Genomic DNA, 115,343 nt, shown 5'->3' on the forward strand with positions numbered 1-115,343 from the left:
GCAGGGCCTGCAACGGCTGGAGTACCGCGGCTACGACTCCTGCGGCGTGGCCGTGCACACGCCGGGCGCCGGCGGGCTGCGGCGCGTGCGCGGCATCGCCCGCGTGGCCGACCTGGCGGCGCAGTGCGAGCGCGAGGATCTGCAAGGCCACACCGGCATCGCCCACACGCGCTGGGCCACGCACGGCGCACCGGCGGTCAGCAACGCGCACCCGCACTTCAGCATGGGGCCGCACGGCGGCGAGGAGCGCCCCGCGCGCGTCACCCTGGTGCACAACGGCATCATCGAGAACCATGAGGAACTGCGCGCCGAGCTGCAAGCGCGCGGCTACCGCTTCGCCAGCCAGACCGACACCGAGACCATCGTCCACCTGATCGACAGCCTGTACGACGGCGACCTGGCCGAGGCGGTGCAGGCGGCGGTGCAACGCCTGCGCGGCAGCTATGCCATCGCCGTGCTGCACCGCGACGAACCGCAGCGCCTGGTGGGCGCGCGCCAGGGCTCGCCGCTGGTGCTGGGCGTGGGCGCGGACGGCAAGGAGCACTTTCTGGCCAGCGACGCCATGGCCCTGGCCGGCGTCACCGACCAGATCGTCTATCTGGAAGAGGGCGACGTGGTGGACGTGCAGCTGGGCAAGACCTGGGTGGCCGACCGCGCCGGCCAGCGCGCCACGCGCCCGGTGCGCACCGTGCAGGCCATGAGCGGCGCGGCCGAGCTGGGGCCGTATCGCCACTACATGCAGAAGGAGATCTTCGAGCAGCCGCGCGCCATCGCCGACACGCTGGAAGGCGTCGAGGCCGTGGTGCCCGAGCTGTTCGAGGCCGCCAGCAACCACGCGCCGGGCGAGGGCGCCCACGCCACCTTCAAGGCCATCCGCCAGGTGCTGATCCTGGCCTGCGGCACCAGCTACTACGCCGGCTGCGTCGCCAAATACTGGCTGGAGGGCATCGCCAAGGTGCCCACGCAGGTCGAGATCGCCAGCGAATACCGCTACCGCGATTCGGTGCCCGATGCCGACACGCTGGTCGTCACCATCAGCCAGTCCGGCGAGACCGCCGACACCCTGGCCGCGCTGCGCCACGCGCAGGGCCTGGGCATGCGCCACACGCTGACGGTGTGCAACGTCGCCACCAGCGCCATGGTGCGCGAATGCAAGCTGGCCTACCTGACGCGCGCCGGCGTCGAGATCGGCGTGGCCAGCACCAAGGCCTTCACCACCCAGCTGGCGGGCCTGTTCCTGCTGGCGCTGTCGCTGGCCCGCACGCGCGGCCTGCTGAGCGACGCGCAGGAGGCCGCGCACCTCAAGGCCATGCGCCACCTGCCCGTGGCCCTGCAAGCCGTGCTGGCGCTGGAGCCGCAGGTCATCACCTGGGCCGAGCAGTTCGCGGCCAAGGAGAACGCGCTGTTCCTGGGCCGCGGCCTGCACTACCCGGTGGCGCTGGAGGGCGCGCTCAAGCTCAAGGAGATCACCTACATCCACGCCGAGGCGTACGCGGCCGGCGAGCTCAAGCACGGCCCGCTGGCGCTGGTGACCAGCGCCATGCCGGTGGTCACCGTGGCGCCCAACGACGCGCTGCTGGAAAAGCTCAAGAGCAACATGCAGGAAGTGCGCGCGCGCGGCGGCGTGCTCTACGCCCTGGCCGACGCCGACACCCGCATCGAAAGCGGCGAGGGCCTGAACGTCATCCGCATGCCCGAGCACTACGGCCCGCTGTCGCCCATCCTGCACGTGGTGCCGCTGCAACTGCTGGCCTACCACACGGCGCTGGCGCGGGGGACGGATGTGGACAAGCCCAGGAACCTCGCCAAGAGCGTGACGGTGGAGTGAGCGACGCGCTGCTGCCCAATAGGTGAGCTTCATCGAAGCGACGAAAGTCAATGCCCATGCGGTTCTCCTGAAGATGGCAAGCGGTCAGCTGCCGTTTCTAGGCTCAAGCATTGGGAACTACGCACTGGGCTGTCTCACGGTTCGAGGTACGGCCCCATAATTTCCCGCCATGCACCTGCCGCGCCGCCGCGATACCCTGATCATCGCGATCGTTGCTCTGGCTCACGTGCTGGCGCTTTGGATGCTGCACAAAGCCTCGCGGGGCAAGCCACCAAAGGCATACATACCCGCCACCCTGCTGGCAGAAATCATCACCCTCGCGCCGCCCGCGGCCAGCGAATCGCCCGATCCGTTGCCGCAAATGCGCCCGGCCCCCGCGCCCGAGCCGCGTTCGCAGCCCGCCGCGCCCACCCTGGCCGTCGCGGATGCGCCCCTCAAGGCCCTCACGCCCGTGCGTCCCTCGCCGCGCTCGGCCCCACCCGCACCCGACGCCGCCCACATCGTGCCCGTCACGCCCCAGTCTGAGCCCAGTCCACCCACCCCACAGATGCCAGAAATCCTGGTCCGCCCCTCCGGCCAGCCCAGCGACTCGATCAATCCAGCGCCTCTCTATCCGGCCACCAGCCGGCATCTGCGCGAGGCCGGACGCGTCGTCGTACGGGTGCTGATCGGCCCCGATGGACGCCCCATCGAAGTCGTGCTGCAGCGCTCCAGCGGGTTCGATCGCCTGGACCAGGTGTCTCTGGAGACCGTGCGAAGCTGGCGTTTCGATACCACTGCCTACCTGGGGGCAGGGGATATGCGCCGGGTTTACGTGCCTATCACGTTTGTGCTGGAGTGAAGCCTCTTCGCGCATGCGCGTCGCCGGTCTGGGAGTCTGAAGGCGACGCCCCGATATCACAGATCGGCCATATAGGCATCCTAAAAATGTAGTATGAACCGTTGCGCGGCCATGGGTATAGTAGTGACGGTATGAGCCGGTAGGTGCTGGCCTTTCCGAAGTAGGCGCAGGCACGCGGTACAAGATTGATCCGGTCTGAAGACCGGCACCTGAACGAGGGAGGGGACGTATGCGAGTGCGTCGAGGGAGGGGTCGTGCGTCGCTGTGGCGCACATGGGCCATGCTGTGGCTGGCGTTGCTGGGGGCCATGCTCTGGCCGGCCGCTTCATGGGCACAGGAAGCGGACTGCGCCGAAGTCAAGATCGTCATCGAGCAGAAGCTCTCCCTGGAGCGGCAGGCGTTCGATGCGCACATGGTCATCCGCAACGGCCTGGACGGCGTCATCAGCAACGTCAAGATCGAGCTGACCTACCTCGACCAGAACCAGCAGCCGGTCACCGCCACCACCGACCCCAACGCCGTCGGCGCCACGTTCTTCCAGCGCATCGACCGCATGGCCGGCATCGACTCGCTGGGCGGCGCCGGCACGCTGGCCGCCAAGACCACGGCCGATATCCATTGGCTGATCATCCCGTCGCAAGGCGCCGGCGGCGACACGGCCAATGGCCGCATGTACTACATCGGCGCCAAGGTCACCTACACCCTGGCCGGCGAGACCACCACCGTGGACGTCACGCCCGACTACGTGGTGGTGCGCCCGCAGCCTCTGCTGGTGCTGGACTACTTCCTGCCGACCGACGTCTACGCCGACGACGCCATGACCCCCGAGGTCGAGCCCACCGAACCGTTCACCCTGGGCGTGCGCGTCGCCAACGTCGGTGCCGGCGTGTCGGCCAACACCACCATCGAGTCGGCCCAGCCCAAGATCGTCGAGAACCGCCAGGGCCTGCTGATCGACTTCCGCATCCTCGGCGGCTACGTCGGCAACGAGATGCTCGGCAAGAGCCTGCTGCTGGACTTCGGCGACATCCCCGGGCGCCGCGCCAAGGTCGGCCGCTGGGTGATGGAAACCTCGCTGGCGGGCCGCTTCACCGAGTTCAACGCCAGCTTCACTCATGCGGATTCCCTTGGCGGCGCCGTCACCTCGCTGATCCAGGAAGTGCGCGCGCACAAACTGGTCCACGACGTGCTGGTCGATCTCGCCGGACACGACGACGTTTACGACTTCCTGGCCGAGTTCGGCAACGGCTACTGGGTGTACGACTCCAACGGCGGCGATGCCGAGGTGGCCGACGTGTCCAAGCAGGCCAGCCTGACCAACGTTTCAGCCGCATCGCTGCGCCTGACCTTCCCCTCAGCGTCCAATCTCGTCCACGCCAAGGTGCCCGATCCGTTCAGGGGTGCCCGGCCCATCGCGCGCGTGGTCCGCAGCGACGGCAAGGTATTGCCGCCGCAGAACTTCTGGCTCTCCAAGACCCGCAACGCCGACCTGAGCTGGTCGTACTTCGTGCACGTGTTCGACAGCAACACCACTGGCGACTACATCCTCGAGTTCTCCCAGGGCAGCGCCGCCAGCCTCTCCGGCAGCGCCTACCGTGACAGCAACGCCAACGGCGTGCGCGATGCCGGCGAACCGGCGGAAGGCAACCTGGGCATCGTGCTCAAGGGCGTTGATGCCGGTGGACAGAACGTCCTGCGCCAGGGCTACACCGACCCCTCGGGCGCCTTCAGTTTCGTCGGTCTCGCGCCCGGCCGCTATCAACTCGAAGCGGCCGTGGTCGACGGCTGGATCGACGGCGCCTGGGTGGCGGGCAGCGCCGGGGGCGCCGCGCAGCCTGGCTTGATCAAGGACATCGTGCTGGCGGCCGGCATCGCCGGCCAGGGCTACCTGATCTCCAAGCGCAGGCCCGATCCGAACCAGAGCACCGAGCAGGCCGACCTGTCCATCGCCATCCAGGCCAGCCGGTCGCAATTGCGCGGCGGCGAGACGGCGACCGTCGTGGTGACGGTGCGCAATGCCGGTGACGCCGCGGCGCAAGGCGTCTCGGCGCAGGTTGCCGTGCCGGCCGGCCTGACCCTGCTGTCTTCCACGGCCAGCCTGGGCAGCTATACCGGCGGCGCCTGGACGCTCGGCGGCCTGGCCAAGGGGCAGAGCGCCACGCTGACCCTGGAGGTCAAGGCCGACGAGGTGACCGGCACCCAGGACCGCACCGTCTCCTGGCCCGTCAGCGTCACCGCCAGCACCACCGATCCGCAAGGCAACAACAACAGCGCGATGCTCGGCCTGACGGTGCTCGCAGACAAATCCGGCACCGTGGAGATGTCGCAGACCCTGCCCGCGCAGGCGCGCGTGCTCATGCTGCTGTCGTGCCCGCAGACCGAGGCCGCCAGCCAGGCCGACTGCGAAGCGCAGGCAGCGCAGGATGCCCAGGCCGTCCTCGGCACGCGCGTGCAGCAGTTGGAGACCGTGACCACGCTGGCTGCCTGGCATCTGGCCCAGCGCAGCGGCGCGTACAACTTGCTGTGGCTTCACGGCGGCGCCGACAAACTCGACGACCAGGCGCTGGCCGAGTTGCGCGCGGCCGTGCGCCGCGGCGCCACCGTGGTGGCCGACGGCCTGCCCGGCCTCGCCAGCGGCGACCACAAGGTCAATCAACTGGCGGACGTGCTGGGCGCCCGCATCGTCAGTCCCGCGATCGGCACAGGCCAGTCGGTCAGGTTCCCCAACGAGCCGACGAATCAGCCGGTCGTCGGTGCGCTGCACGGCTTGCAGTTGCAGGCGCCGTCCGCTCAAGCCATGGCCGATGCGGCCAGCACGGGCGCCACCGTCATCGCCAGCGCCACCTGGAGCCATGGTCAGGCCTGGACCATCGGCTTCGACTTGCTGGCCACGGTGCAAGGCCCAGCCCATGCGTTCTGGGGCAGCTACGCCGGCCAGCAGCTGCTGGCGTTCACGCCCGTCTCGCGCGCCGATCCCGCCCTGGCCGGCGCCCGTCTGCCGCTCAAGACCGCCGTGCGCAGCAATGCGCCGGAAGGCGAGGCCCCGCAGGCCGTCAGCGTGCGCGTGCAACTGCCGTCCGGCGTGACCTACGTCGATGCGGCGCCAACGCCCGCGCGTGCCGAATCGCAAGGGGTCGAATGGGCCTGGCAGCTCTCGCCCGGCCAGAGCACGTCGGGCGAGCTGCGCCTGGTTCTGCCCCAGGCCTCCGGCACGGTGCAGGTGCAGACCTCGCTGCTCGATGGCAGCGCCGAGGTGCTCGATGTCAAAACCCAGGCCATCACGGTCGTGGGCCTGGACGAGCTGACACCCCAGGTCGGCAACGCGCTGTCGGCCCTGAACAGCGGCAACCCTGACACCCAGGCGCTGATCGAGCAGGCCCGCCAGGCCGCCGCCGCCGCCAAGACCGCCCAGTTGCAAAGCGACTGGACCACGGTGCTCAAGGAACTGGCGCGCCTCCAGGCCGCGCTCGACACGCTGGCTGCCGCACCGCACGCGCTGGCGATTGATTCGCTGCGTCTCGATGCCGCGCGATGGATGGGCGTGGCCCAGCAGCAGTGGGTGCCCCCGGCCGGGCCGCAGCCCGCACGCCTCGTCGCGCAGTCGGGCTCGGGCCAGTCCGCAGTCGTCTCCACGGCGTTCGCCGCTCCGCTGGTGGTCTTGGTGCAGGACGACCAGGGTCAGCCCGTGGCCGGCGTCACCGTGCGCTTCACGGCGCCGGCCAGCGGGGCCAGCGCCCGCTTTGCAGCGGCAGCCAGCGTCGACGTGGTCACCAACGCGCAGGGCCTCGCCACCAGCCCCGCGCCGAGCGCCAATGCCACCGCGGGCGCCTATGCCGTCACGGCCCAGGTCGAAGGCCTGGCGCCGGTGAGCTTCGATCTCACCAACCGCCCGGTCGCGGTCGATCCGCCGGCCTCCATGCGGCTGATCTCCGGCACGGCCCAGACGGCCCAGGTCGGCACCGCCTTCGGCGCGCCCATGGTGGTGCAGGTGCTGGGCGCCGCGGGCCAGCCGCTGCCGGGCATTGCGGTGCGCTTCGAGTTCGCCGCCTCGGGCGCCAGCGCCAGCTTCGCCGACGGCCGCAGCGCCACCGTGCTGACCGGCAGCGACGGCCAGGCCAGTTCCCCCGCTTTCACCGCCAACCAGACCGCCGGCGCCCATCAGGCGCGCGCCACCGTGTCCGGCATGGCCGGCGGCCTCGCCTTCTCGCTGAACAACAGCGTGGCGGCGCCCGTGCTGCTGCTGGAGTCCATCGACGGCCTGACCCAGAGCGCTCCCGTCAACACGGCTTACGGCCTGCGGATGATCGTGCGCGTGGTCGATGCTCAGGGCCAGCCCAGGTCCGGCGTTGCCGTGTTGTTCTCCTTGCCGCCAAGCGGGCCTTCGGCCAGTTTCGGGGGTACCCTCGTCACCGCCAGCGCCCAGTCCGGTGCCGACGGCACGGCCGTGTCGCCGGCCCTGGTGGCCAACGGCCAGCAAGGCAGCTTCCGCGCGGTCATCACCGCGGACGGCGCGGCGCAGCCGCTGTATGCCCTGCTGACCAACCTGGCGCCCGCCGGCTCCGGCAAGCGCTTCGAGGGCACGACCGCCACCGGCACCGGCACGGTGGTCGCCACCGTCAGCGGCGGCGGCGATACCTGTGTCTTCAACCCGGCGGCTACGCGCCTGGTGCCGCCCGAGGGCATTTGGAAGCCGCTGGAGAAGCTGCTGCTGCCCCACGGCCTGCTCGACTTCGAGCTGGTCGGCTGCGAGCCCGGCAGCGAGGTCACGGTCAGCACCACCTGGCCCAACCTGCGCGGCATCACCGGCTACATGAAGTATGGCGAGACCTCGTTCTCCGGCGGGCAGCAGATTCTGGTACCCGCCCCGCAACGTGCGCATCTCGGGCAACACGGTCACCTTCACCATCCGTGACGGCGGACTCGGCGACGACGACCTGACGGTCAACGGCGTGATCCGCGATCCGGGCGGCCCATCGATCGACACGGGGCTCGTACCCATCCCCACATTGGGCCAATGGGCGCTGTGGCTGCTGGCGGCCCTGCTGGGGCTGAGCGCGGTCGGGCGCTGCCCCGGTGCGCGGCGCCAGCGGCGGTAGGGACCACGGTCATGCGCCGCCTGATCATTCCGCTGTGTGCCGGGGTCCTGAGCGTCGCCTGGGCGCAGGAAGGGGCAGAAGGCCCCTTCACCTGCGACAGAACCGCTGCGATCACGCCTCTCGCCGAAGTCGCGTTTACCGGCGAGGTGGCCAGCTACACCGATGCGGAGCGCGCCTGCTGGGCCGACTGGCCGCAAGCGCAAGCGCTGGCGCAGGGCCTGAACGGCCAATGGGTGGACGTGCGCGATGCGGGCAGCGCACGTCGCATCGCGCTGCGCGGTGCCGCCACGGTCGGGTTGACCGATCTGGCCGACAAAGCCTTTCTCAAGGGGCAGTCGCTGGTGCTGGTGGGCACCGGTGTCGATCTGAAGGCGCTCACCGAGCGCTGCGTGGCGCTGCGCCAGCGCGGCCAGTTCAGCGGCGTGCACGTGCTGCTGGGCGGCGCGCGGACCTGGCGCCTGGCCGGCCAGCCGGTGCAGGCCGATGGCACGGCCGTGGCGCCTGACGAGGCCAGTGCTCAAGAGTTGTGGTTGGGTGCGGCCGGCGATCTGTGGCAGCTCGCCGTGTTCGGGCTTTCTGCCGAGCAGCGCCAGAGCCTGCCCGTCCCGGCGTCGCGCGTGCTCGATCTGGGCGCCGACGCGCGCCGCGCCGTCGATGAACTCCAGCGCAGGGCAACGACCGGCGAGCGCCTTGCCGCGCCTCGGCAGTGGCTCGTCGTGGCGCCCGATGCCGCGCAACTGGCCCAGGCGCAGGCCCTGTGGCGCGAGCGTGCCCAGGCCGCGAGCCCGCTGGGTGCGCCGATATGGCTTTCGGGCGGCTGGCAAGCCTACGCCGCCTATCTCCAGCAACAGAAAACCCTGGCCGCCCACGCGGGCCGGCCGTTGCCGCGGCTGTGCGGCATGTAGGACGACTCATGAAGCGTGCATCGATCGAACCGAGGAACATCAGCTTTGCCGGGCTTCCGCAGGGAAGCAGCGTGGCCCGGCAGTTCGCGCGTGTCTGGCTGCTACTGGTATGGCAAAAGGGCATCCGCGCGGCTAGTGCCGTCGCGCTGTGCCTGCTCGCGTTGATGGCCGCCACCGGCGCAGCGCATGCTGCCAGCGTGAGCGGCACCATCTCGTCCAGCACCACCTGGACCACCGCCCAGTCGCCCTACGTCCTGCAAGGCGACGTCGTCCTCGACAACAACGCCACGCTGGTGATCCAGCCCGGCGTTCAGGTCCGCATGGCGGCAGGCGCCAGCTTCACGCTCAGGCAGGGGGCGCTGCAGGCGGTGGGCACGTCTAGCAGCCCCATCGTCATCACGTCCGATGCCGCCGCGCCCCAGCCTGGAGACTGGGGGCAGTGGCGTCTCACCAGCGGCACCCGCAGCGCGCAAACCCTGTTCGACCACGTGCGCATGTCCTACGGCAGCGGCCTGGTGATCGAGGGCTGCGCACCCGTCCTGAACAACGTGGCCATCCAGAACCACAGCGGCCCGGCCATCAGCGTCGATCTGGCGGCTTCTCCGGCAGGGCGCAACCTGAGCGCCAGCGGTAATACCCTGAACGCCATCGCCGTCCCCTCGGGCACCATCCGGGGCCAGGTCGTTTGGGGCCTGGTCGGCATCCCCTATCTGGTCCAGCAGGGCATCGTCCAGGTCGGTCAGTCGCCGCTCTCGCTTGAGCCCGGCCGGCTGCGGCTGAGCCCCGGCGTGGTGGCGATCCTGCGCCTGGCCTTGAGCGCACCGGCCCCCGCGGGCGGGTTGGCCGTGGACCTGACGAGCAGCGTGCCCTCGGTCGCGTCCGTGGTTTCCCGCGCGACAGTGGCCGCCGGCCAGTACGGCGCCGACGTCGAGGTGCAGGCCAAGGCCGTCGGCACCACCTCCATCACCGCGAGCCACGCCACGCTGGGCTCGGCCGCCGCCCTCATCGAGGTGGTGAACCTGCCTGCGCTGGAGCTGCTGCCCAGCGCGCCGACCATCGGCGTGCAGCGTCCCTATGCCATGACCTTGCGCGCGCCCGCCGCCGCGCCCGCCGGCGGCCTGAACGTTACCCTGGGCAACTCCGACGGTGCGGTGCTCTCGGCCCCAAGCAGTCTGCGCATTCCGGCCGGCCAGCAAAGTGTCAGCTTCGACGTGACCGGCCTGGCGGACGGCGCCAGCCGCCTGAGCGCCCAAGCGGAGGGCTTCGGCACCGGCCTGGCCACGGTCACGGTGCGCGGCAAGGCCCTCGTGCTGCCTACCAGCGTCGTCGTCGCGCCTGGTGCCCAGACGCTGACTACCGTCCAGTTGACCGAACCCGCACCGGCTGGCGGGTTGGCCGTCAGCCTGTCCACCGGCGCCACGGCCACCGCCACCGTGCCGGCCACGGTGTCCGTCGCCGCTGGCGCCTCGCAGGCCAGCTTCAACGTCAGCGGCGTGGCCCTGGGCACGACCACGCTGACGGCTTCGGCCGCTGGCTACCAGGGCACGCAGACAGCGGTGCGCGTGGACGCGATCGCGCTGGACCTTGAACCCACGGGCAACCTCACCTTGAACGTGGACCAGTCGTTGACGCGCCGGGTGCAGTTGTCCAAGCCCGCACCAGCGGGTGGGGTGACGATTCAGGTCGGTGTGGAAGACGCCGCGACGGCCAGCGTCAGTCCGGCCGAGGTGTTCGTGCCGGAAGGGCAGGTGATTGCGTTGACGCCGCTGACGGTTCGCGGTCTGGCGATCGGGCAGACCAAGCTGAACCTGACGGCGGCGGGATTGATCAGCAAGGCGGTCAACGTGGATGTAAAAGACAAATTTGCCCTGAAGCTGTATCAGATCAACGGACAGGCCAAGGTCATTGCCGGCAAGGGATTGAAGACCTATGAAGCTGAGCTGCAGATTCAGCGCCTGATCAATGGTGCCGTCGCAGGCGGTGCTGAGCCATTGACAGTCTCTCTGCGTTGCGCGGCCGAGAGCGTGTGCGCGGTGCCGGCGACGGTGACCATTCCGGCGGGCCAGAGCTACGCCAATGTGCCGGTCACCGGTGTTGACCTGGGCACCACGCAAATCGAGGCCACGGCCGATGGAGCCACGGCAGCCACGCCGATGCCGATGGAGGTGGTGGCGCCGGTGATCAACTTCGAGAGTATCGACGGCACTCGCACCACGGCTGGCGTGCGAGACAACGTTTACCTGACGCTCAGCACACCGGGCACCTACTACCCGCATCTTGCTGCGGCCGTGCAGGCGCTGACGGTGAACCTGAGCCTGGTGGATCAGAGTCCGGCTGGTGTGGTCAACGGCATCTACAACGCGGCCACGGGCGGCACGTTGGTGACGCAGATGGTGGTTCCGGCAGGCAGCCGTGCCGCGGGATGGGTTTACATCGCCCAGCCCACGCAGGCGGGCACCTATCGGGTGAGGGCCGAGATCGCTGGGATCACGACGACCCTGTCTGCGGTGCAGACCGTGACGGCAGCCAATCAGGCGCTCAAGTTCTATCAAATCAATGGACAGGCCAAGGTCATTGCCGGCAAGGGATTGAAGACCTATGAAGCTGAGCTGCAGATTCAGCGCCTGATCAATGGTGCCGTCGCAGGCGGTGCTGAGCCATTGACAGTCTCTCTGCGTTGCGCGGCCGAGAGCGTGTGCGCGGTGCCGGCGACGGTGACCATTCCGGCGGGCCAGAGCTACGCCAATGTGCCGGTCACCGGTGTTGACCTGGGCACCACGCAAATCGAGGCCACGGCCGATGGAGCCACGGCAGCCACGCCGATGCCGATGGAGGTGGTGGCGCCGGTGATCAACTTCGAGAGTATCGACGGCACTCGCACCACGGCTGGCGTGCGAGACAACGTTTACCTGACGCTCAGCACACCGGGCACCTACTACCCGCATCTTGCTGCGGCCGTGCAGGCGCTGACGGTGAACCTGAGCCTGGTGGATCAGAGTCCGGCTGGTGTGGTCAACGGCATCTACAACGCGGCCACGGGCGGCACGTTGGTGACGCAGATGGTGGTTCCGGCAGGCAGCCGTGCCGCGGGATGGGTTTACATCGCCCAGCCCACGCAGGCGGGCACCTATCGGGTGAGGGCCGAGATCGCTGGGATCACGACGACCCTGTCTGCGGTGCAGACCGTGACGGCAGCCAATCAGGCGCTCAAGTTCTATCAAATCAATGGACAGGCCAAGGTCATTGCCGGCAAGGGATTGAAGACCTATGAAGCTGAGCTGCAGATTCAGCGCCTGATCAATGGTGCCGTCGCAGGCGGTGCTGAGCCATTGACAGTCTCTCTGCGTTGCGCGGCCGAGAGCGTGTGCGCGGTGCCGGCGACGGTGACCATTCCGGCGGGCCAGAGCTACGCCAATGTGCCGGTCACCGGTGTTGACCTGGGCACCACGCAAATCGAGGCCACGGCCGATGGAGCCACGGCAGCCACGCCGATGCCGATGGAGGTGGTGGCGCCGGTGATCAACTTCGAGAGTATCGACGGCACTCGCACCACGGCTGGCGTGCGAGACAACGTTTACCTGACGCTCAGCACACCGGGCACCTACTACCCGCATCTTGCTGCGGCCGTGCAGGCGCTGACGGTGAACCTGAGCCTGGTGGATCAGAGTCCGGCTGGTGTGGTCAACGGCATCTACAACGCGGCCACGGGCGGCACGTTGGTGACGCAGATGGTGGTTCCGGCAGGCAGCCGTGCCGCGGGATGGGTTTACATCGCCCAGCCCACGCAGGCGGGCACCTATCGGGTGAGGGCCGAGATCGCTGGGATCACGACGACCCTGTCTGCGGTGCAGACCGTGACGGCAGCCAATCAGGGTCTACGGCTGTATCAGGTCAATGCGCGGCCCAAAGTAGTGGTCGGCAAGGGACTAAAGAGCTACATCGCGGAACTGCGCGTCCAGCGTTTGGATGGTGGTGTCGTTGTGAATGGAGCAGAGGCGGTCACGGTGAGTGTGCGCTGCGTGGCTGCCAGCGTGTGCAGCGTGCCGACGACGGTGACCATCCCGGCGGGCCAGAGCTACGCCGATGTTCAGGTTGCCGGTGTCGATCTGGGTAGTACGCAAATCGAAGCCACGGCATCGAGCTTCGACGCCGGCAGCATCAACGTCGAGACCGTCACGCCTCAGCTAGTGTTCTATTCCGGGCTCCCGAGCAGTTTGCAGGTCGGGCAGAACTACACGTCGGTACGTGTGTATGCCGACGTGCCCGGCGCCTACTACTCCGGCAGCTACCTCTCGCCCGCTCAAGCGCTCGCGGTCACCTTCACCAGCTCCGTCCCTTCCGCCGCCACCGTGGGCGCCAGCGGCACGTGGCCTGCGGGCACCTGGCTGTCCAACGGCGTCACCCTGACGGGCGTCGCCGCCGGCACCACCACCCTCACCGCCAGCGTACCGGGCTTCGCCCCGGTCACCAGCGCGCCCATCACCATCAATCCCTGAGGGCGCGGCCATGAACAAGTTCTTCCAGCTGTTCTCTCGCGCCACGGCTGCCACCACCCTCGCGGCCGGCGCGCTGCTCATAGCACACGGCGCAGCCCATGCCGCCGACCCCGCCCAGCTCAGCGTGGCCGACGGCGTGGTCGTCAAGTTCGGCAATGGCTCGGGCCTGTACGTGCGCGACCGTCTGATCACCGGCCCCAACGTCGTCTTCACCAGCCAGGCCGATGACCAGGCAGGCGGCCAGGTCGGCCCTGCGGCCGGCACCCCTGGCCGGGGCGACTGGCTCGGCGTCATCGTGGCACCCAGCGTCGCACCGGGCGGGCTCGGCCTGAACGGGCTCAGCCTGCGCTACGGCGGCGGCACCGCCGGACTGCCCAGCCACCTGAACGGCGGCGCCGGCCTCAGTATTCCGGGCGGCGCCTACAGCTTCAGCAAGCTGCAATTGCTGCACAACACCACCGGCGTGCGCGTGGTCGGCGCCGGCACGCCCACCTTCACGCAATCGCGCCTTGCAGACAACGCCACGGGCCTGCTGGCCGAGCAGGGCGCCACCCCTGCCATCGGCGAATCCGACATCTCCGGCAACTCCACCTACGGCGTGCGCAACCTCAACCCCGCCACCGCCGTGAACGCGCGCGGCAACTGGTGGGGCCATGCCAGCGGCCCCCGCGACACCGCCGGCAACCCCGCCGGCCAAGGCAACCCGGTCAGCACCGGCGTTGACTACGGCGGTTATTTGCCAGCCGAGCCCGTGCTCACCTGCACCATGGTGCCTGTCCAGGGCTACGTCACGCGCGTGCGCGCCATCCAGCTGCAACTGGACTGCCCACAGGCCGCGCAGTACCGCATCGCCGAGCAAAACACCTTCGCCAACGAACCCTGGCTGGGCATGGAAGGCACGCCGACCATCGCCAACTACACGCTCTCCGCCGCTACCGGCGAGAAGATGCTGCACGTCCAGTTCCGTACCGCCCAGGGCAGCACCAACACCTTCGCCCTGTCGCAACCCATCGCCTACGCGCCCTCGGGGCCGCTGGTGCAGTTCGACCAGCCCGCGGCGGGCGCCGTGCTGACCCAGGACACCCTCATCGCCGTCAGCGCCGCCGACCCCGAAGGCGTCAGCCAGGTCGAGCTGCTCGTCAATGGCCAGCGCCTGGCCTTGCTCACCGCCCCGCCTTACCAGTTCACCTGGGCGCTGGCGGGCGTGCGCAACGGCAGCTACACGCTGTCGGCGCAGGCCACCAGCACGCAGGGCCTGTCCAACACCGCCAGCCGCCAGGTCGTGGTGCAGAAGGAGGGCGGCAGCGCCGGCCCCAACGTCACCCTCGCCTTCGCCGGCCAGCCGCTGACCGCCAACGCCACCATCACCCAGCCCGGCGTGCTGGCCGTCACGGCCGACAGCCCCGTCGGCATCGCTCGCATCCAGGGCAGCGTGGACGCCGCCGCCATCTTCGACCAGGCTTACGGCAACACCAGCCCCGTCACCGCCAGCTTGTTTCTGGACTTCGCGCAGCTGCCCAACGGCGCCCACACGCTGACCGTGGTCGCCACCGACGGCGACGGCGGCCAGACCGCCGTCAACCTGCCGTTCACCCTGGCCCTCAGCGCGCCCTCCGCGCCCGTCATCACCGCGCCCGCCAACGGCGCCACCGTCCACACGCCGCGCATCGGCGTCTCCGGCACCGCCGTGCCCGGCGCGCAGGTGCAGATCCACGTGGACGGCCAGCCCTCGGGCAGCCCCGCCGCCGCCAGCGCCGGCGGCAGCTTCGCCGCCACCGTCACCCTGGGCGAGGGCACGCACCAGATCACCGCCAGCGCCAGCAACAGCCGCGGCACCAGCGCCATGAGCAACGCCGTCGGCATCACCTACACCGCCAGCGTGCCCACCCTCATGTTCGTCAGCCCCGCCGAGAACGCCACGCTGAGCGCCGACACGGTGGTCGAAGTCAGCGCCGTCGATGCCACCGGCATCGCGCGCGTCGATCTGTACGCGGGCGACCAGCTCATCGGCACCCGCACCGCCGCGCCCTGGTCCGCCACCTGGAGCCTGGGGCAAGTGCCCGACGGCCCCTACACCCTGCGCGCCGTCGCCACCAACACCGCTGGCAAGACCGCCCAGGCCACGCGCGCCGTCACCGTGCAGAAGGTCATCCCGCCGCCGCCCGTGCCCGAGCCCCCCTACGCCGTCCGCAACGTCACGGTGACCCCTGCCGTCTCCTTCGGCACCACCCCCGTGCAGATCAGCGGCGAGGTCATCACGCCGGATGGCCAGCTGGTGCCCACCGCCGCCCTGCGCATGGTGCTGCGCGTGCAAGGCTTCGAGCGGCGCCTGACCCTCGTGGGCGACGCCTCTGGCCGCTTCACCTACAGCTTCGTGCCCCAGGCCAACGACGCCGGCACGTATGAAGTGCGCATCGTCCACCCCGACGATGCCGCCTACGCCACCCGTGCGGCCCACGGCAGCTTCACCATCAACCGCCTCGCCGTCAACTACAGCCAGTACAAGCTCAACGCCATCCGCGGCTTCGCCAGCGCCGCCACCCTCCAGGTCAGCGCCAGCGCCGGCACCGGCGCCAGCGGCGTGCGCTGGCAGGCCCTGCCCGCCGACCAGCCCTCCGGCAGCCTGCCGCCCGGCATCACCCTGGACCTGGGCAGCCCCGTGGACATCGCCGCCGGCACCACCGTGCCCACCTCCATCAAGCTCACCGGCAGCGCCAGCGCCGGCGCCACCGGCACCGTCATCCTCAAGCTCTTCGCCAACGAAAGCGGCGCCACTCCCCGCGCCGAGCTGCGCCTGGACTACCAGCTGCACGAAGCGCGCCCCGGCCTGACCCCCGAGCCCACCGCGCTGGAAATCGGCGTGCAGCAGACCAAGACCGCCAGCGGCAAGCTGACCATCACCAACAAGGGCTACAGCGCCGCGCAGGGCGTGCGGGTGCAGCTGCTCACCCGCGAAGGCGCCGCCCCGCCCGCCTGGGTGCGCCTGGTCAGCAGCCCCGAGATCGGCGCCATCGACATCGGCCAGAGCACCGTGGTGCAGATCGATGCCAGCCCCGGCACCGACGTGGCCGACGGCTACCACCAGCTCCAGCTGAAGGTCAGCGCCGCCAACGATCCCGGCGGCAGCGTGCCCGTCACCGTCGCCGTGGCCCGCGACGGCCAGGGCGGCGTGCGCTTCAAGCTGGTGGACATCTACACCGGCACCCTGAACGCCCAGGGCCAGCCCATCGAGGGCCTGGCCAATGCCCGCATCGTGCTGCAGAACGAAGCCCTCACAGCCGACATCCGCACGGCCAGCAGCAACCAGGCCGGCATCGCCGAATTCACCGCCATCCCGCCCGGCAACTACCGCTGGCGGGCCAGTGCTCCCAACCACCTGGACGCCAGCGGGCGCATCACCGTCAACGCCGGTTTGACGGCCAACGAACGCATCTTCCTGGACTACCAGCTCGTCAGCATCGAATTCAGCGTCACCGAGACCACCATCCGGGACGAATACGACATCGTGCTGGAGGCCACCTACCAGACCATGGTGCCCGCGCCCGTGGTGCTGCTGGAGCCCATGAGCATCAACCTGCCGGCCATGCAGCAGGGCGAGGAGCTCACCGGCGAGCTGACCCTCTCCAACTACGGCCTGGTGCGGGCGGACGAGGTCAAGTTCGCCTTGCCCACGAGCGACGAGAACTTCAAATACGAGTTCTTCGGCACCCTGCCGACCCAGCTGGCAGCCAAGAGCCGCGTGGCCATCCCGTACCGCATCACCAGCCTGAAGGCACTGGAGAAGGGGCAGAAGGTCAACACCCAGCCCGCCAGCCTGCTCGAACGGCTGGTGCAACCGGGAGGGGGCTACCAGGCCAGCGCGCAGATGCAGAACGTGATCCGGCAGTTCCTGCGCACGGGCGAGGCCAGCGCCATGGCCAAGAGCACCGGCGTGGAGACCGTGAGGGCCGCGGCCAAGGCTGCGAGCTGCTCCAGCTACCAGACGCAGGCGTGCGCCAGCTACAGCTACGAATGCGCGGCCGGCGACGTGCGCGGGGGCTCGGCCTGCGCCAGCATCAGCCGCGTCACCGGCACGGCTTGCGGCAGCACATCGGTGGGTGGGGGTGGCGGCGGCGGTGGAGGTGGAGGCGGCTGGGGTGGAGGCGGCTGGGGCGGCGGTGGCGCGCCCATGCCGCTGGTGCCCACCTGCGTGCCCTCGTGCCCCGACTGTTCGGCCGGCGGCGGCCCGGGTGGTGGCGGAGGTGGAGGTGGAGGCGGTGGCCCCTCAGGCCCCGGCGGCGGCGGCAACACCCGTATGGGCTCCAGCTGAATCCGGCCCTGAGCCGCAAGACACACGCAAGACAAGTACCCGCATTGCACAGGACGAACATGACTCACAAAACCATAGCTGCCAGCGCAAGCCAGTCGTGCGCTGGAGCCCGATTTGGCATCAAACATCTGGGTACTGCGCTGCTGCTGTGTGCGCTGCTGCTGGCGCCGGTGGCGCAGGCGCAGACCAGCACGCGCCAGATCAGCCTGCCCAACCAGGACTACACCGAGAGCACGGAAGACCTGGTGGTCAAAGTGCTGGGCGGGCAGGTGGTCATCAACCGCACGTGGACCTGGGGCAAGTGGTATCTGAACGACCGCTGGGCCGACCTGGTGCTGCAACCCGACCCCTTGGGCGGCGTACTGGCCGTCAGCCGTGCCGACCGCATCTACACCCGCGTAGGCTCCGGCGGCGCGGCCACCTACAGCTTCGACGAGAACAACTACGTCAAAGCCATCGCCCATGCGGACGGCCAAGTGAGCGGCTGGCAATGGTACGACCGCGAAGGCAACACCATCGACTATGACGCCGCAGGGCGCATGCTCGGCTGGGCCAACCAGGCCGGCGTCAAAGTGAGCCTGGAGCGCGACGCGCAAGGCCAGATCAGCGGCGTCAAGGACCACCAGGGCCGCCAGGCCCTCACCGTCGAATACAGCGCCGGCCTGCCCGTGAAGGTCAGCGACGCCAGCGGCCGCAGCGTGCGCTACGACTGGAGCCTGCCCGCCGGCGCCCCCGCCCAGCTCACCCAGGTCACCGACGCGCGCGGCGGCGTATGGCGCTACACCTACAACGCGGCCGGCTACATCCAGAGCCGCACCGACCCCGAAGGCGGGCAGATCAGCCTGAGCTATATGACCCAGCCGGCCCGCCTGGCCGCCGGCGGCGGCAGCGTCGGAGGTGGGAGCAGCGGCAGCGCTGGCAGTGGAGGCGGCGGCAGCGGCGGCGGCGTGGACACCGGAGGCCCGCGCCCCATCGGCTCCACCAAGATCAGCATCCCGCCGGCCATCCGCGTGGCCAGTCTCACCGACGAAGTGGGTGCTGCCACCAACTACCGCATCGACTACGACCGCGTGCGCCGGGAATACCTGGTGGGCATCCAGCAGCCCGGGGGCACCATCCAGAACCTGCGCTACGACATCCGTGGCCGCCTGCTGCAAGACACCCTGGACGGGGTGGACCGCAGCATCGTGAGCCAGGACAGCCCCACGCAGGAGCGCATCACCGACGCCCGGGGCCTGGTGACCACCATCCAGTACGACAGCGCTGCGGCCAGGAGGCCCATCAAGACCATCCACCCCGACGGCAGCCAGGAGAGCAGCACCTACGACCCGATCTACAACCGCAGGACCAGCCACACCAATGCACTGGGCATCGTCAGCACCTGGGCCTACGACGCCAAGGGCAACGTCACCGAATACGTCGAAGCCAAAGGAAAACCTGAGCAGAGAACCACCCGGTACACGTACGACCAGTACGGGCAGATGCTGACCCGCACCAGAGGAACAGCCAATGGGCAGGGCGCGGATGCCATCACGGAGCGGTATGAGTACGACGACAGGGGCAACATCACGAAAGCCACCGATGGCCTGGGCAACAGCACGGCCTATACGTACAACCTTCAGGGCCAACCCCTGACACAAACGAACGCCCTCAATCAGACCACCAGCTACACCTACGACGCGGCAGGCAACCTGACCCAAAGCACGAACGCGCTCAATGAGACCACGCGCTACAGCTACGACGGCAGGGGAAGAAGGACGCAGACCGTCAGCGCCGCAGGAAGAACCCAGACCGTCATCTATGACAAGGCCGGCCGAATGACCGAGACGCGCCTGCCCGGGCAGAGTCAAGGCGTGCGCACCCAGTACGACCAGGCAGGCCGGCCCATCCAGCGCACCAGCGCAGGCGGCCTCGTCACCAAGAGCAGCTACGACAGCCAGGGGCGCCTCACTCGCACCGAAGACCCGGCAGGCAACGCGACCACCTATGAGTACGGCGCCAAGGGCGAGCCGCTGGCGGGGTTGCTCACCACGGTCAACTACCCGACGTACAAGGAGACCTACCAGTACGACCAGCGCAATCGCCAGACTGCTGTCACCCAGCACCTGGGCAGCAATGAGACACGCGTCCAACGGCAGGGCTACGACGCCAATGGCCAGCGCATCACATCCACCGATCCGGCGGGCAAGAGCACCCTCTACCAGTACGACGGCCTGGGCCGCCTGACGCAAACCACGGATGCGTTGGGCAACGCCACCAAGCAGACCTGGGACGCTCAAGACAACCTGCTGACCCTGGCCGACGCCAAGGGCAACCAGCACAAGTTCGACTACGACAAGGCCAATCGGCTCACGAAGGAAACAAGGCCCTTGGGCGGGGCCATCCAGTACAGCTACGACGCAGCAGGAAACCCGGCACAAAGAACCGATGCGGGTGGTAACACCCGCAGCTACACGTACAACGCTGCCGGGCGTATGACGCAGGAAGTGCACAAGCTCGGTGGCAGCACAACCGATCAGCAGATCAGCTACAGCCACGATGCCGACGGGCAGACGACAGGCTACGAGCAGAAAGACGGTAGCGGCAGCCTGATCAGCAGTGCCAGCTATACGCTGGACGTGCAGGGCAGGACCGGCACCAGCAGCGTGACCTACGGCAAGGTGGATGGCGGGACGGTCAGCTTCACCATCGGCCAGAGCTTCAATGCCGATGGACAACTGGCCAGCCATATATATCCCGATGGCAGCACCCAGAGCTACAGCTATAGCGGTGGAAGACTGGCCAAGGTGACGTTGCCCAACGGCAGCGAGATCAGCTATGGCAGCTACAGCTGGATGGTGCCGCAGCAAATACAAACTCCCGGCGCTACTAAGAGCCTGGGCTATGACCCGCTTCAGAGGCCAACCAGCATCGAGGTCAAGAATGCCTCAGCCCAGCTCTTGGCCAAGCGGCTTTACCAGTACGACGCGGCGGGCAACATCACTGAAATCGAGAGCGACCTGGGCAAGACGACCTACGGCTACGACCAGCTTGATCGGCTGACGCAGGCCACGCCAGACAACGCTTTGCAAGTGCTGGGCTTGCCGCAGGAGCAATACAGCTACGACCCGGTGGGCAACCGTACCTCCAGCGGGCACCAGCCTGGCGCCTGGGCCTACAACGCAGACAACCAGATGACGCAGTACCCGCGCCTAGTGCCCTTCAGCGGCGGTGCGCCCACGGATACGCAGATCAGCTACACGGCGCAAGGGCACACGAAGCAGGAGACCAGCGTCCAGGGCACCAAGGACTACGGCTATAGCGTGGCAGAGCGGCTAATCAGGTACGCGAATACGCCCAAGGACGCGCCGAACCCCAGCCTGGAGGCTAGCTACAGGTATGACCCCTTCGGGCGAAGAATTGCCAAGAGCGTCAAGGAAGGGGCAAGTACCAGCACCACGTACTTCGTATATGGCGACAGCGGATTGATGGGCGAAGCCAACGAACAAGGCCAGCTCGCCAAGAGCTACGGTTTCAACCCGAATGCAACCCAGCAGGGGCTATGGAGTACCGATCCGATTTGGCAGGCGAACGCCAGCAATGGCAGCTTGACCGATGCCAGCACCAGCTACCACTATCTGCACACGGATCACCTGGGTACGCCGACACTGGCGACGGACAAGAGCGGTGCAACAACTTGGAAGGCGGTGAGTGAAGCCTTTGGTGCGGCGGGCGCACTGCCGGAGAGCCGCATCACGATGAATCTGCGCTTCCCGGGGCAATACTTCGACAGCGAGACGGGGACTCATTACAACTACTTTAGAAACTACAATCCCTATGCTGGGAGATATTTGCAGAGCGATCCTTTGAAAATTTGGGGTGGAATAAATTTGTTTGAATATTCGGGGGGCGATCCAGTACGTGATCGTGACTCTATGGGATTGGCGCCAGATATATGTAGAGGTCCAGATTGTAGTAATCCTCCTTATGATCCTACACCAGATGGACCCAAGCCTTCTCCAAATAAATCTCCGAAAAAAGATAGAGGCTATGAAGGATGGATGGAAAAGTGCGTTGATGAAGTGTGTGAAACGATAAAGGCTGATACTTTCACCGGTTGGTGTCAGCAGAAAGGTTGTAAATTACTTACAAAATGGGCATGCAAGCGGGCGGGTACTAATCACAATTGCTGCGACTGTGTCATGCATAGATGTGTTAGTTCGATGGGAGAAAAAGGCATGCCCGATGAGGCTGCACGCGCATATTGTGAATCCAATCGTTTACTATGTATGAGCGGGGGTTGAGTGTAATCATGACCTATAAAAAATATCTCTTATTCTTGGCAGGAGTAGCCTCCGGATTATTGCTTGGGATTTTTATTCTAAAAAACTACCTATATTTTTATTGCGATGAAAATTTTTCCTCTGTGTACAGAATTAATATTAATTTCGCATCAAAATTAATTGAAGATGGAAATTATGATGGGGCGCTGGGTGTTTTGGATGGACTGCGAGTTGCTTTTTATGATCAGAAGCGCTGCGGCGCATCTGATGTGGGGGGTATATTGATTGGCGCGGGGGCTCAGTTCTTCGGTGGGAATATGGCGAAGGTTAATGAGTCTTATAAATTAAAGGAAATTGATTACCTAAAGAATAAGGTTGCCCAGAAAAAAGCAGCAAGGTGAGAAATGAGCGAAGCGGGACGTAGGGAGAAGTAGCAGGGAAATTGGGGTCCGGGGGAATTAATGGAATGGACGCCCCCACCTGAACGCCCCGGCCTGAGCCCCGAGCCCACCGCGCTGGAAATCGGCGTGCAGCAGACCAGGACCGCCAGCGGCAAGCTGACCATCACCAACAAGGGCTACAGCGCCGCGCAGGGCGTGCGGGTGCAGTTGCTCACCCGCGAAGGCGCCGCCCCGCCCGCCTGGGTGCGCCTGGTCAGCAGCCCCGAGATCGGCGCCATCGACATCGGCCAGAGCACCTTGGTGCAGATCGACACCAGCCCCGGCACCGACGTGCCCGACGGCTACCACCAGCTCCAGCTGAAGGTCAGCGCCGCCAACGACCCCGGCGGCAGCGTGCCCGTCACCGTCGCCGTGGCCCGGGACGGCCAGGGCGGCGTGCGCTTCAAGCTGGTGGACATCTACACCGGCACCCTGAACGCCCAGGGCCAGCCCATCGAGGGCCTGGCCAATGCCCGCATCGTGCTGCAGAACGAAGCCCTCACCGCCGACATCCGAACGGCCAGCAGCAACCAGGCCGGCATCGCCGAATTCAGCGCCATCCCGCCCGGCAACTACCGCTGGCGGGCATCGGCAGCCAACCACCTGGACGCCAGCGGGCGCATCACCGTCAACGCCGGTTTGACGGCCAACGAACGCATCTTCCTGGACTACCAGCTCGTCAGCATCGAATTCAGCGTCACCGAGACCACCATCCGGGACGAATACGACATCGTGCTGGAGGCCACCTACCAGACCATGGTGCCCGCGCCCGTGGTGCTGCTGGAGCCCATGAGCATCAACCTGCCGGCCATGCAGCAGGGCGAGGAGCTCACCGGCGAGCTGACCCTCTCCAACTACGGCCTGGTGCGGGCGGACGAGGTCAAGTTCGCCTTGCCCACGAGCGACGAGAACTTCAAATACGAGTTCTTCGGCACCCTGCCGACCCAGCTGGCAGCCAAGAGCCGGGTGGCCATCCCGTACCGCATCACCAGCCTGAAGGCACTGGAGAAAGGGCAGAAGGTCAACACCCAGCCAGCGAGCCTGCTGGAGCAACTGGTGCAACCGGGCGGGGGCTACCAGCCCAGCGCACAGATGCAGAACGTGATCCGGCAGTTCCTGCGCACGGGCGAGGCCGGCGCGATGGCCAAGGACAGCAACCTGGCCACGGTGCGGGCCGCGGCCAAGGCCGCCAGCTGCTCCAGCTACCAGACGCAGGCGTGCACCACCTATTGCTACGAATGCGCGGCCGGCGACATCCGCTACGGCTCGGCCTGCTCCAGCATCAGCCGGGTGACGGGCAATGCGTGCACGGCCACGTCGGTTGGCGGAGGTGGCGGCAGCGGCGGTGGAGGTGGCGGCGGCTGGGGTGGAGGCGGCGGCGGAGGCGGCGCGCCCCTGCCCCTGACCCCCGCCTGCGTCGCGCCCTGCAAAGGCCCCAACTGCCGCTGCCCCGCGCAGCCCTGAGCCGCCCGCGCCGCCACACCACCATCCGCATCACAGAACGCCATGACTCACAAAACAATAGCTGCCAGCGCAGCCCAGACGGGCGCCAGAGCCCGATTCGGCATCCAACTTCTGGGCCGGCTCCTGGCCCTTGCCTTGAGCTGCACCGTGCTGCCCGCCCTGGCCCAGCCCATCAGCCAATCGGTGCGCCTGCCCAACCAGGAATACACCGAGAGCCGCGAAGACATCAAGGTCAAGGTGCTGGGCGGGCACGTGCGCATCAACCGCAGCTGGGTGGCCGGCAAGTGGTACCTGAACCCTGCCTGGGCCAACCTGCGCTTCATCGCCGACCCCATGGGCGGCGTGCTGGCCATCGACCGCGCCGCCAGCCTGTACGAGCGCACGGCTGGCAGCGAAGGCGCCGCTCTGTACGCCTTCGGCACCGAGAACTTCATCGCCCAGCAGGCGTCGGGCTGGCGCTGGTACGACCGCCTGGGCAACAGCATCGACTACGACCAGCAAGGCCGCATCCTGGCCTACGCCAACCCATCGGGCGTGAAGGTCGGCTTCCAGTACGACGGCCAGGGCAGCTTGAGCGGCGTGCTCGACCACCAGGGCCGGCAGGTGCTGGCCATCCAGAGTGATGGCCAGGGCCGCGTTACCCAGGTCAGCGACGCCACCACCAGCGGCCGCCAGGTCGGCTACGCCTGGAGCGGCAGTGGCAGCGCCAGCCGCCTGAGTACCGTCACCGACCTGAATGGCCAGGTGTGGCGCTACGAGTACGACGGCCAGGGCCAGATCACCCAGCGCACCGACCCGCTGGGCGCCCAGGTGCAGCTGAGCTACATGAGCAACCCCACGCCCATCCCCGACTCGCCCGGCTTCGCCGGCATGGGCGGCGGCTCGGGTGCAGGTGGCAGCCCCTCTCCGACCCAAACCTCCACCGGCTCCACCAAGGTCAACGCGCCGCAGGTGGCGCGCGTGGCCAGCATCAAGGACGAGAGCGGCGCCGTCACCAACTACCGCATCGAATACGACCGCACGCGGCGGCAGTACACCCTGTACAGCCAGGAGCCCGGGGGCTTGCAGCGCACCCAGGTGTATGACAAGGATGGGCTGGTGCTGATGGACAGTGCGGGTGGCCTCGCCAACACCCAGCGCAGCGTGGACAGCAGCACGCAAGAAAGAAGCACCGATGCACGCGGCCTGACCACGACCATTCAGTACAACGCCAATCGGCAGCCCATCAAGACCATCTATCCCGATGGCAGCCAGGAGAGCAGCGAGTACGACAGCCAGGGGCGCAGGACGAAAGCCACCAACGCCTTGGGCATCGTCAGCACCTGGAGCTATGACGCCAAGGGCAACGAGGTCAGCTATACCGAGGCCCAGGGGAAACCGGAGCAAAGAACCACGCTCACCACATACGACAGCTATGGGCAGATGACCAGTCGCACCATAGGCGCTGGGGATGGCAAGGGGCAGGATGCCGTTGCCCAGCGCTTCGAGTACGACGACAAGGGCAACCTCGTAAAGGTCACCGACGGCGCAGGCCACAGCAGCACGGCTACTTACAACAGCCAGGGCCTGCCGGTGGCGCAGACCAATGCGCTGGGCCAGACGACGAGCCTGGCGTATGACGCGGCGGGGAACTTGACCGGCAGCACCAATGCGCTCAACCAGACGGTGAGTCACAGCTACGACGCGAGGGGCAGAAGAACACAGACCACCAGCGCGGCGGGAAGAATCCAGAAGACCCGCTATGACGCCGGTGGACGGGTCGTCGAAGTGATTGCCCCCGGTCAGACAGAAGGCGCCGGGGTGCGCACCGAGTACGACAGCGCAGGCCGTCCCGTCAAGGCCACCAGCCCCAGCGGACTGGTCAGCACGACCGAGTACGACCAGCTTGGCCGCGTCAGCAAGGCCACCGATCCGGCGGGTAACGCCATCACCTATGAATACGGCGCAGCCGATTCCCCGCTGGCTGGGCTCCTCACCACGGTCAACTACCCGACGTACAGGGAAACCTATCAGTACGACCAGCGGGGCAGGCAGACGGCTGCCACCGTGCACCTGGGTGGTGGGCAGACCAGGGTGCAGAGACAGGGCTATGACGCCGAGGGTCAGCGCATCAGCGTAACTGACCCGGCCGGCAAGAGCACCCTCTACCAGTACGACGGCCTTGGCCGCCTGACGCAAACCATCGATGCGTTGGGCAATGTCACCAAGCAGACCTGGGACGCCCAAGACAACCTGCTCACCCTGACCGACGCCAAGGGCAACACTCATCGCTTCGATTACGACAAGGCCAATCGGCTCACGAAGGAAACAAGACCCTTGGGAGGGGCCATCCAATACAGCCGCGACGCTGCGGGAAACCTGACGCTGCGCACGGATGCTGGCGGCAACACACGTGCCTACACCTACAACAGCGCTGGGCGGATGACGCAAGAAGTGCACAAGCTGGGCGGCAGCACAACCGATCAGCAGGTCAGCTATAGCCACGATGCCGACGGGCAGATGACAGGCTACGAGCAAAAGGATGGCGGTGGCAGCCTCATTAGTAGTGCCAGCTATACCAGGGACGCGCAAGGCAGGAATGGCGCCAGCAGCGTTACTTACGGCAGGGCGGACGGAAGCGGTAGCTTCAGCTTCACTATAGGGCAGAGCTTCAATGCCGATGGGCAACTGCAAAGCCACACGTATCCCGATGGCAGCACCCAGAGCTACAGCTACACGAGCGGGCGGCTCGCCAAGGTGACCTTGCCCAACGGCAGTGAAATCAGCTACGGCAGCTATAGCTGGATGGCTCCTGGACAGATCAGCGTCCCTGGTGCTGTGAAGAGCCTGAGCTACGACGCCATGCAGAGGCCCACGAGCATCGAAGTGAAGAACCAAGCGGCGCAACTCCTGGCCAAGCGGCTGTACCAGTACGACCAGGCAGGCAACATCACTGAAATCGAGAGCGATCTGGGCAAGACGACCTACGGCTACGACCACCTTGATCGGCTGACGCAGGCGAGCCCAGACAATGCGTTGCAGATCACCGGCTTGCCGCAGGAGCAATACAGCTATGACCAAGTAGGCAACCGGACATCCAGCGGGCATCAGCCCGGCGCCTGGGCCTACAACGCGGACAACCAGATGACGCAGTACCCTAGGACAACGCCGTTCAGCGCAGCAGCGCCCGTGGACACCAGCGTCAGCTACACGGCGCAGGGGCACACGAAGCAGGAGACCAATGCCCAGGGAACCAAGGACTATGGCTACAGCGCGGCGGAAAGGCTCATCAAGTACAGCAATACGCCGCAGGGCCAATCCACGGCCAGTCTGGAGGCCAGCTACCGCTACGACCCGCTTGGGCGCAGGATTGCCAAGAGCGTCAAGGAAGGGGCCACTACAGCTACAACCTACTTCGTCTATGGCGACAACGGCCTGATGGGCGAAGTCAACGATCAAGGGCAGGTCACCAAGGCATACGGCTTCAACCCGAATGCAGCGCAGCAGGGACTATGGAGCACTGATCCCGTCTGGCAGGCCAACGTGAGCAACGGTAGCTTGACCGACGCCGGCACCAGCTACCACTATCTGCACACGGATCACCTGGGCACGCCGATGCTGGCCACCGACAAGAGCGGTGCAACAAGTTGGAAGGCGGTGAGTGAAGCCTTCGGCGCTGCAGGGACGCTGCCAGAGAGTCGTATCACGATGAATCTGCGTTTCCCGGGGCAGTACTTCGACAGTGAAACGGGAAGCCACTACAACTTCCACAGGGACTATAAGCCCAACATTGGGGGGTACGTTCAGTTAGATCCAATCGCATTAAAGGGAGGGATAAATTGGTATTGGTACGCCTCGGCAAGCCCTGTTAATAATTTCGACCCAGATGGTTTATCTGTGAGGTGGTCTGGTAGTTTGGCGACTTTTGGCGCGACGGCTGCATTCGGCGGTACTTTTGGGATCTTTAATTTGTCATCCGAATGCAAGTGCAATAAGAAATATCGGATAATTGGGCATATCTCTACGCTTAATCTCGGCGGAGGTGTAAACCTGAATACAGGCTCGAAGCTGCTTGAAGCGGCTGGCGGAGGTTCACTAAATCTTGAGGACGAGCGTGCTGACTGTCCAGAACCGTATGCGGCTAATGGCTCGGCTTGGCTGTCAGGCATCAATTTGGCTTTCGGCGGGAACTTGTCGTTGTTGTCTGTTACGCGGATTGGCCGATTAAAGGGAGGTGGCCTTATAGATTTCACCCTGCAAGGAGGAATATCGGCGAATGCAACTATTGGCATGGGGGCGAGCAGTGTTTTCTATGTTGAAAAAGAGGATTGTGATGACTGCAAGAAATGACGTTCCGATCTATGGAAGATTAGAGGCGATTGCAGTTTTGCATGCTATTTTTCTGCTGATTTTATCTTTGAAGCAGGGTTTCTTTCCGACTGAGAGGCCGTTGATTGTTGTTTGGGTGGATAATTGGTGGATGAAGGCGGGGGTATTTGTGGTATTTTGGATTGTTGCTCCATATTTTTATCGCATAACTAGCGGAAGAAAGAAATGAGATAAATGGAATCAGATTGATATTTAATCTGGCGAATCTCAGCTTTCCCAGAAACTCCGGAAGAATCAGGGTCAGATGAGAATTAATTTCTTGGTCGAGCTGCGGGTGAGGTGAGGGGAAACAGAGTCAGATGAAAATCAGTCCCCGCTCCACTCGGTCAGGCCGAGTGCTCGGCCTCTATCAATTCCATAGCTACCAGCGCTTGCTGGTCGAGGGCGGATTCAAGTCCAAGTGCAACATTGATTCAATGCACGGAGTCCCCGCGCTGGGTCAATAGTTGTAGGTGCTGAGCATAGACCTCAAGCGGAGTGCGGTAGCCCAAGGTCATCCTGGGACGGCCATTGAGCTCATCGGCGACGGCATCAAGCTGCTCCTGCGTATAGCCGCTCAGATCGGTGCCCTTGGGGAAGTACTGGCGCAGCAGTCCGTTGGTATTCTCGTTGCTGCCCCTCTGCCAAGGGCTGTGGGGGTCGCAGAAGTACACCCTCATGCCCGTGTTCTCGCTCAGCCTGGCGTGCTCGGCCATCTCCGAGCCTCGGTCATAGGTCAGGGTTTTGCGCATAGGGCTGGCAATGCCATTGAGCTTGTCGCTGAACGCCTGCAGCACGTGCGCGGCCGTGGCCGGGTTGGGATGTGGCAGCTTGACCAGCAGCACCAGGCGCGTGGTGCGCTCCACCAGCGTGCCGATGGCGCTGGCGTTGGCCGCCCCCTTGATCAGATCGCCTTCCCAGTGGCCGGGAAGCTGGCGATCCTCGACCTCGGGCGGGCGCACGTGGATGCTCATCAAATCCTGGATCTCCCCGCGCCGATCCTTGCCCTTGGAGCGGGGCCAGCGTTTGGCATGGGCCATGCGCAAGCACGACACCAGCTCTTTCTTCAGCTCGCCCCTGGGCTGGGCATAGATGCAGGTGTAGATGCTCTCGTGTGACACGCTGCGGCTCCTGTCATCAGGGTGTTGCTTCTTCAGGTGCTGGGCAATCTGCTGGGGCGACCAGTGCTGGCGCAGATGCGCGCACACCAGGGGGAACAGGGGGCCGTCGCGGTGCAGTTTGGGCAAAGCGCGGGCGAAGTGCCTGCGCCTGTCACAGCGCTGCTGGGCGTACTTGGAGGTGTAGCCCTGGGCACCTCCATTGCGCTTGCACTCACGGCTGATGGTGCTCTTGGAGCGGCCCAGCGCTCTGGCTATGGCGCTCTGGCTCTGCCCTTGCTGCAGGCCCAGCGCTATCGCGTAGCGCTCCATCTCACTGAGCTGCTCGTAGGTTCTTTCGGTCATGGATGCCTCAATTCTGAAGGGGGTGTTGCACTTCAGATTTGAGGCCGCCGAGCGCTGGAGCCTGATTTCATCCTGAACCTCGTCCTTGAGCGCTTTGGCGTCGCCCGCCTGGACTACCAGCTGCACGAAGCGCGCCCCGGCCTGACCCCCGAGCCCACCGCGCTGGAAATCGGCGTGCAGCAAACCAAGACCGCCAGCGGCAAGCTCACCATCACCAACAAGGGCTACAGCGCCGCGCAGGGCGTGCGGGTACAGCTCCTGACCCGTGAAGGCGCCGCCCCGCCCGCCTGGGTGCGCCTGGTCAGCAGCCCCGAGATCGGCGCCATCGACATCGGCCAGAGCACCGTGGTGCAGATCGACGCCAGAGCGCGCCGTCGCTTGGCACAATGCGCGATTCCGCCACCACAACCACCGAGGAGCCCATGCCCACATCCCCCTTCCAGCCCCTTCATGCCGCGATGCAGTCGCAGGTCGATCGGGGCTTTCTGCCCGGTGTCTCCACCGTGCTGCTGCGCGGGCGCGAGGTGGTGGACCGCTTCGTGTGCGGCCAGGCCGACAGGGAGGCCGGCGTGCCGCTGCGCGAAGACCACCTCTTCCGCGTCTTCTCCAACACCAAGCTGCTGACCTCCTGCGCCGTGCTGCTGCTGATGGAGGACGGCAAGCTCGCCATGTCCGACCCCATCGAGCGCTACATCCCCGAACTCGGCAACCGCCAGGTGCTGCGCCCCGGCGCCACGCGCATCGACGACGTGGAGCCGGCCAGGCGCTCCATCACCGTCGAGCACCTGATGACCCACACCTCGGGCCTGGTCTATGGCGCGTTCGACCCGGGCACGCTGATGTTCAATGCCTACACGCAGGCCGGCGTGCACAACCCGCTGCTGACCAACGCGCAGATGGTGGAGAAGCTGGCCGCGCTGCCGCTGGGCTTCCACCCCGGCGAGCAGTGGGAATACTCGATGGCCACCGACGTGCTGGGCCGGCTGGTGGAGGTGGTCTCGGGCCAGAGCCTGGGCGACTTCTTCCAGCAGCGCATCTGCGCGCCGGTGGGCATGGTGGACACCGCCTTCTGGGTGACTCCCGAGAAGCGCGAGCGCCTGGCGGCGCTGTACGGCGGCGTGGACCTGCTGGACCCGACCAAGCCCGGCCTCAAGCGCATGGACGACGCGCCCTTTCCCGGCGCCTACAGCAGCCCCAAGCTGCGCCAGTCGGGCGGCGGCGGGCTGGTCTCGACGCTGGACGACACCGTGCGCCTGGTGCAGGCGCTCATGCCGGGCGACGGCCCCACGCTGCTCAAGCCCGAGACGCTGGCGCTGATGAGCCGCAACCACCTCGCGCCGGGCCAGTGCGTGAAGTTCGTCAACATGCCCGTCAACCCCGGCCGCGTGTTCGGCCTGGGCTCCTCGGTGCTGGTCAAGCCCAGCGCCATCGACCCGCCCGCCGCCACCGACGAGGTGAGCTGGGGCGGCCTGGCGGGCACCATGTGGTGGTTCAATCCGCGCCTGAACATCGCGGGCGTGCTGATGACGCAGCGCTACTTCGGCTACGGCAACCCGTATTGCTTCGAGTTCAAGCACCTGGCCTACAAGGGCTTCGGGTACTGAAACGGGCCCCTCTCCCCTCGCGGGAGAGGGGTTGGGGAGAGGGGGCAGGCGCCATGTTTGCTGCACGTGCATGCATGCGCCGCCGCCCCCTCTCCCCGGCCCTCTCCCGCGAGGGGAGAGGGAGTGGTTCCTACTGCACGCGCAGCGCCCCCAGCAGCTTCTGCCCCGCGCGGCCGTCGGCCTTCAGGCCCAGGCGTTGCTGTTCGGCCTTGATGGCCTCGCGCGTGCGGGCGCCGATCATGCCGTCGGCGCTGCCGATGTCGTGGCCGCGCGCGATCAGCAGGGTTTGCAGCGCGCGGTTCTCGGCGCGCGACAGCCCCGGGTCGTCGGTGGGCCAGGGCGTGGCGAAGGCGACGCTGGTGCCGCTGCCGCCGACCAGGTTCGACAGCTGCGCGATGGCCAGCGCGTAGTTCTCGCTGGCGTTGTAGCTGTACAGGGCGTCGAAGTTGCGGCCGACCAGGAAGGCCGGCCCGCCGCGCGCCGGCACCAGCAGGCCGGCGCTGGGCAGCGTGTCGGGCAGCGGCGCGCCGCTGGCCAGCGTCAGGCCGGCGCGGCGCCAGGCGTCGATGGGCTGCCTGGCCTTGCGGCCGGCGCCGGAGGTGTCGTAGCCGGCGGGCAGCCGCACCTCGACGCCCCAGGGCTCGCCGCGCCGCCAGCCGGCGTTCTGCAGGAACCTGGCGGTGGAGGCCAGCGCGTCGGGCACGCTGTCGACGATGTCGCGCCGGCCGTCGCCGTCGAAATCGACCGCGCTGCGGAAGAAGGTGCTGGGCATGAACTGCGTCTGCCCGAAGGCGCCGGCCCAGGAGCCGGTGAGCTTCTCGGGCGCGACGTGGCCCTCTTGCAGGATGCGCAGCGCGGCGGCGAACTCGCCGCGGAAGTACGCCTGCCGCCGCCCGAAGCACGACAGCGTGGCCAGCGACTGCACCAGCGGCCGCCCGCCCAGGTTCTGGCCGAAGTTGCTCTCCACGCCCCACACGCCGACGATGACATTCGCCGCCACGCCGGTCTGCTGCTCGATGCGTTGCAGCTCGGGCTGCCAGCGCGCGAAGGCGGCGCGGCCGTCGGCCACGCGCTCGGCGTCCACCAGCACGGCCAGGTAGTCCCACACGGGCAGGGTGAACTCGGGCTGGCGGTTCAGCAGCACCAGCACCGAGGGGTCGGGCGCCAAGGCTTCGGTGGCGCGCGCGAAGGTGGCGGGCGTGATGGCGCTGAAGGCGGGCGTGGCCTTGAGCTGGTTCAGGCAGGCGCTGAACGCGGCCGGGTCGGCGTCGGGCGGCGTGTCCTGCGCGCGCGCGGCGGGCAGGGCGCCCAGCAGCGCGGCGGCGATCCAGTAGGTGGTGATTTTCTTCATGGTTCAAAAATAATAGCTGCTGGCGCTTGTCCAGCAAGCGCTGGGGGCCTAAAAAGCTTGTAAAAGAAGCTGCGGCACGCTGGCGCGCCGCGCTCAGGGCTGGCGCTTGGGCATCGCGGCGGGCTGCAAGGGCAGGGTCAATTCGTACGTGCCGGGTTCGCCCGGCGTGGGCCGTTCGCTGAAGCCCAGCGCCTGGCCGAGCTGGCGCATGCGCGCGTTCTCGGTCAGCACGGTGGCGGTCAGGCGCTGGGTGCCGGCGGCGCGCTGGTAGCGGATGAGCTTGTCCATCAGGATGCGGCCCAGGCCCGTGCCCTTCGTCTCGGGCCGCACGATGATGCCGAACTCGGCGCCCACGTTGTCCGGGTCGGCCAGGGCGCGCGCCACGCCCAGCGTGCGCTCCTCGCCGCCGGGCCCGGCCGCGGTGGCGACGAAGGCCATCTCGCGCCCGTAGTCGATCTGCACCAGCCGCGCCAGCTCGCTGCGCTCCAGCGTGCGGCGGCTGTAGAACAGGCGCAGGCGGATGTCCTCCGGGTCCAGGCTTTCCAGGAAGGCGCGGTGGCGCGCCTCGTCCTCGGGGCGGATGGGGCGCAGCGTCAGCCGCTGGCCGCGCCAGTCGATGGTCTCCGCCAGGTCGGACGGGTAGGGCTGGATGGCGAAGCGGGCGGCGCCGGACGGCCGCGCGGCGGCGACGCGCACGCGCGCGTCCAGCGCGATGGCGCCCTCGTGGTTGACGATCAGCGGGTTGATGTCCAGCTCGGCCACCTCCGGCACGTCGGCCAGCAGCTGCGACACCGCCAGCAGCGTGGCGACCACCGCGTCCAGGTCGGCCGGCGGCACGTCGCGGTAGCCGGCCAGCAGCCGCGCCACGCGGGTGCGCCCGATCAGCGCGCGCGCCAGCGGGGCGTTCAGCGGCGGCAGCGCCATGGCGCTGTCCTTGACCACCTCCACCGCCGTGCCGCCCTGGCCGAACAGGATCACGGGGCCGAACACCGGGTCGATGCTGGCGCCCACGATCAGCTCGCGCGCCTGCGCGCGGCGCACCATGGCCTGCACGGTGAAGCCGTCGATGCGTGCCTTCGGCCGCGCCTGGCGCACGCGCGCCAGCATGGCGCGGGCGGCCTCGCGCACCGCGTCCTCGCCGGGCAGGTTCAGCACCACGCCGCCGACGTCGGACTTGTGCGAGATGTCTTCCGACAGGATCTTCAGCACCACCGGAAAGCCGATGCGCGCCGCCTCGGCCGCCGCCGCATCCGGCTCGGCCGGCACGGTGCGCGTGGCGACGACCGGGATGCGGTAGGCCTCGCACACCGCCTTGGCCTCGGGCTCGGTCAGCATGTCGCGCCCGCTGGCCAGCACCTGCTGCGCCAGCGCGCGCACGGCGGCGGCGTCGGGCGCGGCGCCGCCCGCGGGCAGCGCGGCGGGCGGCGCCTCGGTCAGCTCGGCCTGGTTGCGCGCGTAGCGTTGCAGCATGCCGATGGCGGCCACCGCCTGCTCGGGCATGTCGTAGCAGGCGATGCCGGCCTGCATGAACAGCGCGCGCGCCTCGGCCACCGCCGGGCCGCCCACCCAGGCGCTGACCAGCGGCAGCGCCGGTTGGCCGGCCGGCTGAATGGCCGGGATCATGGCGCGCGCGATGTCGGTGGCCGGCACGATGGCCGTCGGCGCGTGGATGAACAGCAGCGTGCCGGCCTCGCCCGGGTGGCGGGCCAGCGCGTGCAGCGCGTCCACGTAGCGCTGGGCGGGCGCGTCGCCGATGATGTCGATCGGGTTGCCGCGCGACCAGTTGGCGGGCAGCACCTGGTCCAGGTCCTCGACGAGCGCCGGCGGCAGCGCCGCCAGCGGCACGCCCGCGCCGGCGGCGGCGTCGGCCGCCATCACGCCGGCGCCGCCGCCGTTGGTGAGGATCGTCATCGCCTCGCCGATGGGCGCTTTGAACCGGGTCAGGATCTCGGCGGCGATGAACAGCTCTTCCAGGCTGTCCACGCGCAGCATGCCGGCGCGGGCGATGGCGGCGTCCACCACGTCGTCGGCCGCGGCCAGCGCGCCGGTGTGCGAGGCGGCGGCCTGCTGGCCCTGCGCGCTGCGGCCGGCCTTGACCACGATCACCGGCTTGTTGCGCGCCGCCGCCCGCGCCGCCGACATGAACTTGCGCGCCCCGTCCACCGATTCCATGTACAGCAGGATGGCGCGCGTGCGCGCGTCGCTGGCCAGGTAGTCCAGCATGTCGCCGAAGTCCACGTCGGCGTGCTCGCCCAGGGAGACGAAATGCGAGAAGCCGATCTGGCGCGCCTCGGCCCAGTCCAGCATGGCCGTGACCAGCGCGCCCGACTGCGAGACGAAGGCCAGCTCGCCCGGCCGCGCCGCGATGTGCGCGAAGCTGGCGTTCAGCCTGGCGTGCGGCGCCAGCAGGCCGACGCAGTTGGGGCCGAGGATGCGCATCAGCGTCGGCCGCGCCGCGTCCAGCATGGCCTGCTTCTGCGCCGCCGTGAGGCCGGCGCTGATCACCACCGCCGCCCGCGTGCCGCGCCGCGCGAGCTGCCGCACCAGATCGACCACGGTGGCCGCCGGCGTGCAGATCACGGCCAGCTCGGGCGCCTCGGGCAGCGCGTCCACGCTGGCGTGGCAGCGCTGGCCCGACAGCGTGGCGTACTTGGGGTTGACCGGGTAGACCGGCCCTTTGATGCCGCCGCCGCGCATGTTGCGCCACAGCGTGCCGCCGACGGAGAACGGCCGCTCGGACGCGCCGATGACGGCCACCGAGCGCGGGTCGAACAGGGAGTCGAGGTTGCGGATGCTCATGGGGGTTCGCGGGGCAGAGGGGGTGCTTTCTAGAGTAACCCAGGCGCATGACGTTCAAAACGATTGCACCGACACGTCAAGCCGATTGAACTTTCCGGCCCGGATCGCCCCCTAGACTGCTGCACTCTCTTCAGTACCGCTCGCCCGCCCATGCCCCCACCCGCCACCCGCTACACCCTGACCGCCATCGCCCTGCACTGGCTGCTGGCGCTGGCGCTGGTGGGCATCTTCGGCGCCGGGCTGTACATGACGGGGCTGCCGTTCTCGCCGGCCAAGCTCAAGCTCATCAACTGGCACAAGTGGGCCGGCATCACCATCCTCACGCTGTCGGCGCTGCGCCTCGCGTGGCGGCTGACGCACCGCCCGCCGCCGCTGCCGGCGCCCGTGCTGGCCGCCATGCCGGCCTGGCAGCGCGTGGCGCACCACGGCACGCACCATCTGATGTACCTGCTGTTCTTCGCCGTGCCGCTGATCGGCTGGGCCTACAGCTCGGCGGCCGGCTTTCCCATCGTGCTGTTCGGCGTGCTGCCGCTGCCCGACCTGCTGCCGGCGGACAAGGCGCTGGCCGAGGCCGTCAAGCCCTGGCACGGCGCCGCCGCCTTCGCGCTGGCGGCGCTGGTGCTGCTGCACGTGGCGGCGGCGCTCAAGCACCACTTCATCGACCGCGACGGCCTGCTGCTGCGCATGCGGCCCGGCCGCTGAAATGAATCACCGCCACAAAACATCAACAACCTGCTGTCACACGTATTTGCAAAGGACGTCCATGCGCTTCCGCTTCCTGACTTCCACCGCCCTGGCCTTGCTGGCCGCCGCGCCCGTGCTGGCGCAGCAGGCGCTGGTGCCGGCCGAAAGCAGCATCGGCTTCGTCAGCCGCCAGATGGGCGTGCCGGTGGAGGGGCACTTCCGCAAGTTCGCCGCCCAGGTGGCGTTCGACCCCGCCAGGCCCGAGGCCGCCACCATCAACCTCACGGTGGACACCGGCAGCGCCACCCTGGGCGTGAAGGAGACCGACGCCGAGCTGCCCAAGCCCCTCTGGTTCAACGTGCCCAAGTTCCCGCAGGCCACCTTCCAGTCCAGGAGCGTCAAGGCGCTGGGCGGCGGCAGGTTCGAGGTGGCGGGCCAGCTCGCCATCAAGGGCACGGCACAGTCCGTCACCGTGCCGGTGCAGCTCACCCAGGCCGGCGGCAAGACCACCGCCAGCGGCCAGTTCGCCCTCAAGCGCCTGGCCTACAAGATCGGCGAGGAGGAGTGGGCCGACACGTCCATGGTCGCCGACGACGTGCAGGTCAAGTTCAGGCTGGTGCTGACCGGCGTCGGAAAGATTTAGGCCCAATAGGCCCGTGGCGCTTGTCCAGCAAGCGCCGGCAGCTATTTTTACCGTAGCAATCCCTCCTTCAGAAAGGATGACCCTCATGCGCCGATCCCTCCCCGCCCTCGCCGCCGTGGCCGCGCTCGCCGCCGTCGCGCTGCCGGCCCAGGCCAGCAACTACGTGACCGAGCCCACGCACACCGCCGCCATGTTCGAGATCGACCACTTCGGCGCCGGCGTGAACCGCGTGCGCTTCGACAAGGAGGAGGGCACCATCCAGTTCGACCCCGCCGCCAAGACCGGCCGCGTGGAGCTGAGCATCGACGCCGCCTCGCTGTCCAGCGGCGTGGCGCCGTTCGACCGCCACCTGAAGAGCGCCGAGATGTTCGACGCCGAGAAGCACCCCACCATCAAGTTCGTCGGCGACAAGTTCCACTTCGACGGCAGCAAGGTCAGCGCCGTGGACGGCCAGCTCACCATCAAGGGCAAGACCCACCCCGTCACCCTGAAGGCCACCAAGTTCGCCTGCTACCAGAGCCCCATGCTCAAGCGCGAGGTGTGCGGCGGCAACTTCGAGGCCACCGTCGACCGCACCCAGTGGGGCCTGGACTACGGCCTGGGCATGGTCACCGGCAAGGACGTGAAGCTGATCGCCACGGTGGAGGCGGTCAAGCAGTAAGGGGCACAGTCTGCCCCCGCCAACAGCCCCACGGCGTTGCCGTGGGGTTTTTTGCTTTTGACTCCGGGCCGGCCCGAGCGCTGAAAATGCGAAGCAACTGAACCCTCATGCTTCCTGAAATCCCGATGAACGACACCGTCACTCCCGCGTCGCAGGCGCCGCGCGTCGCCGTCATCGGCGCCGGCGTGGTCGGCGTCAGCACGGCGCTGGCGCTGCGTTGCCACGGCGCCGAGGTGACGCTGCTGGAGCGCGGCGAGCCCGGCATGGCGTGCAGCTACGGCAACTCGGGCGCCATCAGCCCCGGCTCGGTCGCGCCGCTGGCGCTGCCCGGGGTTCTCAGGAGCGTGCCCGGCATGCTGCTGGACCGCGACGGCCCGCTGGCGCTGCCGCTGCGCTACCTGCCGCGCGCCGCCGCGTGGCTGCTGGCCTTCACGCAGTCGGCCGACCCCGCCAAGGTGGGCGTGGCCGCCGCCGTGCTGAACGACCTGCTGCACGGCGCCGTCGATGCGCACGAAAGCATGGCGCGCCAGCTCGGCGTGCCCGAGCTGTTCATACGCCACGGCCACCTGCACCTGTACCCCGACGCCGCCGCCGCCGGCAAGGACGCGCTGGGCTGGCAACTGCGCGCGCACTACGGCTACGCCGTGCAGCAGCTCGACCGCGCCGGCATCGAGGCGCTGGAGCCGCAGGCCCCGTCCGGCTACGCGCACGGCCGCTTCCTGGCCGACCACGGCACCATCCTGAACCCGCTGCGCTACGTGCAGGCGATGCTGCACGCTTTCGTGCGCCGGGGCGGCCAACTGCTGCGGGCCGACGTGCGGCGGCTGCGGCCGGCCGAGGACGGCTGGCGCGCCGAAGGCGAGGGCGTGCCCGGCGATGCCCGCTGGTCCCACGTGGTGATGGCGGCCGGCGCCTGGGCGCCTGCGCTGCTGCGGCCGCTGGGCCTGTGGCTGCCGATCGAGTCGCAGCGCGGCTATCACGCGGAGTTCGCCGGCGCCCAGGCCCTGGTGCGGCGCACCGTGGTGCTGGCCGACAAGAAGGTGTTCGTCGCGCCCATGGAAGGCGGCCTGCGCGTGGGCGGCACGGTGGAGATCGCCGGCCTCCAGGCGCCGCCCAACCCCCGCCGCGCCGCGCTGATGGAGCGCATCGCGCGCGAAGCCTTCCCGGCCCTGGCCGGCCAGCCCGCGCGGCACTGGATGGGGCACCGCCCCTGCCTGCCGGGCTCGGTGCCCGTGGTCGGCCACGTCGACGCGCTGCCCGGCCTGTGGCTGGCCGTGGGGCACGGCCACCTGGGCCTGACGGGATCGCTGCCCACCGCGCAGCGCATCGCCAGCGCGCTGTGCGGGGCGCGGGCGGAGCCGTTCTGGGCTATGCCGCAGGGTTGATATGCTCTCGAATTAATAGCTGCCGGCGCTTGATGCATAAGCGGTAGAGGCCGATTGGTATCACCACGCCATCGTGTGGGAACTACTGATTTCGTAGCTGCCAGCGCCCGCCAGTCAAGCGCTGGAGCCTGATTTGACCATTAACGCCGCGCCTGCGCCTCGGCCACCGCCAGCGCCGTCATGTTCACCGGCCGCCGCACTTCAGCACGTTGAACAGGATGTTGGCCGCGTCGAGCGGCGGGCGCGCCGGCAGCTTGGCCTCGCCCCGCGGGGCGTTGTCGCCGCGACCTGCCTGGGCGGCCTGCCGGTGCGCGTCGCATCACGCCTGCCGCTCGGCGGCCAGGGCGAGCCTTGGGCCACCTGGATCCGCCCCAGGGTTCCCCCGCAAGCGATAGGGGCATCCGCGCGGGCGGACACCCCCGCGGCTCCTACACTGCGGCTGGCGGGCATCCGCTCCGCTCCAAAAACCAAACTACATCACGGAGACTTTCAGCATGCAGCAGCAAGAAAAAGGCTGGCTGGGCCACGCCGGCTGGATTGCGCTTGCCCTTGCGGGCGCGGGCAGCCTGGGCGTCGTCGCCCTGCGGCGCGGAGAGCCGGTCAACGCCATCTGGCTGGTGGCTGCGGCCGTCAGCATCTACCTGGTGGCCTACCGCTACTACAGCCTGTTCATCGCCAACAAGGTGATGGGGATCGACCCCAACCGCGCCACCCCGGCCGTGCTGCTCAACGACGGCATGGACTACACCCCCACCAACAAGCACGTGCTGTTCGGCCACCACTTCGCCGCCATTGCCGGCGCCGGCCCGCTGGTGGGCCCGGTGCTGGCCGCGCAGATGGGCTACCTGCCCGGCACGCTGTGGCTGATCGCCGGCGTGGTGCTGGCCGGCGCGGTACAGGACTTCATGGTGCTGTTCATCTCCACGCGCCGCAACGGCCGCTCGCTGGGCGAGCTGGTGCGCGAGGAGATGGGCCAGGTGCCCGGCACCATCGCCCTCTTCGGCGCCTACCTCATCATGATCATCATCCTCGGCGTGCTGGCGCTGATCGTGGTCAAGGCCCTGGCCGAGAGCCCCTGGGGCATGTTCACCGTGATGGCGACGATGCCCATCGCGCTGTTCATGGGCGTGTACATGCGCTACATCCGCCCGGGGCGCATCGGCGAGATTTCCGTGGCCAGCCTGGTGCTGCTGCTGCTGTCGATCTGGGGCGGCGGCAAGGTGGCGGCCAACCCCGAGTGGGCGGCGGCCTTCACCTTCACCGGCGTCCAGATCACCTGGATGCTGATCGCCTACGGCGCCATCGCCTCGCTGCTGCCGGTGTGGCTGCTGCTGGCGCCGCGCGACTACCTCTCCACCTTCCTCAAGATCGGCACCATCGTCGGCCTGGCCGTGGGCATCCTGATCGTGGCGCCGCAGTTCAAGATGCCGCCGCTCACGCAGTTCGTCGACGGCACGGGCCCGGTGTGGAAGGGCAGCATGTTCCCGTTCCTCTTCATCACCATCGCCTGCGGCGCGGTGTCGGGCTTCCATGCGCTGATCTCCTCGGGCACCACGCCCAAGCTGCTCGACAACGAGGCCAACGCCCGCTACATCGGCTACGGCGGCATGCTGATGGAGTCCTGCGTGGCCATCATGGCCATGGTGGCGGCCTGCGTGATCGAGCCCGGCGTGTACTTCGCCATGAACAGCCCGCCCGCCCTGGTGGGCGGCGACGCGCAGGCCGTGGCGGCCGCCGTGAGCCAGTGGGGCTTCCACATCACGCCCGAGCAGCTCGACCAGGTGGCCAAGGACGTGGGCGAGCACACCATCCTCGCGCGCGCCGGCGGCGCGCCCACGCTGGCCGTGGGCATCGCCTACATCCTGCACAGCGCGCTGCCGGGCGAGGACATGATGGCCTTCTGGTACCACTTCGCCATCCTGTTCGAGGCGCTGTTCATCCTCACCGCCGTGGACGCCGGCACCCGCTCCGGGCGCTTCATGCTGCAGGATCTGCTGGGCAACTTCATCCCGGCCATGAAGAAGACCGATTCGCTGGTGGCCAACCTCATCGGCACCGCCGGCTGCGTGGCCATGTGGGGCTGGCTGCTGTACCAGGGCGTGGTCGATCCGCTGGGCGGCGTGAACACGCTGTGGCCGCTGTTCGGCATCTCCAACCAGATGCTGGCCGCCATCGCGCTGATGCTGGGCACCGTGGTGCTGGTCAAGATGAAGCGCGGCCAGTACGCCTGGGTCACGGCCCTGCCCGCCGCCTGGCTGCTGCTGTGCACCACGGCGGCCAGCCTCATCAAGCTGCTCGATCCGAACCCGGCCGTGGGCTTCATCAGCCTGGGCCGCAAGTACAGCGAGGCCGTGGCCTCGGGCCAGCTGATCGCGCCCGCCAAGAGCATGGAGCAGATGAAGGCCATCGCCTTCAACGCCTACACCAATGCCACGCTGACGGCGATCTTCCTGGCCGTGGTGCTGAGCGTGCTGGTGTATGCGGTCAAGACCTGCCTGCAGGCGCGCCGCGCACCCGGCCGCACCGACCAGGAAACCCCCTTCCAGCCCATGCCCGCCAACGTGAGCACGGCGCGCGGGCATTGAGGAGAACGCCATGATCAATCTCCAGCAACTCCGGCAGGCCGGCAGCTACCTGGGGCATGCCGCCCGCATGATGGTCGGCATGCCCGACTACGGCACCTACGTGCGCCACATGGAGCAGACCCACCCGGGCGAGCCCTGCATGAGCTACGAGGAGTTCTTCAGGAACCGCATCGACGCGCGCTACGGCGCCAGCGGCGCGGGGCGGCCGATGCGCTGTTGCTGAGCCTGCTCTTCCAGGTGCTGCCAAGTTAAGCGTGCACGGGGCATGCGCGGAGCCGGATAGGGCGGCGTCGTGGAGGATGTCGCCCTGGGCCGGGTCGCCAGGATTGGCTCCACGGCTTCCTTGAAAACGTGCTCGCGCAAGTGGGCGGTTCGGCGCGTGCTCGGGAATCAGACCGGCCGGACGGCCCACCGAACGGGGCAGCTCCCGCGCCAGGGGCGGGCGCTGCGCGAACAGGTCGTGGCCCCCGATCGAATTCCACGAGGCAGTCCACGCCGCTGTCCGGCCCTGCCTCGCCGCGCGCCACGGAGCCGAACACGCGAATGCGCCGTGCGCCGTGGCGCTGGCCCGGGGCGGCAATGGCGTTCCCGTGGGCGTGCAGGGGGGCGGGCAGCATGGGCCGATGGTCTCCCCGCCATGGGAGGGATACTACTGATTCAATAGCTGCCAGCGCCCGCCAGTCAAGCGCTGGAGCCTGATTTGACCACTAACGCCGCGCCTGCGCCTCCGCCACCGCCAGCGCCGTCATGTTGACCAGCCGCCGCACCGTGGCGCTGGGCGTGAGCACGTGCGCGGGCGCGGCGGCGCCCAGCAGCATGGGGCCGATGGTGACGCCGTGGCCGACGGTGATCTTCAGCACGTTGAACAGGATGTTGGCCGCGTCCAGGCCGGGGCAGACCAGCAGGTTGGCTTCGCCGTTCAGCGTGCTGTCGGGCACGGCCTGGGCGCGCAGCGCGGCCGACAGGGCGTTGTCGCCGTGCATCTCGCCGTCGCACTCGATGTCGGGCGCCAGCGCGCGGAACAGCTCTCGCGCGCGCCGCATCTTCAGCGCCGACGGGCGCCGGGAGCTGCCGAAGTTGGAGTGCGACACGAACGCCACCTTGGGCGGAATGCCGAAGTTGCCCACCTCGACGGCGGCCATGTGGGCGATGGCGGCCAGCAGCTCGGCGCTGGGGTCGTCGTGCACGTAGGTGTCGGTGATGAACAGCGTGCGCTCGGGCAGCATGATGGCGTTCAGCGCGGCGAAGCCGGGCGCGCCGGGCTGCACGCCGATGACGTCGCGGATGTGCTCCAGGTGCTGGTCGAACCGGCCCAGGGTGCCGCACAGCATGGCATCGGCATCGCCCAGGCGCACCATCAGCGAGGCGATCAGGGTGTTGGAGCGCCGCACCGCCACCTTGGCCACCTCGGCCGAGACGCCGTCGCGCGCCATCAGGCCGTGGTAGGCCTCCCAGTACTGGCGAAAGCGCGGGTCGTCGTCGGGGTTGACGCACTGCACGTCCTGGCCCAGCCGGATGCGCAGGCCGGCTTTCTGGATGCGCTGCTCGATCACCGCCGGGCGGCCGATCAGGATGGGCTCGGCCATGCCGTCGTCCACGGCGATCTGCGCGGCGCGCAGCACGCGCTCGTCCTCGCCCTCGGCGTAGGCCACGCGCTTGCCGCCCGGCGCCACGGCCTTGGCCGCCGCGTACACCGGGCGCATCACCATGCCGGTCTGGTAGACGAAGCGCTCCAGGCTGGTGCGGTAGGCGGCCATGTCGGCGATGGGCCGCTCGGCCACGCCGGAGTCGGCCGCCGCCTGCGCCACCGCGGGGGCGATGCGCAGGATCAGGCGCGGGTCGAACGGGGTGGGGATGATGTAGTCGGGGCCGAACTGCAAGTCCTTGCCGGCGTAGGCGGCGGCCACCTCGGCGCTGGTCTCGGCCTTGGCCAGGGCGGCGATCTCGCGCACGCAGGCCAGCTTCATCTCCTCGGTGATCTTGGTGGCGCCACAGTCCAGCGCGCCGCGGAAGATGTAGGGGAAGCACAGCACGTTGTTGACCTGGTTCGGGTAGTCCGAGCGGCCGGTGGCGATGATGCAGTCGGGCCGCGCGGCCTTGGCTTCTTCGGGGCGGATCTCGGGCTCGGGGTTGGCCAGCGCCAGGATCACGGGCTTGTCGGCCATGGTCTTGACCATCTCGCCCGTCAGCACGCCGGGCGCCGAGCAGCCGAGGAACACGTCGGCGCCCTTCACCACGTCGGCCAGGGTGCGCAGGCCGGTGTCGGGCTGGGCGTAGCGCGCCTTGCTGTCGTCGAAGCCGCCGGGGCGGCCGGCGTAGATCAGGCCCTTGGAGTCGCAGGCGAACACGTTGGCGGGCTTCACGCCCAGGGCCACCATCACGTCCAGGCAGGCGATGGCGGCGGCGCCGGCGCCGGAGACGGTGAGCTTCACCTCGCCGATCTGCTTGCCCACCAGCTCCAGCCCGTTGAGCAGCGCGGCGGTCGAGATGATGGCGGTGCCGTGCTGGTCGTCGTGGAACACGGGGATGTTCATGCGCTCGCGCAGCTTCTTCTCGATGTAGAAGCACTCGGGCGCCTTGATGTCCTCCAGGTTGACGCCGCCCAGCGTGGGCTCCAGCGCGGCGATGATCTCCACCAGCTTGTCGGGGTCGCGCTCGGCCAGCTCGATGTCGAACACGTCCACGCCGGCGAACTTCTTGAACAGGCAGCCCTTGCCCTCCATCACCGGCTTGCCGGCCAGCGGGCCGATGTCGCCCAGGCCCAGCACGGCGGTGCCGTTGGTCACCACGCCGACCAGGTTGCCGCGCGAGGTGTAGTCGGCCGCCTTGGACGGGTCGGCCTGGATGTCGAGGCAGGGGTAGGCGACGCCGGGCGAGTAGGCCAGCGACAGGTCGAGCTGGTTGGACAGCGGCTTGGTGGGGGTGACCGCGATCTTGCCGCGCGAGGGCGTGCGGTGGTATTCGCGCGCGGCGTCGCGCAGCGCCGCCTCGGCGGGCGAGAGGGTCTTGGCCATGGGGGTCTCCTGGGGTGTCGGTTGTTGTGGCCGCAAGCCTACCGCAATTCCCTGACATTCCCCGCGTTTCAAGCCAAATCGGCCTTCGGCGCCCGGCTGGCGGGCGCCGCCAGCTATTGAAGGTGTAGCGGATCGGCGAACGGCCGCCGGATCAGGCGCCCGCCGGACCAGCGCAGCACGCCACGCGCCAGGCGGGCGAAGGCGTGCGTGGCCTCGGCCAGCGCGCGCGCCAGGTCGTGCGCCGGGCGCGCCACGGCCTCGTGCCAGGCCGGGGCGGCGTGGGGGGCGGTGGTTTCGCGCCAGTCGAAGGCGATCGCGCGCGCCGGCTCGCCGTGGGCGGCGATGGGCTCCAGCACCAGGGTGTCGCCGGCGCGCAGGGGCAGGCGCGTGCCGGGCGCCAGCAGCAGGTCGCCCTGCGGGCCGCCCTCGGCGGTGCCGGCGTGCGGGCCGGCGCGCGTGGCCCAGGCGGCGCCGCGCGCCAGGTGCAGCACGCCGTCGCGGCGCGGGCGCAGCGTCAGCGCGCGGGCGGGCGAAAGAGTCCACAGACCACGGGTGGCGGCTTCGGGGGCGAGCCGCGAAAGGGTGCTTTCGGGGTGCGGCATGGCAGGTTCCTTGGGTGTTGCGGGCGCATCAATGAGGGTGCTGATGTTGTCCCCGCGCACATTGACAGTCCAATGAAATCGCGCCACGCTATTCATTCCCATACCGCATCAATCGCCATGCTGCATTCACAGACCCACTTGCGCACGCGGCCCGTGCAGGCCGGCCACCTGCGCGCCTTCGAGGCGGTGGCGCGGCACCTGAACTTCCGCGCGGCGGCGGAGGAGATGGCGCTCACGCAGTCGGCCGTCAGCCGCCAGATCCAGTCGCTGGAGGACGAGGTGGGCGTGCCGCTGTTCCTGCGCCACACGCGCGCGGTGGAGCTGACCGTCGCCGGCGCGCAGCTGCTGCAAGCGGTGGCGCAGGCGCTGCCGCGCATCGATGCCGCCGTGCGCCACATCCGCCAGAGCGCCGGGCGGCGCCACGTGTCGGTGACCACTTTCGCCTCGTTCGCGTCGATGTGGCTGATCCCCCGGCTGGAGGCGTTCCAGCGCGACCACCCCGACATCGACATCCGCATCGAGGCTTCCGACGCCGCGGTGGACCTGGAGGTGGCCGACATCGACGTGGCCGTGCGCTACGCGCCGGCCGCGCGCATGCCGCCCACGGCGCGGCGGCTGTTCGGCGAATCCGTCGCGCCCATGGCCAGCCCCTGGCTGCTGAAGAGCGGGCCGCCGCTGAAGAAGCCGCAGGATTTGCTGAAGCACACCCTGATCGAGGCCAGCGACGCCTACACCCCGCACCTGGAATGGCTGAGCTGGCGCCGCTGGCTCGACGCCAACGGCCTGGCGCGCGCGCAGCCCAAGCGCTGGCTCAGCTTCAACTACGCCTACCAGATGGTGCAGGCCGCGCTCAGCGGCCAGGGCGTGGTGCTGGCGCGCCCGCCGCTGGTGGCCGAGAGCCTGGCGCGCGGCGAACTGGTGGAGCTGTTCGCGCCGCAGGACTTCCCGCAGGCGCGGCTGGTCTCGCCCATGGCCTACTGGGTGCTGGTGGCCGCGCGCAGCGCGCAGCGCCCCGAGGTGCGGGCCTTCGCCGACTGGGTGCTGGCGCAGGCCGTGGCCACGCGCGCGGCCACGGGGGAGGCCGACGACCCGGACCTGGTGAACGACCTGGATTGAGCGGCGCTGGAATCAAGGTCGAATCGGGCTCCAGTGCCCGCCCAGCAAGCGCTGGCAGCTATATAAACAGGAGCATCCGGTTTACATCAAGGCTTGCGGTTTTTCCCCCCGCTCGTACACCACGTGCGCGCGGCCGACGATCAGCGGGTCGAGCTTGCCGATCTGCGCCAGGTCCTTGCTGGCGTAGGGCAGCTTGTGCAGCACGTAGCGCATGGCGTTCAGGCGCGCGCGTTTCTTGCAGTCGCTCTTGATCACCGTCCAGGGGCTGTCGGCGGTGTCGGTCTCGAAGAACATCGCCTCCTTGGCGCGCGTGTAGTCGGCCCACTTGTCGAGGCTGGCCTTGTCGATGGGGCTGAGCTTCCACTGCTTGAGCGGGTGGCCCTCGCGCTCCTTGAAGCGGCGGCGCTGCTCGGCGCGGCTGACGCTGAACCAGAACTTGATCAGGTACACGCCGCTGGCCACCAGGTGGCGCTCGAACTCGGGCGCCTGGTGCATGAAGTCGCGGTATTCCTTGTCGGAGCAGAAGCCCATCACGCGCTCGACGCCGGCGCGGTTGTACCAGCTGCGGTCGAACAGCACGATCTCCCCGCGCGTGGGCAGGTGCTGCACGTAGCGCTGGAAGTACCACTGGCCCTGCTCGCTCGGCGTGGGCTTCTCCAGCGCCACCACGCGCGCGCCGCGCGGGTTCAGGTGCTCCATGAAGCGCTTGATGGTGCCGCCCTTGCCGGCGGCGTCGCGCCCCTCGAAGATGATGACCACGCGCGCGCCGGTCTCCTTGACCCAGTTCTGCAACTTCAGCAGCTCCACCTGCAGCGCGAACTTCTGCTTCTCGTAGACCGAGCGGCGCAGCAGGTTCTTGTAGGGGTAGCCGCCGTCGCGCCAGTCGGCGGCGAGCTCCTCGTCGGGGTCGGGCTTGCCGGGGCGCTCGGGCCCGGCCGGGTTGCGCAGGGCCTTGCGCAGCGCCTTGCGGTCGTCGGGCGAGGCGCCGTCGATGAGGGCGCGCAGGCCGCGCGCGCGCTCGGCCGGCGTGCCGGCGGATTCGTCCTCCACCAGCCGCCGCGCGGCGGCCAGCTGCTTGTCGCGCGCCGACACGGTGGCGCGCTCGGCCACGAAGCGCTCGATGGCCCGGGGCGCCAGCGAGGGCGGGACGTCGCCTTTGCTGGCGGGGCGGACGGCGCCGTTCAGGCCGCTGGCGGCGGGCTTGCGGGGCGCGGTCTTGCCGGCGCTCGTCTTGCGGGCGGGGGTGCGGGTCGTCTCGGGCATGGTGTTCCTCGTCTCCTGGGGGGCTGGGGCGGCAACGGCTCGGCCACGCTGCCGCGCAGCCGTCATGCGTCAACTATCCACCGCTGGCGGGGCGGCGAATTGATGTGCGTCAAGAAATCCGGCGGTTGGCCGCGCCACCCACCACCATCAGGGCGCGGCCACGGGCCAGACCACGCCGTTGTCGTTCAGGATGGCGTCCAGCGGCTGGTCGTGGGGCTCGGGCTCGAAGTCGTCGATGAAGCCGTTGGTGAAGCCCAGCCCCACGGTGGCGGGGCGCGGCGCCAGCGCGGCCAGCGTGCGGTCGTAGAAGCCGCCGCCGTAGCCCAGGCGGTAGCCGCCCGCGCCGTAGCCCACGCAGGGCACGAACAGCAGCGTGGGCACGATCAGCTCGGTGTCCTTGGGCTTGGGGATGCCGTAGGCGTCTTCCTCCATCGGGCAGCCGGGGTACCAGACGTGGAAGGTCAGCGTCTTGTGCGCCTTGTCGACCACCGGCAGGCCGATGCGGCGGCGCTGCGGCTCGTCCATCAGCTCGCCGTCCTCCTTCCAGCGGTGCAGGGCGGGCAGGGGGTCGAACTCGCCCTTGATCGGCCAGTAGGCGCCGATCACGGTGTCCGGCCGCCCGAGCAGCCAGACGCGCATCACCTGCTGCAAGGCGTCGGCGCGCGCCAGCCGGTCTTCCAGGTGCAGGCGCTCGTGCAGCAGGCGTTCGCGGGTCGCCTTCTTGTCGAAACTGCTCATAATCGTCCGATGCGTTTTGCGAGCATTCTGACACCCTTGTGCCTGGCCGCCGTGCTGCTGGCCGCGTCCGCGGCGGCGCAACAGGGCGCGCCGCCGCAGGCCGCGCCCGGCGACAGCACCATCCTCGACATGCGCGAGGCGCTGCGCCGCGGCGACCGCGCGCGCCTGGCGGCCCTGCTGCCGCTGGCGCGCGGCCACGCGCTGGAGCCCTGGGCCGCCTACTGGGAGCTGAAGAACCGGCTGGAAGACGCCAGCGCCCAGGAGGTGGGCGACTTCCTCGCCCGCTGGGCCGGCACCTACCAGGAAGACCGCCTGCGCAACGACTGGCTGCTGCTGGCGGGCAAGCGGCGCGACTGGCCCGCCTTCGCCGCCGAATACCCGCGCTTTCGCATGCGCGACGACCGCGAGGTGCGCTGCTACGCCGTGGCGATGGACGCCTACCAGGGCCGCGACATCCCCCGCGCCGCCGCCGAGCAGCTGCGCGCCGACTGGTTCGCCCAGCGCGAGCTGGACGACGGCTGCCTGCTGGCCGCCGGCCTGCTGCACCAGGCCGGCAAGCTGCCCTACCAGGACCTGTGGATGCGCGCCCGCCTGGCGATGGAGGCGAACCGCCCCGCGCTGGCGCGCGCCGCCGTCGAGCTGGACGCGCCCGACGCCGGCGCCGAAGTCGCGCAGATCCAGAACAGCGCCATCCGCTACCTTGCGCGCGGGCCGGTGGCCACGCGCAAGCGGCTGGAGCTGGTGACGCTGGCGCTCGTCAAGCTGGCCGCCGGCGACCCCGACCAGGCGGCCGCGCAGCTCGAAGGCCGCTGGGGCGCCCAGCTCGACGCCGAGGCGCGCGACTGGGTCTGGGGCGTGATCGGCAAGCAGGCCGCGCTCAAGTTGCAGGACGGCGCCGCCGGCTACTTCGCCAAGGTGTCGCGCGACAGGCACCTTGGCGACGACCTGCTGGCCTGGAAGGCGCGCGCCGCGCTGCGCCAGGGCCAGTGGCGCGCCGTGCGGGGCGCCATCGAGGCCATGAGCGAAGCGGCGCGCGCCGACGGCGCCTGGGTCTACTGGCTGGCGCGCGCCCAGCTGGCGCTGGCGCAGGGCGACACCGACCGCGCCGCCGCCCGCCAACTGCTGGAGGGCATCGCCGCCGGCCCCGGCGGCTTCTACGAGAAGCTGGCCGCCGAGGAGCTGGGCCAGCCCATCGCCCCGCCGCCCGCGCCCGCGCCGCTGACGCCGCCTGAGCGCGAGGCCGCGCGCCTGCACCCCGGCCTGAACCGCGCGCTGCTGGCCATCGCCCTGGGCCTGCGCAGCGAGGGCGTGCGCGAGTGGAACTACTGGACCAACCTGCACGCGCCCGGCGGCATGGACGACCGCCAGCTCTACGCCGCCGCCGACTTCGCCTGCCAGCGCCAGGTGTGGGACCGCTGCATCAACGCCAGCGAGCGCACCCGGGGCTTCGCCGACTTCGCGCAGCGCTTTCCCATGCCGCACCGCGATGCGGTGGTGCGCCAGGCGCAGGCCATCGGGCTCGATGCGGCCTACGTCTACGGCCTGATCCGGCAGGAGAGCCGCTTCGTCATGGACGCGCGCTCCGGCGCCGGCGCCTCCGGCCTGATGCAGGTCATGCCCGCCACCGCGCGCTGGACCGCGCGCCGCATCGGGCTGGAGGGCTTCACGCCGGCGCAGATCAACGACCGCGACACCAACATCCTGATCGGCACCAGCTACCTCAAGCTGGCGCTGGACGAGTTCCGCGGCTCGCTGCCGCTGGCCGCCGCCGCCTACAACGCCGGCCCCGGCCGCCCGCGCAGCTGGCGCAACGGCCCGGTGCTGGAAGGCGCCGTCTGGGCCGAGAACGTGCCCTTCGGCGAGACGCGCGACTACGTGAAGAAGGTGCTCGCCAACACCACCGACTACGCGGCGCTCCTCACCGGGCGGCCGCAGTCGCTGAAGGCGCGCCTGGGGCAGATCGGGCCGGCGCCGGCCGACGAGCCGCCGCTGGTGCGCGACCTGCCTTGAAAATTGTAGTGAAATAGGCCGCCAGCGCTTGCCAGACAAGCGCCGGCAGCTATCAAAACAGGAGAATGCAGCCATGCCCGGACGTGTCCTCATCCTCGGCGGCACCGGCTTCGTCGGCCGCCAGCTCGTCGAGCAGTTGCAGCGCCAAGGCGTGCGCATGACGGTGGCCACGCGCAGCCTGGCCGCCGCGCGCCGCGTCATCAACCAGCCGCAGGTGCAGATCGCCATCGGCGACGTCACCGACCCGGCCACGCTGGCGCCGCTGGTGGCCGGGCACGATGCCGTGGTCAACCTGATCGCCATCCTGCACGGCCGCCAGCGCGACTTCGAGCGCCTGCACGTCGAGCTGCCGCGCCGCATCGCCGCGGCCTGCGCGCAGGCCGGCGGGCGGCGGCTGGTGCACGTCAGCGCGCTCGGCGCGGCGGCCGACGGCCCGTCGATGTACCAGCGCAGCAAGGCGCGCGGCGAGGGCGTGCTGGGCCAGGCGGCGCAGGTCGGCTCGCTGGCGCTCACGGTGCTGCGGCCGAGCGTCGTCTTCGGCGCCGAGGACCGCTTCCTCAACCTGTTCGCCGGGCTGCAAAAGGTGTTCCCGGTGCTGCCGCTGGCCGGCGCCGACGCGCACTTTCAGCCCGTATGGGTGCGCGACGTGGCCGTGGCCATCGCCACCTGCCTGCGCGACGACGCCACCATCGGCCAGACCTATGAAGCCTGCGGCCCCGAGGTGTGGACGCTGCGCGAGATCGTGCAGGCCGCCGGCCAGTGGGCCGGCGTGCGCGGCGGGCGCGGGCGCCCCGTCGTGGGCCTGCCGAACGCGCTGGGCCGCCTGCAGGCGCTGGGGCTGGAGTGGCTGCCCGGCCGCCCGCTGATGAGCCGCGACAACCTCGATTCGCTGAAGCAGGACAACGTCGCCGGCGGCCAGGTGCCCGGGCTGGCCGCGCTGGGCATCGCGCCCGCGCCGCTGAGCGCCGTCGGCCCGCTGATCCTGGGCCGCAGCGGCGTGCAGGCGCGGCTGGATGCGTTCCGGCGCACGGCGGGCCGGTGAGCGCCTGCCTGGGGCGCAATGGATAATACTGATTGGGAGTATATGGTATCTGGCGCTCGATAACCGGGCGCCAGCGGCATGCGTGATGAGGGAGTATATGGGTTCGCCGGCCTGGATCGAAGGGCGGGCGCGAGGGCTCAGCCCTCCAGGCGGCGCGCCGCGGTCCGCCCGGGCGTCCAGTCCTTCAGGCGCAGCGCGCGCGATTCCACCCCGTGCCAGGACGCGTAGCCCGCCGCCAGCGCCAGCGCGATGGTCAGCGCCAGGCTGGCCGCGAAGGGCAGGCCGGGCCAGCTCGCCTGCACCATCTGGGCCATCGGAAAGCCGAACAGGTACACCCCGTAGGACGGGTCGCCCCAGCGGTGCAGCGGCGCCAGCGCGGGCGCATGGCGCGAGCCCAGGTGGATCAGCAGCGGCGGCAGCAGCAGCAGGCCGGCGGTGTGCCGCAGCCCCAGCGCGAGGAACAGCACCGCCGCCACCGGCAGCAGCGCCAGCAACCAGCGGCGCGCATGGGCGTGGAAGCTGTCCTGGTGCAGGGCGATCAGCGCGCCGTGCGCGAAGTAGGCCGAGTATTCGTACCAGTGCTGCATCTCGCCCGTCAGGTCGGCGTTGCGCTGCGTCAGGAAGAAGGCCAGGTAGGCCACGCACAGCGCGCTGGCCACGCGGCGCGAGCGCAGGCCGCCCAGCGCGCCGGCGGCGGCCAGCACGGCGTAGCACAGGCTTTCCATCGGGATGGTCCACAGCGGCCCGTTCATCACTTGCGGGTAGGGGTTGCCCAGGAAGGTGCCGGGCAGATCCACGAACGCCTCGTAGAGCAGCAGGTTGCGGACGTAGTCCAGCGTCTGCGGGTGCCGCAGGAAGTCGGCGGCCGGCAGCGCGGTGAACGGCAGCCCGAACAGCAGGATGTTGGTGGCCACGGCCACCAGCACGCCGGGCCACACGCGCAGCCAGCGCTTCCAGAGAAAGCGCGCCAGCCGCGGCTCGCGCAGCCAGCTCTGCATGACCAGGTAGCCGCTGATGGTGAAGAACGCCATCACGGCCACGCCGCCCACCATGCCGAAGTTCAGCCATGCCGGCGCCGGCGTGCGGGTGAGCGCGAAGTGGTGCGAGAAGATCACCGCGACGGCGGCGCAGATGCGCAGGGTGTCGAACTCGTTGCGGGGGCGCGAAGTCATGGGCCGATTATTGGGCCGGCGGGCGCATCGATGCTGGCCGTGATGCGCATCGATCGGCCGGCGGGCGGCGGCTGGCGCGCGCCGGGCGCGCTCGGCGCGGCGAGGGCGTGCCGGGCCAGGCGGCGCGGGTCGGTCAGCCGGCGCTCGCGGTGCCGCGCCCGAACCTGCTCATCGGCCGCCGGGGCCGCCGCCGGGGCCGCCGGTGTTGCCGCTGCCGCCCAGCGCGGTGACGGTGGACGACACCGTGAAGCTGCTGCCGGCCGTGCCGCCCGAATAACTCATGCCGCTGCCCAGGTACAGGCCGTTGTAGGTCTCGTCCTGGCCGCTGACGGTGCTGCCCTGGTAGACGGTGTAGGAGGTGCCGGTGGCGATGTTGGGCGAGCTGAGCAGCATGGCCGATGCCGCTGCCGGCACGGTGTAGGCAAAGGCGGCCTTGCCGCTGCCGTCGCCGATCACCAGCGTGCCGGCGCTCACGCTGCCCAGCGCCACGGTGTTCTGCGTGGTGGTCGATGGCGTGGGCGTGCTGTTGCTGCCGCCGATGCCGACGAAGGTGCCGCCGGTGACGGTGAAGGTGTTCTGGTCGGTGTCCAGCCCGCCCTCGGGCGCGCCCGCGCCGATGGCGACGACCACGCCGCCGGTGATGGTCATGGTGCCGTTGGAGTCGATGGCGTCGTTGCTGGTGGCCTTGGCGTAGATGCGCCCGCCGTTGATGACGATGGCGGTCTCGGCGTTCAGCGCGTCGTCGTCGGTGTTGATGGTGAGCGTGCCGCCGTTGATCGTCAGCGTGGACTTGGACTCGATGCCCTCGGGGCTGAGCACGTCTTCCACGGCGGTGCCGGTGGTGGTCACGGTGATGGTGCCGCCGTTGATGGTCACGCGCGGGTCGGGGTCGTCGGCGGTGGTGGCGGTGTCGGCGTCGTCCTCGGCCTCCCACGAGGCGGTGATGCCCTTGTCGTAGCTGGTGATGTCGATCGTGCCGCCGTTGATGGCGATGAAGCCCAGCGGCGTGTCCTCGTCTTCCTTGCCCTCCACCTTGATGCCCTTGCCGGCGCCCGTGGCGGTGGTGATTTTCAATGTGCCGCCGTCCATCACGAAGGCGTCGTTGGCGCGGATGCCGTCCTTGGCGTTGGAGGCCAGCGTGAGCGCGCCCGCGCGCAGGCGCACGTGGGCGTCGCTGGCCAGCGCGTGCTTCGCGCTCGACGTGACCGACAGGCTGCCGCTGCCGCTGAAGATCAGCGCGCCTTCGCTGAAGAAGGCGGCCTTCAGGTCCATCTCGCTGCCGTCGGCCAGGGTGCGCGTCGAATAGGTGGCGGCATCGGCCAGCGTGCTGCTGCCCGTCAGCACCACGAAGGCGCGCTTCTTCGACTGGATGTTGACGGCCGGGCCGTCGGCGCTGGTGATGCTGGCGCCGTTCAGGTCGAGCCGGAACGCCTGGTCGCTGTAGATGGTGACGCTGCCCGCGTAGCTGCCCGAGAGCGCGAACGCCAGCGGCAGGGCGCTCGTGGCGGTGGAGGTGATGGTGATGCCGTAGGCGTCTTGCGCGATGGTGGCGACCACGCCGCCGGATGCGTCGGTCACGCTGGCGCTCGTGCCGGCGGCGTTCACCGACAGCGCCGACGAACCGCTGGTGACGGCCAGGCTGCCCAGCGCGATGTTCACCGTCTGGAAGGTGGTGCTGTCGGCCGCCAGGTCGTTGCTGTTGGCGCCGGTGGAGAGCGTCCAGCTTTCGCTGTCCGATCCCGCCGAGGCCCCGGACACGGTGACGGTGGCGGCGCTGCTGGTGACGGAGCCGCCGGTATTGCTGACCACCACGTGATAGCTGCCGGCGCTGCTCACCGTCAGGCTGCTGGCGGTGGCGCCGCTGATGGCGCTGCCGTTCAGGTACCACTGGTAGCCGAGCGAGCTGCCGCTGGCGACCACGCTCAGCGTGCCGGTGGCGCCGCTGGCGAGGGTGAGCGACGCAGGCTGCGTGGTGATGGACGGCGCGGTGACCGTGGTGCCGGTGCCGGTGCCGGTGTCGCCGGCGCTGGAGTCGTCGTTGCCGCTGCCGCCGCAACCGGCAAGAGCCAGGCAGGCCGCCATGGTGGCGGTGAGGGCGTGGCGGGCGATGGAAAAAGGTGGCTGGCGCATGGGTATGGGCGGTGGTTCGCGATGACCCGGGAGAGCCTAGCCTAAAAAATGGAGGAATCGTGGAGACGGCGTAACCGGCTGCCCGCGCATGCGCACGGCGCCGGGCGCCTTGATGGGCGGGCCGTGCCGAGCTTCGCCGTCCCGCGCAGGGCACTGGCGCGCTCGTGACGCATCAATGCCGTCCGCAAAGCGCATCAATCGGCCGGTGCCCCAGCGCTAGCATGCAAGGCTGATCGCAACGGGGAAGACCATGCTCAAGCTCTACATCGGCAACAAGAACTATTCGTCCTGGTCCATGCGGCCCTGGGTGCTGATGCGGCAGGCCGGCATCGGGTTCGAGGAGGTCAGGCTGCGCTTCGACTCCTTCTCGGCCGATTCCAACTTCAAGCAGCGCCTGGGCGCCATCAGCCCGGCCGGCAAGGTGCCGGTGCTGGTGGACGATGACCTGGTGGTGTGGGACACGCTGGCCATCGCCGAGTACCTGGCGGAGAAGTTCCCCGAGCTGCACCTGTGGCCGCGCGCCGCGCCCGAGCGCGCCCGCGCGCGCAGCGTGGTGGCCGAGATGCACAGCGGCTTCGGCGCGCTGCGCAGCGCCTGCGGCATGAACATCGAGGCCCGCCTGCCCGAGGCCGGCGCCATCGTCTGGCGCGACAACGCCGGCGCGCGCGCCGACGTGGCCCGCATCGTGGAGATGTGGCAGGAGCTGCTGGCCGCCCACGGCGGGCCCATGCTGTTCGGGCGCTTTTCCATCGCCGACGCCTTCTACGCCCCGGTGGTGATGCGCCTGCGCACCTTCGCCCTGCCGGTGCCGGCCGACATCGCCGACTACATGCGGCGCGTGTGCGAACTGCCCGGCGTGGCGGCCTGGATCGCCGATGCGCTGGCGGAGCGGGACTTCCTGCCGTTCGAGGAGCCGTACCGCGCGGCGCCGGCGGCCTAGGGATGCTCTTCACCAATCCCATGCGAGCGTGCTGATGTGCTGAGGCGGTGGGAAATTTCATCGCTTGCGCGCCGCTGAGCCGAATGAATGCGCTGGCAGCCTGTTTTGAGCGCTTGCACACGCTCCTGGCAGGCACTTTGGGCCCTTCATCCCTGCTGCGGGCGCACCTGTCCCATCAGCACGTGGCGCACCATCCACAGATTGCTCAGCGCAAACAGCGTCTTGAGTTGAGCCGTGTTCTTGGCCAGCCCCCGATAGCGCACCTTCACATGGCCGAACTGGCGCTTGATCACCCGAAACGGGTGCTCCACCTTGGCCCGAACGCTGGCCTTGAGCTTCTCGATCCTGTGCGTGAGCGCGTCGATGGGGTTGTTGTCCACATCCAGCGCCCGGCGCTTGCCCGGGCCCAGCGCCACATGCCAGGTCACTTTCGCGTTCGCATCGGGGCGCTTGGCCACCCCCTGGTAGCCCGCATCCCCGAAGGCCACCTCTTCCTGGCCATGCAGCAGGCTGTTGCCCTCGAGCACGTCGCTGACGTTGCCGGCCGTGCCGCGCACGGTGTGCACCAGCCCCGACTCGGCATCCACCCCGATGTGTCCCTTCATGCCGAAGTAGTACTGGTTGCCCTTCTTGCTCTGGTGCATCTCGGGGTCTCGGGCGCCGTTCTTGTTCTTGGTCGAACTGGGTGCGGCAATGAGCGTGGCATCCACCACGGTGCCGGCCTTCAGGAGCAGGCCCCGGCCGCTGAGCAGGTCGTTGACGGTGGCCAGGATCTGATCGGCCAACTTGTGTTGCTCCAGAAGGCGACGAAAGCGCAGGATGCTCGAATCGCTGGGCAGTGCGTCGCCCCAGTTGCTCAGGAGCGCGAAATCGCGAAACACGGGCACGTCGTGCAGTGCTTCTTCCATGGCCGGGTCCGACAGGTTGAACCACTGCTGCAGGAAGTGGATGCGCAGCAGCACTTCGACGCCAAAGGGCTGCTGGCCGCGCCGGCCGGCTTCGGGGGCGTAGGGCTCGATCAGGCAAACCAACTCGGCCCACGGGATGACGCGATTCATCTGATCCAGGAACTCGCGCTTGCGTGTGCGGCGGGTGCTGGTGCCAAGGCCAAGGCTGTCTTGCTGCATGAGGCGCATGTTCGCTCACCGGGCAGATTCAACCAAGCACGCGAGTGACTGATTCGTGAAGAGCATCCCTAGGAGTCTGCGCGGCAGAACCTGCGCCGGCTGCAACGCGCGAGAAAACGGTCCATCGCGGCGCTACCGCCTGCGCCCAGGGGGCCTACCCTGGGCTTGTCGGTATCACCACGCTGTCCTCGTTTTTCGCGCGTTTCGCTTCGGCGGCTTCTGCCGCGCAGACTCCTAGGCGCGCCAGCCCGTGCGGGCGGCTCAGCCCTCCAGCAGGCTGCGCAGCATCCAGGCCGTCTTCTCGTGCACCTGCATGCGCTGGGTCAGCAGGTCGGCCGTCGGCTCGTCGCCGGCCGCCTCCACGGTGGGGAACAGGCCGCGCGCGGTGCGCGCCACCGTCTCCTGGCCTTCCACCAGCAGGGCGATCATCTGCCGCGCGTCGGGCACGCCCGGCGTGCTCTTGATGGAGGCCAGGCGGGCCAGTTCCTCGGGCGTGCCCGGCGCCGGGTAGCCCAGCGCGCGGATGCGCTCGGCCACCTCGTCCAGCGCCAGCCACAGCTCGTTGTACTGGGTCTCGAACATGGTGTGCAGGCTGTTGAACATCGGGCCGGTCACGTTCCAGTGGAAGTTGTGCGTCTTCAGGTACAGCGCGAAGGTGTCGGCCAGCAGGCGCGACAGCCCGTCGGCGATCTTGGCGCGGTGCTTGGCGTCGATGCCGATGTTGACGGGCAGGCCGTCGGCTTGCCGGGCCGTTGAGGACTTGGGGGTCTTGGCTTTGGCCATGGATGCTTCTCCAGGGGTGTTGACAACGAATGGATGGGATCTTTGCCAGTATGCGCCGCCGCCGCGCGCGCGGCTGTAGGAGGCGGCGCCGATACACTGCCGCCATGCGGATCTACATGGTGGGCGGCGCGGTGCGCGACCGGCTGCTCGGGCTGCCGGTGCAGGACCACGACTGGGTGGTGGTGGGCGCCACGCCCGAGCAGATGGCCGCGCGCGGCTTCGTGCCGGTGGGGCGCGACTTCCCGGTCTTCCTGCACCCCGAGACGCACGAGGAATACGCCCTGGCCCGCACCGAGCGCAAGAACGGGCGCGGCTACCGCGGCTTCACCGTGCACGCCAGCCCCGAGGTGACGCTGGCCGAAGACCTGGCGCGGCGCGACCTCACTATCAACTCCATAGCTGCCAGCGCTGATTGGGCGGGCGCTGCGGGCCAAAAAGATGCTGAAGACCTGATCGACCCCTTCGGCGGCCGGCGCGACCTGCAAGCCCGCGTGCTGCGCCACGTGACCGACGCCTTCCGCGAAGACCCGGTGCGCATCCTGCGCGTGGCGCGCTTCGCCGCGCGCTTCGCCGACTTCAGCGTGGCGCCCGAGACGATGGCGCTGATGCATGAAATGGTGGTTGCCGGCGAGGCCGACCACCTGGTGCCCGAGCGCGTGTGGCAGGAGCTGGCGCGCGGGCTGATGGAGCGGCACCCCGAGCGCATGTTCGACGTGCTGCGCGCCTGCGGCGCCCTGGCCGTGGTGCTGCCCGAGGTCGCCCGCCTGTGGGGCGTGCCCCAGCGCGCCGAATACCACCCCGAGGTGGACACCGGCGTGCACCTGATGATGGTGCTGCGCATGGCCGCGCGCCTGGGCGCCTCGCTGCCCGTGCGCTACGCCTGCCTCACGCACGACCTGGGCAAGGGCACCACGCCGGCCGACGTGCTGCCGCGCCACCTGGGCCACGAGCAGCGCAGCGCCCGCCTGCTGAAAGCCGTGAGCGAGCGCCTGCGCGTGCCCGCCGACTGCCACGAGCTGGCCGACGTGGTGGCGCGCGAGCACGGCAACATCCACCGCAGCGGCGAGCTGAACGCGGCCGCCACCGTGCGCCTGCTGGAGCGCTGCGACGCCTTCCGCAAGCCCGCGCGCTTCGCCGATGTGTTGCTGGCCTGCGAGTGCGATGCCCGCGGCCGGCTGGGCATGGAAGACGACGCCTACCCCCAGCGCCCGCGCCTGCTGGCCGCGCTGGCGGCGGCGCAGGCCGTGCCCACCGCCGAGGTGGCCGAGGCCGCCATGGCCGCCGGCGCGCGCGGCCCGCAGGTGGGCCAGCGCATCGCCGCCGCCCGCGCGCAGGCCGTGGCGCAGGCGCTGCCCACCGGATAATCCCCGCGCCATGGCCCGCCCCGTTTCCGCCCACCACGAACTGCGGCGCGACGAGATCCTCAACGTCGCCGCCGCCTGCTTCGCGCGCCAGAGCTACCCCGCCACCAGCATGAACGACATCGCCGCCGCCTGCGGCACGTCGAAGGCGCGGCTGTACCACTACTACGAGAGCAAGGAAGCGATCTTGTTCGACCTGCTCGACCGCTACACGCAGAAGCTGCTGGCCATCATCGGCCAGGTCGAGGCCACGGCGCACCGCCAGGCGCTGGACGAGCGCGCCACGCTGCACGAGCTGGTGCGCGCCTTCCTGCGCGAGTACGAGACCTCGGCCACGCGCCACGCCGCGCTGCTGGGCAGCACGCAGTTCCTGGGCGACGAGCAGCGCGAGGTCATCCTGGACCGCGAGCGCGACGTGGTCTCCGCCGTCACGCGCTTCCTGCGCCGCGCCTACCCCGGGCGCGTGCACGAAGGCAACCAGACCGCCATCGCGATGACGCTGTTCGGCATGATCAACTGGACCTTCACCTGGCTGCGCCCCGGCGGCCCGATGAGCTACGCCGGCTTCGCCGAGGAGGTCGTCGCCATGCTCGACCACGGCCTGCACACGCCGCGCTGACGCGGCGCCGGTCCTGCGGTGGGCGACCCACGCCGATTACTGGACGAGTGACCAATAAAGCGCGATACTGCCGCTCGCCATGGCCCGACCGTCCCGCCAGCTCGACCGCACCCTGCTCGCCAGCGGCGCGGCCCTGTACCCGCAGCTGGGCTGTGCCGGCCTGTCGGTGCGCGCCGTGGCGGCGCACGCCGGCACCTCGCCGGGCATGTTCCACTACCACTTCGAGAGCAAGGACGCCTTCCTGGCCGCGGTGCTCCAGCGCTTCTACGACGACATGTTCGAGCGCCTGGAGACCGCCTCCGGCGCCCCCGCCGACGACCCGCTGCACCGGCTGCGCCACGCCCTGCTGGCCCTGGCCGGCGTGGCGCGCGACCACGCCCCGCTGTGGCGCCGCGCGCTGGCCGACGCCGAATCCGGCCAGGCGGTGGCGGCGGACTTCCTGCGGCGCAACATGCCGCGCCACGTCGGGCTGCTGCTCGGCCTGCTGGCCGATGCCGAGCGCGCCGGCCGCATCGCGCCGCGCCCGCCGCTGCTGCGCCTGACCTTCCTGCTGGGCGCCGTGGTGGCGCCGGTGCTGGTGGCCTCCACGCTGCGCGAGCGCAGCCTGCTGCCGCCCGTGGCCGGCCCCGCCGTGGGGCCGCAGGTGCTGTCCGACGAGGCGATCGCCCAGCGCGCCGACATGGCGCTGCGGGCGCTGATGAAGGGAGAAGGCGATGGCTGAAGCATTTGCGCGAACCCGCGCCTTGCCCGCGGCGCTGCTGGCCGCCCTGGCCGCCGCCGGCTGCCAGCCGGCGCCGCCCGCGGGCTGGTCGGGCTATGCCGAAGGCGACTACGTCTATGTGGCCGCGCCCGTGGCTGGCCGCCTGCAACGGCTCGACGTGGCCGCCGGCGACCAGGTCCGCGCCGGCGCGCCGCTGTTCGCGCTCGACGGCCAGACCGAGCGCGACGCGGCCGACACCGCCCAGGCGCAGCTCGCCGCCGCCCAGGCCCAGGCGGCCAACCTGCAAACCGGCCGCCGCCCCGACGAGGTGGCGCAGATCGAGGCCCAGCTGGCCCAGGCCCGCGCCCAGGCGGCGCTGAACCAGACCGACGCCGCCCGCAAGGCGGCCCTGGCGGCCGAGGCCGCCGTCTCCCGCATGGAGGCCGACGCCGCGCGCACCGCCGCCGCGCAGTCGCGCCAGCGCGTGGCCGAGCTGGAGGCCGCCCTGCGCACCGCCCGCGAGCCCGCGCGCGTGCAGGAGCGCGCCGCCGCGCAGGCCCAGGCCGAGGCCGCCGCCGGCACGCTGGCGCAGCAGCGCTGGCGGCTGGCGCAGACGGCGCAGGGCGCGCCGGCCGACGCCGAGGTGGCCGACACCTACTACCGCGTCGGCGAGTGGGTGGCGGCCGGCCAGCCGGTGCTGGCGCTGCTGCCGCCCGGCCAGCGCAAGGCGCGCTTCTACGTGCCCGAATCCGACGTGGGCGCGCTCAAGCCCGGCGACGCGGTGCTGCTGGCCTGCGACGGCTGCGGCGCGCCGATCGCCGCGCGCGTCTCGCGCATCGCCAGCCAGCCGGAGTACACGCCGCCGGTCATCTACTCCAACGCCCAGCGCGCCAAGCTGGTGTTCCTGGTCGAGGCGCGGCCCGGCGCCGCCGACGCGCCGCGCCTGAAACCCGGCCAGCCGCTCGACGTGCGGCGCGCTTCATGAACAAAAATGGCCTCCAGCGCGCACCAGGCAAGCGCTGCCAGCTATGAATGATGTAGCGACTGCCGCGCCCTGGGCCATCGACGTGCGCGGCCTCACCAAGCGCTACGGCGGGCGCACCGTGGTGGACCACATCGATCTGCGGGTGCGCGCCGGGCGCATCTGCGGCTTTCTCGGCCCCAACGGCAGCGGCAAGACCACCACCATCCGCATGCTGTGCGGGCTGCTCACGCCGGACGAGGGCGAGGGCAGCTGCCTGGGGCTGGACATCCGCCGCCAGGCGGCGGCCATCAAGCGGCAGGTCGGCTACATGACGCAGCGCTTCGGCTGGTACGAAGACCTGTCGATCCGCCAGAACCTCGACTTCGTCGCCCGCCTGTTCGAGCTGCCGCAGCGCGCCGCCGCCGTGGACGCGGCGCTGGCGCAGCTCGGCCTGGTGGAGCGTCAGCACCAGCTGGCCGGCGCGCTGTCGGGCGGCTGGAAGCAGCGGCTGGCGCTGGCGGCCTGCCTGCTGCACCAGCCGCGCCTGCTGCTGCTGGACGAGCCCACCGCCGGCGTGGACCCCGCCGCGCGGCGCGACTTCTGGGACCAGATCCACGCGCTGGCGGCTGGCGGCATCACCGTGCTGGTCTCCACCCACTACATGGACGAGGCCGAGCGCTGCCACGAGCTGGCCTACATCGCCTACGGCCGCCTGCTGGCGCGCGGCACCGAGGCCGAGATCATCCGCGCCGCGGGCCTCGCCGTGGTCGAGGTCGCCGGCGAACTGGCGCCCGGGCAGGTCGCCGCGCTGCGCGCCGCCCCCGGCGTGCGGAGCGTGGCCGCCTTCGGCGCGCGCCTGCACGTGGCCGGCACCGACGCCGAGCGGCTGCGGCAGGCCGTGGCGCCGCTGGCCGCGCTGCCCGGCGTGCGTGTGACGCCCGCCGAGCCCAACCTGGAGGACGTGTTCATCGGCCTCATCGGGCAGGCCCAGGACAACTTCGCCGAAGGCGCGGCGATGGGCACGAAATGACCCGCTGGTCGCTCGCCCGCGCGCTGGCGGTGTTCGTCAAGGAGTTCCAGCAGATGCTGCGCGACCGCCTGACCTTCGCCATGGCGGTGGCGATCCCGGTGGCGCAGCTGGTGCTGTTCGGCTACGCCATCAACACCGACCCCAAGGACCTGCCCACCGCCGTCGTCGCCGCCGACAGCGGGCCGCTGGTGCGCAGCGTGGTGTCGGCGCTGGGCACCAGCGGCTACTTCCGCATCGTCGCCAGCGGCATCGGCGAGGCGCAGGCCGACGAGCTGATGGCGCGCGGCGAGGTGCAGTTCATCGTCGTCGTGCCGCCGCGTTTCGAGCGCGCGCTGCTGCGCGGCGAGCGGCCGGCGCTGTACCTGGCCGCCGACGCCACCGACCCGGTGGCCGCCGGCAACGCGCTGGCGGCCGTGGGCACCATCGCCACCCGCGCGCTGGCGCCCGACCTGCGCGGCCCGCTGCGCGCCTTGCAGGCCGGCGCGGCGCCGTTCGAGGTGCGCGTGCACCGCCGCTACAACCCCGAGGGCCTGTCGCGCTACAACATCGTGCCGGGGCTGATCGGCACCATCCTGACGATGACGATGGTGATGCTCACCGGCCTGGCGATGACGCGCGAGCGCGAGCGCGGCACCATGGAGAACCTGCTGGCCACGCCGGTGCGCCCCATCGAGGTGATGGCCGGCAAGATCGCACCCTACGTGGTGCTGGGCTACGTGCAGCTGGCGGTGGTGCTGCTGGCGTCGTGGGCGCTGTTCGACGTGCCCATGGTGGGCAGCTTCGCGCTGCTGATGGCGGTGATCGGCGGCTTCATCGTCGCCAACCTGGCGGTGGGCTTCACCTTCAGCACGCTGGCGCGCAACCAGTTGCAGGCGATGCAGATGACCTTCTTCTTCTTCCTGCCCTCGATGCTGCTGTCGGGCTTCATGTTCCCCTTCGCCGGGCTGCCCGGCTGGGCGCAGGCGCTGGGCGAGCTGCTGCCGCTCACGCACTTCCTGCGCGTGGTGCGCGGGGTCATGCTCAAGGGCGCGGGCTGGGCCGAGGTGTGGCCCGACCTGTGGCCGCTGCTGCTGTTCACCGCCGTGGTCAGCGCGGCGGCCATCGCGCGCTACCGGCAGACGCTGGACTGATAATCGCCGCCACCTTTTCATCGACAGCAACAGGATCGGGATGAGCGCCATCGACGTCGTCATCATGGCCGCGGGCAAGGGCACGCGCATGAAGAGCCAGCGCCCCAAGGTGCTGCACCGCCTGGCCGGCCGGCCGCTGCTGGCCCATGTGCTGGACAGCGCGGCGGCGCTGGGCGCGCGCTCGGCGGTCGTCGTCACCGGCCACGGTGCTATGGAAGTGGAAGCTGCTTGCGCAGGCTGGGCGGGCGCTGGCGGCCAAAATCATGCAGAAGTCCGATTGGCCTACGCGCGCCAGGAGCCACAGCTCGGCACCGGCCACGCCGTGCAGCAGGCCGCGCCGCTGCTGGGGGGCGACGGCGTGACGCTGGTGCTGAACGGCGACGTGCCCCTGGTGCGCCCCGAGACCCTGCGCGCCCTGGTCGATCTGTGCGCCGGCCGCCAGATCGCGCTGCTCACTGTCGATACGGGTGCGGACGCCGGCGCCTACGGCCGCATCGTGCGCGGCGCGGGTGGCGGCGCGCCGGTGCAGGCCATCGTGGAAGCCAAGGACGCCACGCCCGCGCAGCGCGCCCTCACCGAGTGGTACAGCGGCGTGATGGCCGCGCCCACGCATCTGCTGAAGAAATACCTGGCCCTGCTGACCGACGACAACGCGCAGCGCGAGTTCTACCTGACCGACGTGGTGAAGCACGCGGTGGCCGATGGCACGCCGGTGCAGGCGCTGCGCATCGCCGACGCGGTGGAGGTGGCGGGCGTGAACAGCCCGCAGCAGTTGGCCGAGCTGGAGCGCGCTGTGCAGCAGCGCCACGCCGCGCGGCTGATGGAAGCCGGCGTGCGCCTGGCCGACCCGGCGCGCTTCGACCTGCGCGGCGAGCTGCGCTGCGGCCCCGACGTGGAGATCGACGTGGGGTGCGTGTTCGAGGGCGTCGTCGAGCTGGGCGAGGGCGTGCGCATCGGCGCGCACTGCGTCATCGCCAACGCGCGCATCGCGGCGGGCGCGGTGATCCACCCCTTCACCCACATCGACGGCGCGGCGGTCGGCCCCGGCGCGCTGATCGGCCCGTTCGCGCGCCTGCGGCCCGGCGCCGAGCTGGGGCGCGCCGTGCACATCGGCAACTTCGTCGAGGTCAAGAATTCCACCCTGGCCGACGGCGCCAAGGCCAACCACCTGGCCTACCTGGGCGACGCCACCGTGGGCGAGCGCGTGAACTACGGCGCCGGCAGCATCACCGCCAACTACGACGGCGCCAACAAGCACCGCACCGTGATCGAGGCCGACGTGCACGTGGGCAGCAACTGCGTGCTGGTGGCGCCCGTCACCATTGGCGCCGGCGGCACGGTGGGCGGCGGCTCCACCATCACCAAGAGCACGCCGCCGGGCGCCCTGAGCGTGGCGCGCGGCAAGCAGGTCAGCATCGCCAACTGGCAGCGGCCGGCCAGGAAGAAGCCGTAGCGCCGCCTCAGCCGCTGCGCGGCAGGCCGGCCCAGGGGTCGTCTTCCGGCTCGTCGTCGGCCGGCTGGAGGCTCATCAGGCCGGTGACCGTCATGGGCACGGTGTCGCTGAAGCCGGGGTAGGCCGCGCTGGTGTCGCTGAGGTGCGGCGCCGTGGGTTCAAGAGCGCCCGGGGCGCTGGCGGCCGCGGCCGCGTCGGCCTTGACCGGCTTGCGCGGCAAGGCGGCGGCGCGCAGCAGGCGCCGGAACCGGGCCGGGTCGGGCAGGTCGCGGGTGGTGCGCTTGAGCCGGATCAGACGGATGCCGGCGGTCTTGAGCACGCGGTGCTTCTCCAGTGCGTCCTGCTCGGCCTCGGCGGTGTCCTCGTGCATGGCGTCCAGCTCGAAGGCGTACACCGGCACGCCGCCGCGGTTGCACACCACGTAGTCGACCACGTGCGTCGCCAGCCGCTGCTGGGCGCCCAGGCGGCTCTGCGCCTTGCGCACCGCCACCAGGTGGGACAGCGCCGAGCGGAACAGCACCGGCCGCCCGGGGAAGGCGCGCACCAGGTAGTCCAGCAGCTCCATCTCCGCCTGCGACAGGGCCGCGGTGGCCGAGAACTGGTCGCCCTCGGCCAGCGAGGCTTCGCCGTCGCCGCCGGCCGACCGCTGGCGCCACCAGAGCGCAATCAGCGCCAGCAGCGCCAGCAATGCGATCGACCACCACCACGCTTGTTGTTCCATGTCGCCTTCTCCTCTGGCGGCGATGATCGCACGCCCGCGCCGGCCGTCAACCGGGCGCGGCGGCTTCCAGCGCGGCCCAGCGCTCCAGCGCGGCGGTCAATTCGTCGTCGATGGCGGTGTCGCGCGCCTGCAGGGCGATGGCGCGCTGCAGGTCGCTCTGGTAGAGCGTGCCGTCGGCCAGCGCGGCGCGGATGCCGGCCTGCTCGGCCTCCAGCGCCTCGATGCGGGCGGGCAGCTCGTCCAGCTCGCGCTGCTCCTTGTAGGAAAGCTTCTTTTTTTGTAGCTGCTCGCGCTTGACTGGCGGGCTCTGGAGCGGTTTTCTGCTCAGATCTTCGGTGGGGGCGCCAGCGGCGGCCTGCAATGCCTGCCAGCGCGCACTCTGGGCCAGCCAGTCCTGCACGCCGCCCTCATACTCGCGCCAGCGGCCGGGGCCGTCCCAGGCCAGCGTGCTGGTCACCACGTTGTCCAGGAAGGCGCGGTCGTGGCTGACCAGGAACACCGTGCCCTCGTAGGTCTGCAGCAGTTCTTCCAGCAGCTCCAGCGTGTCGATGTCCAGGTCGTTGGTCGGCTCGTCCAGCACCAGCACGTTGGCCGGGCGCGCGAACAGGCGCGCCAGCAGCAGCCGGTTGCGCTCGCCGCCCGAGAGGCTGCGCACCGGCGAGGCGGCGCGCGCCGGGCTGAACAGGAAGTCGCCCAGGTAGCTCTTGACGTGCTGGCGGCGCGCGCCGATCTCGATCCACTCGCTGCCGGGGCTGATGAAGTCCTCCAGCGTGGCGTCCAGATCCAGCGCCGCGCGCATCTGGTCGAAATACGCCACTTGCAGGTGGGCGCCCCGGCGCACGCGGCCGCCGTCGGGTTCGAGCTCGCCCAGGATGAGCTTGAGCAGCGTCGTCTTGCCGGCGCCGTTGGGGCCGATCAGGCCGATCTTGTCGCCGCGCAGCACGGTGGCGCTGAGGCCGTCCACGATCACGTGGTCGCCGAAGGCCAGCCGCACGTCCGTCAGCTCGGCCACCAGCCGGGCCTGGTAGCCGCCGGTCTGGGCGTCGACGTCCATGCGCACGCTTCCTGTGGCATCGCGCCGCGCCGCGCGGGCCGCGCGCAGCGCCTGCAGGCGGTTGATGCGCCCCTGGGCGCGCGTGCGGCGCGCCTCCACGCCCTTGCGGATCCAGACCTCCTCCTGCGCCAGCAGCTTGTCGGCGCGCGCGTGGAGCGTGGCCTCCTGCTGAAGCTGCTCCTCCTTCAGCGCCTGGTAGCGCGCGAAGTTGCCCGGATAGGACAGCAGCCGGCCGCGGTCCAGCTCGACGATGCGCGTGGCCACGCGGTCCAGGAAGGCGCGGTCGTGCGTGACCACCACCACGCTCCCCTTGAATTCCAGCAGCAGATCCTCCAGCCACTGGATGGCGTCCAGGTCCAGGTGGTTGGTCGGTTCGTCCAGCAGCAGCACGTCGGGCGCCGCCACCAGCGCGCGCGCCAGCGCCACGCGCTTGCGCGTGCCGCCCGAAAGCTGCTCTACCTGCGCGCCGGGGAGCAGGCGCAGGCGCTGCAGGGTCTCGTCGACGCGCTGGCGCCAGGTCCAGCCCTGCGCGGCTTCGATGCGCGCCTGCAGCGCATCCAGCTCGCCCTGGCCGGCGGCGAAGGCGTCGACCAGCGCGCGCACCTCGGAAAGGCCCTCGGCCACGGCATCGAACACCGTCGCGGCATCGGGCAGCGCCGGTTCCTGCGCCACGTAGGCCACGCGCAGGCCCTGCTGCATCTGCAACTCGCCGTCGTCGGGGCGCTCCAGCCCGCCCAGGATGCGCAGCAGCGACGACTTGCCGGCGCCGTTGCGCCCGATCAGCCCCACGCGCTCGCTCGCGTGCAGTGCGAACTCCGCGTGGTCGAGCAGGGGAACGTGACCGAAAGCCAGCTGAGCGTCCAGCAGAGTGAGAAGAGCCATGATGGAAGAGATCGTTGCCGAGGGTTGGAGGCGGCCCGCAAAAATTTTTTTGACGAAGCTTGCGCGAACCGAAAAAGTGGTGCTATAGTCTAGGGCTTCGCTGATCACTGCCACGGCAGCAGACGCGAAGCCGGCAGCAAGGCCACAGGCCAAGCAGTCGGAGGGCAAAAGCCAAACGCATCGATCTCATCGGTGCATCGGCAAAAACCCTAAAGGTTGACAGGTTTCTCAAAAGCGTGTCATAATTCGAGGCTCAGTTGATCGCAACTGACAGCAAGCGCAAAGCGAAAGCGGTGCGCCGGTTCATTAAAAACATACAGCCGATAAGCGTGGGCGTTTGATGGCAATTGCCAAGTCTTTTCAGACTATCAAACGCTCATGAGAACAGAAGTGAAGTTCACTTCAATTCCGTTTAAATGAGTGAACTCGAAAGAGTATAAATTTCAAGATCGAACTGTAGAGTTTGATCCTGGCTCAGATTGAACGCTGGCGGAATGCTTTACACATGCAAGTCGAGCGGCAGCGCGGGGCAACCTGGCGGCGAGCGGCGAACGGGTGAGTAATACATCGGAACGTGCCCAGACGTGGGGGATAGCCCGGCGAAAGCCGGATTAATACCGCATACGATCTACGGATGAAAGCGGGGGATCGCAAGACCTCGCGCGTTTGGAGCGGCCGATGGCAGATTAGGTAGTTGGTGGGGTAAAGGCTTACCAAGCCTGCGATCTGTAGCTGGTCTGAGAGGACGACCAGCCACACTGGGACTGAGACACGGCCCAGACTCCTACGGGAGGCAGCAGTGGGGAATTTTGGACAATGGGCGCAAGCCTGATCCAGCCATTCCGCGTGCAGGACGAAGGCCCTCGGGTTGTAAACTGCTTTTGTACGGAACGAAAAGGTGCTCTCTAATACAGGGCGCTCATGACGGTACCGTAAGAATAAGCACCGGCTAACTACGTGCCAGCAGCCGCGGTAATACGTAGGGTGCAAGCGTTAATCGGAATTACTGGGCGTAAAGCGTGCGCAGGCGGTGATGTAAGACAGTTGTGAAATCCCCGGGCTCAACCTGGGAACTGCATCTGTGACTGCATTGCTGGAGTGCGGCAGAGGGGGATGGAATTCCGCGTGTAGCAGTGAAATGCGTAGATATGCGGAGGAACACCGATGGCGAAGGCAATCCCCTGGGCCTGCACTGACGCTCATGCACGAAAGCGTGGGGAGCAAACAGGATTAGATACCCTGGTAGTCCACGCCCTAAACGATGTCAACTGGTTGTTGGGTCTTCGCTGACTCAGTAACGAAGCTAACGCGTGAAGTTGACCGCCTGGGGAGTACGGCCGCAAGGTTGAAACTCAAAGGAATTGACGGGGACCCGCACAAGCGGTGGATGATGTGGTTTAATTCGATGCAACGCGAAAAACCTTACCCACCTTTGACATGTACGGAATCCTTTAGAGATAGAGGAGTGCTCGAAAGAGAGCCGTAACACAGGTGCTGCATGGCTGTCGTCAGCTCGTGTCGTGAGATGTTGGGTTAAGTCCCGCAACGAGCGCAACCCTTGCCATTAGTTGCTACGAAAGGGCACTCTAATGGGACTGCCGGTGACAAACCGGAGGAAGGTGGGGATGACGTCAAGTCCTCATGGCCCTTATAGGTGGGGCTACACACGTCATACAATGGCTGGTACAAAGGGTTGCCAACCCGCGAGGGGGAGCTAATCCCATAAAGCCAGTCGTAGTCCGGATCGCAGTCTGCAACTCGACTGCGTGAAGTCGGAATCGCTAGTAATCGTGGATCAGAATGTCACGGTGAATACGTTCCCGGGTCTTGTACACACCGCCCGTCACACCATGGGAGCGGGTTCTGCCAGAAGTGGTTAGCCTAACCGTAAGGAGGGCGATCACCACGGCAGGGTTCGTGACTGGGGTGAAGTCGTAACAAGGTAGCCGTATCGGAAGGTGCGGCTGGATCACCTCCTTTCTGGAAAACAGCAATTCAATTCAAACGTCCACACTTATCGGTTGTTGGAAGGTGTCGCCAGCGGTCTGGGCTAGCTAGGCTCGCATGCGACCGGCTTGGGTCTGTAGCTCAGTTGGTTAGAGCACCGTCTTGATAAGGCGGGGGTCGTTGGTTCGAGACCAACCAGACCCACCATCCCACCTTAAGTCATTCGGGGGATTAGCTCAGCTGGGAGAGCACCTGCTTTGCAAGCAGGGGGTCGTCGGTTCGATCCCGTCATCCTCCACCATCTTCATTGCCCGCATCTAAGCGTCGATTTTCGGTGCTTAGATGTTGGTATTGCCAACAAATTGAAATCTTCGGATTTCCGGCTGTTCTTTAACAATTCATAGAGTCGAATCAGCGTTGTCAACGGAAAGAGCGTCATGGCTCACCGTGCCGTTGGCAACAATTTTTGATTGCGTCACAACGAATTCAACCAAGTTGAAATTCGAGTAATTTGAGCTTCGTGCTCAATTACGGCATAACGCGCCAGGTGAAAGACCTGGCAAGTCTCTTGATGGCTTTGTGTTTCGTGAGAAACGTCAAAGTTATAGGGTCAAGTGACTAAGAGCATGTGGTGGATGCCTTGGCGATGATAGGCGACGAAGGACGTGATAGCCTGCGATAAGCTTCGGGGAGCTGGCAAATGAGCTTTGATCCGGAGATTTCCGAATGGGGAAACCCACCGTAAGGTATCTTGCAGTGAATTCATAGCTGCAAGAGGCGAACCGGGTGAACTGAAACATCTCAGTAGCTCGAGGAAAAGACATCAACCGAGATTCCGAAAGTAGTGGCGAGCGAAATCGGAGCAGCCTTCTAGTGATAGCACGACTGTTAGCAGAATGGGTTGGAAAACCCGGCCATAGCAGGTGATAGCCCTGTATGCGAAAACCGACGTGTGGTACTGAGCTAGAGAAAAGTAGGGCGGGACACGTGTAATCCTGTCTGAACATGGGGGGACCATCCTCCAAGGCTAAATACTCATCATCGACCGATAGTGAACTAGTACCGTGAGGGAAAGGCGAAAAGAACCCCGGGAGGGGAGTGAAATAGATCCTGAAACCGCATGCTTACAAAAAGTCGGAGCCCTTCGGGGTGACGGCGTACCTTTTGTATAATGGGTCAGCGACTTACATTCAGTGGCAAGGTTAACCGAATAGGGCAGCCGAAGAGAAATCGAGTCCGAATAGGGCGTTCAGTCGCTGGGTGTAGACCCGAAACCAAGTGATCTATCCATGGCCAGGATGAAGGTGCCGTAACAGGTACTGGAGGTCCGAACCGACTAGTGTTGCAAAACTAGCGGATGAGCTGTGGATAGGGGTGAAAGGCTAAACAAACTTGGAAATAGCTGGTTCTCTCCGAAAACTATTTAGGTAGTGCCTCAAGTATTACCTTCGGGGGTAGAGCACTGTTTTGGCTAGGGGGTCATGGCGACTTACCAAACCAAGGCAAACTCCGAATACCGAAGAGTACAGCTTGGGAGACAGTGCACCGGGTGCTAACGTCCGGACACAAGAGGGAAACAACCCAGACCGCCAGCTAAGGTCCCTAAAATTGGCTAAGTGGGAAACGAAGTGGGAAGGCTAAAACAGTCAGGATGTTGGCTTAGAAGCAGCCATCATTTAAAGAAAGCGTAATAGCTCACTGATCGAGTCGTCCTGCGCGGAAGATGTAACGGGGCTAAGCCAGTTACCGAAGCTGCGGATGCACAGCGCAAGCTGTGCGTGGTAGGAGAGCGTTCTGTAAGCCTGTGAAGGTGTCTGGTAACGGATGCTGGAGGTATCAGAAGTGCGAATGCTGACATGAGTAGCGTTAAAGCGGGTGAAAAGCCCGCTCGCCGTAAGCGCAAGGTTTTCTACGCAACGTTCATCGGCGTAGAGTGAGTCGGCCCCTAAGGCGAGGCAGAGATGCGTAGCTGATGGGAAACAGGTCAATATTCCTGTACCGATATGCAGTGCGATGTGGGGACGGATTCTAATAGGTCATCCAGTTATTGGATTCTGGTTTAGGCAGATGTAGGTGACAGGTAGGTAAATCCGCTTGTCATATACCGAGGCTGTCGATCGAGCGAGCTTGCTCGCGAAGTGACTGAACGGGGTTCCAGGAAAAGCCACTAAGCTTCAGCTGCATACGACCGTACCGCAAACCGACACTGGTGCGCGAGATGAGTATTCTAAGGCGCTTGAGAGAACTCTGGAGAAGGAACTCGGCAAATTGACACCGTAACTTCGGGAGAAGGTGTGCCCTAGTAGTGTGATGAGAACATCTGAGCATGAATGGGTTGCAATAAATAGGTGGCTGCGACTGTTTATCAAAAACACAGCACTCTGCAAACACGAAAGTGGACGTATAGGGTGTGACGCCTGCCCGGTGCTGGAAGATTAATTGATGGGGTGCAAGCTCTTGATCGAAGTCCCAGTAAACGGCGGCCGTAACTATAACGGTCCTAAGGTAGCGAAATTCCTTGTCGGGTAAGTTCCGACCTGCACGAATGGCGTAACGATGGCCACACTGTCTCCTCCAGAGACTCAGCGAAGTTGAAATGTTTGTGATGATGCAATCTCCCCGCGGAAAGACGGAAAGACCCCATGAACCTTTACTGTAGCTTTGTATTGGACTTTGAACAGATCTGTGTAGGATAGGTGGGAGGCTTTGAAGTGCGGTCGCTAGATCGCATGGAGCCAACGTTGAAATACCACCCTGGTGTGTTTGAGGTTCTAACCTAGACCCGTTATCCGGGTTGGGGACAGTGCATGGTAGGCAGTTTGACTGGGGCGGTCTCCTCCCAAAGCGTAACGGAGGAGTTCGAAGGTACGCTAGTTACGGTCGGACATCGTGACGATAGTGCAATGGCATAAGCGTGCTTAACTGCGAGACTGACAAGTCGAGCAGATGCGAAAGCAGGACATAGTGATCCGGTGGTTCTGTATGGAAGGGCCATCGCTCAACGGATAAAAGGTACTCTGGGGATAACAGGCTGATACCGCCCAAGAGTTCATATCGACGGCGGTGTTTGGCACCTCGATGTCGGCTCATCTCATCCTGGGGCTGTAGCCGGTCCCAAGGGTATGGCTGTTCGCCATTTAAAGAGGTACGTGAGCTGGGTTCAAAACGTCGTGAGACAGTTTGGTCCCTATCTTCCGTGGGCGTTGCAGATTTGAGAAAGCCTGCTCCTAGTACGAGAGGACCGGAGTGGACGCACCTCTGGTGTACCTGTTGTCACGCCCGTGGCATCGCAGGGTAGCTAAGTGCGGAAGAGATAACCGCTGAAAGCATCTAAGCGGGAAACTCGTTTCAAGATGAGATCTGCCGGGGCCTTGAGCCCCCTGAAGAGTCGTTCAAGACCAGGACGTTGATAGGCTGGGTGTGGAAGTGCAGTAATGCATTAAGCTAACCAGTACTAATTGCTCGTGCGGCTTGACCCTATAACTTTGATCGAAGCACGATCAGGGTTGTTATGCCAAGTGACGCATTCAAATCAAGCTGATTTGCTCTATGAATTGGTCGTCCTGACCATCAGTCAGGATGGCAAAAAGTTATGCCTGATGACCATAGCGAGGTGGTACCACTCCTTCCCATCCCGAACAGGACAGTGAAACGCCTTAGCGCCGATGATAGTGCGGGTTCCCGTGTGAAAGTAGGACATCGTCAGGCTATTACAGCGAGAGACGCCCAGTCAGAAATGACTGGGCGTTTTCTTTTGTGCGGCCATTGTTCAACGGAAGGCGCTGCGCGGCTTGTGGATACGCCGGTCAGCCTAAAATGGATGCCATGATCGCCCGCGAACCTACCATCGAACGCTTGGCCACGGCCAGCCAATTGCTGCTGAAGCCCTTCGGCCTGACCGAGGCGGATCTGGGCAAGACTTTGTCGCTGATCGCCGAGCACAAGGTCGATGATGCCGATCTCTACTTCCAGTACACGCGCAGCGAAGGCTGGAGCCTGGAGGAGGGCATTGTCAAGACCGGCAGCTTTTCCATCGACCAGGGTGTGGGCGTGCGAGCGGTGGCGGGCGAGAAGACGGCCTTCGCCTATTCCGACGACATCTCGGCGGCTTCTCTGGCTGACGCGGCGCGCACGGTGCGCTCGATCGGCGCGGCGGCGCAGAACAAGCGGGTGAAGCTGCCCGGCCGGCAGGTGGCAGCCAGCCGCACGCTGTACGGGGGGCTGGACCCGATCACCACGCTCGACAGCACCACCAAGGTGGCGCTGCTGGAGAAGGTGGAGCGCCTGGCGCGCGCCAAGGACCCGCGCGTGGTGCAGGTGATGGCTGGCTTGGCGAGCGAATACGACGTGGTGCTGATCGCGCGGCTCGACGGCACGCTGGCGGCCGACGTTCGGCCGCTGGTGCGCCTGTCGGTGACGGTGATCGCCGAGCAGCACGGGCGGCGCGAGATCGGCTCGTTCGGCGGCGGCGGGCGCTTCGGCCTGGCGTATTTCGACGATGCGCTGATCCAGCATTACGTGGACGAGGCAGTGAGCGCCGCTCTCACCAACCTCGAATCGCGCCCCGCCCCGGCGGGCGAGATGACGGTGGTGCTGGGCCCGGGCTGGCCCGGCGTGCTGTTGCACGAGGCGGTGGGCCATGGGCTGGAGGGCGATTTCAACCGCAAGGGCTCCAGTGCCTTCACGGGCCGCATCGGGCAGCGCGTGGCGGCCAGGGGGGTGACGGTGCTGGACGACGGCACCATTGCCGACCGGCGCGGCAGCCTGAACGTGGACGACGAAGGCCACGCCACGCAGCGCAACGTGCTGATCGAGGACGGCATCCTCAAGGGCTACATCCAGGACGCGATGAATGCGCGCCTGATGAGGGTCAAGCCCACCGGCAACGGCCGGCGCGAGAGCTATGCCCACATCCCGATGCCGCGCATGACCAACACCTACATGCTGGGCGGCGACAGGGATCCGCGCGAGATCGTGGCCAGCATCAAGAAGGGCCTGTACGCGACCAACTTCGGCGGCGGCCAGGTGGACATCACCAGCGGCAAGTTCGTGTTCTCGGCCAGCGAGGCGTTCTGGGTGGAGAACGGCAAGATTCAATACCCGGTGAAGGGCGCCACCATCGTGGGCAGCGGGCCGGAGTCGCTGAAGAAGATCACGCTGATCGGCAACGATATGGCGCTGGATTCCGGGGTGGGCACCTGCGGCAAGGAAGGGCAGAGCGTGCCGGTGGGCGTCGGCCAGCCGACGCTGCGCATCGACGGGCTGACCGTGGGCGGAACGGCCTGATAGCGGGGCTTCAAGCCGAATCGGCCCCCAGCGCCCGTCCAGCAAGCGCTGGCAGCTATGAAAAGAGTAGTTTTAGAGGCGCCGACAGGCTTGGCGCCGAGCTGTGCTACATTTGCCGGGTCATGAAAACACGTGCCGCTTTCGGCTTTTACTTTTGGTTCTCGGTCCCCGGCGGACGAGAGGCGATCCTGTAAACGCACCAGAGCGCACTCCCGATCAAACCGCCGACGCGACGAGCCCGGCGGTTTTTTTGTGCCCCATCCACTTCTCCAGCCATCCCGCTAAAAGGACAGCTTCCCATGAACGCCAAAGCCTTGCACCAGCCCACCGATGCGTGGCATCCGTCGCAGGAACGCACCAGCCAGACCGACGACGAACGCATCAAGGACATCACCGTGCTGCCGCCTCCCGAACACCTGATCCGCTTCTTTCCCATTCGCGGCACGCCCGTGGAAACGCTGATTTCCGGCGCCCGCAAGTCGATCCGCCGCATCATCGCCGGCAAGGACGACCGCCTGCTGGCCATCGTCGGGCCGTGCTCCATCCACGACCCGGCGGCGGCGCTGGACTACGCCCGGCGCCTGAAGCCGCTGCGCGACCAGTACGCCGACACGCTGGAAGTCGTCATGCGCGTGTACTTCGAGAAGCCCCGCACCACCGTGGGCTGGAAGGGGCTGATCAACGACCCCTACCTGGACGAAAGCTACCGCATCGACGAGGGCCTGCGCATCGCGCGCCAGCTGCTGATCGACATCAACCGCGTCGGCCTGCCGGCGGGCAGCGAGTTCCTGGACGTGATCAGCCCGCAGTACATCGGCGACCTGATCAGCTGGGGTGCCATCGGCGCGCGCACCACCGAGAGCCAGGTGCACCGCGAACTGGCCAGCGGCCTGTCGGCGCCGATCGGCTTCAAGAACGGCACCGACGGCAACATCCGCATCGCCACCGACGCCATCCAGGCGGCGGCGCGCGGGCACCACTTTTTGTCGGTGCACAAGAACGGCCAGGTCGCCATCGTCCACACCGACGGCAACAAGGACTGCCACGTCATTCTGCGTGGCGGCAAGGCGCCCAACTACGACGCCGCCAGCGTCGAGGCGGCCTGTCAGGAGCTGGCGGCGTCGAAGCTGCCCGCCTCGCTGATGGTCGATTGCAGCCACGCCAACAGCAGCAAGCAGCACGAGCGGCAACTGGACGTCGCGCGCGACGTGGCCGCGCAGATCCGCGCCGGCTCGCGGCGCGTGTTCGGCGTGATGGTGGAGAGCCACATCCATGGCGGCGCGCAGAAGTTCAGCCCCGGCAAGGACGACGTGAACGCGCTGGAGTACGGCAAGAGCATCACCGACGCCTGCATCGGCTGGGACGGCACGCAGACCATCCTGCAAGTGCTGGCCGACGCGGTGCGCGCGCGCCGCGCGGGCTGAGGGGCGGTGCCGGCGCTGGTGTTCTTAAATGAAAATGGCCTCCAGCGCTTATCTGGTAAGCGCTGTCAGCTATTGATTATGTAGCGAATCCAGCAGCCGCTGGTGCACGCCACCAAAGCCCCCGTTGCTCATGCACAGCACGTGGTCACCGGCGCGGGCGGCGGCGCCGACCTGCCGCACGATCTCGTCGATGTTGCCGGCCACCCGCGCGCGCGCGCCCAGCGGGGCCAGCGCGGCGGCGGCGTCCCAGTCCAGCCCGCCGGTGTGGCAGAAGGCCAGGTCGGCGTGCTCCAGCGCCCAGGGCAGCTGCGACTTCATGGCGCCCAGCTTCATGGTGTTGCTGCGCGGCTCGAACACGGCCAGGATGCGCTCGCCCTGCCGGCCGGCGGCGTCGAGCTGGCGGCGCAGGCCGTCCACGGTGGTGCGGATGGCGGTGGGGTGGTGGGCGAAGTCGTCATAGACGGCCACGCCGCCCGCGGTGCCGCGCAGCTCCATGCGGCGGCGCACGTTCTCAAAGCGCGCCAGCGCCGCGCAGGCGTCGGCCGGCGCCACGCCCACGTGCTCGGCGGCGGCGATGGCGGCCAGGGCGTTGAGCTGGTTGTGCGTGCCTGACAGCGGCCAGGTGACACGGCCGACGGGCACGCCGCGCTGCCGCACCTCGAAGTCCGACGCCTCGCCGTGCGCCGTGAAGTCGCTCACCGCGCTGCCGAAGCCGCAGCGGCCGCTCCAGCAGCCCTGGGCCAGCACGCGCGTGAGGCTTTCCTCCAGGTCGTTGACGACGATGCGGCCCGCCGCGGGCACGGTGCGCACCAGGTGGTGGAACTGGCGCTCGATGGCGTCGAGGTCGTCGAAGATGTCGGCGTGGTCGAACTCCAGGTTGTTCAGCACCGCCGTGCGCGGACGGTAGTGGACGAACTTGCTGCGCTTGTCGAAGAAGGCGGTGTCGTACTCGTCGGCTTCGATGACGAACAGGGGGGGCGGCGCGCCTGGGCGGGCCCCCTGCCCCGTGTCTCCCGCCCGCTGCGCGGGCTCCTCCTTGACCTGCGCAGGGGGCTCGGCCCCCCCGCCGCCCAGGCGCGCGGAGACGCCGAAGTTCAGCGGCACACCGCCGACCAGAAAGCCGGGCGCGAGGCCGGCCGCCTCCAGCACCCACGCCAGCATCGAGGTGGTGGTGGTCTTGCCGTGCGTGCCGGCCACGGCCAGCACGTGGCGGCCTTGCAGCACGTGCTCGGCCAGCCACTGCGGGCCGCTGGTGTAGGGGGCGCCGGCGTCGAGGATCGCTTCCATCAGTGGGAATTTGGGTGATCCATCCGGCAGGCGCGCGCGGCTGACGACGTTGCCGACGACGAATACGTCGGGCTTCAGCGCCATCTGGTCGGCGCCATAGCCCTCGATCAGCTCGATGCCCAGCGCGCGCAACTGGTCGCTCATGGGCGGATAGACGCCGGCGTCGCAACCGGTGACGCGGTGGCCCGCCTCGCGCGCCAGCGCGGCCACGCCGCCCATGAAGGTGCCGCAGATGCCCAGGATGTGAATATGCATCGGGCGATTCTAGGCGGCGCCGGGTTTTGAGCGTTTTTGGCCTCCAGCGCCCGTCCAGCAAGCGCTGGCAGCTATGAATACGGTAGCTTTCGTTATCTCGGAAACTGCTCGCGCAGCTTCAGCTTCCAGAACTTGCCGGTGGAGGTGCGCGGCACGGCGTCGATGAACTCGTAGCGCTCGGGCAGTTGCCATTTGGCGAAGCTGTGGGTCAGCAGCAGCTCGTTCAGCGCCTCGGGCGTGGCGTGCTGGCCGGGCTTGAGCACCACGCAGGCCAGGGGGCGCTCGGTCCACTTCTCGTCGGGGATGGCGATGACGGCGGCCTCGGCCACGGCGGGGTGGGCCATGAGGGCGTTTTCCAGATCGACCGAGCTGATCCACTCGCCGCCGGACTTGATGAGGTCCTTGGTGCGGTCGGTGATCTTCACGAAACCCAGTGCATCCACCGAGGCCACGTCGCCCGTGCGCAGCCAGCCGTCGGGGGTGAACTTGTCGGGCGGCGAGCCGGCCTGGTGGTGCCCGGCGCTGGGCCGCCCCGAGCCGGGCGGCGCCCCCTCTGGGGGCAGCGGCGGAGCCGCGTGGGGGAAATATGCCCCGGTGATGAAGGGGCCGCGCACCTGGATCTCGCCCACGCTTTTGCCGTCCCACGGCTGGTCGTGGCCGTCGTCGCCGCGGACGCGCAGCTCGACCAGCGGCACCGGCACACCGGCCATGGCGGCGCGGCGGTACTTCTCGTCGGCCGTGGCATCCCGCAATTCCGCGCGCGGGTAGCTGACGGTGGCCAGGGGGCTGGTCTCGGTCATGCCCCAGCCCTGCTCGATCCAGATGCCGTGGGCGTCGAAGGCGCGGATCAGGCTCTCGGGCACCGCCGCGCCGCCGACCAGCGAGCGCATGCCGCGCGGCAGCGTCCAGCGTCCGTGGTTCGGCGCGCCGGGCTTCTGCGCCGCGTCGCAGGCCTGGATCAGGCCGAGCCAGATGGTGGGCACGCCCAGCGACAGCGTGGGCGGCTCCTGCGCCATCAGGTCCAGCAGGTCTTCCGGGTGCAGGTGCGGGCCGGGGAAGACCAGCTTCACGCCCATCATCACCGCGCCATAGGGGATGCCCCAGCAGTTGGCGTGGAACATGGGGGTGACGGGCAGCACCACGTCGGTGCCGCGCAGGCCCCAGTAGTCGCCCAGGCAGCCGACCAGGGTGTGCAGCACGGTGGATCGGTGCGAATACGCCACGCCCTTGGGCCGGCCGGTGGTGCCGCTGGTGTAGCACATGGCGACCGGGTCGTTCTCGTCGTGCGGGGCGTAGGTGAAGCCGTCGGCGTCGGCGCCGGCCAGCAGCGCCTCGTAGTCGTCGAAGCCCGCCGGCACGGGCTGGCCGGAGAAAGGGAACACGATCACCCGCTCGAAGCCGTGCAGGTGCCTGAACTGCTCGTACAGCGGCAGCAGCACGTCATCCACGATGAGGAAGCGGTCCTGCGCGTCGCCGGCGATCCAGCCGATTTCGCCCGGCGACAGGCGCAGGTTCAGCGTGTGCATCACGCCGCCGGCGGCGGGAATGCCGAAGTAGCACTCCAGGTGCGCGTGGTGGTTCCAGCACAGCGTGGCCACGCGCTCGCCCTTGCGCAGGCCCAGCGCTTGCAGTGCCGCGCCGAGGGCGCGCGTGCGGCGGTGGAACTCGCCGTAGCTGTGGCGCTTGAGGCTTTTGTCGGGCAGGCGCGAGACGATCTCGTTGCCGTGGAAGAGCCGGCCGGCGCGCTCCAGCAGGTGGTTGAGCGACAGCGGCACCTGCATCATGGTGGTCTGCATAGGGTGAATTTCCTTCAGGTTCTGGCCGCACTGTAGGCCCGGGCGCAAGGCAGAATGCATGCATGGAAACCCTCACGCACGAGATCGCCGCCGCCGCCGCGCGGATGGTGGTCGAGGACGGGCTGGACTACGGCGCCGCCAAGCGCCGCGCCGGCCAGCAGCTGGGCGCGCCGCCGCGCACCGCGCTGCCGGACAACGAGCTGGTCGAGGCGGCGGTGCGCGAGCACATCGCCCTCTTTCATGCCGATACGCAGCCGCGCGAACTGGCGGCGCTGCGACGGCTGGCGCTGGTGTGGATGGAGCGGCTGGCCGAGTTCCGTCCCCACCTGGCCGGCGCGGTGTGGAACGGCACCGCCACCCGTTTGTCGGATATCACCCTGCAACTGTTCTGCGACGACCCGAAGTCGGCCGAGATCGCCCTCATCGACCACCGGGTGGACTACGCCGCGCAGACGGCGGTCGGCTTCAACGGCGCGCCGGTGGAGGCGCTGAGTCTGTCCAGCCCCTGCCCGGAGTTGGGCGAGGCGGTGGGCGTGCACCTGATGATCCACGACTGGGACGACCTGCGCGGCGCGCTCAAGCCCCGCGCCGACGGCCGCGCGCCGCGCGGCGACCGCGAGGCGCTGCGCAAGCGCATGGCGCAGGAGGCCGGCGCATGAACCGCCGCACGCTGCTGACCGTGGGCGCGCTGGCCGGGCTGGCCGGCGCGGGCCTGGCGTGGTGGCGCCTTCGGCCCGGCGAGGCCGACCTGGCGGGCTTCTGGGACCAGCACTTCCCCACGCCCGAGGGGGGCCATCTGGCGCTGGCCAGCCTGCGCGGCCGGCCGCTGCTGGTCAACTTCTGGGCCACCTGGTGCCCGCCTTGCGTGGAGGAGCTGCCGCTTCTGGACCGCTTCTACACCGAAAACAAGGTCAACGGCTGGCAACTGCTGGGATTGGCGGTGGACCAGCCCGACCCGGTCAATCGCTTCCTGGCCCGCGCGCCGGTGAGCTTCCCGGTCGGCATGGCGGGGCTGGCGGGGGTCGATCTGACGCGCCAGCTCGGCAATGCGGCGGGCGGCTTGCCTTTTAGCGTCGTTTTCGGCGCCGATGGGCGGCTGCTGCACCGCAAGATCGGCCAGGTGCAGGCCGGTGATCTGGCGGCCTGGCGCACCACTTGAGTGCCGATTCCGCGAAATTAAAATCAGATCGGCAAAATTGATGTCGATTTGAGTTAAATTCGCCGGGTTTCATTGGCAAAGCTACTCGCATGGACCTGCGCAAACTCAAGACCCTGATCGACCTCGTGTCGGAGTCCAACGTCTCGGAACTCGAGATCACCGAAGCCGAAGGCAAGGTGCGCATCGTCAAGGGCGGGCCGCCCGCGCCGGTGCAGGTGGTCCATGCGCCGGCCGCGGTGCCGGTGGCCACGCCGGCTGCGGCGGCCGTGCAACCCGCGCCGGCCGCTGCGCCCGAGGCGGCGCCGGCCGGCTTCGTCGTCAAGTCGCCCATGGTGGGCACTTTCTACCGCTCGGCCAGCCCGGGCGCCAGCCCGTTCGTCGAGGTCGGCCAGAAGGTCAACGAGGGCGACACGCTGTGCATCATCGAGGCGATGAAGATCCTCAACGAGATCGAGGCCGAGAAGAGCGGCACCGTCACCCAGATCCTGGGCGACAACGGGCAGGCGGTGGAATACGGCCAGCCGCTCTTCGTCATCGAATAAGCCACCGCGGAGCAGCGGATGTTCAAGAAGATACTGGTCGCCAACCGGGGTGAGATCGCGTTGCGCGTGCAGCGCGCGTGCAAGGAGCTCGGCATCAAGGCCGTGATGGTCTATTCCGAGGCCGACAAGGACGCCAAGTACGTCAAGCTGGCCGACGAGGCCGTGTGCATCGGCCCGGCGCCCTCGGGGCAGAGCTACCTCAACATGCCGGCGATCATCTCGGCGGCCGAGGTGACGGACGCGGAGGCCATCCACCCCGGCTACGGCTTTCTGAGCGAGAACGCGGGCTTCGCCGAGCGGGTGGAGAAGAGCGGCTTCCAGTTCATCGGCCCCACGCCGGAGTCGATCCGCATCATGGGCGACAAGGTGTCGGCCAAGCAGGCCATGATCAAGGCCGGCGTGCCCTGCGTGCCCGGCTCGGAGGGCGAGCTGCCGGACGACCCGGCCGCCATCAAGCGCATCGCCAAGGCCATCGGCTACCCGGTGATCATCAAGGCCGCCGGCGGCGGCGGCGGGCGCGGCATGCGCGTGGTGCACACCGAGGCGGCGCTGGTCGGCGCCGTGCAGATGACCAAGGGCGAGGCGGCGGCCGCCTTCAACAACCCGGCGGTCTACATGGAGAAGTTCCTCCAGAACCCGCGCCACATCGAGATCCAGGTGCTGGCCGACAAGCACCGCAACGCCGTCTACCTGGGCGAGCGCGACTGCTCCATGCAGCGGCGCCATCAGAAGGTGATCGAGGAGGCGCCGGCGCCGGGCATCCCGCGCCGGCTGATCGAGCGCATCGGCGAGCGCTGCGTGGCCGCCTGCAAGAAGATCGGCTACCGCGGCGCCGGCACCTTCGAGTTCCTGTATGAGAACGGCGAGTTCTACTTCATCGAGATGAACACCCGCGTGCAGGTGGAGCACCCGGTGACCGAGTGGATCACCGGCATCGACATCGTGCGCACGCAGATCATGGTGGCGGCGGGCGAGAAGCTGCCCTTCACCCAGCGGCAGATCCAGATCAAGGGCCACGCCATCGAGTGCCGCGTGAACGCCGAGGACGCGTTCAAGTTCACGCCCTCGCCGGGCCGCATCACCACCTGGCACGTGCCCGGCGGGCCGGGCGTGCGGGTGGACTCGCACGTCTACAACAACTACTTCGTGCCGCCCAACTACGACTCGATGATCGGCAAGATCATCGTCTACGGCGACACGCGCGAGCAGGCCATCGCCCGCATGCGCACCGCGCTGGACGAGACGGTGGTGGAGGGCATCAGCAGCAACGTGCCGCTGCACCGCGAGCTGATGGTGGACGCCAAGTTCGTCGAGGGTGGCACCAACATCCACTACCTGGAGAAGTGGCTGAGCGAGCATCGCCGCTGATGCGTCTTGTAAGCCAAATTGGCCTCCAGCGCCCGCCGGATAAGCGCGAGCAGCTATAAAAACAGTAGTATCATTGATCCATGTTCGAGCTGCGCCTGCTTTGCCCCGAGGACCGCGTAGAGCCGGTGAGCGACGCGCTGGAGGCGCTGGAGGCGCTCAGCGTCTCGGTCGAGGACGCCGATGAGGGCACCGGCGCCGAGCGCGCGCTGTTCGGCGAGCCCGGCCTGCCGCCGCCGGCGCAGAGTTGGTCGCGTTCGCGCGTGGTGGCGCTGTTCGCCCACGAGGCTGGCGCGCGCGAGGCCGCCGCGCTGCTGGCGCCGCAGGACTTCTTCGCCGGCTGCGAGGTGCGGGCCATCGCGCCCGTGGCCGAGCAGGACTGGGTGCGCCTGACGCAGTCGCAGTTCGAGCCCGTGCCCATCACCTCCGCGTTCTGGATCGTGCCCACCTGGCACGACGTGCCGGCCGAAGCCACGCACGTGATCCGGCTCGACCCGGGTCTGGCCTTCGGCACCGGCACGCACCCCACCACCCGCATGTGCCTGCGCTGGATCGCCGCCCACCCGCCCGCCGGCCAGCGCGTGCTGGACTACGGCTGCGGCTCGGGCATCCTCGCCATCGGCGCGGCGCTGCACGGCGCGGCCGCCGTCGATGCGGTGGACATCGACGAAGCCGCCGTGCAGTCCACCCGCGACAACGCCGCCGCCAACGGCGTGCAACTGATGGTCGGCCTGCCCGACCGTGCCCAGGGCCTTTACGGCACCGTGCTGGCCAACATCCTCGCCACGCCGCTGAAGGTGCTGGCGCCGCTGCTGTGCGGCCACGTCGCGCCCGGCGGCGCGCTGGTGCTGGCCGGCGTGCTGGAGCGCCAGACCGGCGAGCTGCAAGCGGCCTACGCGCCCTGGCTGGCGCTGGAAGTGGCCGACGCCGAGGACGGCTGGGTGCTGCTGGTGGCGCGCCGCGACTGAGCCATGAGCCTCGTCACCCGCTGCCCGGCCTGCTCGACCATGTTCAAGGTCGTGCCGGACCAGATCCGCATCGCCGCGGGCTGGGTGCGCTGCGGCCATTGTGGCGAGGTGTTCGACGCCTCCGCGCACATGCTGCCCTACGAGCGCACGGCGCGGCCCGCCAAGGCGCCGACGGCGGACGCACCGGCCGACGTCGTCTCGACGGCGCACCTGCTCGTCCATCGCAGCGCGTCGCCCCCGGAACCCGAGACGGACGACACGGTATGGGAGCCGCCCGCGGATTTCGCGCCGACCGAGGTGGACGCCACCATCGGCCCGGACGGCTGGCCCCAGCTGGAGCCGCCGCCTGCGGTGAAGCCGCCCACTATCGAGGTGCCCCCGGAGCTGCCCGATGCCGACGCCGGCGCGCCGCCGGTTCATGAGGCTTTGCCCGAGCCCGCCGACGCGGCAGCCGGGCCCGAGGTGCCCGCCGAGCCGACGCCCGCCACCGAAGCCGAGTCCGCGCCTGCCATCCCAGCCGAGCCGGCAGGCCCGCACGCCGCGCCCTCGTTCGTTACCGAAGCCCGTCGCCGCGCGGCCTGGTCGTCCCGCCCCGTGCGGGCGATGCTGGGTTTGGCCCTGGCGCTGCTGGCGCTGGGTCTGGCCTTGCAAGTGGTGCTGAGCCAGCGCGACTGGCTGGCGGCGCGCCAGCCGCAACTGGCGCCCGTGCTGCAAGCCCTGTGCGCGCCGCTGGGCTGCCGCGTGTCGCCGTACCGGCGGCTGGAGGCCATTGTCATCGACAGCTCGGCCTTCAACCGCGTCGGCCCGGGCAGCTTCCGCTTCAGCGTTACTCTGCGCAACGCGTCCGACCTGCCCGTGGCCAGCCCAGCGCTGGAGCTGACCCTGACCGACACGCAGGACCAGCCCCTGGTGCGCCGCGTCGTCAGCGCCGCCGAGCTGGGCGCGCCGCCGGCGCTGGCCGCGCGCGGCGAGTTCAGCGGCACCAGCGTGCTGGCCGTGGACGATGCCGCCAACCCCAGCACCGTCGTTGGCTACGGGCTGACGGCGTTCTATCCCTGACCTCTACTTTCCCATGGCCACCCTGATCTGCGGCTCGCTCGCCTTCGACACCATCATGCGCTTCGAGGGCCGCTTCGCGCAGCAGATCCTGCCCGAGCAACTGCACATCCTGAACGTCTCGTTCCTGGTGCCCAGCCTGCGGCGCGACTTCGGCGGCTGCGCCGGCAACATCGCCTACGCCATGCGCCAGCTCGGCGGCACGCCGCTGCCGATGGCGGCCGTGGGCGACGACGGCGCCGGCTATCTGGAGCGCCTGCGCGCCCTGGGCATCGGCACCGACTACGTGCTGCAACTGTCCGACACCTACACCGCGCAGGCCATGATCATGACCGACCGCGACAACAATCAGATCACGGCTTTTCACCCCGGCGCCATGATGCAGGCGCATCGCATCCAGGTGCCGGCGCGCGCCGACATCCGGCTGGGCATCATCTCGCCCGACGGGCGCGAGGCCATGCTCCAGCACGCCGAGCAGTTCCACGCGGCCGGCATTCCGTTCGTGTTCGATCCCGGCCAGGGCCTGCCGATGTTCGACGGCGCCGAGCTGAGCCACTTCGTCGAGCTGGCCGCCTGGGTCACCGTCAACGACTACGAAGGCCGCATGCTGTGCGACCGCATGGGCGTGGAACTGGAGGAATTGTCGCGGCGTGTGCGCGGCCTGGTCGTCACCCTGGGCGGCGACGGCTGCGACATCTGGGAGAACGGCGTCCGGCAGCACGTGCCGGCGGTGCAGGCAGCGCAAGTGGTGGATCCCACCGGCTGCGGCGACGCCTGGCGCGGGGCGCTGCTGTACGGGCTGGAGCAGGGCTGGGACCTGGCGCGCTGCGCGGCGCTGGGCAACCGCCTGGGCGCGCTCAAGGTCGCGGCGCGCGGGCCGCAGAACTACGCGGTCGACGAGGCCATCGAAAAAGAAGCCCGGACACGCTGAAGGCGTGCCGGGCCGTCTCTGAAGCCGGCCGTCGAAACAGGCCGGCAGGGGCTTCTCAATCGATCAGGGCTTGTCGCCGCTGGGGAACGGCCATGCGGCCTTGGGGGCCAGCGCCGTCTGGGCTGCCGGCTTCTTGGCGGGGGCGGCCTTTTTCGGCGCGGCCTTCTTGGCGGCAGGTTTCTTGGCCGGCGCGGCTTTTTTCGCTGCGGCTTTCTTGGCCGGGGCCTTCTTCGCGACGGCTTTCTTGGCCGGCGCCTTCTTGGCGGCGACCTTCTTGACCGCTACCTTCTTGGCGGCGGGGGCTTTCTTGGCCGCTACCTTTTTAGCCGGGGCTTTCTTGGCGGCGACCTTCTTGACCGCTACCTTCTTGACCGCTACTTTCTTGGCGGCGACCTTTTTGGCCGGGGCTTTCTTGGCGGCAGCCTTCTTCGCCGGCGCGGCTTTCTTGGCCGGGGCTTTCTTCGCAACGGCCTTCTTCGCGGCCGGTTTCTTCGCAGTTGCCATGTTTTTCTCCTTGATCAGGTTGAACGTTCAACAGCAGAAAACGCTCCACGCCGGTTCGGCGCGCGCGAAGCGGCTCATGGCACTGGAGGAAAGTCCATCGCCATGAACGGGGGCGCAGCCACCCACGCACGCCAAGGCGCCGGAAGGAGGCTGCTGATTCGGTGACTGCACGGCAGGTGTCGCAAGCAAGATCAATCCCAGGACAGGGCACCACCGGACTGGTACTCGATGACGCGGGTCTCGAAGAAATTGCGTTCCTTCTTCAGGTCGATCATCTCGCTCATCCAGGGGAAAGGGTTTTCCTCGTTGGGGAAGAGCGGGTCCAGGCCGATCTGCGTGGCGCGCCGGTTGGCGATGTAGCGCAGGTAGCCCTTGAACATGGAGGCGTTCAGGCCCAGCACGCCGCGCGGCATGGTGTCCTCGGCGTAGCGGTATTCCAGCTCGACCGCCTGTTCGAACAGGGCCTTGATCTCGGCCTTGAAGGCGGGCGTCCAGAGGTGGGGGTTTTCGAGCTTGATCTGGTTGATCAGGTCGATGCCGAAGTTGCAGTGCATCGACTCGTCGCGCAGGATGTACTGGTACTGCTCGGCGGCGCCGGTCATCTTGTTCTGGCGGCCCAGCGACAGGATCTGGGTGAAGCCGACGTAGAAGAACAAGCCTTCCATCAGGCAGGCGAAGACGATCAGGCTCTTGAGCAGGGTCTGGTCGGCCTCGGGCGTGCCGGTCTGGAAGCCGGGGTCCATGATCGCGTCGATGAACGGGATCAGGAACTCGTCCTTGGCGCGGATGGAGCCCACCTCGTGGTAGGCGTTGAAGATCTCCGACTCGTCCAGGCCCAGCGACTCCACGATGTACTGGTAGGCGTGGGTGTGGATCGCCTCCTCGAAGGCCTGGCGCAGCAGGAACTGGCGGCATTCGGGCGCCGTGATATGGCGGTAGGTGCCCAGCACGATGTTGTTGGCTGCCAGCGAGTCGGCGGTGACGAAGAAGCCGAGGTTGCGCTTGACGATGCGGCGCTCGTCCTCGGTCAGGCCGTTCGGGTCCTTCCAGAGCGCGATGTCGCGGTTCATGTTCACTTCCTGCGGCATCCAGTGGTTGGCGCAGGTGGCCAGGTACTTTTCCCAGGCCCACTTGTACTTGAACGGCACCAGCTGGTTGACGTCGGTCTGGCCATTGATGATGCGCTTGTCGGCGGCGTTGACGCGCCGCTGGCTGGGGCTGACGGGCTCTGCCGCAACGGGGGTCTTTGCGGGGGCTTGACCTTTCGCCGCGACGGGCGGCATATCGGCCACCGGCTGCAGGCGCGGCTGCGGCACGATCGGCGTGAAGTCTTCTTCCCAGGTCAACATGCTGTGTCCAATGCTCCGATTATGGGAGCAACGCTATGAAATGCAAAGTGTTGCATCGCATGCGTGCTCGATGAGTGTTGCAGCAAGGCATCGCGGTGCGCGCCGAGCTGCCGCGTTTTCGATCACTGGCAGGCTTCGCAGCCCGGATCGTCGATGGCGCAGAACTTGATGTCGGTGGCCGGCTCGGCGGCCATCTGTGCTCTGGCCGAGGCGGCCGCGGCATCGAGCGCGCTCATGCGCGGCGCGCTGCCGCCGTCGTTGTGGGGCACGGCGTTGAGCCGGCCCGATTGCACCGTGGATTTTTCTGCCTGCGTCGCGCTCGTGGTGCGCAGGTAATAGGTGGTCTTCAGCCCGCGCGTCCAGGCCAGCGTGTAGGTGTCGTGCAGCTTCTTGCCCGAGGCGCCGGCCATGTAGATGTTCAGGCTCTGTGCCTGGTCGATCCACTTCTGGCGGCGCGCGGCGGCTTCCACCAGCCACACCGGCTCGACCTCGAAGGCGGTGGCGTAGAGCTGCTTGATGTCCTGCGGCACGCGGTCGATCGGGCGCAGCGAGCCGTCGAAGTGTTTGAGGTCCATCACCATCACGTCGTCCCACAGGCCCAGGCGCTTCAAGTCGCGCACCAGGTAGTGGTTGATGACGGTGAATTCGCCCGACAGGTTGGACTTGACCGACAGGTTGCCGAAGCAGGGCTCGATGGAGGCGTCCACGCCGATGATGTTGGAGATGGTCGCTGTCGGCGCGATGGCCACGCAGTTGGAGTTGCGCATGCCGTCGCGGGCGATCTTGGCGCGCAGGGCGTCCCAGTCCAGCGTGCTGGAGCGGTCGATCTCGACGTAGCCGCCGCGTGCCTGCTCCAGCAGGTTCAGCGAATCCATCGGCAGCACGCCCTTGTCCCACAGCGAGCCCTTGAAGCTGGAGTACCGGCCGCGCTCGGCCGCCAGCTCGGTGGAGGCCCAGTAGGCGTGGTAGCAGACGGCCTCCATCGAGCGGTCGGCGAACTCCACCGCCTGCTCGCTGGCGTAGGGGATGCGCAGCTCGTACAGCGCATCCTGGAAGCCCATGATGCCCAGCCCGACCGGACGGTGGCGCAGGTTGGAGTCGCGCGCCTTCTTGACGGCGTAGTAGTTGATGTCGATGACGTTGTCGAGCATGCGCATGGCCGTCGAGATCGTCTTCTTGAGCTTCTCGTGGTCGACGCCGCCGTCCTTGATGTGCTGCAGCAGGTTGACCGAGCCCAGGTTGCACACGGCGGTTTCGGTGTCGCTGGTGTTCAGCGTGATCTCGGTGCACAGGTTGGAGCTGTGCACCACGCCCACGTGCTGCTGCGGCGAGCGCACGTTGCAGGCGTCCTTGAAGGTGATCCAGGGGTGGCCGGTCTCGAACAGCATCGAGAGCATCTTGCGCCACAGGTCGGTGGCGGGCACGGTCTTGCTGGGCTTGATTTCGCCGCGCGCGGCCTTCTCTTCATAGGCGACGTAGGCGTGCTCGAAGTCGGCGCCGAACAGGTCGTGCAGGTCGGGGCAGGAGGAGGGCGAGAACAGCGTCCAGCTGCCCTTTTCCATCACGCGGCGCATGAACAGGTCGGGGATCCAGTTGGCCGTGTTCATGTCGTGCGTGCGGCGGCGGTCGTCGCCGGTGTTCTTGCGCAGTTCCAGGAACTCCTCAATGTCCAGGTGCCAGGTCTCCAGGTAGGTGCAGACCGCGCCCTTGCGCTTGCCGCCCTGGTTGACGGCCACGGCCGTGTCGTTGACCACCTTCAGGAAGGGCACGACGCCCTGCGATTCGCCGTTGGTGCCCTTGATGTGGCTGCCCAGGGCGCGCACGCGGGTCCAGTCGTTGCCCAGGCCGCCGGCGAACTTGGACAGCAGCGCGTTCTCCTTGATCGACTCGTAGATGCCGTCCAGGTCGTCTGGCACGGTGGTCAGGTAGCAGGACGACAGCTGCGAGCGCAGCGTGCCGCTGTTGAACAGGGTCGGCGTCGAGGACATGAAGTCGAAGCTCGACAGCACTTCGTAGAACTCGATGGCACGGGCCTCGCGGTCGATCTCGTTCAGCGCCAGGCCCATCGCCACGCGCATGAAGAAGGCCTGCGGCAACTCGATGCGGGTCTTGCGCACGTGCAGGAAGTAGCGGTCGTACAGGGTCTGCAGGCCCAGGTAGTCGAACTTCAGGTCGCGCTCGGGCTTCAGCGCCGCGCCCAGGCGGGCCAGGTCGTACTGCAGGAGCTTCTCGTCCAGCAACTCGGCCTCCACGCCCTGCTTGACGAACTGCGGAAAGTAGTCGGCGTAGGCGGTGGCCATCTCGGCCTGCGCCACCTCGCGGCCCAGCACTTCCTTGACGATGGTGTGCAGCAGCAGGCGGGCGGTGGCGTAGGTGTAGTCGGGATCCTTCTCGATCAGCGTGCGGGCGGCCAGAATGGCGGCCTTGTAGACCTCTTCGACCGGCACGCCGTCGTACAGGTTGCGCAGCGTCTCGGCCAGGATGGGCTCGCCTTTGACCTCGGTGCCCAGATCGGCGCAGGCTTGCCGGATCAGCGTCTGCAGGCCAGGCATGTTCAGCGGTACCCGCTCGCCGCGCTCCAGCACGTGCAGCGTGGGGGCGGGCGCGGTCTGCTCGGCCTTCTGCTGCGCGCGCTCCTGCGCCCGGCGTTCGCGGTACAGCACGTAGGCGCGGGCCACTTCGTGGTGGCCGCCGCGCATCAGGCCCAGCTCGACGTGATCCTGCACGTCCTCGATGTGGAAGGTGCCGCCGCCGGGGCGCGAGCGCATCAGCGCGCGGACCACGGCCTGGGTCAGGGCATCGACGTCCTCGCGCACGCTCGCCGAGGCCGCGCCCTGCGTGCCGTGCACCGCCAGGAAGGCTTTCATCAGGGCCACGGCGATCTTGCTCGGTTCGAAGGACACGACCGCGCCGTTGCGACGGATGATCTGGTACTGCGCGAAGGCGCCGCTGGCCGAGGCGGCCTCTCCCGCAGGCGCGAAAGACGGTTGACGGGGGGTGCTTTGGGCAGGCGTGATGCCGCGTGCAGGCTGCATGGAATCCTCTTGGGTCGCTGGTGTGATCGGGATGGGACGCTTCGGTGCGGGCGTCGTCGTGACGGCTGTTTTTTGAAAGGTATGACCGGGCCGACACACTATATCTAGTGTCTCGACGCTGGGCAAGACACAACCTATAGTGTATTCCCGTTTTTTTGACCGATCCGCGCGCGACGGATTCCGGTGTGCTGGCCTGGCGGGCGCGTCGATGCTGGATGCGTTCGCGCGCAGGCGGGCGTGACAATGCCTGCAACCGGTTTTGCGGCTGAAGAGCGCGAAATTGCTGGCGGATGGGCGCGGCACCTACTCTCGGCATTCGCCGCGCGGAGAACCCCTCAGGCAAGGGGGGGCGTGGCCGCTGCGTCGGGAAAGCGCGTCGCCGGCCAACCCGTGGCGCGCCGCAGCCGGCCCCAATCGAAGCCGGGGCCGGGGTCGTGCTTGCGTCCGGGCGCGATGTGTTCGTGGCCCGCCACGTGCGTGATGGGGTAGCGCTGCGCCAGCGCGGTGCACAGCGTGGCGAGGGTTTCGTATTGGGCGTCCTCGAAACGGCCGCCCTCCAGGCCCTCCAGCTCGATGCCGACGGAATAGTCGTTGCAGTTGTCCCGCCCCTGGAAGCACGAGGCGCCGGCGTGCCAGGCCCGGTCATCGCCGCTGACGAACTGCCACAGCGCGCCGTCGCGCCGGACGTAGAAATGCGCCGATACCTCCAGTCCCCGGATCTGCCGGAAATACGGGTGCGCATCCCAGTCCAGGCGGTTGGTGAACAGTGCCTGCACGTGGTCGCCGCCGAATTCGCCCGGGGGCAGGCTGATGGAGTGCACGACGATCAGGCTCACGTCGCCGCCCGCGGGGCGGATGCCATGGTTGGCTGACCGCAGGGCGTGGGCGAAGCGGTACCAGCCTGCGCGCCAGAGCGCCGCGCAGGCTTCAGCGGCCGTCATCGGCCTGCTCATCGCTGCTGGGGGCCGTGATGCCCAGCCGTGCCATGCGGTAGCGCATCTGGCGCAGGTTCAGGCCCAGGCGCGCAGCGGCTGCCGTGCGGTTGAAGCCGGTTTCGTCGAGCGCCCGGATCAGCACCTGCCGCTCCTGGCCGTCGAGCCATGCCTCCAGGTCGGCGGGCAGCGTTTGCAAGGCTGGGCCGGTTTCCAGATCGGCTGGCACAGCCGGCGCGGCTGGCGCATGCTGGGTTTCCGCCGCAGCCGGCACAGGCTTCGCGGGGGCGGGAAACAGGTCGCCGAAGCCCGACTCGCCGCCTTCGCCCAGGGCGACCGCGCGGTGCAGCAGGTTTTCCAGCTCGCGCACGTTGCCGTCGAGCGGCGCCTCGGCGATCTCCTGCCACTGGCGGGCGGAAAGCTGGGGCGCGCGCGCCCCGGTGTCGGCGGCGATGCGTTCGAGCAGGGCCTGGCACAGCGCCGGCAGATCCTCGCGCCGCTCGCGCAGGGGCGGCACCACGATCTCGATGACGTTCAGACGGTAGAACAGAATCCTGCCGGAAGCGGCCCGCCTGGACCTCGGCCGCCAGATCCTTGTGCGTGGCGCTGACGATGCGCACGTCCACCGGCTCCTCGTGCGTCTCGCCCAGCGGGCGGATGCGCCGCTCCTGGATCGCGCGCAGCAGCTTGGCCTGCATGGCCAGCGGCAGGTCACCGATCTCGTCCAGGAACAGGGTGCCGCCGCGCGCGGCCTGGAAGAAGCCTTCGCGGTCCTGCGCGGCGCCGGTGTAGGAGCCTTTGCGCGCGCCGAAGAACTCGGCTTCGAGCAGGTTCTCGGGAATCGCCCCGCAGTTGACCGGCACGAAGGGGCCCGTGCCGCGGTGGCTGCACGCGTGGATGGCCGCGGCCACCAGTTCCTTGCCCGTGCCTGACTCGCCGTGCACCAGCACCGGTGCCATGCTGCGCGCCACCTTGGCGATGCGCTGCTTGACCGCGCGCATGGCCGGCGAATCGCCGACCAGCCGGCGCAGGGCGTTGGTCCCGTTCGGGCCTGGGCCGCCGGCCGCCGCGGGCGCCGCGCCGGCTTGCTCGACGGACGGTGCCGGAACCGGCGCGCCGGCCGGGGCGGCCGGCGGCGTCTGCAAGGCCGAGTTGACCACCGCGCGGAACTGCTTGAGGTCCACCGGCTTGGTCAGGTAGTCGAACGCGCCGGACTTCAGTGCCTCGACGGCGTTCTCGGCCGACCCGTAGGCGGTGATCATGATGCAGCGCTCGCGGCGCTGCCCGGCCGACAGCGCGCGCAGCAGCTCCAGTCCCAGGCCGTCGGGCAGGCGCATGTCGGTGATGAGGACGTCGAACTCGCGCGCCGCGAGCTGCTCGCGCGCCTCGGCCAGCGAGCCGGCGGCCTGCACCTGATGGCCCTCGCGCAGCAGGGTCAGCTCGTACAGCGTGCGCAGATCCGGCTCGTCGTCGACCACGAGCACGCGCGCGGCGGGGGCGGGGAGCGTGTCGGCGTTCATGGGCGGGTGGCTTCCTCCGGGGGCAGGATCGAATGCGCGCCGTGCGCGCGCCGGAAACTGACGAAGAACTCGTTGCCGTCGACGGCCCGGCCGTCCTGTGCGCGCGGCGTGCGCTCGTGGCCGATGACGGCGCCGTGGCGCTCGCACAATTCGCGGCAGATGAACAACCCCAGGCCGCTGGAGCGCGCCTCGGACGAGAAGAAAGGCTCGAACAAGTGGCGCCGCACCGACGCTTCCATCGGCGGGCCGTCGCTCCAGACCATCAGCATCACCGGTCCGTGGCGGACGGCGTGGGTGGACACCTGGATGGCGCCGGCGCGCTGGCTGGCGTAGCGCGCGGCGTTGTCCAGCAGGTTGACCAGGATGCGGCGCAGGTGCTCGCGGGCAAACCGCACCTGGATGTCCGGCGCCTGCGGCTCCACTTCCAGTCGCTGGCCTGCGCCGCCCTGGTCGCGCCATTCGCGGCAGAACGACTGCACTTCCTCGTCCAGCGCCAGCGCCTGCACGGTGTCCGGCTCGGAGGGGCCCTGCACGCGCACCACGTCGAGCACGTCCTCGACGATGTGGCCCAGGCGCTGGGCGTTCTGCCGCACCATGGCGGTCAGGCGCCGCTGGGTGGGCGATTCCAGGTCTTCCTCCAGCAGGGCGTTGGCCTGGCTGATGGCGGCCAGCGGGTTGCGGATCTCGTGCGCCACCGCGGCCGACATGCGGCCCATGGCGGCCAGCTTCTCGGTGCGCAGGCGTGCTTCCATCTCGCGCAGGTCCTGCAGGAACACGACGCACAGGCCGCCGCCGTCGCCCGTCGAGGGCGTGCGCTGGGTGCGCGCCCGCAGGTGGCTGCCGTGGCGGTCCTCGTGGTGCAGCGCGACCTCGACCTCGTCGATCGGCCCGTCCGCGAAGGTGAGCCGCACCACGTGGGCGAGCTGCACCCAGGCCGGGTTGTCCAGCAGGCTGAAGCGGTCCGGGGTGACCTCCTGGTCGGCGCCCAGCATCACGTGGGCGGCGGGGTTGGCGGCGCGCACGGTGTAGCCGGCGTCGACCACCAGCACGCCGTCGGGCAGCGCCTCGATCACCAGGTTGTTGACCAGCGACTGCATCTGCGTCTCGCCGCGGCTGCGGCGCACCATCGCTTCCTCGCGCGCCAGGCGGGTGGAGAGCTGGTTGGTCAGCAGCGACAGCACCAGCAGCCCCGCGCCGGTCAGGCCGACCTGCACGATGCCGGCGGTGTTTTCCCACGAGGTCGCGCCGGCGCTCCAGGCCGCGTTGCCCAGCAGCACCAGGGTGACCAGGGCGGCGGTGCCCAGCGCCAGCGCGCGCGTGCCCATGATGGCCGCCATCAGCACCGGCAGCGCGAGCAGCGGCGTGTAGTTGATGGCCGGAGACTGCTGCACTTGCAGTGTGATGAAGAAGGCGACGTCGATGCCCACGGTCTGGAGCCACTGGGCGTCGAACGAACGCCCGGGCCCGCTGGGCCGCGCCAACAGGCGCACCAGCACCGTCAGCGCCAGGTAGGCCAGGCTCAGCGCCGCCAGCCACCCAGGCACCACGCGCACGTTGGTGTCGAGCAGCAGGCTCATGCCGACCAGAACCAGCGCCAGCAGCACGCGGGCCGACATGAAGCCGGTCCACAGGCGGGCGAACGACGCGCTGTCGGCCTCGCCCGGCGGCTGGCCGCTCGCGCGCCGGGGCGTGGCCGCGCCCGGGGGCAGCGAGGATGCGCCGAACCAGGGGGGCTGTTCGGCCGGCGTGCGCGCGACCCTCATGGGCGCGCCTCCGCGTGCGCGTGCCGCGTGCACGAGCGCTTTCGGAGCGGCCGGGCGGCGTTCATGCCCCCTCGGATTCCCGGCGGTGGGCGGCGCAGCAGTAGCTGCCCTGGCGGCCCGCCACCACCTCGTTGCCTGGCACGTGCGTGCCGCAGCGCGCGCAGCGCACCATGGCCAGGGTGGCGGCGGCGCCGCCCTGACGCGCCTGGCCGCGCGCGCGCCGGCCACGCTGCCACAGCCACACGCCGGCCAGCACCGCCAGCAGCAGGACCAGCAGCTTCATGTCGGACGCCCCAGCAGCACTTCGAGCACGAAGCGCGAGCCCACGTAGCCCAGCAGCAGCAGCGCGGCGCCGATGTAGAGCACGCGCACCGCGCGCCGGCCGCGCCAGCCCAGCAGCGAGCGGCCGGCCAGCAGCACGGCGAAGGTCAGCCACGACAGCAGCGTGAAGACGCGCTTGTGGTCCCAGCGCCAGCCCACGTAGGTGTCGCCGTAGATCCGCTCGCCGAAGAACATGCCCGCCAGCATGGTCAGCGTCAGCAGCACGAAGCCGGCGCCGACGAAGCGGAACATCAGCCGCTCCAGCGTCAGCAGCGGCACGCCGCCCTCGGTGGCCTGCGAGGCGTTGCGCATGTCGGATTCGGCGCGCGACATCATCCAGCCGTGCGCCACCGCCGCCGCGAACAGCCCGTAGGCGGCGATGCCCAGCGCCCAGTGCAGCGGCAGCAGCGGCGACGAGCTGACGTGCAGCGGCGCGCCCGGGAACGCCAGCGCCAGCACGATGGCCAGCGCGCCGAAGCCGGCCAGCGCCCAGCGTGCCTTCATGCGCGGGTAGAGCTGGCTCTCGATGGCGTACACCGTCAGCACCAGCCAGACCGTGATCGACAGCGCCGGCGCGAAGCCGAAGCGCGGCTGCCCGGCCAGCAGGCTCCAGCCCAGCAGCAGGCCGTGCAGCAGCCAGGCCAGCAGCAGCACCCGCCGCGCGGTGACGGCGCCGATGGCGCGCGAGGCCAGCGCCGGCACCGCGTAGGCCAGCGCGGCGGCGCCGGCCAGCAGCAGGCTGACGGGGGAGGCGCTGGCTAGAATCATGCACGCAAGTTTAGCGGCTCGCCCCCTGCGGACAGGGCCGGTGCGCCGCGCCCCAACCCCGCCCATGGCCACCGCACTCACCGACAAACTCTCCAGCCTGGTCAAGAAGATCTCCGGCCAGGCCCGCATCACCGAAGCCAACGTGCAGGACATGCTGCGCGAGGTGCGCCTGGCCCTGCTGGAGGCCGACGTGGCCTTGCCCGTGGTGCGCGACTTCGTCGCCCGCGTCAAGGACAAGGCCATGGGCCAGGAGGTGCTGGGCAGCCTCAAGCCCGGCCAGGCGCTGGTGGGCATCGTCAACCGCGAGCTGGCCGCCACCATGGGCGAGGGCGTGAGCGACCTGAATCTGGCCGCGCAGCCCCCGGCGGTGATCCTGATGGCCGGCCTGCAGGGCTCCGGCAAGACCACCACCACCGCCAAGCTGGCGCGCCACCTGATCCAGAAGCGCAAGAAGAAGGTGCTCACCGTCTCGGGCGACGTGTACCGGCCCGCCGCCATCGAGCAGCTCAAGACCGTCACCGGGCAGGCCGGCGCCGACTGGTTCCCCAGCACGCCCGAGCAGAAGCCGCTGGACATCGCCCGCGCCGCGCTCGACCACGCGCGCAAGCACTTCTACGACGTGCTGATCGTCGACACCGCCGGCCGCCTGGCGATCGACGAGGCGCTGATGCAGGAGATCAAGGCCCTGCACGGCGCGCTCGACCCGGTCGAGACGCTGTTCGTCGTCGATGCCATGCAGGGCCAGGACGCCGCCAATACCGCCCGGGCCTTCAAGGACGCGCTGCCGCTGACCGGCATCGTTCTGACCAAGATGGACGGCGACTCGCGCGGCGGCGCGGCGCTGTCGGTGCGGCAGGTCACTGGCGCGCCGATCAAGTTCGCCGGCGTCAGCGAGAAGCTCGACGGCCTGGAGGTGTTCGACGCCGAGCGCCACGCCGGCCGCATCCTGGGCATGGGCGACGTGGTGGCGCTGGTCGAGCAGGTCACCGCCAACGTGGACATCGAGGCCGCCAGGAAGCTGGCCGAGAAGGTCAAGAGCGGCAGCGGCTTCGACCTGCAGGACTTCCTGGGCCAGTTGCAGCAGATGAAGCAGATGGGCGGCTTGAGCAGCCTGATGGACAAGCTGCCCACTCAGCTGGCCGGCAAGGCCACCGATGCCGACCTCACGCGCGCCGAGAAGGACATCCGCCGCAAGGAAGGCATCATCAACAGCATGACGGCGCTGGAGCGCCGCAAGCCCGAACTGCTCAAGGCCAGCCGCAAGCGCCGCATCGCCGCCGGCGCCGGCGTGCAGGTGCAGGAGGTCAACCGCCTGCTCAAGGAGTTCGAGCAGATGCAGGCGATGATGAAGCAGATGAAGGGCGGCGCGATGATGAAGATGATGCGCCGCATGGGTGGCATGAAGGGCCTTGGCGGCCTGATGGGCGGTGGCGGCCTGCCGCCGCTGCCGCCGGGCGGCAAGCGGCCGTTCTAGGTCTATGAGTCAAATCGGCCTCCAGTGCTTGCCAGTCAAGCGCTGGCAGCTATTAAAATGGGAGTAATCCAGTGTTCGTTCCCACGATGCTGCCGCGCACGCGCTCTCATTCCGTCGTCGCAACCCACCGGGCACGCGCATCCGCCGCCACGGCCCGCGCCCCTTGGATGCGCAGGGGGTTGATGTCCAGCTCCGCCAGCCGGGGGCCCAGCGTGGCCGCGAGCACCGACACCTGGTGCACGATGCGCGCCACGGCCGCCAGGTCGGCCGGCTCGCGCCCGCGGTAGCCGTCCAGCAGGGGGAAGTAGCGCAGCTCGCGCAGCGCCTGCTCGGCCGCGCGCGGGCTCACGGGGGCGGGCAGCAGGCGCACGTCCTTCATCAGCTCCACCAGCGTGCCGCCGGTGCCCACCATGACCAGCGGGCCGTACTGCGCGTCGTGCACGGCGCCGACCATCAGCTCCACGTCGCCCTGGATCATGGGCTGCACCAGGCAGCCCTCGAAGCGCACGCCGGCGCGCCCCGCCGCCTCCGCGATCTGCGCGAAGGCGCCGCGCACGGCCTGCGCGTCGGCCAGGTTCAGCTTGACGCCGCCCATGTCGCTCTTGTGCGTGACGCCTTCGGCGACGATCTTCAGCACCACCGGGTAGCCCATGGCCTGCGCGATCCGCGCCGCCTGCTCGGCGTCGGCCGCCAGTTCACCCTCGGCGGTGGGAATGCCGGCCGCGGCCAGCAGCTTCTTGGCCTGGTCTTCCGACAGCAGGCCGGTGCCCAGCTCCTGGGCCATCTGCGCCAGCGGCGCCGGCAGTGCGGGCAGCGCCACCGGCTCGGGCGCCTGGTAGTGCTTGAGCCACAGCATGTCCTTCACCGTGAGCAGCGCTTCCTGCACGCTGGGGAAGAAGGGCGCGCCCAGCTCGATCAGGGCCAGGCGCATCGCCTCGGTGATGCCGCTGGCGCTGTTGACCACCAGGCAGGGCTTGCCGTGGCGCCGCCCCAGTTCGGTGAAGAGCTGCGCGATCTCGGGCATGCGGCCCTGCGGCGTCATGATGTACAGGCACGCGCCCACGGCCGGGTCGCGCACGATCGGCTCGATCGAGCCCTGGATGACGTCGGGGCGCCCCTTGCCCGGCCCGGCCACGACGGCGCCCATGTCGTAAGGCAGCTGCTGGTTGGCCTCGGTGACGAAGGCGGCCAGCGCTGCGCGCGTTTCGGCGCCCAGCTCGGCCATGGCCAGGCCGTGGTCCGACAGCGCGTCGGTGCCCAGCGCGCCGGCGCCGCCGGAGCCGCTGAACAGCGCCACGCCGTCCACCGGCGGCAGCGGGAAGGACTGCAGCGCCTGCGCCGTCAGCAGCATCTGCAGCGCGTCGGTCTGCACCAGGATGCCGGCCTCGCGGCAGCGCGCCACGAAGGCGTCGTAGGAGCCGGCCAGGCTGGCGGTGTGCGAGGCCACCGCGCGCTCGCCCTGCGGCGTGCGGCCGGCCTTGGTGATGAGCACCGGCTTGCCCGCCGCGCGGGCGCGGCGCGCGATGCTGAACAGGCGGTCGATGGAGTCGGCCCCCTCCATGTAGAGGCAGATCACGTCGGTGGCCGGGTCGTCCACCAGGTAGTCGAAGAAGTCGCAGATCTTCAGCCCGGCCTGGTTGCCCAGCGTGGCGCAGCTGCTGAAGCCGGCGCCGATGTGGCCGGCGCGCGCGATCATGGCGCCGACGATGGCGCCGCTCTGGCTGGCCACGCCGATGCGGCCGCGCGGCATGGTGTCGAAGAACTCCAGCAGCGCGGTGGAGTTGAGCAGCGCCAGGTTCTCGCTGGCGTTGAGGATGCCCATGCAGTTGGGGCCGATCATCGGCAGGCCGGCCTCCTCGGCGATGGCCACCACGCGCGCCTGCTTGGCCGCGCCCTCGGGGCCCGTCTCGGCGAACTGTGCGGTCACGATCATGACGGCGCGCACGCCGGCCGCCACGCAGTCGCGCATGGCCTGCTCCACGCCGTCCACCGTGATGCTGATGACCGCCAGGTCCACCGGGCCGGGCACGTCGCGGATGTTGGCGAAGGCCGGCAGGCCCTGGATGGTGCTGGCCTTGGGGTTGACCGGATAGACGGCGCCGGCGTACTTGAACTTGGCCAGCAGCGACTGCAGCAGGCCGCCCCACTTGTTGCGGTCCTCGGAGGCGCCGATGAAGGCCACCGAGCGCGGCGAGAGGATGGCGCGGATGCCATCGTGCGAATGCGGGGGAGGGGGCGTCGTCGTCATGGCTTCACTTCTTGCCGTAGCTCACCTGCATGCCCGCGCGCACGTCCGACTGCACTTCGTAGGGGGGAATGGGGTAGCGCAGGCCGTTGCGCGACAGGGCGGCCAGCCCTTCCAGCGCCTTGGCCAGGTGCGCGGGCTTGAGGGCCATGAGCATCTCGTCGTCGGGCACGCCGCCGTAGCGCCGCTCGGGAAAGCAGGGCAGCGACAGGCTGGGCTCGCCGGTGGCCAGCGCGCGGCCCCAGGAGTCGGCGCAGGCCGATTCGCCGACCGCGCCCCATTCCAGCTTCTTGTAGCCCGTCCACTGCAGGCCGTTGATGAACAGGATCATCTGCGCCGGGTTGGCGTAGACCAGGCAGACGTCGGGGTTGAGCCGGCCGCTGGCCAGCGGCGAGACGGCCATCGCCTGGTAGCGGCCGTAGGGCACGCAGTGCATGGCCTTCTGGTGCGCGGCGGCGTCGGCCTCGGTGGCGAACCACACGCCGGCGAAAGGCTTGCCGGCCTGCCAATCCTCGTTTTGCGGCGAGAGGCCGATCACCGCCGAGCACTGCGGCCCGACCAGGTCGGCGGCGGTGATGCCCACGGTGAAGCCCAGCCGCGCGGCCTGGCCGATGATCTGGTCGGTGGTGTGGATGGCGCCGTTGGGGCGGCGGATCTTGGGCACCGCCTCCATGTCCTCCACGCGCTCGAACATCTGGATGCCGATGGGCGTGGTCTTCAGGCGCAACAGGCGGAAGAGCTGGTCGGTGAGGGTGGCGCCGTCGATCGTGGGGTTGGTCGTTGTCGTGGTTTCAGGCATGGCGGACTTCGGAGAGGAAAGCCTTGGCGCGCTCGCTGCGCGTGGCGGTGAAGAAGGGTTCGGGCGGCGCATCCTCGATGATCTGGCCGTCGGCCATGAAGACCACGCGGTCGGCCACTTCGCGCGCGAAGCCCATCTCGTGCGTCACGCACAGCATCGTCATGCCCTCGTGGGCCAGCTGGCGCATCACCGCCAGCACCTCGCCCACCATCTCGGGGTCCAGCGCGCTGGTGGGCTCGTCGAACAGGATGATGGGCGGCTGCATGGCCAGCGTGCGGGCGATCGCCACGCGCTGCTGCTGGCCGCCCGAGAGCTGGCTGGGCGAGGCGTCGGCCTTGTTGGCCAGTCCCACCCGCGTGAGCAGCGCCATCGCCCGTTCCTTGGCTTCCTGCTCGGACAGCTTGAGCAGATGGCGCGGCGCCAGGCACAGGTTGTCCATCACCGTCAGGTGCGGGAACAGGTTGAAGCTCTGGAACACGAAGCCCACGCGCTGGCGCATCGCGTTGACCTCCTTGGCTGAAGGGCCGGGCTCCTTGCCTTCGATGAGGATGCGCCCGGACTCGATGCTCTCCAGCCGCGTGATGGTGCGCAGCAGCGTGGACTTGCCTGAGCCCGAGGGCCCGCAGATCACCACCACCTCGCCTTGGCGGAAGTCCAGGGTGATGTCCTTGAGGACCACGTTGTCCCCGAAACGCTTGCTCACGCCCTGGAACTCGATGGCCTTGGGTTTGTCTTGCATCGTCGATTCCATGATGGCTGTGAAGGATGTTCAGGCCTGCGCGGCAGCGCCCGTGTTGCCGGCGCCGGGCGTGCGGGAGGCGCGCGGGCCGGCGAAGCGCCGCTCCATCCAGCGCCCCAGCAGCGTGAGCGGGTAGCACAGCACGAAGTAGGCAATGCCCAGCAGCGTGAAGATCGGGATGGCCTTGTCGCCCAGCGTGTCGTTCAGGCCCATGAACTCCAGCGTCATCTCGTGCAGCCCGATCACCGAGCCCAGCGCCGTTTCCTTGATCAGCAGCACGAACTGGCTGACGATGCTGGGCAGCATGTTGCGCAGCGCCTGCGGCAGGATGACGTGGCGCATCGCCTGTGCGTGCGGCAGGCCGAGAGACCGTGCCGCCTCGTACTGCCCCCGGGGCAGAGCCTCGATGCCGGCGCGGATGGTCTGCGACAGGTAGGCGCCGTTGAACAGCGTCATCACCACCAGCACCACCAGCCACAGCGGCGCGCCTTTGATGACCATTGGCAGCAGGAAGTACACCCACAGCAGATGCACGATCAGCGGCACGCTGCGCATGTAGAACACGAACAGCTCCACCGCCCGCGCCAGCGCACGCCAGGGGCTGATGAGGCCCAGGCAGACGACCAGCCCAGCCGGCATGGCCAGCAGCAGGCCGGCTGCGGCCAGGATCAGCGTCATCGCCAGCCCGCCCAGCGGGCCATCGGGGTAGTAGCCGATCAGCAGCTGCACCCAGTAGGTTTGGAGGATGTCCCACATGGTCGTGTCCTACCTGGCCGGATAGCGGCGCTGGTACCGCTGGCTCAGGATGGTCAGCGCCACCGCGATCAGCAGGAAGAAGACCGTGGTGAAGGCGTACACGCCCACGCTCAGGAAAGAGGCGTCGTTGACCGCGCGGGTCACGAAGGCCAGCTCGCCCACGCCCACCATCAGCGCCACGGTGGTGTTCTTGGTGATGTTCATGGCCTGGCCCAGCAGCGGCGGCACGGTGGTGCGCAGCGCCTGGGGCAAGACGACCAGGCGGAAGGTGTCGAAGAAGCCGAAGCCCAGCGAATGGGCTGCTTCGGCTTGGCCGTGCGCGATGCCGCGGATGCCGCTGCGGATGTCCTCCGAGATGAAGGCCGACGAGTAGATGATCAGTGCCACCAGGGACATGTGGAAGCCCACGTCGTGCTGGTAGAACGCGCGCTTGAGGTCATCGGGCAGCATCTCCGGCACCGCGAAGTACCAGAACATGACGTGCACCAGCAGGGGGATGGTGCGCACGAGTTCGACATAGGCGGTGGCCGGCAGCCGGATCCAGCGCGCGGGCGCCAGCCGGGCGAAGGCCACGACCATGCCCAGCAGCAGCCCGCCCACGATGGCGCCGGCCGTCAGGCCCAAGGTGGTCTGGATGCCCTTGAGCAGCATGGCCCGGTACTCGGGCCGGAACATGACGCCCCAGTCGATGGAGGTCAGGGTGTCCACGGTTGGGCTCGCTCGCTGTGCTGTGGCTTCTTCGATCCGGGGCCGATTGCCTGCCGCGCTGCCTCAAGGCTGCTTGTACGGCGCAAAGGTGAAGCTGCGCTTCATCTTCAGATCCGAGCCGGCGCCGAACCATTGGTCGAAGATCTGCGCGGCCTTGCCGCTTTTTTCCAGCTCGGTCAGGGTGTCGTTCACGGCAGCCAGCATGCGCGTCTCGCCCTTGCGCACGCCGATGCCGATCTGCTGCTGGTCCACCGGCTGGTCGAGGATGCGCCACTTGTCGCGTTTGCCCTCGATCAGGCCGATGAGCGTGGTCTCGTCGCCCGCCATCGAATCGACCTTGCCCTGCTCCAGCGCCAGATAGGCGTTGGCCGGCGAAGGGAAGACCTTGAGGTCCACGCCCTGGATGACCTTGGGTATCTTCACCTCGTGCTGCGAGCCGCTGATGCCGGCCATGCGCTTGCCAGTGAGGTCGGCAAAGCCCTTGATAGGCGAGGACGCGGGCACCATCACCTTCACGTCGACGGTGAAGTAGTTGTGGCTGAAGTCGATCAGCTTGGCGCGCTCGGGGGTGTTGGTGAGGTTGGCCAGGGCGATGTCGGTGCGGCCCGACTGCAGGTCGGTCACGCGCGTGGCACCGGTGATGAACACCAGCTCGGGCTTGACGCCGATTTTGGCGGCGATGGCGTCACAGATGTCCACGTCATAGCCCACGAACTTGCGCGTCTTCGGATCCTGCACGAAGGAGAAGGGTTTGTACTGCGAGCCGACGCCGCACTTGAGCACGCCGGCCGCCTTGACGCTGTCGAGCGGGTCCGCGTGCGCCGGTGCGCCTGCCAGGCCGAGCAGCGCGAGGGCCGCGCCCAGATGCATCGCATGGATCCTTGTCGTCATTCTGTGTCTCCTGAGTCGTCGTGGTGAAGTGTCGATTCTGCGCGCGGGTCGATGCGCCTCAAGCTGTGGAGGCCGCCAGCCGCTGCAGGCCGGCCTCCAGGTCGGCGATGAGGTCCAGCGGGTTTTCGAGGCCCACGTGCACCCGCAGGCAGAGGTCGCCTGCGGCGATCGGGCTGCTCACGCGGTAGCCGCCCGGCTTGACCGGGATGACCAGGCTCTCGAAGCCGCCCCAGCTGAAGCCCATCTTGAACAATTGCATGCCGTCGAGCATGGCGACCACGGCCGCCTCGGGCGCAGGGCGCAGCACCACGCCGAACAGGCCGCTGGCGCCGTGGAAGTCGCGCTTCCACAGCTCATGGCCCGGCGCGCCGGGCAGCGCGGGGTACAGCACTTCGCGCACCTGGGGCTGCTCGCGCAGCCACTGGGCCACCTGCAGCGCGTTTTCCTGGTGCTGGCGCAGCCGCACGGCCAGGGTGCGCAGGCCGCGCAGTCCGAGGAAGGCGTCGTCGGGTGAGGCCGTCAGTCCCAGCGCGCCGTGGAAAGCACGCACCTCCAGGTACAGCTCGCGCGTGCGCGCCACGATCACGCCCAGCAGCGCGTCGGAATGGCCCACCACGTATTTGGTCAGCGAATGGATGGACAGGTCCACCCCGTGCTGCAGCGCCGGGAAGAGCAGCGCCGTGCCCCAGGTGTTGTCCATCAGCACGCGGGCGCCGGCGGCGTGGGCCGCCGCGCAGATGGCTGGGATGTCCTGCACCTCGAAGGTGCCGGAGCCGGGCGATTCGGTGTACACGACCGTGGTGTTCGGCTGGATCAGCTCCGCGATGCCGGCCCCGGCCAGCGGCGGGTAGTAGGTGGTGCCCACGTTCATCTTCTTGAGCACCGTCTCGCAGAAGCCGCGCACAGGCGGATAGACGCTGTCCACCATCAGGACGTGGTCGCCGGGCTTCACGCTGGCCAGCAGCGCGGTGGTGATGGCCGACAGGCCCGAGGGCGTGAGCATCGCGCTGGCACCGCCTTCGAGCTGCGCCAGCGCCGATTCCAGCGCGCGGCCGGTGGGCGTGCCCCAGCGGCCGTAGGCGCGGTGCCCGCTGCTGTTCTTGAGCTGCTCCACCTTGTCGAACAGTACCGTCGAGCCACGGTACGGCGGGATGCTGACCAGGCCGTTGGACAGCTTGGCGTCGCGTCCCACGTGGGTTACGCGGGTCTCGACGTGCAGAGGAGTGGCGGCGGCTTCGCTCATGAAAGTCTTTCTGGAGGCACGGCTCGCGGCAGTATATTTAATGCACCAGAAGAACAAAACATATAAAAATTCATATCATTATTTCATTTATGAAAAAATAAAGCATGGACACGAACAGCCTGGCCCTGATCTCGGTGTTCGTGCGGGTGGCGCGCTGCATGAGCTTTTCTGGCGCAGCGGCCGAGTTGCGCGTGTCGAACGGCACGGTCAGCCGCCAGATCGCTCGGCTGGAGAAGAAGATGGGCGTGCAGCTGCTGGAGCGCAGCACCCGCAAGGTGGCGCTGACGGAGATCGGCCGCACCTTCTTCGAATCGAGCTGCCGGGTGCTGCAGCAGGCGGAAGAGGCCATGTCCCAGGTACAGGACCTGCAGGCCGAGCCGCGCGGGACGCTGCGCATCACGGCGCCGATGCTGTTCGGCATCCTGCATCTGAGCCCGCTGATCCGCCGCTTCGCCGAGCGCTACCCCAAGGTCGAGGTGCAACTGAGCGTCTCTGACCAGCTCGAAAGCCTGGCCAGCGGCGACTACGACATGGCGATCCGTATCACCAACCACCTGGACAACGGCGTGATCGCCAGGCGCCTGAGTTCGATCGACTGGGCCGTCTGCGCAAGCCCCGGCTACCTGCGGCGGCACGGTGCGCCGGCCGTGCCTGCCGACCTCGCCGAACACCAGTGCTACTACTACCCCAGCGTCATTGAGCACGGACGCTGGAGTTTCCTGCGGGGGGACGTGCTGTGCACCGTGCCCATCCGCAGCCGCCTGCAGGTCAACAGCAGCCAAATCATCGCGGACCATGCGCGCTCCGGCATGGGCATCGCACTGCTGCCTACCTACCTCATCGGCAACGATCTCAAGGCCGGCCGCCTGGTGCGGTTGCTGGCCGGGTTCCAGCCCACCGTCAACAGCGCGCTGTACGCGCTCTACCTGCCCAACCGCTACATGACCGCCAAGGTGCTCGCTTTCCTCGACATGCTGCAACAGGCGTTCACCGACCCGCCGTACTGGGACAGAGACAGTTCGCCCGCAGCTGGAAGATCTAAGTGAAATCCCTCCTGACCCTTGCTGCAAAAGCGCAGGCAGCTATTGATACTGAAGCAAAATGAGCCGCTCGCCGCCTGTTTCCGCAACGCCGCCGCGCCAGCGGCCCGGCGCGCCCGTGCGCGTGCTCATGGTCTGCATGGGCAACATCTGCCGCAGCCCCACCGCGCACGGCGTGCTGGAGAAGCTGGCGGCCGACGCCGGCCTGGCGCAGCGCGTGCAAGTCGATTCCGCCGGCACGCACGACCACCACGTCGGCGCGCCGCCCGACCACCGCGCGCAGCAGCACGCCGCTCGCCGCGGCTACGACCTGAGCGCCCAGCGCGCCCGCCACCTCACGCGGCGCGACTTCGCCGAGTTCGACCTGGTGCTGGTCATGGACGGCGCCAACGAGCGCGCCGCCCGTGCCCTGTGCCCGCCGGCCGAGACGCACAAGCTGCGCCGGCTGACCGACTTCTGCACCCGCCACGCCGCGCGCGAGGTGCCCGACCCGTACTACGGCGGCGCCGCGGGTTTCGAGCAGGTGCTGGACCTGGTGGAAGACGCCTGCGCCGGCCTGCTGACCGCCCTTGACGGCTGACGGAGCGCTATTGATAAAATAGCTGCCAGCGCTTGATGGACGGGCGCTGGAGGCCAAAATGACCATCAACCACCCCGGCGCGGACGCATGGGCCGCGCAGCGGCGCCTCAGCCTGCTGCTGGGCCTGGGCGGCGCGCTGGCGCTGGCCGGCTGCGGCAGCGCGCCGCCGCGCCCCACGGCGGGCCGCGCGCCGGCCGTGCCCGCGACCCGGCCGCCGCTGGATCTCGACCCCGCCGGCCGCGAGGCCAGCGTCGCCCAGGCCATGCTGCTGGTCAACACGCCCTACCGCTACGGCGGCAACACGCCGCAGGGCGGGTTCGACTGCAGCGGCCTGGTGCACTACGTCTTCAGCCAGGTGGCCGAAGGCGCCGCGCGCCGCCTGCCGCGCAGCACCGCGCAGTGGGCGGCGGCCACGGTGCCGGTGCAGGAGGCCGCCTTGCAGCGCGGCGACCTGGTGTTCTTCAACACCACGGGCGCCACGTTCTCGCACATGGGCATCTACGTCGGCGGCGGCCAGTTCGTGCACGCGCCGTCCACCGGCGGCACGGTGCGCAAGGAGGCGGTGGCGGGGCGCTACTTCGGCCCGCGCTACCAGGGCGGGCGGCGCGTGTTCGCCGCCTGAGCCTGCGTTTACAGGTTGGCCTCGGCGCGCAGCAGGTCGGCCTTGTCGGTGCGCTCCCAGGTGAACTCCGGCTCGTCGCGGCCGAAGTGGCCGTAGGCGGCGGTCTTCTGGTAGATGGGGCGCAGCAGGTCGAGCATCTGGATGATGCCCTTGGGCCGCAGGTCGAAGTGCGCGCGCACCAGCTTGGCGATCTCGGCGTCGGGGAGCTTGCCGGTGCCTTCGGTGTAGACGGTGATGTTCATCGGCTCGGCCACGCCGATGGCATACGCCACCTGGATCTGGCACTGCCGCGCCAGGCCCGCCGCGACGATGTTCTTGGCCACGTAGCGCGCGGCGTAGGCTGCCGAGCGGTCCACCTTGGTCGGGTCCTTGCCGCTGAAGGCGCCGCCGCCGTGCGGGCAGGCGCCGCCGTAGGTGTCCACGATGATCTTGCGCCCGGTCAGCCCGCAGTCGCCCTGCGGGCCGCCGACGACGAAGCGGCCGGTGGGGTTGACGAGGTAGCGCGTGTCCTTCAGCCACTCCTTGGGCAGCACGGGCTTGATGATCTCCTCGACCACGGCCTCGACGAAGCTGGCCTTCATCTTGGTCGGCGTCTCGCTCTGGTCGGGGCTGTGCTGGGTGGAGAGCACCACGGTGTCGATGCCGTGCGGCTTGCCGTCGGCGTAGCGCATGGTCACCTGGCTCTTGGCGTCAGGGCGCAGGAAGGGCAGCTTGCCGCTCTTGCGCAGCTGCGCCTGGCGCTCGACCAGGCGGTGCGCGTAGTAGATGGGCGCGGGCATCAGCTCGGGCGTCTCGTCGCAGGCGTAGCCGAACATCAGGCCCTGGTCGCCGGCGCCGGTGTTCAGGTGGTCGTCGCTGGCGTGGTCCACGCCCTGGGCGATGTCGTTGCTCTGCTTGTCGTAGGCCACCAGCACGGCGCAGCCCTTGTAGTCGATGCCGTACTCGGTGTTGTCGTAGCCGATGCGCTGGATGGTGTCGCGCGCCACCTGGATGTAGTCCACCGTGGCGTTGGTGGTGATCTCGCCGGCCAGCACCACCAGGCCGGTGTTGGTCAGCGTCTCGGCGGCCACGCGGCTACGCGGGTCTTGCGCGAGGATGGCGTCGAGGATGGCGTCGGAAACCTGGTCGGCCACCTTGTCGGGGTGGCCTTCGGAGACCGATTCGGAGGTGAAGAGAAAGCTGTTCGCCAGTTCCATTGAATAAACTCCAGGGGTTTGTACGTTGCGTTGCCAAACCGCGAGAGCACTGGCGAACGCTTTAGCAGCATTTTTTAAAGTCGCCCTGCAAGTAGTTCCATAACTCGGCGACACAACCATTTTAATCAATCTCCCATGCTCGCCCTGTATCGCCTCGTGTCCGGCTGGCCGCTGGCGCTGCTGCACGCGGTGGGCGCGCTGCTGGGCTGGCTGACCTGGCTGGCCTCGCCCACCTACCGGCGCCGCTTCGCCGCGCACGCCGCGCTGGCGGGCTACCGCTTCGCCCAGGTGCGCCCGGCGGTGGCGCACGCCGGGCGCATGGCGGTGGAAACGCCGCGCCTGTGGTTCGGCCCGCCCGTGCCCATGCGGTGGGACGGCACCGACGTGGTCGATGCCGCCTACGCGGCCGGCAAGGGCGTGGTGTTCCTCACACCGCACCTGGGCTGTTTCGAGATCACCGCGCAGGGCCTGGCCGAGCGCTACCGCGCGCAATATGGCCCCATCACCGTGCTGTACCGCCCGGCGCGCCAGGCCGCGCTGGCCGAGGTGGTGGAGACGGCGCGCCGGCGCGAGGGCCTGGAGACCGCGCCCACCACCCTGGCCGGCGTGCGCCAGATGATCAAGGCGCTGCGCGCCGGCCGCGCCGTCGGCCTGCTGCCCGACCAGGTGCCGCCGGGCGGCATGGGCCAGTGGGCGCCGTTCTTCGGCCAGCCGGCCTACACCATGACGCTGGCCGCGCGCCTGGTGTTGCAGACCGGCGCCACGCCGCTGCTGGTGTGGGGCGAGCGGCTGCCGGGCGGGCAGGGCTTCTGCCTGCACTTCCGCGCGCTGGCCGAGCCGTTGGCGGGCGAGCTGGCGCCGGCCGTGGAGCAGATCAACCGCGAGATGGAGCGCCTGATCCGCGAATGCCCGCAGCAGTACCTGTGGGGCTACGGGCGCTACAAGACCCCGCGCAAGGAATCATGAACCACCCCGGCGTCCTGCTCATGCGCGCCCTGGCGCATCTGCCGCTGTCGTGGCTGCGGACGCTCGGCAGCCTGATCGGCCGCGTGCTGTTCGTGCTGGCGCGCTCGCGCCGCCACGTGGCGCTGACCAACCTGCGGCTGTGCTTCCCCGAGTGGAGCGAGGCGCACCGCACGGACGTGGCGCGGCGCAGCTTCATCGCCTTCAGCCAGGCGTTCCTGGACCGCGCCTGGGTGTGGCATGCCCCGCCCGAGGTGGTGCGCCGGCGCATCCGGCTGGCGGGCGCGGTGGACGACCTGCGCCAGGGCGGCGCGCTGATCATCTTCGCGCCGCACTTCTACGGCATGGACGCCGGCGGCAGCGCCGTCATGCAGCAGGCGCTGGCGCACGGCAGCAGCATCTACACCCGCCAGCCCGACCCGGTGGTGGACGCCTGGCTGCGCGCCGGCCGCCAGCGCTTCGGCGACGTGATCCTGCTCAACCGCGACGAGGGCCTGAAGCCCATCGTGCGCTCGCTGCGCGAGGGCCGCGCGCTGTACCTGCTGCCCGACATGGACTTCGGGCCGGAGGACTCGATCTTCGTGCCCTTCTTCGGCGTGCCGGCGGCCACCGTGCCCTCGCTGGCGCGCTTCGCGCGCCTGGGGCAGGCGCGCGTGGTGCCGGTGGTGACGCGGATGACACCCGGCGGCTACGAGGCGCGGGTGCACCCAGCCTGGCAGCATTTCCCCAGCGACAACCTGGAGGCCGACACGCGGCGCATGAACCAGCGGCTGGAGGGCTACATCCGCGAGGTGCCCGAGCAGTACTACTGGGTGCACAAGCGCTTCAAGACGCGGCCGCCCGGAGAGCCGCCGATCTATTGAGCCCGGGCTACGGGTTGCGCGCGATGAACGCGCCGATCTCGCGCGCCAGCACCTGCGGCTGTTCGTGGCTCACCCAGTGCGTGGCGCCGGGCAGCTTCTTCACTTCCAGCCGGGGCACGTAGTCCTCCAGGCCGTCGAGCAGGCCGGGCAGCAGCGCGGCGTCGTCCAGCGCCCACAGCACGAGGGTGGGCACCTGCACCAGCAGGCGCTCGCGCGGCGGCACCGGAATGCCGTCGATGCCGGCACCGGGCAGCGGCGGCTTGAGCGGCGTCACGCGGTAGAGGTTGCAAGCGCCCGTCAGGCCCTGGTCCCACACGGCGCGGTACTGGCCCTTCACCGCGTCGGTGAGCCAGCCGAAGCCGTCGGGGCCGGCCTTCATCAGCGTGAAGAAGGGCCACATGCGCTTGTAGTCGTCGGCCGCCAGCAGCGCCTCGGCGTCGGGCCGGGCCAGGAAGTTCATGTAGGCGCTGGCCTGCTGCTGTGCCGGGTTCTCGCGCAGCTCGCGCGCGAAGGTGCCGGGGTGCGGCGAGTTGATGATGACCAGGCGCTCCACCCGGTCCGGGTGCGCGGCGGCCGCGCCCCAGCCGAAGGCGCCGCCCCAGTCGTGCGCCACCAGGGTGTGGAGGCGGCCGCCTGCGCTTTCCTGCGCGGCCAGCGCCATCACGTCCTGGATCAGCAGCGGCGCCTTGTAGGCTTCCACCTCGGTGGGCGCGCTGGAGCGCTCGAAGCCGCGCAGGTTGGGCGCCACGCAGCGGAAACCGCCGTGCTCGGGGCGGGCGAAGTGTGCGAGCAGTTCGTCCCAGACGAACGCGGCCTCGGGGAATCCGTGCAGGAACATCATCAGCGGACGGCCCCGTTCGCCTGTCGCGCGGCAGCTCAGCGTGATGCCGTGGGGCAGCTCGGCCAGCCAGGTCTCGATCATCCGTATGCTCCTCTATTGATAGCTGCCGGCGCTTTATGGATAAGCGCTGGAGCCTGTTTATGCCATTGATGCGGGTACGCCGCCGTGCTATGGTAAGCGGCGCGGCGCGCAGGCCGCAAGGAGAACATCATGGCCCTGCGCGCGGGCTGCCGAGCCGGACAGCGCGCAGCCGAAGCAGGGCTGGGCGCGGTGCACGCGCGCGTTCCGCAGGGCCATGGCCGAGCTCGACGCGGCGCGCACGCTCGACGTGCTGGCGGCGCTGTCGCACGGGGCGAACTTCTCCGTCGGCTGCTGCTGCGAGCACGAGGCGCGCTGCCACCGATCGATCCTGCGCGCGCGGCTGGCCGAGCGCGGCGCGAAGATCGCATGAAGCCTGTGAGCTATTGAAAGAATAGCTGTCGGCGCTTGCTGGACGGGCGCTGGCGGCCTATTCTGCGCCTGATTCGCCTGATTCGCCTGATTCGCCTGATTCGCCTGATTCGCCGGGTTCGCCGGGTTCGCCGGGTTCGTCCAGCGCCGGCGCGGCCTCGTCCACCAGCGCCCGCAGCCAAAGCGCCGCCTGCTCCACACCCTGGCGCTTGAGGGCCGAGAACAGCATCGCCTCGCCGCCGCCCACCTGCAAGCGGGCGATGGACAGCGCCTTGGTTTGCTCGCTGCGGTTCAGCTTGTCGGCCTTGGTCAGCAGCACCAGGAACTTCAGGCCCTGCTCGACGCGCGGGCGGATCACCTCCAGCAGCACCTCGTCCAGCTCCTTCAGGCCGTGGCGCGGGTCGCACAGCATCACCACGCCGGCCAGGTTGGGGCGGCTGACGAGGTAGTTGGCCATCACGCGCTGCCAGCGCTCCTTGTCGGCCTGCGGCACGGCCGCGTAGCCGTAGCCGGGCAGGTCGGCCAGCACGGCGTCCGTCGCGCCCTGGCGGCCCAGCGCGAACAGGTTGATGTGCTGCGTGCGCCCCGGCTTCTTGGAGGCGTAGGCCAGCTGCGTCTGCTGCGTCAGCGTGTTGATGGCGGTGGACTTGCCGGCGTTGGAGCGGCCGACGAAGGCGATCTCGGGCACCTCCAGAGGCGGCAGCTGGTGCAGCTGCGCGGCCGTGGTCAGGAAGCGCGCCGTGTGCAGCCAGCCCAGCGCGGCGCGCCCGGCGGCGCTGGCGGCGGCCAGGTCGTGCGCGCGTGTTCGTGCGGGGGGAACGGGGGGGGCCATGGGTGGCGGGCATTGTAGAATCGAATGGTTTCCCCACGTCCCACGCATACTTTCAAGAAGACGTCATGTCCAAGAAGCCGATAGCCGCGATTGCCGCCCTCCTGACCGCGTTGCTGCTGTCCGCCAGCGCAGTGGCCGCCGATGCGCCGGCCGCGCCCAAGATCGACTTGGCCAAGGGCTCGGCCTCTTACGCGGCGGTCTGCGTGGCCTGCCACGCGGCGGACGGCAACTCCACCGTGCCGCTGCAGCCCAGCCTGGCGCAGCAGCACCCGGAATACACCTTCAAGCAGCTGCTGGAGTTCAAGAGCGGCGCCCGCAAGGACCCGGTGATGCAGGGCTTCGCCGCCACGCTGACCGAGGACGACGCGCGCAACATCGCCTGGTGGCTGGCCTCGCAGAAGGCCAAGCCCGGCTTCGCCAAGGAGCCCGCGCTGGTGATGCTGGGCGAGCGCATCTACCGCGGCGGCATCCCCGACCGCCACATCCCCGCCTGCGCCGGCTGTCACAGCCCCAACGGCGCCGGCATTCCGGCGCAGTACCCGCGCCTGTCGGGCCAGCACGCCGACTACACCGTCAAGCAGCTGGTGGGCTTCCGCGACGGCACGCGCGGCAACAACCTGCCCATGCGCGACGTGGCCGCCAAGATGAACGACCGCGAGATCAAGGCGGTGGCCGACTACATCGCCGGCCTGCGCTGAACCCGCCCGGCTTCCCCGCTTTCCACCGCAGGCCGCGCCGGAACCGCCGTGCGCGGCCTCGTTGTTTGAAGCCCCATCGAACCGACATGGATCAAGAAATCGCGGCCCGCAGTGAACCCGCGCCCGCCATGCCGGCTCGAACGGCCGGCGCCTGATCCGGGCGCGCCGGCCGCCTCTTATCCATGACCGCATCCGCCAGCACCCAGGGCCTCGAAGTCCGCCGCGGCTCGCGCGCCTGGCGCGCGGGGGTGGAGCTGCTGTCGTCGATGCGCTTCGCCATCTCGCTGCTGACGGTGATCTGCATCGCCTCGGTGATCGGCACCGTGCTCAAGCAGCACGAGCCGGCGGCCAACTACGTCAACCAGTTCGGGCCGTTCTGGGCCGAGCTGTTCCTGGCGCTCAAGCTCAACGCGGTCTACAGCGCCTGGTGGTTCCTGCTGATCCTGGCTTTCCTGGTGACCAGCACCTCGCTGTGCATCGCGCGCAACGCGCCGAAGTTCCTGGCCGACGTGCGCAGCTACAAGGAGAACGTGCGCGAGGGCAGCCTGAAGGCTTTCCACCACAAGGCCGAAGGCGCGCTGGCCGGCGCGCCGGCCGAAGAGGCGCGGCGCATCGGCCAGATGCTGGCCGGCGCCGGCTGGAAGGTGCGTTTGCAGGAGCGCCCCACTGGTGGCGATCGGCCCGCCGGCACCGGCTGGATGGTGGCCGCCAAGGCCGGCACCGCCAACAAGATCGGCTACATCGCCGCCCACAGCGCCATCGTGCTGATCTGCCTGGGCGGCCTGTTCGACGGCGACCTGTTCGTGCGCGCCCTGACCTGGTTCGGCGGCAAGAGCGTCTACAGCGGCGGCGGCCTGGTGTCCGAGGTGCGGCCCGAGCACCGCCTGCCGGAGAGCAACCCCGCCTTCCGCGGCAACCTGGTGGTGGCCGAGGGCACGGCTTCCAGCACCGCCATCCTGAGCCAGTCCGACGGCGTGCTGCTGCAGGAGCTGCCGTTCTCGGTGGAGCTGAAGAAGTTCATCGTCGAGTACTACTCCACCGGCATGCCCAAGCTGTTCGCCAGCGAGATCGTGATCCACGACAAGGCGACGGGCGAGCAGCGCCCGGCGCGCGTCGAGGTCAACCATCCGGCCAGCTTCAAGGGCATCAACATCTACCAGAGCAGCTTCGACGACGGCGGCTCGCGCGTGAAGCTGGCGGCGCTGCCGATGAACGGCTCGGCCAGGCCGTTCGAGGTGGAGGGCGCCATCGGCGGCAGCTCGCAGATCACCAACGGCAGCGACAAGCTGACGCTGGAATACACCGGCCTGCGCGTCATCAACGTCGAGAACCTGTCGGGCGGCGAGCGCGGCGTGGACGTGCGCAAGGTCGATCTCGGCCACGCCCTCAGCGAGCGCCTGGGCGCGGCCGACAAGACGGTGACGCAGCGCACGCTGCGCAACGTCGGCCCCAGCATCACTTACAAGCTGCGCGACGCCGCCGGCCAGGCGCGCGAGTTCCACAACTACATGCTGCCGGTCGACACCGGCGACGGCGCGCCGGTGTTTCTGCTGGGCGTGCGCGACACGCCGGCCCAGTCCTTCCGCTACCTGCGCGTGCCGGCCGACGACGAGGATTCGATCCAGGGCTTCATCCAGTTGCGCGCGGCGCTGGCCGACCCCGCGCAGCGCGAGCGCGCGGTGCGCCGCTACGCGGCCAAGGCGGTCGATGCGTCGCGGCCGGCGCTGGGCGAGCAGCTCGCGCAGTCGGCCACGCGGGCGCTGGGCCTGTTCGCCGGCGCCGAGGCGGTGGGTGGCGCGTCGGCGGGCGGGCTGCAGGCGATTTCCGCCTTCATCGAGAGCGCCGTGCCCGAGGCCGAGCGCGAGCGCGCCGCCGAGGTGCTGCTGCGCATCCTCAACGGCAGCCTGTACGAGCTGAACGCGCTGGCGCGCGAGGCGCACGGCCGCAAGCCGCTGCCCGAGAACGAGGACACCACCCGCTTCATGACCCAGGCGGTGCTGGCGCTGTCCGACGTCGGCCTGTACCCGGCGCCGGTCGCCTTCGCGCTGAAGGACTTCACCCAGGTGCAGGCCAGCGTGTTCCAGGTGGCGCGTGCGCCGGGGCAGAACGTGGTATATCTGGGCTGCCTGCTGCTGATCCTGGGCGTGTTCGCCATGCTGTACATCCGCGAGCGCCGCGTCTGGGTATGGCTGGCGCCCGAGCATGGTGGCGCAGGCGCGGGCGCCCGCGCCACCATGGCGCTGTCGTCCAACCGCAGGACGCTGGACGCCGACCGTGAGTTCGAGCAGCTGCGGCACAGGCTGTTGAATCCGTCCTGACCACGAGGATGCACGAGCGATGAACACCACGACCGCACCCGCCAATGCCACGCTGACGCTGAACGAGAGCTTCCTCTCCCGCCGCACCTGGGGCGACTGGCTGTTCGCCCTGCTGGCGGTGGCCGGCGCGCTGTTCGCGTTCCAGAAGTACCACGCGGCGATGGACGGCTACGAGCAGGCCATCCTGGCCGGCGCCGTGCCGGTGCTGGTCTGGCTGGGCTGGTTCTGGCGCCCGCTGCGCAACCTGATGCTGGTGGTGGCGGCGCTGTCGCTGCTGGCCATCGTCTCCTACGGCGGCGACCTGCGGCGCGGCGACACGGTGTTCTGGCTCAAGTACTTCCTCTCCAGCCAGTCGGCCATCCTGTGGATGAGCATGATCTTCTTCATGAGCACCGCGTTCTACTGGGTGGGCATGTTCGCGCGCGGCCAGTCCGGCGCGTTCGAGGGCATCGGCAGCAAGCTGGCCTGGGTCGGCGTCGCGCTGGCGCTGATCGGCACCCTGGTGCGCTGGTACGAGAGCCACCAGATCGGCCCCGACATCGGCCACATCCCGGTCAGCAACCTGTACGAGGTGTTCGTGCTGTTCTGCTGGCTGACGACGCTGTTCTACCTGTACTACGAGGCCCAGTACAAGACCCGCGCGCTCGGCGCCTTCGCGATGCTGGTGGTGAGCGCCGCGGTCGGCTTCCTGCTGTGGTACACGCTGGTGCGCGAGGCGCACGAGATCCAGCCGCTGGTGCCCGCGCTCAAGAGCTGGTGGATGAAGCTGCACGTGCCGGCCAACTTCATCGGCTACGGCACCTTCTCGCTGGCGGCGATGGTGGCCTTCGCCTACCTCGTCAAGCAGCAGGCCGGCGAGACGC

The 115,343-nt window shown here is 68.7% G+C and carries 82 protein-coding genes, 2 tRNA genes, 3 rRNA genes and 1 pseudogene (2 of these 88 running past the window's edge); 54 read left to right on the top strand and 34 right to left on the bottom strand.

Annotated elements, in window-relative coordinates; all coding sequences use genetic code 11:
- The 12 genes from glmS to QM772_RS14535 form a co-directional block, all read left to right on the top strand.
- Positions 1–1,828, top strand: partial view of a glutamine--fructose-6-phosphate transaminase (isomerizing) gene (gene glmS / locus QM772_RS14480; protein WP_415137647.1) — the 3' portion only. It extends 53 nt beyond the left edge of the window; the window shows 1,828 of its 1,881 coding nt (coding positions 54–1,881); its start codon lies beyond the left edge, outside the window; it ends in the stop codon at positions 1,826–1,828.
- A 169-nt stretch (positions 1,829–1,997) separates the two neighbouring features.
- Positions 1,998–2,669, top strand: a complete 672-nt coding sequence (locus QM772_RS14485; protein ID WP_415137649.1) for an energy transducer TonB — start codon at positions 1,998–2,000, stop codon at positions 2,667–2,669.
- A gap of 229 nt (positions 2,670–2,898) precedes the next feature.
- Positions 2,899–7,581 carry an SdrD B-like domain-containing protein gene (locus QM772_RS14490; RefSeq protein WP_415137651.1) on the top strand — a complete coding sequence of 1,561 codons (4,683 nt, stop codon included), beginning with the start codon at positions 2,899–2,901 and terminating at the stop codon, positions 7,579–7,581.
- A complete protein-coding gene (locus QM772_RS14495; RefSeq protein ID WP_415137653.1) occupies positions 7,541–7,765 on the top strand; it encodes an IPTL-CTERM sorting domain-containing protein in 225 nt (74 codons plus the stop codon). The genes QM772_RS14490 and QM772_RS14495 overlap by 41 nt, the downstream gene beginning before the upstream one ends.
- Before the next feature lie 11 nt (positions 7,766–7,776).
- Entirely contained in the window at positions 7,777–8,670 is an 894-nt protein-coding gene (locus tag QM772_RS14500; RefSeq protein ID WP_415137655.1) for a hypothetical protein, read from the top strand.
- Positions 8,671–8,678: 8 nt separating this feature from the next.
- Complete coding sequence (locus tag QM772_RS14505) at positions 8,679–13,166, top strand: hypothetical protein (protein WP_415137657.1); 4,488 nt, start codon at positions 8,679–8,681, stop codon at positions 13,164–13,166.
- A gap of 10 nt (positions 13,167–13,176) precedes the next feature.
- Positions 13,177–17,475, top strand: a complete 4,299-nt coding sequence (locus QM772_RS14510) for an Ig-like domain-containing protein (RefSeq protein ID WP_415137659.1) — start codon at positions 13,177–13,179, stop codon at positions 17,473–17,475.
- Positions 17,476–17,534: 59 nt separating this feature from the next.
- The gene (locus tag QM772_RS14515; RefSeq protein ID WP_415137661.1) at positions 17,535–21,758 is read left to right on the top strand and encodes an RHS repeat-associated core domain-containing protein; all 4,224 of its coding nucleotides are present in this window, start codon (positions 17,535–17,537) and stop codon (positions 21,756–21,758) included.
- Positions 21,759–21,766: 8 nt separating this feature from the next.
- Positions 21,767–22,138, top strand: a complete 372-nt coding sequence (locus QM772_RS14520) for a hypothetical protein (protein WP_415137663.1) — start codon at positions 21,767–21,769, stop codon at positions 22,136–22,138.
- A gap of 60 nt (positions 22,139–22,198) precedes the next feature.
- The gene (locus QM772_RS14525; protein ID WP_415137665.1) at positions 22,199–23,641 is read left to right on the top strand and encodes a hypothetical protein; all 1,443 of its coding nucleotides are present in this window, start codon (positions 22,199–22,201) and stop codon (positions 23,639–23,641) included.
- A gap of 42 nt (positions 23,642–23,683) precedes the next feature.
- A complete protein-coding gene (locus QM772_RS14530; protein ID WP_415137666.1) occupies positions 23,684–27,970 on the top strand; it encodes an RHS repeat-associated core domain-containing protein in 4,287 nt (1,428 codons plus the stop codon).
- The gene (locus tag QM772_RS14535) at positions 27,954–28,178 is read left to right on the top strand and encodes a hypothetical protein (RefSeq protein WP_415137668.1); all 225 of its coding nucleotides are present in this window, start codon (positions 27,954–27,956) and stop codon (positions 28,176–28,178) included. Before QM772_RS14530 ends, QM772_RS14535 begins: the two co-directional genes overlap by 17 nt.
- A 244-nt stretch (positions 28,179–28,422) precedes the next feature.
- Here QM772_RS14535 and QM772_RS14540 read toward each other — a convergent pair whose 3' ends face one another.
- The gene (locus QM772_RS14540) at positions 28,423–29,451 is read right to left on the bottom strand and encodes an IS30 family transposase (protein WP_415139600.1); all 1,029 of its coding nucleotides are present in this window, start codon (positions 29,449–29,451) and stop codon (positions 28,423–28,425) included.
- Between the two features lie 422 nt (positions 29,452–29,873).
- Here QM772_RS14540 and QM772_RS14545 point away from each other — a divergent pair, with 422 nt between their 5' ends.
- On the top strand, positions 29,874–31,055 hold the full coding sequence (locus QM772_RS14545; RefSeq protein WP_415137670.1) for a serine hydrolase domain-containing protein: 1,182 nt from the start codon (positions 29,874–29,876) through the stop codon (positions 31,053–31,055).
- 130 nt (positions 31,056–31,185) lie between these two features.
- Here QM772_RS14545 and QM772_RS14550 read toward each other — a convergent pair whose 3' ends face one another.
- Together QM772_RS14550 and QM772_RS14555 are read right to left on the bottom strand one after the other, a co-directional pair.
- Positions 31,186–32,406, bottom strand: a complete 1,221-nt coding sequence (locus tag QM772_RS14550) for a lytic murein transglycosylase (protein ID WP_415137672.1) — start codon at positions 32,404–32,406, stop codon at positions 31,186–31,188.
- Positions 32,407–32,499: 93 nt separating this feature from the next.
- Positions 32,500–35,205 (bottom strand): bifunctional acetate--CoA ligase family protein/GNAT family N-acetyltransferase, encoded by a 2,706-nt coding sequence (locus tag QM772_RS14555; RefSeq protein WP_415137674.1) that lies wholly within the window; start codon positions 35,203–35,205, stop codon positions 32,500–32,502.
- Positions 35,206–35,355: 150 nt separating this feature from the next.
- Between QM772_RS14555 and QM772_RS14560 the strand changes: the two genes are divergently transcribed.
- From QM772_RS14560 to QM772_RS14585, 6 genes are all read left to right on the top strand, one after another.
- Entirely contained in the window at positions 35,356–35,907 is a 552-nt protein-coding gene (locus tag QM772_RS14560; protein ID WP_415137676.1) for a cytochrome b, read from the top strand.
- A 61-nt stretch (positions 35,908–35,968) separates the two neighbouring features.
- Positions 35,969–36,532 (top strand): YceI family protein, encoded by a 564-nt coding sequence (locus QM772_RS14565; protein WP_415137678.1) that lies wholly within the window; start codon positions 35,969–35,971, stop codon positions 36,530–36,532.
- A gap of 85 nt (positions 36,533–36,617) precedes the next feature.
- Positions 36,618–37,193 carry a YceI family protein gene (locus QM772_RS14570; RefSeq protein ID WP_415137680.1) on the top strand — a complete coding sequence of 192 codons (576 nt, stop codon included), beginning with the start codon at positions 36,618–36,620 and terminating at the stop codon, positions 37,191–37,193.
- A gap of 125 nt (positions 37,194–37,318) precedes the next feature.
- Complete coding sequence (locus tag QM772_RS14575) at positions 37,319–38,578, top strand: NAD(P)/FAD-dependent oxidoreductase (protein WP_415137682.1); 1,260 nt, start codon at positions 37,319–37,321, stop codon at positions 38,576–38,578.
- Positions 38,579–39,072: 494 nt separating this feature from the next.
- Positions 39,073–41,163 carry a carbon starvation CstA family protein gene (locus QM772_RS14580; protein WP_415137684.1) on the top strand — a complete coding sequence of 697 codons (2,091 nt, stop codon included), beginning with the start codon at positions 39,073–39,075 and terminating at the stop codon, positions 41,161–41,163.
- A gap of 10 nt (positions 41,164–41,173) precedes the next feature.
- Complete coding sequence (locus tag QM772_RS14585; protein ID WP_415137686.1) at positions 41,174–41,386, top strand: YbdD/YjiX family protein; 213 nt, start codon at positions 41,174–41,176, stop codon at positions 41,384–41,386.
- Between the two features lie 25 nt (positions 41,387–41,411).
- Here QM772_RS14585 and QM772_RS14590 read toward each other — a convergent pair whose 3' ends face one another.
- The 3 genes from QM772_RS14590 to QM772_RS14600 form a co-directional block, all read right to left on the bottom strand.
- Positions 41,412–41,780 (bottom strand): nucleotidyltransferase family protein, encoded by a 369-nt coding sequence (locus tag QM772_RS14590; protein ID WP_415137688.1) that lies wholly within the window; start codon positions 41,778–41,780, stop codon positions 41,412–41,414.
- 90 nt (positions 41,781–41,870) lie between these two features.
- On the bottom strand, positions 41,871–44,177 hold the full coding sequence (locus QM772_RS14595) for an NADP-dependent malic enzyme (RefSeq protein WP_415137690.1): 2,307 nt from the start codon (positions 44,175–44,177) through the stop codon (positions 41,871–41,873).
- Between the two features lie 113 nt (positions 44,178–44,290).
- Positions 44,291–44,779: a DUF2917 domain-containing protein gene (locus QM772_RS14600; RefSeq protein WP_415137692.1), complete on the bottom strand. Its 489-nt coding sequence runs from the start codon at positions 44,777–44,779 to the stop codon at positions 44,291–44,293.
- Positions 44,780–44,896: 117 nt separating this feature from the next.
- On the opposite strand from QM772_RS14600, the gene QM772_RS14605 reads away from it, so the two are divergent.
- The gene (locus QM772_RS14605; RefSeq protein ID WP_415137694.1) at positions 44,897–45,895 is read left to right on the top strand and encodes a LysR substrate-binding domain-containing protein; all 999 of its coding nucleotides are present in this window, start codon (positions 44,897–44,899) and stop codon (positions 45,893–45,895) included.
- An 81-nt stretch (positions 45,896–45,976) separates the two neighbouring features.
- On the opposite strand, the gene ppk2 is transcribed toward QM772_RS14605, so the two are convergent.
- Together ppk2 and QM772_RS14615 are read right to left on the bottom strand one after the other, a co-directional pair.
- Positions 45,977–47,158 carry a polyphosphate kinase 2 gene (gene ppk2 / locus QM772_RS14610; protein WP_415137696.1) on the bottom strand — a complete coding sequence of 394 codons (1,182 nt, stop codon included), beginning with the start codon at positions 47,156–47,158 and terminating at the stop codon, positions 45,977–45,979.
- A 147-nt stretch (positions 47,159–47,305) separates the two neighbouring features.
- Entirely contained in the window at positions 47,306–47,896 is a 591-nt protein-coding gene (locus QM772_RS14615) for a 5-formyltetrahydrofolate cyclo-ligase (protein WP_415137698.1), read from the bottom strand.
- A 9-nt stretch (positions 47,897–47,905) separates the two neighbouring features.
- On the opposite strand from QM772_RS14615, the gene QM772_RS14620 reads away from it, so the two are divergent.
- Complete coding sequence (locus tag QM772_RS14620; protein ID WP_415137700.1) at positions 47,906–49,906, top strand: transglycosylase SLT domain-containing protein; 2,001 nt, start codon at positions 47,906–47,908, stop codon at positions 49,904–49,906.
- Positions 49,907–49,979: 73 nt separating this feature from the next.
- The gene (locus QM772_RS14625) at positions 49,980–50,948 is read left to right on the top strand and encodes a complex I NDUFA9 subunit family protein (protein ID WP_415137702.1); all 969 of its coding nucleotides are present in this window, start codon (positions 49,980–49,982) and stop codon (positions 50,946–50,948) included.
- A gap of 137 nt (positions 50,949–51,085) precedes the next feature.
- Here QM772_RS14625 and QM772_RS14630 read toward each other — a convergent pair whose 3' ends face one another.
- Positions 51,086–52,120, bottom strand: coding sequence for an acyltransferase family protein (locus QM772_RS14630; RefSeq protein WP_415137704.1), 1,035 nt, complete (start codon positions 52,118–52,120; stop codon positions 51,086–51,088).
- 168 nt (positions 52,121–52,288) lie between these two features.
- On the bottom strand, positions 52,289–54,250 hold the full coding sequence (locus tag QM772_RS14635) for a carbohydrate-binding domain-containing protein (RefSeq protein WP_415137706.1): 1,962 nt from the start codon (positions 54,248–54,250) through the stop codon (positions 52,289–52,291).
- 250 nt (positions 54,251–54,500) lie between these two features.
- On the opposite strand from QM772_RS14635, the gene QM772_RS14640 reads away from it, so the two are divergent.
- Positions 54,501–55,190, top strand: coding sequence for a glutathione S-transferase family protein (locus QM772_RS14640; RefSeq protein WP_415137708.1), 690 nt, complete (start codon positions 54,501–54,503; stop codon positions 55,188–55,190).
- A 146-nt stretch (positions 55,191–55,336) separates the two neighbouring features.
- Here QM772_RS14640 and QM772_RS14645 read toward each other — a convergent pair whose 3' ends face one another.
- Positions 55,337–56,317, bottom strand: coding sequence for an IS5 family transposase (locus tag QM772_RS14645; protein ID WP_415134080.1), 981 nt, complete (start codon positions 56,315–56,317; stop codon positions 55,337–55,339).
- A gap of 261 nt (positions 56,318–56,578) precedes the next feature.
- On the bottom strand, positions 56,579–57,100 hold the full coding sequence (locus QM772_RS14650; RefSeq protein WP_415137710.1) for a Dps family protein: 522 nt from the start codon (positions 57,098–57,100) through the stop codon (positions 56,579–56,581).
- 104 nt (positions 57,101–57,204) lie between these two features.
- On the opposite strand from QM772_RS14650, the gene QM772_RS14655 reads away from it, so the two are divergent.
- The 7 genes from QM772_RS14655 to glmU all read left to right on the top strand — a co-directional run bounded on the left by QM772_RS14655 (position 57,205) and on the right by glmU (position 64,357).
- Positions 57,205–58,464 carry a multifunctional CCA addition/repair protein gene (locus QM772_RS14655; protein ID WP_415137712.1) on the top strand — a complete coding sequence of 420 codons (1,260 nt, stop codon included), beginning with the start codon at positions 57,205–57,207 and terminating at the stop codon, positions 58,462–58,464.
- 10 nt (positions 58,465–58,474) lie between these two features.
- Entirely contained in the window at positions 58,475–59,080 is a 606-nt protein-coding gene (locus tag QM772_RS14660; protein ID WP_415137714.1) for a TetR/AcrR family transcriptional regulator, read from the top strand.
- A gap of 79 nt (positions 59,081–59,159) precedes the next feature.
- Positions 59,160–59,801 (top strand): TetR/AcrR family transcriptional regulator, encoded by a 642-nt coding sequence (locus QM772_RS14665; RefSeq protein WP_415137716.1) that lies wholly within the window; start codon positions 59,160–59,162, stop codon positions 59,799–59,801.
- The gene (locus tag QM772_RS14670) at positions 59,794–60,765 is read left to right on the top strand and encodes an HlyD family secretion protein (protein ID WP_415137718.1); all 972 of its coding nucleotides are present in this window, start codon (positions 59,794–59,796) and stop codon (positions 60,763–60,765) included. Before QM772_RS14665 ends, QM772_RS14670 begins: the two co-directional genes overlap by 8 nt.
- A gap of 43 nt (positions 60,766–60,808) precedes the next feature.
- Positions 60,809–61,774 carry an ABC transporter ATP-binding protein gene (locus tag QM772_RS14675; protein WP_415137720.1) on the top strand — a complete coding sequence of 322 codons (966 nt, stop codon included), beginning with the start codon at positions 60,809–60,811 and terminating at the stop codon, positions 61,772–61,774.
- Positions 61,771–62,904 carry an ABC transporter permease gene (locus QM772_RS14680; RefSeq protein ID WP_415137722.1) on the top strand — a complete coding sequence of 378 codons (1,134 nt, stop codon included), beginning with the start codon at positions 61,771–61,773 and terminating at the stop codon, positions 62,902–62,904. Before QM772_RS14675 ends, QM772_RS14680 begins: the two co-directional genes overlap by 4 nt.
- Before the next feature lie 40 nt (positions 62,905–62,944).
- A complete protein-coding gene (glmU, locus tag QM772_RS14685; protein WP_415137724.1) occupies positions 62,945–64,357 on the top strand; it encodes a bifunctional UDP-N-acetylglucosamine diphosphorylase/glucosamine-1-phosphate N-acetyltransferase GlmU in 1,413 nt (470 codons plus the stop codon).
- A gap of 7 nt (positions 64,358–64,364) precedes the next feature.
- On the opposite strand, the gene QM772_RS14690 is transcribed toward glmU, so the two are convergent.
- Positions 64,365–65,078, bottom strand: a complete 714-nt coding sequence (locus tag QM772_RS14690) for a DUF2726 domain-containing protein (RefSeq protein ID WP_415137726.1) — start codon at positions 65,076–65,078, stop codon at positions 64,365–64,367.
- A 46-nt stretch (positions 65,079–65,124) separates the two neighbouring features.
- Positions 65,125–67,014, bottom strand: coding sequence for an ATP-binding cassette domain-containing protein (locus QM772_RS14695; protein WP_415137728.1), 1,890 nt, complete (start codon positions 67,012–67,014; stop codon positions 65,125–65,127).
- A 451-nt stretch (positions 67,015–67,465) separates the two neighbouring features.
- Here QM772_RS14695 and QM772_RS14700 point away from each other — a divergent pair.
- From QM772_RS14700 to QM772_RS14730, 7 genes are all read left to right on the top strand, one after another.
- A 16S ribosomal RNA gene (locus QM772_RS14700) occupies positions 67,466–68,994 on the top strand.
- Positions 68,995–69,091: 97 nt separating this feature from the next.
- Positions 69,092–69,168, top strand: a tRNA-Ile gene (locus tag QM772_RS14705).
- An 18-nt stretch (positions 69,169–69,186) separates the two neighbouring features.
- Positions 69,187–69,262: transfer RNA gene (locus tag QM772_RS14710), tRNA-Ala, on the top strand.
- A gap of 307 nt (positions 69,263–69,569) precedes the next feature.
- Positions 69,570–72,440: ribosomal RNA gene (locus QM772_RS14715) — 23S ribosomal RNA — on the top strand.
- Positions 72,441–72,556: 116 nt separating this feature from the next.
- A 5S ribosomal RNA gene (gene rrf / locus QM772_RS14720) occupies positions 72,557–72,669 on the top strand.
- Together the 16S, 23S and 5S rRNA genes with 2 tRNA genes alongside form the textbook arrangement of a ribosomal RNA operon.
- A gap of 117 nt (positions 72,670–72,786) precedes the next feature.
- Complete coding sequence (gene tldD / locus QM772_RS14725; RefSeq protein WP_415137730.1) at positions 72,787–74,247, top strand: metalloprotease TldD; 1,461 nt, start codon at positions 72,787–72,789, stop codon at positions 74,245–74,247.
- 299 nt (positions 74,248–74,546) lie between these two features.
- Positions 74,547–75,671, top strand: coding sequence for a 3-deoxy-7-phosphoheptulonate synthase (locus QM772_RS14730; RefSeq protein WP_415137732.1), 1,125 nt, complete (start codon positions 74,547–74,549; stop codon positions 75,669–75,671).
- 69 nt (positions 75,672–75,740) lie between these two features.
- Here the strand turns inward: QM772_RS14730 and mpl are convergent, their stop codons facing one another.
- Together mpl and QM772_RS14740 are read right to left on the bottom strand one after the other, a co-directional pair.
- The gene (gene mpl / locus QM772_RS14735) at positions 75,741–77,213 is read right to left on the bottom strand and encodes a UDP-N-acetylmuramate:L-alanyl-gamma-D-glutamyl-meso-diaminopimelate ligase (protein WP_415137734.1); all 1,473 of its coding nucleotides are present in this window, start codon (positions 77,211–77,213) and stop codon (positions 75,741–75,743) included.
- Positions 77,214–77,305: 92 nt separating this feature from the next.
- On the bottom strand, positions 77,306–79,009 hold the full coding sequence (locus tag QM772_RS14740) for a long-chain fatty acid--CoA ligase (protein ID WP_415137736.1): 1,704 nt from the start codon (positions 79,007–79,009) through the stop codon (positions 77,306–77,308).
- 62 nt (positions 79,010–79,071) lie between these two features.
- On the opposite strand from QM772_RS14740, the gene QM772_RS14745 reads away from it, so the two are divergent.
- The 7 genes from QM772_RS14745 (at position 79,072) to QM772_RS14775 (ending at position 85,030) form a co-directional block, all read left to right on the top strand.
- Complete coding sequence (locus QM772_RS14745; protein WP_415137738.1) at positions 79,072–79,668, top strand: hypothetical protein; 597 nt, start codon at positions 79,072–79,074, stop codon at positions 79,666–79,668.
- A complete protein-coding gene (locus QM772_RS14750) occupies positions 79,665–80,168 on the top strand; it encodes a TlpA family protein disulfide reductase (protein ID WP_415137740.1) in 504 nt (167 codons plus the stop codon). The genes QM772_RS14745 and QM772_RS14750 overlap by 4 nt, the downstream gene beginning before the upstream one ends.
- A gap of 89 nt (positions 80,169–80,257) precedes the next feature.
- Positions 80,258–80,710 (top strand): acetyl-CoA carboxylase biotin carboxyl carrier protein, encoded by a 453-nt coding sequence (gene accB, locus QM772_RS14755; protein ID WP_415137742.1) that lies wholly within the window; start codon positions 80,258–80,260, stop codon positions 80,708–80,710.
- An 18-nt stretch (positions 80,711–80,728) separates the two neighbouring features.
- Positions 80,729–82,078 carry an acetyl-CoA carboxylase biotin carboxylase subunit gene (gene accC / locus QM772_RS14760; protein ID WP_415137744.1) on the top strand — a complete coding sequence of 450 codons (1,350 nt, stop codon included), beginning with the start codon at positions 80,729–80,731 and terminating at the stop codon, positions 82,076–82,078.
- Between the two features lie 80 nt (positions 82,079–82,158).
- Entirely contained in the window at positions 82,159–83,043 is an 885-nt protein-coding gene (gene prmA, locus QM772_RS14765) for a 50S ribosomal protein L11 methyltransferase (RefSeq protein WP_415137746.1), read from the top strand.
- 3 nt (positions 83,044–83,046) lie between these two features.
- On the top strand, positions 83,047–84,102 hold the full coding sequence (locus tag QM772_RS14770) for a DUF3426 domain-containing protein (RefSeq protein WP_415137748.1): 1,056 nt from the start codon (positions 83,047–83,049) through the stop codon (positions 84,100–84,102).
- A gap of 13 nt (positions 84,103–84,115) precedes the next feature.
- A complete protein-coding gene (locus QM772_RS14775; RefSeq protein ID WP_415137750.1) occupies positions 84,116–85,030 on the top strand; it encodes a carbohydrate kinase family protein in 915 nt (304 codons plus the stop codon).
- 63 nt (positions 85,031–85,093) lie between these two features.
- Here the strand turns inward: QM772_RS14775 and QM772_RS14780 are convergent, their stop codons facing one another.
- The 8 genes and pseudogenes from QM772_RS14780 to QM772_RS14815 all read right to left on the bottom strand — a co-directional run bounded on the left by QM772_RS14780 (position 85,094) and on the right by QM772_RS14815 (position 95,222).
- A complete protein-coding gene (locus QM772_RS14780; RefSeq protein WP_415137752.1) occupies positions 85,094–85,534 on the bottom strand; it encodes a histone H1-like repetitive region-containing protein in 441 nt (146 codons plus the stop codon).
- A gap of 191 nt (positions 85,535–85,725) precedes the next feature.
- A complete protein-coding gene (locus QM772_RS14785) occupies positions 85,726–86,883 on the bottom strand; it encodes a ribonucleotide-diphosphate reductase subunit beta (RefSeq protein WP_415137754.1) in 1,158 nt (385 codons plus the stop codon).
- 122 nt (positions 86,884–87,005) lie between these two features.
- Entirely contained in the window at positions 87,006–89,918 is a 2,913-nt protein-coding gene (locus QM772_RS14790) for a ribonucleoside-diphosphate reductase subunit alpha (RefSeq protein WP_415137756.1), read from the bottom strand.
- 335 nt (positions 89,919–90,253) lie between these two features.
- Positions 90,254–90,859: a 1,6-anhydro-N-acetylmuramyl-L-alanine amidase AmpD gene (gene ampD / locus QM772_RS14795; protein WP_415137758.1), complete on the bottom strand. Its 606-nt coding sequence runs from the start codon at positions 90,857–90,859 to the stop codon at positions 90,254–90,256.
- Positions 90,846–92,370: pseudogene (locus QM772_RS14800) on the bottom strand (sigma-54-dependent transcriptional regulator). Before QM772_RS14800 ends, ampD begins: the two are co-directional and overlap by 14 nt.
- Complete coding sequence (locus tag QM772_RS14805; protein ID WP_415137760.1) at positions 92,367–94,133, bottom strand: sensor histidine kinase; 1,767 nt, start codon at positions 94,131–94,133, stop codon at positions 92,367–92,369. The pseudogene QM772_RS14800 and the gene QM772_RS14805 overlap by 4 nt, the downstream one beginning before the upstream one ends.
- 61 nt (positions 94,134–94,194) lie before the next feature.
- Positions 94,195–94,416 (bottom strand): PP0621 family protein, encoded by a 222-nt coding sequence (locus QM772_RS14810; RefSeq protein ID WP_415137762.1) that lies wholly within the window; start codon positions 94,414–94,416, stop codon positions 94,195–94,197.
- Positions 94,413–95,222, bottom strand: a complete 810-nt coding sequence (locus QM772_RS14815) for an inner membrane protein YpjD (RefSeq protein WP_415137764.1) — start codon at positions 95,220–95,222, stop codon at positions 94,413–94,415. The genes QM772_RS14810 and QM772_RS14815 overlap by 4 nt, the downstream gene beginning before the upstream one ends.
- 64 nt (positions 95,223–95,286) lie before the next feature.
- Between QM772_RS14815 and ffh the strand changes: the two genes are divergently transcribed.
- Positions 95,287–96,696 carry a signal recognition particle protein gene (gene ffh / locus QM772_RS14820; RefSeq protein ID WP_415137766.1) on the top strand — a complete coding sequence of 470 codons (1,410 nt, stop codon included), beginning with the start codon at positions 95,287–95,289 and terminating at the stop codon, positions 96,694–96,696.
- Between the two features lie 106 nt (positions 96,697–96,802).
- On the opposite strand, the gene QM772_RS14825 is transcribed toward ffh, so the two are convergent.
- From QM772_RS14825 to metC, 7 genes are all read right to left on the bottom strand, one after another.
- Positions 96,803–98,944: an acetate--CoA ligase family protein gene (locus tag QM772_RS14825; protein ID WP_415137768.1), complete on the bottom strand. Its 2,142-nt coding sequence runs from the start codon at positions 98,942–98,944 to the stop codon at positions 96,803–96,805.
- A 4-nt stretch (positions 98,945–98,948) separates the two neighbouring features.
- A complete protein-coding gene (locus QM772_RS14830; protein WP_415137770.1) occupies positions 98,949–99,740 on the bottom strand; it encodes a DUF169 domain-containing protein in 792 nt (263 codons plus the stop codon).
- Positions 99,733–100,479 carry an amino acid ABC transporter ATP-binding protein gene (locus tag QM772_RS14835; protein ID WP_415137772.1) on the bottom strand — a complete coding sequence of 249 codons (747 nt, stop codon included), beginning with the start codon at positions 100,477–100,479 and terminating at the stop codon, positions 99,733–99,735. The genes QM772_RS14830 and QM772_RS14835 overlap by 8 nt, the downstream gene beginning before the upstream one ends.
- A gap of 30 nt (positions 100,480–100,509) precedes the next feature.
- Positions 100,510–101,235, bottom strand: coding sequence for an amino acid ABC transporter permease (locus QM772_RS14840; RefSeq protein WP_415137774.1), 726 nt, complete (start codon positions 101,233–101,235; stop codon positions 100,510–100,512).
- 9 nt (positions 101,236–101,244) lie between these two features.
- The gene (locus QM772_RS14845) at positions 101,245–101,943 is read right to left on the bottom strand and encodes an amino acid ABC transporter permease (RefSeq protein WP_415137776.1); all 699 of its coding nucleotides are present in this window, start codon (positions 101,941–101,943) and stop codon (positions 101,245–101,247) included.
- A 63-nt stretch (positions 101,944–102,006) separates the two neighbouring features.
- Positions 102,007–102,834 (bottom strand): transporter substrate-binding domain-containing protein, encoded by an 828-nt coding sequence (locus QM772_RS14850; protein ID WP_415137778.1) that lies wholly within the window; start codon positions 102,832–102,834, stop codon positions 102,007–102,009.
- 58 nt (positions 102,835–102,892) lie between these two features.
- Positions 102,893–104,077, bottom strand: coding sequence for a cystathionine beta-lyase (gene metC / locus QM772_RS14855; RefSeq protein WP_415137780.1), 1,185 nt, complete (start codon positions 104,075–104,077; stop codon positions 102,893–102,895).
- A 104-nt stretch (positions 104,078–104,181) separates the two neighbouring features.
- Between metC and QM772_RS14860 the strand changes: the two genes are divergently transcribed.
- The 3 genes from QM772_RS14860 to QM772_RS14870 all read left to right on the top strand — a co-directional run bounded on the left by QM772_RS14860 (position 104,182) and on the right by QM772_RS14870 (position 106,319).
- A complete protein-coding gene (locus QM772_RS14860; RefSeq protein WP_415137782.1) occupies positions 104,182–105,123 on the top strand; it encodes a LysR substrate-binding domain-containing protein in 942 nt (313 codons plus the stop codon).
- A gap of 124 nt (positions 105,124–105,247) precedes the next feature.
- Positions 105,248–105,697, top strand: a complete 450-nt coding sequence (locus tag QM772_RS14865) for a low molecular weight protein-tyrosine-phosphatase (RefSeq protein ID WP_415139602.1) — start codon at positions 105,248–105,250, stop codon at positions 105,695–105,697.
- A 58-nt stretch (positions 105,698–105,755) separates the two neighbouring features.
- Positions 105,756–106,319 (top strand): C40 family peptidase, encoded by a 564-nt coding sequence (locus QM772_RS14870; protein ID WP_415137784.1) that lies wholly within the window; start codon positions 105,756–105,758, stop codon positions 106,317–106,319.
- 8 nt (positions 106,320–106,327) lie between these two features.
- Here QM772_RS14870 and metK read toward each other — a convergent pair whose 3' ends face one another.
- Positions 106,328–107,509, bottom strand: a complete 1,182-nt coding sequence (gene metK, locus QM772_RS14875; RefSeq protein ID WP_415139604.1) for a methionine adenosyltransferase — start codon at positions 107,507–107,509, stop codon at positions 106,328–106,330.
- Between the two features lie 141 nt (positions 107,510–107,650).
- On the opposite strand from metK, the gene QM772_RS14880 reads away from it, so the two are divergent.
- Positions 107,651–108,481, top strand: a complete 831-nt coding sequence (locus tag QM772_RS14880) for a lysophospholipid acyltransferase family protein (protein WP_415137786.1) — start codon at positions 107,651–107,653, stop codon at positions 108,479–108,481.
- Positions 108,475–109,341, top strand: coding sequence for a lysophospholipid acyltransferase family protein (locus tag QM772_RS14885; protein WP_415139606.1), 867 nt, complete (start codon positions 108,475–108,477; stop codon positions 109,339–109,341). The genes QM772_RS14880 and QM772_RS14885 overlap by 7 nt, the downstream gene beginning before the upstream one ends.
- 7 nt (positions 109,342–109,348) lie before the next feature.
- On the opposite strand, the gene QM772_RS14890 is transcribed toward QM772_RS14885, so the two are convergent.
- The gene (locus QM772_RS14890) at positions 109,349–110,263 is read right to left on the bottom strand and encodes an alpha/beta fold hydrolase (RefSeq protein WP_415137788.1); all 915 of its coding nucleotides are present in this window, start codon (positions 110,261–110,263) and stop codon (positions 109,349–109,351) included.
- Between the two features lie 64 nt (positions 110,264–110,327).
- Between QM772_RS14890 and QM772_RS14895 the strand changes: the two genes are divergently transcribed.
- A complete protein-coding gene (locus QM772_RS14895; RefSeq protein ID WP_415139608.1) occupies positions 110,328–110,633 on the top strand; it encodes a DUF488 family protein in 306 nt (101 codons plus the stop codon).
- A 57-nt stretch (positions 110,634–110,690) separates the two neighbouring features.
- Here the strand turns inward: QM772_RS14895 and yihA are convergent, their stop codons facing one another.
- Positions 110,691–111,464, bottom strand: coding sequence for a ribosome biogenesis GTP-binding protein YihA/YsxC (gene yihA, locus QM772_RS14900; protein ID WP_415137790.1), 774 nt, complete (start codon positions 111,462–111,464; stop codon positions 110,691–110,693).
- A 65-nt stretch (positions 111,465–111,529) separates the two neighbouring features.
- On the opposite strand from yihA, the gene QM772_RS14905 reads away from it, so the two are divergent.
- The 3 genes from QM772_RS14905 to ccsB all read left to right on the top strand — a co-directional run.
- On the top strand, positions 111,530–112,162 hold the full coding sequence (locus tag QM772_RS14905) for a c-type cytochrome (protein WP_415137792.1): 633 nt from the start codon (positions 111,530–111,532) through the stop codon (positions 112,160–112,162).
- A gap of 182 nt (positions 112,163–112,344) precedes the next feature.
- Positions 112,345–114,480: a cytochrome c biogenesis protein ResB gene (locus tag QM772_RS14910; protein ID WP_415137794.1), complete on the top strand. Its 2,136-nt coding sequence runs from the start codon at positions 112,345–112,347 to the stop codon at positions 114,478–114,480.
- Positions 114,481–114,499: 19 nt separating this feature from the next.
- Positions 114,500–115,343 carry the 5' portion of a c-type cytochrome biogenesis protein CcsB gene (gene ccsB / locus QM772_RS14915; protein ID WP_415137796.1) on the top strand. Its footprint extends 494 nt past the window's final position, so 844 of the gene's 1,338 nt are visible here — the first part of the coding sequence; its start codon is at positions 114,500–114,502; its stop codon lies beyond the right edge, outside the window.

This window comes from Ottowia sp. (assembly GCF_047601385.1).
GTDB lineage: Bacteria > Pseudomonadota > Gammaproteobacteria > Burkholderiales > Burkholderiaceae_C > Ottowia.

Excerpts from the sequence above, each read along its gene's own strand:
- QM772_RS14485 (WP_415137649.1), top strand. The coding sequence starts at position 1,998 with ATGCACCTGCCGCGCCGCCGCGATACCCTGATCATCGCGATCGTTGCT.
- QM772_RS14490 (WP_415137651.1), top strand. The coding sequence starts at position 2,899 with ATGCGAGTGCGTCGAGGGAGGGGTCGTGCGTCGCTGTGGCGCACATGG.
- QM772_RS14500 (WP_415137655.1), top strand. The coding sequence starts at position 7,777 with ATGCGCCGCCTGATCATTCCGCTGTGTGCCGGGGTCCTGAGCGTCGCC.
- QM772_RS14505 (WP_415137657.1), top strand. The coding sequence starts at position 8,679 with ATGAAGCGTGCATCGATCGAACCGAGGAACATCAGCTTTGCCGGGCTT.
- QM772_RS14510 (WP_415137659.1), top strand. The coding sequence starts at position 13,177 with ATGAACAAGTTCTTCCAGCTGTTCTCTCGCGCCACGGCTGCCACCACC.
- QM772_RS14515 (WP_415137661.1), top strand. The coding sequence starts at position 17,535 with ATGACTCACAAAACCATAGCTGCCAGCGCAAGCCAGTCGTGCGCTGGA.
- QM772_RS14520 (WP_415137663.1), top strand. The coding sequence starts at position 21,767 with ATGACCTATAAAAAATATCTCTTATTCTTGGCAGGAGTAGCCTCCGGA.
- QM772_RS14525 (WP_415137665.1), top strand. The coding sequence starts at position 22,199 with ATGGAATGGACGCCCCCACCTGAACGCCCCGGCCTGAGCCCCGAGCCC.
- QM772_RS14530 (WP_415137666.1), top strand. The coding sequence starts at position 23,684 with ATGACTCACAAAACAATAGCTGCCAGCGCAGCCCAGACGGGCGCCAGA.
- QM772_RS14535 (WP_415137668.1), top strand. The coding sequence starts at position 27,954 with ATGACTGCAAGAAATGACGTTCCGATCTATGGAAGATTAGAGGCGATT.
- QM772_RS14540 (WP_415139600.1), bottom strand. The coding sequence starts at position 29,451 with ATGACCGAAAGAACCTACGAGCAGCTCAGTGAGATGGAGCGCTACGCG.
- QM772_RS14545 (WP_415137670.1), top strand. The coding sequence starts at position 29,874 with ATGCCCACATCCCCCTTCCAGCCCCTTCATGCCGCGATGCAGTCGCAG.
- QM772_RS14550 (WP_415137672.1), bottom strand. The coding sequence starts at position 32,406 with ATGAAGAAAATCACCACCTACTGGATCGCCGCCGCGCTGCTGGGCGCC.
- QM772_RS14555 (WP_415137674.1), bottom strand. The coding sequence starts at position 35,205 with ATGAGCATCCGCAACCTCGACTCCCTGTTCGACCCGCGCTCGGTGGCC.
- QM772_RS14560 (WP_415137676.1), top strand. The coding sequence starts at position 35,356 with ATGCCCCCACCCGCCACCCGCTACACCCTGACCGCCATCGCCCTGCAC.
- QM772_RS14565 (WP_415137678.1), top strand. The coding sequence starts at position 35,969 with ATGCGCTTCCGCTTCCTGACTTCCACCGCCCTGGCCTTGCTGGCCGCC.
- QM772_RS14570 (WP_415137680.1), top strand. The coding sequence starts at position 36,618 with ATGCGCCGATCCCTCCCCGCCCTCGCCGCCGTGGCCGCGCTCGCCGCC.
- QM772_RS14575 (WP_415137682.1), top strand. The coding sequence starts at position 37,319 with ATGAACGACACCGTCACTCCCGCGTCGCAGGCGCCGCGCGTCGCCGTC.
- QM772_RS14580 (WP_415137684.1), top strand. The coding sequence starts at position 39,073 with ATGCAGCAGCAAGAAAAAGGCTGGCTGGGCCACGCCGGCTGGATTGCG.
- QM772_RS14585 (WP_415137686.1), top strand. The coding sequence starts at position 41,174 with ATGATCAATCTCCAGCAACTCCGGCAGGCCGGCAGCTACCTGGGGCAT.
- QM772_RS14590 (WP_415137688.1), bottom strand. The coding sequence starts at position 41,780 with ATGCTGCCCGCCCCCCTGCACGCCCACGGGAACGCCATTGCCGCCCCG.
- QM772_RS14595 (WP_415137690.1), bottom strand. The coding sequence starts at position 44,177 with ATGGCCAAGACCCTCTCGCCCGCCGAGGCGGCGCTGCGCGACGCCGCG.
- QM772_RS14600 (WP_415137692.1), bottom strand. The coding sequence starts at position 44,779 with ATGCCGCACCCCGAAAGCACCCTTTCGCGGCTCGCCCCCGAAGCCGCC.
- QM772_RS14605 (WP_415137694.1), top strand. The coding sequence starts at position 44,897 with ATGCTGCATTCACAGACCCACTTGCGCACGCGGCCCGTGCAGGCCGGC.
- ppk2 (WP_415137696.1), bottom strand. The coding sequence starts at position 47,158 with ATGCCCGAGACGACCCGCACCCCCGCCCGCAAGACGAGCGCCGGCAAG.
- QM772_RS14615 (WP_415137698.1), bottom strand. The coding sequence starts at position 47,896 with ATGAGCAGTTTCGACAAGAAGGCGACCCGCGAACGCCTGCTGCACGAG.
- QM772_RS14620 (WP_415137700.1), top strand. The coding sequence starts at position 47,906 with ATGCGTTTTGCGAGCATTCTGACACCCTTGTGCCTGGCCGCCGTGCTG.
- QM772_RS14625 (WP_415137702.1), top strand. The coding sequence starts at position 49,980 with ATGCCCGGACGTGTCCTCATCCTCGGCGGCACCGGCTTCGTCGGCCGC.
- QM772_RS14630 (WP_415137704.1), bottom strand. The coding sequence starts at position 52,120 with ATGACTTCGCGCCCCCGCAACGAGTTCGACACCCTGCGCATCTGCGCC.
- QM772_RS14635 (WP_415137706.1), bottom strand. The coding sequence starts at position 54,250 with ATGCGCCAGCCACCTTTTTCCATCGCCCGCCACGCCCTCACCGCCACC.
- QM772_RS14640 (WP_415137708.1), top strand. The coding sequence starts at position 54,501 with ATGCTCAAGCTCTACATCGGCAACAAGAACTATTCGTCCTGGTCCATG.
- QM772_RS14645 (WP_415134080.1), bottom strand. The coding sequence starts at position 56,317 with ATGCAGCAAGACAGCCTTGGCCTTGGCACCAGCACCCGCCGCACACGC.
- QM772_RS14650 (WP_415137710.1), bottom strand. The coding sequence starts at position 57,100 with ATGGCCAAAGCCAAGACCCCCAAGTCCTCAACGGCCCGGCAAGCCGAC.
- QM772_RS14655 (WP_415137712.1), top strand. The coding sequence starts at position 57,205 with ATGCGGATCTACATGGTGGGCGGCGCGGTGCGCGACCGGCTGCTCGGG.
- QM772_RS14660 (WP_415137714.1), top strand. The coding sequence starts at position 58,475 with ATGGCCCGCCCCGTTTCCGCCCACCACGAACTGCGGCGCGACGAGATC.
- QM772_RS14665 (WP_415137716.1), top strand. The coding sequence starts at position 59,160 with ATGGCCCGACCGTCCCGCCAGCTCGACCGCACCCTGCTCGCCAGCGGC.
- QM772_RS14670 (WP_415137718.1), top strand. The coding sequence starts at position 59,794 with ATGGCTGAAGCATTTGCGCGAACCCGCGCCTTGCCCGCGGCGCTGCTG.
- QM772_RS14675 (WP_415137720.1), top strand. The coding sequence starts at position 60,809 with ATGAATGATGTAGCGACTGCCGCGCCCTGGGCCATCGACGTGCGCGGC.
- QM772_RS14680 (WP_415137722.1), top strand. The coding sequence starts at position 61,771 with ATGACCCGCTGGTCGCTCGCCCGCGCGCTGGCGGTGTTCGTCAAGGAG.
- glmU (WP_415137724.1), top strand. The coding sequence starts at position 62,945 with ATGAGCGCCATCGACGTCGTCATCATGGCCGCGGGCAAGGGCACGCGC.
- QM772_RS14690 (WP_415137726.1), bottom strand. The coding sequence starts at position 65,078 with ATGGAACAACAAGCGTGGTGGTGGTCGATCGCATTGCTGGCGCTGCTG.
- QM772_RS14695 (WP_415137728.1), bottom strand. The coding sequence starts at position 67,014 with ATGGCTCTTCTCACTCTGCTGGACGCTCAGCTGGCTTTCGGTCACGTT.
- tldD (WP_415137730.1), top strand. The coding sequence starts at position 72,787 with ATGATCGCCCGCGAACCTACCATCGAACGCTTGGCCACGGCCAGCCAA.
- QM772_RS14730 (WP_415137732.1), top strand. The coding sequence starts at position 74,547 with ATGAACGCCAAAGCCTTGCACCAGCCCACCGATGCGTGGCATCCGTCG.
- mpl (WP_415137734.1), bottom strand. The coding sequence starts at position 77,213 with ATGCATATTCACATCCTGGGCATCTGCGGCACCTTCATGGGCGGCGTG.
- QM772_RS14740 (WP_415137736.1), bottom strand. The coding sequence starts at position 79,009 with ATGCAGACCACCATGATGCAGGTGCCGCTGTCGCTCAACCACCTGCTG.
- QM772_RS14745 (WP_415137738.1), top strand. The coding sequence starts at position 79,072 with ATGGAAACCCTCACGCACGAGATCGCCGCCGCCGCCGCGCGGATGGTG.
- QM772_RS14750 (WP_415137740.1), top strand. The coding sequence starts at position 79,665 with ATGAACCGCCGCACGCTGCTGACCGTGGGCGCGCTGGCCGGGCTGGCC.
- accB (WP_415137742.1), top strand. The coding sequence starts at position 80,258 with ATGGACCTGCGCAAACTCAAGACCCTGATCGACCTCGTGTCGGAGTCC.
- accC (WP_415137744.1), top strand. The coding sequence starts at position 80,729 with ATGTTCAAGAAGATACTGGTCGCCAACCGGGGTGAGATCGCGTTGCGC.
- prmA (WP_415137746.1), top strand. The coding sequence starts at position 82,159 with ATGTTCGAGCTGCGCCTGCTTTGCCCCGAGGACCGCGTAGAGCCGGTG.
- QM772_RS14770 (WP_415137748.1), top strand. The coding sequence starts at position 83,047 with ATGAGCCTCGTCACCCGCTGCCCGGCCTGCTCGACCATGTTCAAGGTC.
- QM772_RS14775 (WP_415137750.1), top strand. The coding sequence starts at position 84,116 with ATGGCCACCCTGATCTGCGGCTCGCTCGCCTTCGACACCATCATGCGC.
- QM772_RS14780 (WP_415137752.1), bottom strand. The coding sequence starts at position 85,534 with ATGGCAACTGCGAAGAAACCGGCCGCGAAGAAGGCCGTTGCGAAGAAA.
- QM772_RS14785 (WP_415137754.1), bottom strand. The coding sequence starts at position 86,883 with ATGTTGACCTGGGAAGAAGACTTCACGCCGATCGTGCCGCAGCCGCGC.
- QM772_RS14790 (WP_415137756.1), bottom strand. The coding sequence starts at position 89,918 with ATGCAGCCTGCACGCGGCATCACGCCTGCCCAAAGCACCCCCCGTCAA.
- ampD (WP_415137758.1), bottom strand. The coding sequence starts at position 90,859 with ATGACGGCCGCTGAAGCCTGCGCGGCGCTCTGGCGCGCAGGCTGGTAC.
- QM772_RS14805 (WP_415137760.1), bottom strand. The coding sequence starts at position 94,133 with ATGAGGGTCGCGCGCACGCCGGCCGAACAGCCCCCCTGGTTCGGCGCA.
- QM772_RS14810 (WP_415137762.1), bottom strand. The coding sequence starts at position 94,416 with ATGAAGCTGCTGGTCCTGCTGCTGGCGGTGCTGGCCGGCGTGTGGCTG.
- QM772_RS14815 (WP_415137764.1), bottom strand. The coding sequence starts at position 95,222 with ATGATTCTAGCCAGCGCCTCCCCCGTCAGCCTGCTGCTGGCCGGCGCC.
- ffh (WP_415137766.1), top strand. The coding sequence starts at position 95,287 with ATGGCCACCGCACTCACCGACAAACTCTCCAGCCTGGTCAAGAAGATC.
- QM772_RS14825 (WP_415137768.1), bottom strand. The coding sequence starts at position 98,944 with ATGACGACGACGCCCCCTCCCCCGCATTCGCACGATGGCATCCGCGCC.
- QM772_RS14830 (WP_415137770.1), bottom strand. The coding sequence starts at position 99,740 with ATGCCTGAAACCACGACAACGACCAACCCCACGATCGACGGCGCCACC.
- QM772_RS14835 (WP_415137772.1), bottom strand. The coding sequence starts at position 100,479 with ATGCAAGACAAACCCAAGGCCATCGAGTTCCAGGGCGTGAGCAAGCGT.
- QM772_RS14840 (WP_415137774.1), bottom strand. The coding sequence starts at position 101,235 with ATGTGGGACATCCTCCAAACCTACTGGGTGCAGCTGCTGATCGGCTAC.
- QM772_RS14850 (WP_415137778.1), bottom strand. The coding sequence starts at position 102,834 with ATGACGACAAGGATCCATGCGATGCATCTGGGCGCGGCCCTCGCGCTG.
- metC (WP_415137780.1), bottom strand. The coding sequence starts at position 104,077 with ATGAGCGAAGCCGCCGCCACTCCTCTGCACGTCGAGACCCGCGTAACC.
- QM772_RS14860 (WP_415137782.1), top strand. The coding sequence starts at position 104,182 with ATGGACACGAACAGCCTGGCCCTGATCTCGGTGTTCGTGCGGGTGGCG.
- QM772_RS14865 (WP_415139602.1), top strand. The coding sequence starts at position 105,248 with ATGGTCTGCATGGGCAACATCTGCCGCAGCCCCACCGCGCACGGCGTG.
- QM772_RS14870 (WP_415137784.1), top strand. The coding sequence starts at position 105,756 with ATGACCATCAACCACCCCGGCGCGGACGCATGGGCCGCGCAGCGGCGC.
- QM772_RS14880 (WP_415137786.1), top strand. The coding sequence starts at position 107,651 with ATGCTCGCCCTGTATCGCCTCGTGTCCGGCTGGCCGCTGGCGCTGCTG.
- QM772_RS14890 (WP_415137788.1), bottom strand. The coding sequence starts at position 110,263 with ATGATCGAGACCTGGCTGGCCGAGCTGCCCCACGGCATCACGCTGAGC.
- yihA (WP_415137790.1), bottom strand. The coding sequence starts at position 111,464 with ATGGCCCCCCCCGTTCCCCCCGCACGAACACGCGCGCACGACCTGGCC.
- QM772_RS14905 (WP_415137792.1), top strand. The coding sequence starts at position 111,530 with ATGTCCAAGAAGCCGATAGCCGCGATTGCCGCCCTCCTGACCGCGTTG.
- QM772_RS14910 (WP_415137794.1), top strand. The coding sequence starts at position 112,345 with ATGACCGCATCCGCCAGCACCCAGGGCCTCGAAGTCCGCCGCGGCTCG.